This is a genomic window from Arthrobacter sp. 01N442 (genome assembly GCF_056399345.1).
In genome coordinates this window covers 169401-284743 of record NZ_JBFTRD010000003.1, presented here as the reverse complement: position 1 = coordinate 284743, position 115343 = coordinate 169401, and the positions used below count along the sequence as shown (strand labels likewise).

Genomic DNA, 115343 nt, shown 5'->3' with positions numbered 1-115343 from the left:
CTGAGCTTGTCGCCCTCCTTGTGCCCGACGATGGCGGACCCCAGCGGGGACTTCTCGCTGAACACGTCCAGGTCCGAGTCGCCGGCGATTTCGCGCGAGCCCAGCAGGAACTTCTCTTCGTCCCCGGCGATCTTCGCGACCACAAGCATGCCCGGCTCGACGATTCCGTCGTCGGCGGGTGCCTCGCCCACGTGCGCGTCGCGCAGCAGCACGGTCAGCTGGCGAATGCGGGCCTCGATCTTGCCCTGTTCTTCCTTGGCCGCGTGGTAGCCGCCGTTCTCCTTGAGGTCGCCTTCCTGGCGGGCAGCTTCGATCTTCTGAACGATGTCTGCACGGCCGGCGCCGGAGAGGTGGTCCAGCTCTGCCTTCAGGCGGTCAAAAGCTTCCTGGGTAAGCCAAGCTGCAGTTGCGCTGTTGGTGGTCGACACGGACTTCTCCTTTTGATGGTCAAACAAGCTGGTCAAACAAGCAAAGACCCCGCCACGGTGGCCACTTTTGGATCTCAGCAACCAGCTCAGCGGGGTAGAGGTATTGATCCATTGTAGTCAATGCTGTGGATAAACCCAAGAACCGCTGCGGCGCAGATCACACCGTGTTACGTGCGGTGGCTACTTCGAGGCGTCCGGAATCCAGCAGTTGTCGACGACCGCTGACACAGACTGGGACTCGGTGCGGATCGTGACACGGTGCACGGTGGTGCGGCCGCCGTCGGCGCCAGCATCGGCGGCGTTGGGGCCGACGTCGACCACTTTCCAGCCGACGACGGCAAACTTGGAGTCCAATGCCTTGACCGCGCACTTGGCGGCCGTGGCCGGGTTCTTGGTGACCTGGAAATCGGCCTCGGCCACGGTGGCGTCGGTGGTGCTGTAGCCGATGTCCTTGAAGCTGACGGATTCGGTGGCCGCCGAGGTCGAGATCCAGGCCATGAAGCCGATTCCGGCCGCCAGGGCAGCGATCAGGATGTTCCGCTTGGTCTTGCCGCCCAGCGCGTGCTTTTGGCCGCCGTAGCGATTGGCTAGGCTGGTAGGTGCCGGCGTGGGCGCGGCAGGCTGCTCCTCGGAAGTCACCAGTCCAGTTTAGTGTGGATCGGGCAGGGGAATTTCCGCGCCGCCGTTCCGTCCCCCAGCACCGACCCCGGAGAAGAAAGAGGAGCCGTCCAACGATGACAGCGTCCCCCAGCCCGTCAGCCAAGCTTCGGCTGCTCGCCGTCCACGCGCACCCCGACGACGAGTCCAGCAAGGGTGCCGCGACGATGGCCATGTACGCCGCCTCCGGCGTGGAGGTCATGGTGGCCACCTGCACCGACGGCTCCCGCGGCGACATCCAGAACCCGGCGATGGAGAGTGCGCCGCATCCCAAGCGGGACATGGCGGGCGCCCGGCGGCTGGAGATGGACAACGCGGCCAAGGTTCTCGGTATCCGCCAGCGCTGGCTGGGGTTCGTCGACTCCGGCCTGCCCGAGGGCGACCCGTTGCCGCCGCTTCCGGTCGGTTCCTTCGCCACGCTGCCGCTTGAGCGGGCCGCCGCCCCGCTGGTCCGGCTGGTCCGCGCCTTCAAACCCCAGGTCATCCTGAGCTATGACGAGAATGGCGGCTATCCGCACCCGGACCACATCATGGCCCACAAGGTCGCCGTCGAGGCCTTCGAAGCCGCCGGGGATCCGGCACGCTATCCCGGAACCGGCGAGGCTTGGGAACCGAGCAAGCTCTACTACGACCGCGCCTTCAGCCCCGAACGCTTCCGCGCCCTGCACTACGCCCTGGAGGAAGCCGGGCTGCAGTCGCCGTATGCCGAGCGGCTCGCGGCCTGGCTTGAGGCCGACGCCGAGGGCCATACCCCGCCCGCGCCCACGCACCCCACCACCACCCAGATTGAGTGCGGTGACTTCTTCGAGGCCCGCGACGACGCCCTGCGCTCGCACCGGACGCAGATCGACCCGGAGGGCTTCTTCTTCGCCGTGTCCCCGGCGATGCAGCGGCAGACCTGGCCGTGGGAAGACTACTCGCTGATCCAGTCCCGGGTCCCCGCCGACGTGCCCGAATCGGACTTCTTCGCCGGGCTAAGATAGTTCCAGCAGGGATTTCTATGCCGCGTAGAAGAGTGGCAGCGGAAGACCCGCAATAGACGCTCCCCACAGAAGGTTTTCCACCGTGCATTCCTTGCTCATCGCCCTGGCGACTTCCCCGGCGCCCACCCCGACGCCGTCGCTGCGCCCGGGACTCGACCAGGACCAGGTCACCCCGGGCCTGCTGGGCTTCCTGCTCACCGCGTTCATCGTGGTGCTCACGGCGCTGCTGATTGTGGATATGGTGCGCCGGATCCGCCGGGTCCGGTACCGGGCACAGGTGGAGGAAGAGCGCGCCGCCGCCGAGGAAGCCGGCCTGGACGACGCCGGCCAGTGGAGCGGCATGGACCGGCCGGCCGGTGAGGGCACGGACCTGCGCCCGGAAGCTAACGGTGATGCAGGACCCGGAAACCGCTGACCGCGGCCCCTCCGATGCCTCACCCGGGGCGGCCAACGCCCTGGGCGGGGAGCCCTCTGCCTACCTCCGCCAGCACGCCGGCAACCCCGTGCACTGGCAACCCTTCGGCGATGAAGCGTTCGCCTTCGCCGAGGCCCGGGACGTCCCGGTGTTCCTGTCGATCGGTTACGCGGCCTGCCACTGGTGCCATGTCATGGCCGGCGAATCCTTTGAGGACAAAAACACCGCGGATTACCTGAACGCCCATTTCGTCCCGGTAAAGGTGGACCGGGAGGAACGCCCCGACGTCGACGCCGTCTACATGGCCGCGACGCAGGCGATCAGCGGCGAGGGCGGCTGGCCGATGTCCGTCTTCCTGCTGCCGGACGGCCGGGCCTTCCACGCCGGCACCTACTATCCGCCCCGCCCGATGCCCGGCAGGCCCTCCTTCCGCCAGGTGCTGGAAGCGGTCAATGAGGCCTGGCTGGAACGCCGCGGCGCCGTCGAACAGAACGCCGCCACACTGGCGCGCGGCATCGCCGCCGCGCAGTCCGCGTCCGCTGTCCGGCTGGATGCGCCCGCGCCCGTCCTGGAGGCGTCCCTGCTTTCTGCGGCCGTGCGCGCGCTGGCCCGCTCGGAAGACGCCGACGGCGGCTTTGGCACCGCCCCCAAGTTCCCGCCGTCGGCCGTCCTGGAGTTCCTGATCCGTCATGCCGCCGTCGCGTCCGACACCGCGGAGGCGGCCCGGGACCTGGCCGGCCGCACGCTCGCTGCGATGTCACGTTCGGCCTTGTTCGACCAGCTCGACGGCGGTTTTGCGCGGTACTCCGTGACGCGCGACTGGTCCGTGCCGCACTTCGAAAAAATGCTCTACGACAACGCCCAGCTGCTGCGCGTCTACGCCCACTGGGTCCGGCTCGGCGGAATGGACGGCTACCCGGCCGCGGAAGCCGCCGCCGTCGCCGGCAGCACCGCGGACTGGATGATCGACGCGTTGGGACTGGGCGGCGCCGTGGGCCGGGAACCTGCGGGTGCCGCCGGTGGTGCCGCCGGCGCTTCAGTGGCGCTGGCATCGTCGCTGGACGCGGACACCGTGGTGGACGGAGTACATTCTGAGGGCGCCAGTTACCTGTGGACCCCCGTGGAACTTGCTGCGCTCCTGGGACCCGCGGACGGCGCGGCGGTGGCCGGCCTGATGAATGTCCGTGCCGCGGGCACCGTGTCCGAGGCCGGTTCACCGCTGCATCCCGGTCGCACGCTGAACGGCCCGGAGGTCGGTCTGTGGCAGCGGGTTCGCCCGGTGCTGCGCCGGGCACGGGCGGCGCGGCCGCAACCTGCCCGGGATGACAAGGTGGTGGCCGGATGGAACGGGCTGGCCGTCGCAGCCTTGGCCGAGGCCAGCGCCGTGTTGGAGCGTCCCGACTTCCTCGACGCGGCGGAGCGGATCGCAGGCTACCTGGAGCGGGTGCACTGGAGTCCCGGCCGGGACGGGGAGCCCGGCCGGCTGCTCCGGGTATCCCATGACGGCTCGGCCCGCGGGATCGGCGGCCTGCTGGAGGACTACGCCTTTTGCGCGGAGGGCCTCTTTGCGCTTTACGCCGTCAGCGGCCGGACCCGCTGGTATGCCCTCGCCGAGGCGATCCTGGCCGCCGCCTGTGCACGGTTCGCCGCCGACGGCACGCTTCGCGACGCGGCCGGGGAGTCAGCGCAGGTCCTCAAGGCCCAGGGCGGCCGCGCCGGAATGGATCCCTTCGACAACGCCACCCCCAGCGGTGCCGCCGCGTTTGCCGGGGCCCTGCTGTCCTCTGCCGCGCTGGGCGGATCCGCGGAGCGCCGCGCGATGGCTGGAAACATCCTGTCCCTGCTGCCGCCCCTGGCTGCCAACGCGCCCCGGGTGGCCGGCTGGTTGCTGGCCACGGCGCAGGCCGCGCTGGCGGGCCCGGTGGAAGCCGCCGTCGTCGGGGCAGAGACGCCGCAGCGGGCCGCGCTGCACCGGGCGCTGCTGCACTCGCCCAGCCCGGGACTTGTGATTGCCGTCCAGGACCCGGCTGCCGCGCCTGCCGATGCCGTCCCGCTGCTGCAGGGGCGCGGCCCCGCGGCGGACGGCGGACCACAGGTCTACCTGTGCCGCGGCATGGTCTGCGATCTTCCGGCGGGTTCCGTCGCGGAGCTCCGGGCCCGGCTGGCTACCATGGCTGAATGACTTCTACTCCGGCGGACCGGGATTCCTTCGAACTGGTGGTTTTTGACTGCGACGGCATCCTGGTGGATTCCGAGGTGATCGCCGTCCAGGTGGACCAGCGGGTGCTCGCCGACCTCGGCTGGGAACTGGAGCGCGAGGAAATCATCGAGCGCTTCGTCGGCAAAAGCGAGGCCAACTTCATCGCCGGCATCGAAAAACATCTGGGCATCGAGCTGGGGGAGGGCTGGGACCGGAAATACCAGCACTGGTACCACGAGGCCTTTGAGCGGGACCTCACGGCCGTCGACGGCGTGGAGGAGGCCCTGGACCGGATCCGGCTTCCGCACTGCGTGGCCTCAAGCGGCAGCCATGCGAAAATGCAGCGGACCCTGGGCAAAACCGGGCTGCTGCAGCGCTTCGCCGGCCGCATCTTCAGCGCCACGGAGGTTGCCAACGGCAAGCCCGCCCCCGATCTTTTCCTGCATGCTGCCGGGACGCTTAGGACGGCGCCGGAGGCCTGCGCCGTCGTTGAGGACAGCGCCTATGGAGTGCAGGCTGCGCGGGCAGCGGGGATGCACGTCTTCGCCTACGCGGGCGGGGTCACCCCGGCGGAACGGCTGGCGGGCCCCGGAACCATGGTCTTCCACGACATGCGTCTGCTGCCGGAACTGATTGCCGCCGGCCGGCCGGGCTGAGCGGTAGCGTCGGACGCACGAATTTCCCCAACTTCGACGACGGTGCCAGGCGTGTCGCGCCGGACGCCCGGTGAGTCCCGGCGTCGGGCATTCAAAAGTGGGGAGAATCCGGTCGGGCCGACGACGGGTCAGCCCAGGACGGCAATCGCGATGGCGATGTAGTGCGCGGCGAAGGCGAACACCGTGAAGGCGTGGAAAAGCTCGTGGAAGCCGAAGTGCTCGTAGCTGAAATTCGGCTTCTTCAGTGCGTAAAACACGGCGCCGGCAATGTAGAGGGCTCCGCCCACGCAGACCAGCACCGCGGCCGGGACGCTGGCGGCGAAGAAATCGGGCAAATAGAACAGGGCGCCGCAGCCCAGCGCGATGTAGATCGGCACGTAGAGCCAGCGCGGGGCGTTGGTCCAGAGCAGGCGAAAGAGCACCCCAAGTACGGCGCCCGACCAGATCACCCACAGCAGCAGCACGGCCTTGGGCCGGTCCAGAAGGGCCCACGCAAGCGGCGTGTAGCTGCCGGCGATCACCAGCATGATGTTGGTGTGGTCCAGCCGTTTGAGCACCATCTTGACGCCGGGGGACCAGTTCCCGCGGTGGTAGACGGCGCTGACGCCAAAGAGCAGCACGCCCGTGATGGCGTACACCGCCGAGGCGGTTTTCAGCTCGGCTGTCGGCGCCAGCAGAACCAGGACCAGGCCCGCGGCAAACGCCAGCGGCGCCGTGACGGTGTGGATCCAGCCCCGCCATTTCGGCTTGATCATCAGAAGCTCAGCGATCCTGATGGCGGCATCGTCCACCGGACTGTTCTCCCGGCCCGTCGGGGTGTTTCCGCCCTGCGCGGGCCGCTCGGAACCGGGATCCGGACTGGTGCTCTCCATGCCGCCATAATAACTTACGGTCCGGTAAGTTACTGGCGGGTAACAGGGCTGCGGAGGAAATCGCAACCACGGTGCGCGCGGTACCGGCCCTCCGGCGGGTAGCCTAGGAATGCACTGCCGTCAGACCCCAAGGAAGCCAGGTGAATCTCCGGATGGAACTGCCCGGGTTCCTGTATGGCTTCTACGAGCGCAGCCTCCAGCGGTCCCTGGACCCGGAGCGGGTCCCCAGGCACATCGGCGTCATGGTCGACGGGAACCGGCGCTGGGCCAAGCAGTTCAACGCGCCAACGAGCCAGGGACACCAGGCCGGCGCCGACAAGATCCATGAATTCCTCGGCTGGTGCCAGGAGCTGGGGATTAAAGTCGTCACGCTCTACATGCTCTCCACGGACAACATGAACCGCTCCGGCGAAGAGCTGGACCTGCTGATGGGCATCATCGCCAACACCCTGGACCGCCTCGACGAGGACGCCGACATCTCCGTGCACGCCATGGGCGCTCCGGAACTGCTGCCGGACTACCTCGCCGAGAGGCTCAACAAACTCACGGCCCGAACCCCCGTGCACGAAAAGATCCACGTCAATGTCGCCGTCGGCTACGGCGGCCGGCGGGAAATCGTCGACGCCGTCCGCGAACTCCTGCACGACGCCGTCGCCCGCGGCGCCGACATCGGCAAGCTGGCCGACGAGCTCAGCGTCGACGACATCTCGCGCTTCCTGTACACCCGGGGCCAGCCCGACCCCGACCTCGTGATCCGCACCTCCGGGGAGCAGCGGCTCTCGGGCTTCCTGATGTGGCAGAGCGCCTACAGCGAGTTCTACTTCTGCGAGGCCCTCTGGCCCGCGTTCCGCAAGGTGGACTTCCTCCGCGCGCTGCGCGACTACGCCGGCCGGCAGCGCCGCTTCGGTTCCTGACCCGGTTCATCCGGCCTTCACCTGATGGCAAGAAGAATCGCCGAGAAATAGACCGGCAATGCACGGGCCGTGGACGTACGTTAATCCCATCGGCAGGCAATCGGCCGGCCGATCGGGGAGGCCAGTACATGGAGCGGAAGTTCGCACCGGATGTATGGGAGGCCGCGCCCGGCCTCAAGGCCGAGCCGCCTCACCAATAACAATTCCGGGCCAGCGGCCCGGGGCTGGAGTCGATGTGGCTATTTCTGCAGAACTGCCCGGCGTCATTTCCGACCAGGGCAAGAAAGCTACCTCTCGCGCCAAGCGAGCCCCCGCCAAGACCGGCGCAGCGCATTCGGACGCTGCCGCCGGTCTTGCTGTTTCCGGGGAAGGAACAGCAATCCGGGAGAGCGCCCGAAGCTACGTAATCGACACCTCCGTGCTGCTCTCGGACCCGCGCGCGCTGCTGCGGTTCGCCGAGCACGAAGTGATCGTGCCAATCGTCGTCATCACCGAATTGGAAAGCAAGCGGCACGACCCGGAACTGGGCTACTTCGCCCGAAAGGCCCTACGCCTGCTCGACGACCTCCGGGTGGAGCACGGCGGCCTTGACCGTGCCATCCCGCTCGGCAACGACGGCGGCACCCTGATGGTCGAGATGAACCACATCTCCGCCGAGGTGCTGCCGGCCGGCTTCCGCGGCGGCGACAACGACAGCCGGATCCTCGCCGTCGCCAAGAACCTCGCCAACGAGGGACGCGACGTGACCGTGGTGTCCAAGGACCTGCCGATGCGGGTCAAGGCCTCCGCCATGGGCCTGCTTGCCGACGAATACCGCAACGAACTCGTCAAGGACTCCGGCTGGACCGGCATCGCCGAGATCGACGCCGCCGAGGACGAGGTGGCCACGCTCTACGGCCACGAGCCGGTCTTCATCCCGGATGCTGCCGAAATGCCGGTGAACACGGGCCTGGTGCTGCTCTCCAGCCGAGGCTCCGCCCTGGGCCGGGTCGGAGCCGACAAGCAGGTCCGCCTGGTCAAGGGGGACCGGGACGTGTTCGGCCTGCACGGACGCTCGGCCGAGCAGCGGCTGGCGATCGACCTGCTGATGGACCCGTCCGTGGGCATCGTGTCCCTGGGCGGCCGCGCCGGCACGGGCAAGTCCGCGCTGGCCCTGTGCGCCGGCCTCGAAGCCGTGCTGGAACGCCGTGAGCACCGCAAGGTGATCGTGTTCCGGCCGCTCTACGCCGTCGGCGGCCAGGAACTCGGCTACCTGCCCGGCTCCGAGTCCGAGAAGATGAATCCCTGGGCCCAGGCTGTCTTCGACACGCTCGGCGCGCTGGTCAGCCAGGAAGTCGTGGAGGAGGTCATGGACCGCGGCATGCTCGAAGTCATGCCGCTCACCCACATCCGAGGCCGCTCCCTCCACGACGCCTTCGTAATCGTGGACGAGGCGCAGTCCCTCGAGAAGAACGTCCTGCTCACCGTGATGAGCCGGATCGGCCAGAACTCCAAGATCGTGCTGACCCACGACGTCGCCCAGCGCGACAACCTCCGGGTCGGACGGCACGACGGCGTGGCCGCCGTCGTCGAAACCCTCAAGGGCCACCCGCTCTTCGGCCACATCACCCTCACCCGCTCCGAGCGCTCGCCGATCGCCGCGCTGGTGACGGACATGCTCGAGGGGGCGGAGATCTAGGTCTTTCGACTCGCCTCTGCGAGGGGCCGTGGTCGGGTTCGCCGGCCGCGGTCCCTTCCGTTTGGGCCGTGGTTGGGTTCGCCGGCCGCGGTCCCTTCCGTTTGGGCCGTGGTCGGGTTCGCCGGCCGCGGTCCCTTCCGTTTGGGCCGTGGTTGGGTTCGTCGTGGTTGGGTTCGCCGGGCCGCGGGCCCTTCGCCGTCGCTTAGACACGTCCCATCGGCCCCCGTCGGTCGCTGGGCGACCTCTGGGGGCCGATGTGCCGCGATGCGCGACTACGCGAAGGACCCGCGGCGCGGCTTGCAGGCCCCCACCTTGGGTGCGCTTTCACGCGAAGGGCCCGCGGGGAGGCTTGGGTCCGTTTCGCGAGGTCCCTGCCGCAGCGCTTGAGAGGCGGCCACCTACGCGGGGCTGCGGTGGACCGCTAAGGAGCGCATCGCCGACCAGAGCGAAGGTCGCCCAGCGACCGCAGTGCAGCGACGGGAGGTGTCTAAGCGACGGCGGTGCGCCGCCGCCCTGCAACGGAGCGTGCCCGCCACAGCCAGCCCGTCACACGACGTGATTTGGGCGGGTTGGGTCCTACAGAATGCCGAGGTACTTAGCCGTGGGGATGTGGCCCTGGACTTCGAGGGTCCAGTCGGGGCGTTTGAAGGTGGCGGGGGTGAGGCGGACGCGTTGGGAGTCCTGGAGCTTGCCGCCCCAGTTGGCGCGGGTGACTCCGTTGAGCTCGTAGCCAAGGGAGCGGGAGACGCCCAGGGACTGCTGGTTCCACGCCGCTGCCTCGGACTCGGCGACCTCGGCGCCGAGCCAGTCGAAGGCGTAGAGGGCGACGGCGGCCCGCATTTCCTTGCCGAGCCCGCGGCCGTGGACGCTCCGCCTGAGCCAGGAGCCGGTGCTGACCGTCTTCAGGGTGGCGAAATCCTTGGCTTCGATGTCCTGGCAACCGATGAATTCGCCGTCGTGCCAGATGCCGAGGAGCAGGGTCCATTCCTGTGGCGACATATTTCCGCGGCAGCGCCAGTACCACTGCGCCATGTTGGGGCCGAGCTCTTCGACCGGCATCTCCGCCCAGGGCCGGCTGAACGGGCTCCGGCCGGGTTCGTGGACGCCGCTTGAGGCCGCCTGCACTGCCGCGGGGATGTCCTCGTCCCGGATGGGCCGCAGCGTCAGGCGGGGCGTGGCCAGCGAAAGGGCGAACGGGGGCCAGTAGGAGTCCGGTGCAGTCATCCCGGAAGCCTAGCGGCGGGGCGTGGCGGCCGCCAGTCACACGCGGGTTGCGGGGATCTCGGCGGGAATCCCGGCACGGACCCGGCATAATCCAGTAGCATCCGAGGGTGATCCATCGACTCGGCGAACTCGCGGCAGCCGCCCCGCTGGCCTTCTGGCTGGTGCTGCTGGCGTGCGCGTACTTCGCCGTCATGGCTGCCCGCCTGACCGTCATCGACGTCAGGCACCACCTGCTGCCCAACCGGATCGTCTTTCCGTCCTACGCAGTCGCGGCCATGCTCCTGGGCGGCGCTGCCGTGGCCGGCGCTGGTGCCGGGCTGTTCGGCCTGCCGGGGCTCCGGGTCGTGGCCGGCGGTGCCGTTCTGTGGCTGTTCTACTTCCTGTTGCGTGCCGCCTATCCGCCGGGAATGGGCTTTGGCGACGTGAAGCTGGCGGGCGTACTGGGCATGTACCTCGGTTTCCTCGGCTGGGGGCACGTCTTTGCCGGCACGTTCGCCGCTTTCCTGTTCGGCGGCCTCTGGAGCGTGGGCCTGCTGGTTTCACGGCGCGGGACGCTGAAATCCGACATCCCGTTCGGCCCGTTCATGCTCGCCGGGGCTGCCGCTTCGATGCTGCTGCTGCCCGCGGGTTAGGCTGGCGGGATGGCCACCCCGGACTTCATCCTGAGACTGCGCGAAAAGATCGGCCACGAGAGCCTGTGGATCCCCGGTGCCCGGGCCGTGGTGTTCGACGACGCCGGCCGGGTGCTGCTCGGCCAACGGGCTGACAACGGCCGGTGGGGACTGATCACCGGCATCCTGGAGCCGGGCGAGGAACCGGCCCAGGGCCTGCTGCGCGAGGTGCTGGAAGAAACCGGCGTCGTAGCCACCGCCGAACGGCTGGTATCGGTCGACGCCGTGGGCCCCACCACCTACCCCAACGGCGACGTCTGCCACTTCCTGACCCTGGTGTTCCGTTGCCGCTACGTCTCCGGCGAGGCCCGCGTCAACGACGACGAATCCCTCAACGTGGGCTGGTTCGCGCCCGAAGAATTCCCCGAGCTCATGCCGGGGCACCTGGAATCGATCGACCAGGCCCGCGACCCGAACGGCCCCGCCCGCTTCCGGAGCTGACTGCCGGCCGGATTCCTGGTGGCGAGGTGTCGCCTGGATGGCCGCCCGCAGCTGCCGCCTGACCCGGGACAAACGGCCGCGCAGGCACAACGCAGACGCACAACGCACGACGCCGGCCGGCGCCTTCCGCTGGGAAGGTGCCGGCCGGCGTCGGAACCGTTGTAGCCGGTGAGACTAGGCCTTGTGCGGCGGACGGGTCATGGACATGACGTCCAGGGCGGTGTCGAGCTGCTCTTCGGTCAGTTCGCCGCGCTCAAGGAAGCCCATCGCCACGACGGTCTCGCGGATGGTCAGGCCCTCGGCGACGGCCTTCTTGGCGATCTTGGCGGCGTTCTCGTAACCGATGAACTTGTTCAGCGGCGTGACGATCGACGGCGAGGCCTCGGCGAGGAAGCGGGCACGCTGGACATTGGCGGTGATCCCGTCGATCATCTTGTCCGCCATGACGCGGCTGGTGTTGGCCAGCAGGCGTACGGATTCGAGCAGGTTGGCGGCCATTACGGGAATTCCGACGTTCAGTTCGAACGCGCCGTTGGTGCCGGACCAGGCGATGGCGGTGTCGTTGCCGATGACCTGGGCGCAGACCATGATGGAGGCTTCGCAGATGACCGGGTTGACCTTGCCGGGCATGATCGAGGATCCGGGCTGCAGGTCCGGGATCGCGATTTCGCCGAGGCCGGTGTTGGGGCCGGAGCCCATCCAGCGCAGGTCGTTGTTGATCTTCATGAAGGAGATCGCAATGTTCCGCAGCTGGCTGGAGGCCTCGATCAGGCCGTCGCGGTTGGCCTGGGCCTCGAAGTGGTCGCGGGCCTCGGTCAGCGGCAGGCCGGTGTCGGCGGCGAGGAGTTCGATGACGCGCTCCGGGAAGCCTGCCGGGGTGTTGATGCCGGTGCCGACGGCGGTGCCGCCGAGCGGGACCTCGGCGACGCGGGGGAGGGAGGCGTTGATGCGCTCGATGCCGTAGCGGACCTGCGCAGCGTAGCCGCCGAACTCCTGGCCGAGGGTGACCGGGGTGGCGTCCATTAGGTGCGTGCGGCCGGACTTCACGACGTCCTTGAACTCGGCTGCCTTACGTTCCAGGGACTCCGCGAGGTAGCCCAGGGCCGGGATCAGGTCGTTGATCAGGGCGGACGTGGCCGCGACGTGGACCGAGGTCGGGAAGACGTCGTTGGAGGACTGCGAGGCGTTGACGTGGTCGTTCGGGTGGACCACCTTGTCGCTGCCGGCGGCCTTGAGCGCACGGGAGGCGAGCTCGGCCAGGACCTCGTTGGTGTTCATGTTCGAGGACGTTCCGGAGCCGGTCTGGAAGACGTCGATCGGGAAGTCGCCGTCGTACTTGCCGGCGGCAACCTCGTCGGCGGCGTCGGCAATTGCCTGGGCCAGCTCACCGTCGAGCACCCCCAGCTCTGCGTTGGCCTGCGCGGCAGCCTTCTTGACCCGGGCGAGGGCCTCGATGTGGGCGCGCTCCAGGGTCTTGCCGGAGATCGGGAAGTTTTCGACCGCACGCTGCGTCTGGGCACGGTACAGCGCGTTCACGGGAACGCGGACTTCGCCCATCGTGTCGTGTTCAATGCGGAACTCTTCAGTGTTCAAATCTGCTGTGGAAGTCATGGGGCTAGCTTATTGGGCCGAGGCGTCCCACCGAAAACCATGAACCGGCGCCGAAGCGGAGCTACTGGAGCTCGCCGATGCCCGAAACTAGGTCCGCGCGGCCCTCCGCGAGCCGGTAGGCAAGGCCGATCACGGCGGTGCGGCCGCTCGCCACGGCGTCGGAAATCACCCGGGAGCTGTCCACCAGGCGCTGCGAGGTCTGCTTGACGTTCTCGACCACCATGTCATTGACGTCCGGCTGCTCGTTGCGCATCGAGGTCAGCACAGCGGGCGTGATGCGTTCGACCAGGCTGCGGATGAAGCCCGTCGGCATCTGGCCGGTCTCCACCGCGTCCTTGGTGGCGATGACCGCACCGCAGCTGTCGTGGCCCAGGACCACGATCAGCGGCACGCCCAGGACGCCGATGCTGTACTCGAGCGAGCCGAGCACCGCGTCATCGATCACCTGTCCGGCGGTACGGACGACGAACGCGTCGCCGAGGCCGAGGTCGAAGATGATCTCGGCGGCGAGGCGTGAGTCGGCACAGCCAAAGATGACGGCAAAGGGGTTCTGGGTTTCCACCAGCGAGGACCGCCGCGAGGCGTCCTGGTTGGGGTGGGAGGATTCACCGGCGACGAAGCGTTCGTTGCCTTCGCGCAAGCGGCGCCAGGCCAGGGCAGGAGTCAGCGTAGTAGTCACCCTGCTTACTTTACGGCGCCGGGGTGGCCTTCGCGGAACTTGTTGCCGCCGGATTACGCTCCAACGACGTCACGACGGCCGCGGCCAGCGTGGAGAACTCCTCCAGCGACGCGGGGCCGGACAGGATGACGGTGGTCCCGCGGTAATCGAGCACCATGCTCTTCTCGCCCTTGCCGGTGTCGCGGAGCTGCCAGTCGCGTCCGCCGGCGTTCCGCGTTCCGGTGACCGGCGCATTCTTGGTCTGCTGCAGCAGCCAGGTCGGGTTGGCCTGCCGGGTCTGCACGAGGCCGATGAAGGACTCCTTGGGCGTGAGGTACCCGACCTCCCAGGTCGCCACGCCGCTGCCGGTGCCGGACTCCCAGCGGGCGTAATTGGGTCGGAATGTGTCGCCGGTTTCCGGGGCCACCGGCGTGAATCCCGCCACACCTGCGGCGTTATTCGCGATGGCACTGACGTTGATGTCCGGGCGGTACCCGTCGCTCTTCGGCGAAGGGTTCATCAGGACGACCGGTAGGAACGCTCCGATGCTCAGGACCAGGGCGATGATCATGCCGATCACCGACGCGTTGGCACGCTTTGCCGCGGCGGCGCGGATGACGGGCTTGACGGGCGGCTGGCCGGCGGCACTGTCCGTGGCTGCCCCGCCGGCCGGAGATTCGGGCGCCCCGGGCGACGTGTCCTGCAATTCATTCACCCCTCTATAGTCGCCCATTTCGGCCCGATCTCACATTCGGCGGGAGGCTCCCGCGGAATCCCGGCGGCTTCACGGTTTGGTCATCCATGACCGATGGAGGCCGCCGCGACTATGATCAGTAGCAGACGAATCACCGCGGTGGCCGAGAGCGGAGGCCGCGGGTTCAATGATCGCCACTCGAAGAAGAGGTTCACGTGTCACCAGCGTCCATGACCCAGAAGTACTCCACGCTTTCCCCGTCGCTCGCCGTCGGCATTGACGAGCCTGACCGCAACCTTGCCCTGGAACTGGTCCGCGTCACCGAAGCCGCAGCCATTGCCGGCGGCCACTGGGTCGGCTTCGGCGACAAGAACAAGGCCGACGGCGCCGCCGTCGATGCCATGCGCTCCTTCCTGCAGACTGTCCACTTCAACGGCGTTGTGGTCATCGGCGAAGGCGAAAAAGACGAAGCCCCCATGCTGTTCAACGGCGAGCGTGTCGGCGACGGCACCGGTCCCGAGTGCGACGTCGCCGTCGACCCGATCGACGGAACCCGGCTGACCGCCCTTGGTATCAACAACGCCCTCGCCGTCCTGGCCGTTGCCGAGCGCGGCTCCATGTTCGACCCCTCCGCCGTGTTCTACATGGAGAAGCTTGTCACCGGCCCGGAGGCCGCGGACATGGTGGACCTGCGCCTGCCGGTGAAGCAGAACCTGCACCTCATCGCAAAGGCCAAGGGCGTCAAGGTCAACCAGCTCAACGTCATGATCCTGGACCGCGACCGGCACCGCCCGCTGGTGGAGGAAATCCGCGAGGCTGGCGCCCGCACCAAATTCATCATGGACGGCGACGTCGCCGGCGCCATCGCCGCCGCCCGGGCCGGAACCGGCGTCGACGCCCTGATGGGCATCGGCGGAACGCCGGAAGGCATCGTCGCCGCCTGCGCCATCAAGTCCCTCGGCGGCGTCATCCAGGGCCGGCTCTGGCCCACCAGCGACGAGGAGAAGCAGAAGGCTATCGACGCCGGACACGACCTGGACCGGGTGCTCTCCACCAACGACCTGGTCTCCAGCGACAACTGCTACTTCGCGGCGACCGGCATCACCGACGGCGACCTGCTCAAGGGTGTCCGCTATTCCAAGGACAAGGTCCTCACCCAGTCGATCGTGATGCGCTCCAAGTCGGGCACCATCCGGTTCGTGGAGGGCGAGCACCAGGCCAGCAAGTGGGAAGGCTACGCCCGCAAGAGCTAGCAGCAGCCAGACTCAACAGATCCCGGGACGCGCCTTGCGTCCCGGGATCTCTTGTTTGGGGAGCATTCGACGTGGCCGTAACGTGCTCCCGCCGGCATTGGATAGGGTGGAGCCATGACTTGGCTTGTTACTGGCGGCGCAGGATATATCGGTTCCCATGTAGTCGCGGCGTTACGCGCGGCGTCGATGCCCTCGGTGGTGGTGGATTCACTGTCCAGCGGGCACCGGGAATTCGTTCCGGACGACGTGCCCTTTGTGCACGGGAACATCCTCGATGCCGAGCTGATGGCCCGCACCATGCTCGACCACGGGGTGACCGGGGTGATTCACCTCGCGGGCTTCAAGTATGCGGGTGTCTCCGTGCAGGAACCGCTGCTCACCTACGAGCAGAACGTCACCGGTACCGCGCAACTGCTCAAGGCGATGGAGCTCGCCGGCGTGGACAAGCTCGTTTTCTCCTCCTCCGCAGCCACCTACGGCACGCCCACCGGAGACATCGTCACGGAGGACACGCCGACCCGGCCGGAATCCCCCTACGGCGAGAGCAAACTGATCGGCGAGTGGCTGATTCGCGACCAGGGACGGGCCCGCGGCCTGCAGCACACCTCGCTGCGCTACTTCAACGTCGTCGGTTCCGGCTCGCCCGAGCTGTACGACACCAGCCCGCACAACCTTTTCCCGATCGTGCTCCGGGCACTGACGTCCGGGCAGACACCCAGGATCAACGGCATCGACTACAACACGGAGGACGGCACCTGCGTGCGCGACTACGTCCATGTAGCAGACCTGGCGACCTCCCACGTGGCGGCCGCCAAGGCCCTCGCCGCGGGCCGGAAGCTGGAGCCGGTCTATAACCTGGGTTCCGGCGACGGGCTCTCCGTCCGGCAGATCATGACAGCCATGGCTCAGGTCACCGGCATCGACTTCGAGCCGGAAACCGGACCCCGCCGGCCAGGGGATCCCGACCGGATTGTCGCCGACGGCACCTTGGCAGCCCGCGACCTGGACTGGCAGATGCGTCACTCCGTCGACGACATGGTCGCTAGCGCCTACGCGGCGCAGAAGCGCGCGGCTTCGGCCGGAAACTAGGCCCCGAGCCCGGCGGCGACTCGCCGCCGGCGGGGGACTCGTCGGCGGCAGTGCCCGCCGACGACCAGCCGCCGGCGGACCCGTCCCTACTTACGTAGCTTGGCGCGCAGCCCCTTGAGGAGCTGGGCGCCCTTGCGGGCAAGCTGGTAGGCCCCGTAGCGAAGTTTCTTCACCGGCAGGTCCCAGGTTCCGGGGTACGCAATTTCACGGCCCCCGAAGGATTTCTTGAACGCCGTGAAGCCGGCCCACTTGTGGTCGGGCTGGTCTGCGGGCGCCACTCCCCAGAGATCCACGTGCGCCAGGCCCTTTTCCTTGGCGTCGGCCATCAGCGTGACCAGCAGCGGAATGCCCGCGCTGAGCTTCCGGTGCGTGTCGTCCAGCGCGGCGTGCGCATAGGTGCGGGTGTCCGCGGAGTCGTAGGCAAGGGCGGCTGCGATTGGCGTGCCCTCGAGCTCGGCGATGAACAGCGTTGCGGCGCCGGCTGGCATCAGCGTCCGGGCCACCTGGCTCAGGTACTCGTCACTTTGCGGTTTGAAGCCGTTGCGGGCCGCGGTCAGGTGCAGGAACTTCAGCAGCACGGAGATCTCCGCGGGATCCTGGCTGGACCGGAACGTCACGCCCTTCTTGTGGATATTGCGGTACAGGTTCCGGTTGGCCGGCTTCATGTCCGCCAGCACTTCCTTGAAGTCCCGGTCGAGGTCCACGATCCAGCTCAGCTCCGGCTGCAGGTTCGCCGGCGCGGGCCGCAGGCGGCGGCTCCGCAGCACGGTGCCGGCGTCGGCGGCCGCAAAGCCGGCGCTGACCGGTTCCAGGCGGACGCAGACCGCCCCGATCCGGCGCGCAAGCGCCGTCAGGGATTCCAGCGCGGCGTCGAAGGCCTCGAGGGACTCGGCAAGCGGCCCGTACGGGGCGTAGAGCACCTTCCCGGCGGGGTTGCTTTCCTCCACTGCGAGGAAACGCCAGCCCTCCCCGGCCTGTTCGTGGACGGTGCGGCCCAGGCCGCGCTGGACATCGGCCCAGTGCGGGCCTTGCAGGAAGTAATCCACGGTTCAGGCCTTCATTCCGGTAGTGACGGCAAAGGCCACGGCGGGCCCGGTGGCACCGGTGACGGGGTGCACGTTAACCGGCGCCTCGGCGGCCGGGAGGAACGCGGACGCGCCCCGTTCCAGCTGCAGATCGCCCTTGGGGGAGTCCAGCAGTACTGCGCCGGAAACCACGATGATGACCGCGGCCCCGGACTGCGCCAGCGGAACCGGTTCCGCGCCGGGGCGCAGTTCCACCCGCTGCAGCGCGAATTCCTGGAACGGCGGCCGGTAGAGTTCCTGGCCCAGCATCGTCGTCTCGGCGCTGAGGGTAGGCACTCCGACGGCCTCGAACGCGATCGTCTTCAGCAGCTCCGGCACATCGACGAATTTCGGTGTCAGGCCGCCGCGGAGCACGTTGTCGGAGGACGCCATCACCTCGATGCCCAGTCCGTGCAGGTAGGCGTGCACGTTGCCGGCCGGGAGGTACACCGCCTCGCCGGGGGCGAGGGAGATCCGGTTCAGGAGCAGCGAGATCAGCACGCCGGGATCCCCGGGGTAGTCGTGGTTGAGGTTCACCACCGTGGTCAGCTCCGGCACGTGCGATGCCATCGGCGCGCCGGAAACCAGCGCCTCGACGATGGCGGCGGTCGCCGCGGAGACGTCTTCGCCGCCGGCGATCAGCCGCTCGAAGGCGGAACGCAGGGCTGAGCGCTCCTCGGACTGGGACAGGTCCTCGAGCAGCCGGGGGAGCAGGGCAGGGACGTCCAGGCCCATAAGTTCAATGCACTGAACCAGTTGCAGGAACACGGCCTTGGACTCGGCGGCGGGCCGGAACCCGCAGAGCGCCTCGAACCGGGTCAGGGCGAAGATCATTTCCGGCTTGTGATTGTCGTCCTTGTAGTTCCGCTCCGCGGCGGCACGGTCGACGCCGGCAGCCTCCTCGCGGGCGAACCCGGCCCGGGCCTGTTCCAGCGTCGGGTGCACCTGCAGGGACAGCGGGCGCTCGGCGGCCAGGACCTTGAGCAGGAACGGCAGGCGCGGACCAAAGCGGTCCACGCTGTCATTGCCGAGATGGTGTTGCGGGTCGCCGGCGATCAGCTCATCCAGGGCCAGCCGGCCGCCGTCGTCTCCGTCCCCGCGGGGCGCGGAAACGTCGGCGGAGGTGACAACCAGCGACGGGGAGTCCGGATGGGCCCCGATCCACAGTTCGGCCTCCGGGCCGCCGGAAGCAGGACGGCCGAGCAGGCCGGCAATCGCGGTGCTCGATCCCCAGGCGTAGGGCCGAAGGACGTTCTCAAGTTCGTACACGGGAAACCTATCTGCTCGTGGCGAGCTGGTGGCGGGAGCCGGCGGTAGGGACGGAACGGACGCCGGGACCTAGAGCGGCGCGCACTGGCCGTTGGTTGCCACCAGGTTGCGGATGGACTGCTCGTCACCGTTGCGCTTGAAATCATTAAGCATCTTCTCGGTGATCGGCTCGCCCTCCGGCGTCGTGGTCACCGGCGTGAAGTCAGAGGACGACGGCGACGGTGCGGGCTTCGTGCCGGGCTCGGCCCGGGAGACCCCGCCGGCCGCGGAAAGCGGCCCCGGAACCAGGGAAGGCTGGCGGATGGAGTCGTCGGCCGCCCCCGCCGCGGGAGCAGGGCCGAGCAGCTTGTCGACTGCCCGGTGGATCTTGTTGAAGTCCGGAACCGTGGAGAAGGTGGCGTCGAAGTCCGGCGGCCCGATCGTCAGCCGGCTCACCGGCTGACCCTTGGACTTCATCGCGAGGTCCACGAAACTGCCGAGTTGGCTGGCGGAAATATTGGAGTCGACCACCTTGGTGCCGGCCTTGACGATGTCTTCGAACTTCGAGAGCAGGGTGGCTGGATCCATCTGCTTGAGCATTGCCTGCTGGACGCACTGCTGGCGCGCAATACGGGCGTAGTCGTCGACGAACTCGCGGGAGCGGCCGTACCAAAGGGCGTGAAAACCGTCCAGCTTGTTGTCGCCGGCCGGGATCCAGCCCAGCGGCATGCCATGGATTCCATGGGCTTCGTCGATGGTGGGTCCGCTGATCGGAACCCAGCCGCCGGCCTTGATCCGGATGCCGCCCATGGCGTCGATGAGTTTGGCGAAGCCATCCATGTCCACGAGGACGTAGGCCTGCACCTTGATACCGAGGGTTCCCGAGACCGCCTCGAGGGTGGCTTGGGCGCCTGGATCCTGAACGCCGGGGTAAAGCTTCTTGTACTTGTTGGTGACCTCGGTATTGATGGCGTTGATGAGGCACTCATCGCCGCAGTCGTAGCCGTCCGGGTAGATCTTCCGCATCGGTGAGCCCTCGCTGAACTGTGCGTTCTGGAGGTTGCGCGGGATGGAGATGATCGCCGCCTTGCCGGTCTTGGCGTCCACACTGATCACGGAAAGGCTGTCCGGGCGGCGGCCGGTGCGGTCTGCCCCGGCATCGCCGCCCATCATCAGAAAGTTGTAACGGCCTTCGGACGGCTCCATCGCCGGGCCGTTGGCGAAGATCGTTCCGATTGCGTCCCGGCCCACGTTCAGCAGGTAGGCCGCGTAGCCCAGGCTGCCGCTGCTGAGCACCATCGCCAGCACCAGGGTGATCACGACGGCGGCGCGCGTCCCCGGCTGGAGCAGCACCGGGCGGATCAGGCGCAGCGTGTTGAGGAACAGGACGGCCCAGCCGAGGGCGAGCAGCGCAAGCACGATGACCAGCACGAGCGAGGTGGCGGGATTGGCGATGAAATTAATCAACGTCGGCCGCGACACCAGGAGCAGGACGAGGGCCGCAATGATCAGGACCCAGGCAGTGAGCGTTATACGCAACGCGAACCGGCCCAGCCGGCGGTTGCCGGCGACGGTCTGGGCGCTGCCCGGGACCACCAGTGTCATCAGGATCAGCAGGAAGGCACGCCGAGCCAGGACCGGCGACGCGGCTCCGGAAGGGTAGCGGACCGGGTCCGTCAGGGCACCGCGTGGCGGCTGCGTCTTTTCCTGCGCGGCGGCGAATCCTTTGCTCATGTGCGGACCTACCGGCCGCTCCGCGTGACGCTGTTTTCGTCGGAGAAGACTTCGGCCACCTTGCTGCGCAGGTTAGCGCCCTTGCGGGTGGCGGCGTCGTTGAGGTCCTGGGCGAACCGCACCAGTTCGGACCGCAGCTGGGCCGCAAGCTCATCCGTCCCCGAGGCCAGCATCCGCACCGCGAGCAACCCGGCGTTACGGGCGCCGGCGATCGAGACCGTGGCCACCGGCACGCCGGCGGGCATCTGCACGATGGAGAGCAGCGAATCCATCCCGTCCAGGGTTTTCAGCGGCACGGGCACGCCAATCACCGGCAGGGGAGTCACGGACGCGAGCATGCCGGGGAGGTGTGCTGCGCCTCCGGCGCCGGCGATGATGACGCGCAGGCCTCGTTCATGAGCGGTCTGCCCGTAGCGGATCATCTCGGTGGGCATCCGGTGGGCGGAGACGACGTCGGCTTCGAACGGGATGCCGAATTCGGCCAACGCCTCAGCGGCAGCCTCCATCACGGGCCAGTCGGAGTCGGAGCCCATCACGAGCCCGACGATCGGGGCCGCCCCGTTTCCGGAGTTCCGGGAAGCGGAGTCTTGGGCTTCGGTGCTGGCGTTCACGCGTTCTCCTCGGGGTGCACCGGAGCGGCGCCGGCATGCGCCCGGCCGTCCCGGATGATGTTGGCGACGGTCGCGGCACGCTGCCGGACGGAATCGACGTCGGCGGCAGAGGTTCCGACCAGGTTGACGTGCCCGATCTTCCGGCCCGGCCGCACGGCCTTTCCGTAGCAGTGGACCTTGGCGGCCGGCTCGCTGGCGAGGGCCGCGGGGTAGGCGGAGAACAGGTTCTGGTTCGCGCCGCCGAGGAAGTTCTTCATCACCACGACGGGGCCCAGCAGGTCGGTGGCGCCCAGCGGCAGGTCCAGGATGGCGCGCAGGTGCTGTTCGAACTGGCTGGTGACCGAGCCGTCCTGCGTCCAGTGGCCGGTGTTGTGTGGGCGCATGGCGAGTTCGTTGATCAGGAAGCCGGAGCCTACGCCGGGGGTTTCGAACATTTCCACGGCCATGACGCCCGTGACGCCGAGTTCGTTGGCGATCCGGACGGCGGCGTCCTCGGCCGCGGCGGCAACCTCCAGCGGGATGTCCAGGGCGGGGGCGATGACCTCGTCACAGACACCGTCGACCTGGACGGTGTGCACCACCGGCCAAGCTCGGGATTCGCCGCCGGGCGTACGCGCCACCATGGCCGAGAGCTCGCGGCTGAACTCCACCTTGGCTTCGGCCAGGAGCGGGGACATGGCTTCGAACCAGTCGGTCGACTCCGCGGCGTCCTCGGCTGAGGCGACGATCCGCACGCCCTTGCCGTCGTAGCCGCCCCGGGGCGTCTTGAGCACCACCGGCCAGCCGGCGTCATCCCCGAAGGCCACGAGTTCGTCGACTCCGGCCACGGCGGCCCAGCGCGGATTGGGCAGTTCCAGCCGGTCGATCGCGGCGCGCATCACCAGCTTGTCCTGCGCGTTGACCAGGGCATCGGGGCCTGGGTGGACGTTGACACCGGCGTCGATCAGGGCGCGGAGGTGCCCGGTGGGGACGTGCTCGTGGTCAAAGGTCAGCACGTCCAGGCCGCGGGAGAACTCCAGCAGGTGGTCAAGGTCCGTGTAGTCGCCGACCGGAGCCTTGGCCACGGCCGCGACGGCGGAAACGTCCTCAGCCTCGGCGAGGACACGGAGTTCGAAGCCGAGGGCGGTCGCGGCAGGGGCCATCATGCGGGCAAGTTGGCCGCCGCCAACCACGCCGATTACAGGAAAAGTCACATCTCCCAGCCTACCGAAAACCTCCGCGGAACCGGCCTTCGCGCGCTCGGACCGCGCAAACAAGCGTTTTTTGGGTCCCGGATTGAGCCCCGGATCAGAGTTGGATTGCCGGGCGGCGGGCCGGATTGACGACGGCCGGGGGCGCGCAACCGGGAAACGGCGCTAAAATGGGCCGTTGGCCATGTGGCCGCCAGCTTCCCCAGATACAAATGCCCACGGAGGGTCATGATTAACACACTTGCAGATCGTGCGCGCGGGCTTGCCTCGCTCTTCTGGCGTGAAGTGGCCAAGTTCGGCGCCGTCGGCGGTGTCGCTTTCATCATCGACAACGGTTTGACGTATTACCTGATGCACGGCCCCATGTCCGACAGCGAGGCGAAGGCCCGCTTCGTCGGCGCGACCGTCGCCACGATCTTCTCCTGGATCGCGAACCGATTCTGGACGTTCCGCCACCGGCGCCAGGAGAACGTGCTGCGCGAATTTGCCATGTTCGTCCTCATCAACGGCATCGGCATCGGCATCTCCACCGGCCTCACCGCCCTCGCCAAGTACGGCATGGGCATCACGGACAAGAACATGCTCTTCTTCGCCGGCGTCGTGGGCATCCTCGTCGCCACGGTGGTGCGGTTCTTCGCCTACCGCTTTCTCGTCTTCAACAAGGAACTCGACGACGAGCCGGAGTTCTCCCACGACCACGAGATCATCGAACGGCAGCCGCACGGCCAGGACGCCGCGCGGGTCCCGGGGCAGGCCGTCCAGGATAGGGACGTTCCCGGCGGCGACAACCGCTGAGCCGGCCCCGACTCTGAGCGGGCCCCGCCGCTGAGTAGGCCGGCAGGGTCAGCTTCGGCTGATCCGCTCGTCACTTAGCAGCCGCTCGGTCACCGCAACGTCCGGGTGCACCAGCACCACGGAGCCATCGTGCTGCCATGCCCCGAGGGACTGCGCCAGCACCGACTCCAGGCCCTCGGCGGCACGGACCAGCAACCGCTCCCCGCCCTCCGCGGACGCCGCGGGGGAGTCCTTCGCCGGGGCCGCGAAACCCTGCAGCAGCTCGGCATGGCTGTACGCGTCCCCGTCCGCGCCCTGCACGGCCCGGCGGCCGGCTTCGGGATCGACATGCGGCATGAAGAAGTCGCCATGGGAGCGCACCTCGGCGGCATAGTCCACGACGCCGGAGGGCAGCTCGCCGGGCCAGCGCATCGCCAGCGCCGGCAGCGCGACGGCCACGACGGCGTCGAACGCGCCTTCAGCGGCCGCCGGACCCGGCTCCGCCGTGGCGAGCAGCTCGGCCTCCGCGGCATCGAGTACCACCTCCATGCCCAGCTGCCAGGCGGCCAGGGCAAGCACCACGGACTTCCAGTGCGCCGGCAGGTCCAGCCGTAGCCGCGTTCCCGGTTCCGCATCCAGCTCGTCCTGCAGGAAATTGCTGGTCTTGGCCACCCAGTTATCCAGCACCCGGCCGGAGAGTTCCACACGCTCGGCGTCCGGGCCGTACCAGGTCAAACGGGGAGAGGTCGACTGGCCGGACCGCAGGGCTGTCATCAGTTGGAATGCCGGGATGCTCATGCCCTCATCTTGCCACGGCCGGGTTTGCTGTGATCTCGGTCACGACCATACGTCCGAGGCGGCGGCTGTGGCCCCGGCGCGGTGGAGGGCGGTGGCCGAAAACCAGCGCAATCACAGGAGAGTCCCAGGAAAACGGCCGGGAAATGCTCAGTATGCTGTCAAATCCGCGCCGATAAGCGCCCGAGCCGCTAAAACTCCCGGGCGTGGCGTGCCCGGAGATTCTCACGGAAATTGATTATTATCTCCGCTGCGGCTTGACTCCCGGATACTTACACACGTGTAATTAGGTATCGAAAGCCACTGCGCATCAGGCGGCACACAACCGAGTGTCCGAGGGTCAGGCAGGGGCTGCAAAAATCAGAGAGGGAACGCCAATGGGGCTTGCAGAGCGTATCCATGAAGATGAAATTGTCGCCGGCCAGGCGACGGCAAAATACCGTTCACGCGGGGTGCCGAGCGACTGGTACGTAGACCCGGCCGATCCGGACGCCGCGGAGCGGTACAACGAACACACCCAGGATTCGCTGCAGGACCAGGCCACTGCCTTCCTCGCAGCCCATGAAGCACTTCTGGCGGGAAACCCGGAGCAGGACAACGATCCGCTCGACCCGCCAATGGAACTGCAGACCCTGCACTCCGGAACCACCGCCCAGCCGGTGTGGATCGGGTTGCCGTCCGGGCAGGACTTCGATGATGAAGGCGAGCTCGGATGGCAGACAGATGCGCTCTGCGCGCAGACCGACCCGGAGGCCTTCTTCCCTGAAAAGGGAGGCTCCACGCGGGACGCCAAAAAGGTCTGCGGTGCATGCAATGTACGTTCGCAGTGCCTGGAGTACGCCTTGTCCAACGACGAGCGCTTCGGCATCTGGGGCGGCCTCTCCGAGCGGGAACGCCGCCGGCTTAGGAAGCGGGCAGTCTAATTCTTCAAGAAGTACGAGTCACCGCAGTTGTGGTAGCCCACAACGGCGGTGACTATCTCCCCAGGACCCTGGCGGCATTGGCGGCTCAGACCCGTCCGGCGGACGCGGCCATCGGAGTTGACACGGGTTCCCGAGACCACTCGGCGGCCCTGCTCGAGCAGGCGCTCGGCAAGGCCAACGTCACCGTCTTCGACCAGTCCAGGAGCGGTATGGGCGGTGCCGTCCAGGCGGGTCTGAACGCACTCGCGCCCTGGCGCGGGGACTCTGGACAGGCCAGCTCCGACTGGATCTGGCTGCTCCATGATGATGCCGCACCGGCCCCCGAGGCCCTTGCCGAGCTGTTGCATGCCGTGGAGCGGGCGCCCTCGGTCACGGTGGCCGGCTGCAAGCAGCTTGACTGGCATGCCGGTAGGCGGCTGATCGACGTGGGACTGTCCATCAGCCGTTGGGCCGAGCGCCTGACACTCATCGAGGCCGACGAGCTCGACCAGGGCCAGTATGACGGCCGCAGCGACACCTTCGCCGTGAACTCGGCCGGCATGCTGGTGCGCCGCGACGTCTGGGAGGACCTCCGCGGCTTTGACCCGGCCCTTCCGGGCAGCGGCGACGACGTCGACTTTTGCTGGCGCAACCGGCTCGCCGGCCACCGCGTCGTGGTGGTTCCGAGCGCCCGGATCTTCCACGTTTCGCACCGGCCGCAAGCCCTGGGCAACGCTGCCGCCGCCCGCAAGGCACAGGTCCACCTGCGGCTCAAGCACGCCGCGCTCTGGAAGGTTCCGCTGCACGCCGTCGGCGCCCTCCTGGGTAGCCTCTTCAAACTCGTCCTCAGCATCGCCGTCAAGGACCCCGGCCACGGGTTCTCCCAGCTGCTGGCAACCTTTGGCGCACTCGGAAGGCCCGCAGCCGTGTACCGCGGCCGGCGCAATGCGGCCCGCACGCGCCGCATCCGGCGTTCTGTCATCAAGGGGCTGCAGACGCCGCGGCGGGAGGTCTGGGCGCACCGGCGGTCGCTGATGGAGGCCCTCGGATCCGACGAAGCCGACGCGCTTTCCCAACACGATCCGCTCGCCGAACAACCCAGCGGGGACTCCGCCGACGACTTCGCCGCGCTGGGCACCACCGAGCGCGGCTGGGTGGGCAACGGCGCCCTGCTGGCCCTGTTGCTCACTGCTGCGGCCTCCCTGGTCGGCCTGCTGAGCCTCTTCCGCGCCGACGCCGTCACCGGCGGCGCGCTGATCCCGGCTTCGGCACGGCTGGACGAGATCTGGAACCACGCCTCCGGCTGGTGGATTGCGCTGGGCGCCGGGCTGCCGGGCCACGGGGACCCGTTCGGCTACCTGCTCTGGGTCCTCGGCGTCCTCGGCGCCGGCAACGCCAGCGGCGCCGTGGCATGGCTGCTGGTCCTGGCCATGCCGTTGTCTGCACTGGGCGCCTGGTTCGCCGCCGGGGCGCTGACACGCCGACGCCGGCTGCGGCTCGCCGCCGCGCTCGTCTGGGCCGGCGCTCCCGCCCTTCAGGTCGCGCTCAACCAGGGCCGTCTCGGCGCGCTCATTGCACACGTGATGATCCCGTTGCTCGTCCTGGCCCTGCTCCGCGCCACCGGCTCCGTTCTCGGCCGCGGACGCTTTGCCGTCCCGCTGCCGGGCGAGCGGCGCTTCACCGAAATGCCCCCGGCCAAGCCCGGTATCAACGGCACCCCATCCTGGACCGCGGCAGCCGCGGCCGGACTGGCGCTGGCAGTCGTGACCGCGGCGGCGCCGTCGTTACTGCTGCCGTCCTTCGCCGTCGTCATACTGTGCGGCGTGCTGCTGCGGGGCCGAGGGCGCACGCTCTGGTGGTCGCTGCTTCCCAGCGCTGCCCTGTTCCTTCCCTTTGCAATCTCTGCCCTCGACCGGCCGCGGGCGCTGCTGGCCGATCCGGGACTGCCGCTTGGCTTTGACGCCGCGCCGCTCTGGCAACAGGCGCTGGGCCAGCCGCTGCGCTTCGAGTCAGGCGCCGGCTTGGCCGGACTGTCGGTTTTCGGTCCGGGAGCCGTGCCGTGGGCGCTGTTGCTGGCGCTGCTGCTTGGCCTGCCCGTCCTTTTGCTGGCCCTTGCCGCGCTCTTCCTCCCGGGCCGGCGCGGAACCGGCCGTCGGCCGCGGCTGGCCCGGAGCTTCTGGGCCGCCGGCGTAGTGATGCTGGCGGGCGGCTGGCTGGCCGGGCACGTCGCCACCGGCGCCAGCGCCGAGGTATTGGTCACGCCGTTCACCGGGCCTGCGGTATCGGCAGCGGCGTTCGCGCTGCTGGGCGCGGCGCTGCTCGGCGCCGATGCCCTGCTCGACGCCGCCGATGCCACTGCCGTGGCCGCGCCGGGACGCAGGTTCCTGGCTCACAAAATCCTCGTCCGTGGAACGGCCGTCATCGCAACCGTGCTCCTGCTTGCCGGTCCGCTCGCCGGGCTCACCGCGTGGGCCGCACACAACGTGCTGCAGTCCGACCCGCCCGCGGCCTCAGCGGATAGCGACGCCGCACCGGGTAACGACGCCGCACCGGACGCCGCCGGCGCCGTCGGCAGCATCCCCGGCGCAGATGCGGGCGCCGACGCCAGCCAAGGCAATGCTCCGCTCGGCACCCGCCGGCTGGTGCAGGCCAGCAAGGCCCGCACGCTCCCCGCGACGGCCATCGACCGGGGGGAGGGGCCGGAGCAGACCCGGACCCTGGTCATCTCCGCCAAGGAGGACGGATCGTTCGCGGCAGCACTCATGCGCGGCGACGGCACCAGGCTGGACGAGCTGTCCGCCGTGGCCACCGCCCGTCCGGTGACGGGTGATCCCGGGAAAGAGAAAGTCCGGGACGACGACGCGGTCGCAGCATCCCTGCGCAGCGTGGTGGCGACAATCGCCGCGGGCCAGGGCGTGGACCCCCGCCGGCAGCTGGAACAGCTCGGAGTCGGCTTCGTCGTACTGGAGGCCAGCGACAGCTCGGCGGAACTGACGGCCAGCCGGATGGATGCCGTCCCCGGTCTCGTGGCCGTCGGTCGGACTGACGTCGGCTGGCTGTGGCGGATCAGCCCGCTGAATGAGACAGCAGCCAAAGCCGCCGACGTCGCGCACCGCGTCCGGATTGTCAACGCTGCCGGCGCCACTGTCGGATTGTTGCCGGCAGGTGTGGTCTCCGCCGACGCGTCCGTGCCGGCCGGACCGGAAGGCCGCCTGGTGGTCCTCGCCGACCGGGCCGATCCGGGCTGGAGCGCCTGGATCGACGGCCGGCGCCTGACCGACACCAGCTCGGACTGGGCGCAGGCGTTTACCCTGCCGGCCCAGGGCGGCCAGCTCAGCATCCGCTACGACAACCCGTGGGCTCTCTGGACCGGCATTGTCCAGGCCGTCGTGATCGGCCTGACGATCCTGCTGGCCATTCCCATGCCCGCCCGCCGTCCGAACACCGGGCTCTCCAGGGACGAAGGCTCCCTGCGTAAGGAACATCAGCATGCATGACGACCACGACGGCGTAACGCCGGCCAAGCAGCCCGAACCGGCCAAGCAGCCCGCGGCCCCGGCCGCCGAGAGTAAGCGGGACCGAAGCGCGCGCGGCGCCAACCCGCGTCCCGCCGCCGGGGTTCCCGTGCTGGCCCGGCTGAAGAGCCTCTCCGGCGCCATCGGGGGAGTCCTGTCCGCGGCAGTGCTTGTGGCTGCCGGCGGCGGCTTGGTCGCGGCGGCCGCGCTCGCCCCGCAGGCTCCCGGCAGCCGGCCGCTCAAGGCGCCGCTGGCCGCGGTTCCGGCCGGCAGCAGCGTGGGCGTCTGCCCGGGACCGGCACGGCTGCTCCAAGGCACCCCTGTCGGCACGGACCCGCAGTTCAGCCCCGAATCGGCGACCGCCAAAAGTGCGGTCAACGCCGTCGTCATCAGCTCCAGCGCCGGCGACCTTCCCGGCAGCCGGCTGGCCACGCTCTCCGGCAGCCCGCTCGTGGAACTCGCCAAAGCCACTCCAGCCGCCGCGGCTCCGACGCAGACCCCGGCCCCGGGTGCGCCGGCGACTGCCCTGCGTGCCGGCGTCGTGCCGCAGCGCGGTGTCGACGCCGTCACCGTGCTCAGCGCGGATCCGCACGGCAACCAGCAATCCTCGGCCGGGGCCGTAATGAGCTATACGGCTGCGGACGGGGATCTCCGCGGCGCGGCCGCCGCCGCCTGCCAGGATCCGGCCAACGACCTTTGGCTGGTCGGGGCGAACACCGCACTCGGCCGGACCGCCGTACTGAATCTTAGCAACGCCTCCGGGACGCCGGCGACCGTCAGTCTGGACCTCTTCGGCGCCAAGGGCCCCATCCAGGCACCGGGCAGCCGCGGCCTGCTGGTCGCGCCGGGCAGCACCCGCTCGATCATTCTTGCCGGCCTGGCGCCCGGGCAGGAGCAACTGAGCGTGCGGGTACGCAGCACCGGCGGCCCGGTTGCGGCCGTCATACAGCAGAGCGTGCTCCGCGGGCTGACCCCCGGCGGGGTGGATTTCATTTCGCCGGGAACGGCCCCCGCGACCCGGCAGGTCATCTCAGGCATCGACATCCAGAGCCCGGACGCGCTGGCGGCACTGGGCGCGAAGACCGGATTCGCCGACGCCAAACCCGCTTTGCAGATCACCGTCCCCGGCGCAGCCGACGCCGTGGTGGAAGTGAAACTTTCCGGGCACGACGGGCAAAAACCGCTGCCCGGCGGCGGTGTGGTCACCGCCAAGGCAGGCGCGGTTACCGAGGTCTCCCTCGCGGGCGTACCCGCGGGGCACTACACCGTGAGCGCCAGCTCGGACGTTTCGTTCGCCGCCGCAGCCCGGGTCACCCGCGGGCTCAAGGCCGAGGCTGCCGCCGACTTTGCCTGGGCGCCGTCCGCCGCGAGGCTCGGAAGCCAGCACGTGGTCCCGGTGCCCCGTTCGGGGGAGCGCTTCCTGACGTTTGGCGCACCAGACGGCCGCGCCACGATCAGCTACACGCCGATTACGGCCGACGGCAAGGTCCGGGCCGCGGCCACGGTGGACATTGCCGGCGGAACCACCGCTTCCATCAATGTTCCGGGCGACGTGGGTGGCTCGCCGCTGGTGGGCTACCTGGTCTCGGCGTCGGGGGATGCGGCCTACGGGGCCGTGCTGTTGGAGCAGGGCGGCAAGTCCGACATTGCCAGCGTCCCGGTTACCCCCGGCGCGGCCGGCCAGGAGCAGCTTCCGGTCACCCTCGGGTACTAGTCCCGGCTGTTAGCCGGAGCGGCCTGCGCGTTGCACCGGGCGCCTAGTAGCGGCGGCGGTACACCGGGTCCAGCGACTCGGGCGGGACGCCGAGCATCTCGGCCGTACGCTCCACGACTACGTCATGCACCAGGTCCTGGAGTTCTTCGCGGCTGCCGCAGGCCTGCTCCACAACCCGCCGGTACAGCGTGATCACGGGGCCCTCCTCCGCCGTTGCCGGAACGTAGGAGCCCATCGGCGCGGGCGTGCCGTCAGCGACAAGTTTCTCGAGCCCGGGCGGGATTTCCTCGACCGCGAAACGGACGCCGTCCAGCGGTTTGCCCCAGATGTCGTGCAGGCGCTGCGCCGAATCCAGGACAAAGTCATCAAAGCGGTCCGACCGTGTCCGGTATCCGGGCAGGGTGGGAAGCATCAACTCGCCGCGCAGGCCGCGGCCGTGCCGGTTCCTGCGGCGCTGCCGAAAGCTCTTCCCCTTGGCGGCGACGCCGTCGCCGGGGTCAGCCAACCGGACCGTAAAGCCGGGATCATGGTGCGATGACTGCATACCTTGACTCTAAACCCGGCGCCTGATTTCTGCGATATGGCGGACGGGAGGCGCGTTTCAATGCGCGGGAGCAGGGGACGAGGGGAGTAGTCTGTGATGTCGTGGGTGCAATTCGTCAGTGTTCAAGGTCCGCCTGCCGCAATTCGGCGGTGGCCACTTTGACGTACGTCTATGCCGACTCAACGGCCGTCCTCGGCCCGCTGGCCACCTACGCCGAACCCCACTGTTACGACCTCTGCGAACAGCACGCCAATACCCTGACCGTTCCGCGGGGCTGGGAAGTCCTGAGGCTCGCGATGCCGGCAACCCCGGCCGGTCCCGGCCCGGACGACCTGCTGGCCCTCGCCCACGCGGTCCGCGAGGCCGCTGCCCGGCCCGGGCCCGCGGAACCCGCCCAGAGCCAGCGCGCCGCGCATCCGGCCCTCGAAGCCCCTGCTGCTGCCGACGGCACCCGCCGGGGGCATCTGCGCGTCCTGCGCGAACCCTCCTGAGCCGCGAACTGGCGGTAGGCTGGGAACAGAAATTTCCGTACGCCATCGGCGCCACCGGCGTCGCCCCCAGGGAGCCTTCACCATGCCACTTATCAGTCCCGAACTGTTGTCTGTCCTGCGCTGCCCCGTGACCGGCTCGGCCCTGGTGCAGGAAGGCGAAGAGCTCGTCGCCGTTTCCCCCGACGCCAACGGCCAGCAGCTTCGCTACAGGATTGAGGACGGCATCCCGCTGCTGCTCCCGCCGGAACTGCTGGCCGCCGCCACCGCGGCGTCCTCGGATCAGCACGACGGCGGCCGGAACGACCGCGCGCCCCGCCACGCAGCAGAGTAGCCCGCCCCGGACGGCGGCGGGAAATTCCGCGGCCGGCCCATCGGAGGGCGTCCCGGCGCCGAACCACCTGCAATTACTTCAGCTTCATTCCGGCTATCACAAAGGATCCCCATGACCTTCGATTACAAAATTGCCGACATTTCACTGGCCGAGGCCGGCCGGCACCAGATTCGCCTGGCAGAGCACGAGATGCCGGGGCTGATGGCCCTGCGCGAGGAATTCGGTGCAAGCCAGCCGCTGAAGGGCGCCCGGATCGCCGGTTCGCTGCACATGACGGTTCAGACCGCCGTGCTGATCGAAACCCTCACCGCCCTCGGCGCCGAAGTCCGCTGGGCGTCCTGCAACATCTTCTCCACCCAGAACGAGGCAGCCGCAGCCGTTGTGGTCGGCCAGGGCACGGTCGAGGACCCGCAGGGCGTCCCCGTGTTCGCCTGGAAGGGCGAGACGCTCGAGGAATACTGGTGGACGGCCGAGCAGATCCTGACCTGGCCCGGCGCGGATGCCAACCCGGACCTGGGCCCGAACATGATCCTCGACGACGGCGGCGACGCCACCATGCTGGTGCACAAGGGCGCGGAGTTCGAAGCCCTCGGTGCGGTGCCGGCAGCCGGCGATGACGAGTCCGAGGAAGGCCGCGTCTTCCTCGATGTGCTCCGCGCCTCGCTGGAGAAGGACCCGCAGAAGTGGACCCGGATCGGCTCGCGCCTGCTCGGCGTGACCGAGGAGACCACCACGGGCGTCCACCGCCTCTACCAGCTTGCCGAGCAGGGCAAGCTGCTGTTCCCGGCGATCAACGTCAACGACTCCGTCACCAAGAGCAAGTTCGACAACAAGTACGGCATCCGCCACTCGCTGCCGGACGGCATCAATCGTGCCACCGACGTGCTGATGGGCGGCAAGGTCGCCGTCGTCTGCGGCTACGGCGACGTCGGCAAGGGCGCCGCGGAAGCATTCCGCGGCCAGGGCTCGCGCGTGATCGTCACCGAGATCGACCCGATCTGCGCGCTGCAGGCGGCGATGGACGGCTACCAGGTAGCCACCCTCGAGAGCGTCCTGGCCGAGGGCCACATCTTCATCACTACCACGGGCAACAAGGACGTCATCATGGCCGAGCACATGGCCGGGATGCGCGACAAGGCGATCGTGGGCAACATCGGCCACTTCGACAACGAGATCGACATGGCTGGCCTGGCCCGGATCCCCGGCATCAAGAAGGTCGAGATCAAGCCGCAGGTGCACGAATGGGTCTTTGACTCCGGCACGGAGGAGCAGCGCTCCATCATCGTCCTGTCCGAAGGCCGCCTGCTGAACCTCGGCAACGCCACCGGCCACCCGTCCTTCGTGATGAGCAACTCCTTCGCGAACCAGACCATCGCGCAGATCGAACTGTTCACCAAGGCGGGCCAGCCCGAGGGCGAACGCGAGTACGAAAAGCAGGTGTACGTGCTGCCGAAGATCCTCGACGAGAAGGTGGCCCGTCTGCACCTCGACGCCCTCGGCGCGCAGCTGACCGAGCTGACCAAGGAACAGGCTGCCTACCTGGACCTCGACGCCGCCGGCCCCTACAAGCCGGAGCACTACCGCTACTAAACACCGGCTGTAGACGGCACACATGCCAGCTAAGAGGGGCCCCGGACTGCCGTCCGGGGCCCTTTTGTGACCGTATCGTGGCGCAAACCAGGGCGGGGCGCACCGGAAACTCACTTATGCTTTCAAGGTAACGTCTGGAAGGACCCGAGTATTGTGATCGTCCCGAAAACCTGGAGCACCGGCCGAAAGGTCGCCGTCCTGGCGGCGGTGTGTGCCCTGGCAGCGGGCGGCGGAGTCTTCGCCGCGGCAGGTCCGCTGGCCCACCCGTCCTTTGCCTCCGAATCAGGCTCGCCGGAGCGATCCACCCAGGGCCTGGCCTTCCCGGTCGTGCCGCCGCTCCAGCTGGCCGCTGCGCCGGCCGACGCCGCCAGCCAGGTCAACCCGGGTGCGCCCGTGACCTTGAAAGTCGCTAACGGCAAGATTGAGCGCGCGGCCCTGACCAGCGAATCGGGCCAAGCCGTGGACGGAACGCTCAGCGCCGACGGCACCAGCTGGTCCGCCGCGGGACCGCTCGAATTCAATACCCAGTACACCTACAGCTACTCCGTGGTTGACGGCGCGGGACGCACCACCGACAACACGCGCAGCTTCACCACGGTCACCACCGCCAACGAAGCCGACGCGGCCATTTATCCGCTGGACGGGATGAAGGTCGGGGTCGCGCAGCCGCTCCAGCTCACCTTCAGCGAGCCGGTGCTGAACCGCGCCGCCGTCGAAAAAGCCATCAAGATCAGCTCCACCTCGGGGCAGGTCGGGGACTTCCACTGGTACTCCAACTCCATGGTCCGGTACCGGCCGCAGAATTTTTGGGCGGCCAACAGCACCATCACCATGGACATCAAGCTTTTCGGTGTGAACCTGGGTCGGGGCCAGATCGGCAACTTCAATAAGAAGGTGACGGTCCACATCGGGGACAAGAAGGTCGCCGTGGCCGACGCCAAGGCCCACACGTTCACGGCCTCGATCAACGGCCGGCAAGTCGGGAAGTGGCCCGCCACCATGGGTGACACCCGATTCCCGTCGGCGCGCGGCTACCTTGTGCTGATGGAAAAGTACCGGGTGGAGCACATGGACGCCTCCACCATCGGGCTCAAACCAGGCGATCCGGCTTACTACGGCCAGCTCGACGTCAATTACGCCACACGCCTGACCCCCAGCGGCGAGTTCATCCACCAGGCCACGGCCTCGGCGATGCCCTACATCGGCAAGGTGAACCTCTCCCATGGCTGCGTCGGCCTCGGCCCGGCGGGTGCCAAGTGGGTCTTCGACAACATGACCACCGGTGACGTGGTTCAGGTGGTCAACACCGACGGGGATTACGCGGCGTACGACGACGGCTTCGGGGACTGGAACATCCCCTGGGCCAAATACGCGAACTAAGCCCGGGCCCCGGGGAACTTGTGCCGGGAACTTGCAGCGGGGGATATGCAGTTGGGGGATGCAGGATGGACAAGACGGTAAGGCCGCGCAGGCGGGGTAGAAATACCGGCAAGATGCTGGCCGTGGCCGGAATCTGCCTGGCCATCGGTGCCGGCGGAATCGGCGTCGCCACAGGCCCGGTCTGGGCGGACAGCGATCTGCCCTCGGAATCGGCGTCTCCGATGCGCAACGTCTCCGGCCTGGTGGCACCGGTCGTGAAGGCGGTCGAACTGGGGGTGACGCCGACCGACGGCGCCCGGGACGTCAACCCGGCCGCGCTGCCCTCGGTCAAGGCCGTCAACGGGGTGGTCAAGGACGTGGTGCTGCAGCCCGAATCAGGCGGCGCGCCTGTCCCCGGCACCACGAGCGCGGACGGTGCCACCTGGACCGCTGCGGATCCCTTGGAGTTCGACACCCGTTACCGGTACAGCTTCACGATCGTGGACCTCGCCGGCCGGGAGACCAAGAAAGTCCAGAGCTTCTCGACCGTCGCCACGGCCAACGAAGCCGACGCCGCGGTCTACCCACTCAACGGCAGTACCATCGGTGCCGGCCAGCCTATTGAGATCGTGTTCAGCGAGCCGGTCATCAACAAGGCAGCCATGGAGAAGGCCGTAAAGGTCACCGTCTCCTCCCGCCAGGCCGTCGCCTGGCGCTGGTACTCCGACCGGCGCGTCCGGATCCGGCCGCAGAACTTCTGGGCCGCCAACAGCCGGATCAGTGTGGACCTGAAATTGTTCGGCGTCGATTTCGGCAACGGCATGGTCGGCAATTCCGATGTCCCGGTGTCCTACAAGGTGGGCCCGCAGCGACTCGCCGTCGTGGACGACATCACGAAGACCATGAAGGTCTACTTCGACGGACGGCTGGTCAGGACCGCCCCGGTCACCCTTGGCGGGGAGGACTGGCTTTCCCCGTCCGGCTACGCCGTGATCATGGAGCAGGAGCGCCGCTCCAAGTTCAACGCCGGCAGCATCGGCCTCAAGCCCGGCGACAAGGGCTACTATCCGCCGCTGACGGTGGAGTACGCCAACCGGCTGACGACGTCGGGCGTCTACGTCCACCAGGCGCTGGAATCCGCGTGGGGTGCGGTGGGCCGGTTCAACGTCTCGCACGGCTGCGTCGGGCTGCTCCCGGTGGACGCCGAGTGGTTCTTCACCAACATGAAGACCGGCGACGTGGTCCAGACGCTGAACACCGGCGCGGCGCCGGTGGAGCCGCTGGAAGGCTTTGGCGACTGGAACATCCCCTGGGTCCAGTACGCCAAACGCTGAGCCGCTGCGGCAAACGCTGAGCCGCTGCGGCCGGCAACGGCCCCGCGGTCAGCGGGCCCGCTGGTGCGGCAACCTGCTCAGCCGGGCGCCGAGGCGAGCGCTGCGTTCCCGGCTGAGCCGCAGCCGGTCCAGTTCACGGCGGCTCCGCTCGCCCAGCACCGCGGCCAGGTATTCCTCCGGTCCGGTTCCGGCTGGCGGCGGGGGAGCGACGTGCGCCGCCAGCTCGGTGGCCAGCGACTGCGCCATCGCCACCCTGGAACCGGGGGCCATGCGGTGGGCCTGGCGGATGAAGAGCGAGGCGCGGCGGGCCGCGGCGTCCGGGATCCGGCCGATGTCCGCGAGTGAAACCCAGGGCTGCAGCGGGTACGGCACGCTGTGCAGGATCGGGGCTTCGGCCCGGACCCGGCGCCGCAGCGCGTAGGTTCCGGCCACCAGGTCGCCGAGCCGCTTGGACTTCCCGTTGAAGAGCGCGACGGCGATCGCCAGACCGCCCACCGTCGCGTAAATCTCGACGAAACCTACCAGCCCCCGGATCAGGGCATGCCGGAAACGGATCGCACCGCCGTCGTCGCGCACAATCCGCAGCCCGGTGGCCAGTTTTCCCAGGGACAGGCCGCGGCTGAGGGTTTCCACCGTGACGGGCAGCACCACGAAACAGAAGACGACCGCGACGGTGACCAGGGCTCCCATGGCGGCGGGGTCCAGGTCGGGCGCGGCAGCACCGACCACCACCATCAGGCCCCAGAGCACGGCGGCGTGTGCCAGTACGTCCAGCAGCAGGCCCAGCGCCCGGGCCGCAAACGACGCCGGCCGCAGCTCAAGGACCACGCCCTCGCCTGTGATGATGGAACTCAAACCGGACCCCCGCTTCTCTGCCAATCAGGCACAGTCTAACCACCGTCCGGCGCGGTTCTGGGCGGGAACGGGCGCGCGGGCACAACTGGGGGTCCGCGGGCGTTAGGGTGGTGCCGTGGACATCGAGGCGTTCTCCCTGGTGAACGGGGACAAATGGGCGCGGCTGCACGCGCTGGCGCACCAACGCAGGCTTAGCGGGGCCGACTCCGACGAGCTGCTGCGGCTCTACCAGGGCGCATCGGCCGACCTCTCGCTGCTGCGCTCTGTCGCGCCCGAGAGCGGTCTCTCCGAGGCACTGTCAGCTAGCCTCGCCCAGGCCCGCACCAGGTTCACCGGTGCGCGATCGAACTTTATGGAGGACCTCGCGCAGTTCTTCGTCGTGGCGCTGCCCGCCGCGCTGTACCGGATCCGCTGGCTGACGGTCTGGTGCGGGCTCGCGTTCTGCCTCGTCGCCGCCGCCTACGCCCTCTGGATCGGCAACTCCCCGGACGCCTTGCGGGCCCTGGGCTCGGATGCCGAGGTCCGCCGCTACGTGGAGCAGGACTTCATCAACTACTACTCAGAGAATCCTGCCGCGTCCTTCGCCGGCCTGGTGTGGACCAATAACGCGTGGATCGCCGCCCAGGCCGTGGCGCTGGGGATCACCGGGTTCTGGGTCCCGATGATCCTGATCGGCAACGCCCAGAGCGTCGGCGTCGCCGCGGGGGTCTTCGCCGGCGCCGGGAAGCTGGACGTGTTCTTCAGCTACATCCTGCCGCACGGCCTGATGGAACTGACGGCCGTCTTTGTGGCCGGCGCGGCCGGGCTGCGTATCTTCTGGGCAGTAGTGGCTCCCCGGCCGCGCCGTCGTTCGCAGGCGCTCGCCGCGGAAGGCCGCTCGCTCATCACGGTGGCTCTCGGGCTGGTCCTGGTGCTGCTGGTTTCGGGCGTGGTTGAAGGGTTTGTGACGCCCAGCGAGCTGCCGGTGTGGGCCAAGATCGCGATCGGCGCCGCCGTCCTGGCGTCGTACTGGGCGTACGTGCTGGTGGTGGGCGGGCGGGCACACCGCTCCGGCGCCACCGGTGACCTCGGCAGCCGGGACGCCGGCTACGCCGAAATTTCCGCCTGAATCGGCCCGGCCACGGGGTGGCACCTCGTCGGGGCTGAGGCCCGGACGGTAGGCTCGGTGTCAGATATGTGGCGTTGCCGGACCGAGGCCCGGCGGCGCGGAACCCTACGGAAGCGAAGCTGCAGTGACCGAAAAAAGTCCCACCCCTCCGAATCGGCAGGATCCGCACCTGGATCCGGCCGACGACGCCGGCGAGCCTGCCTTCGAGTGGATGAAGCCGGCCGGCACGGGCAAGCGGGCCGACGCCGCCTCCGGAACTCCCGAGACCGAGCGGACCGCCGCTGCGCCGCAGACTGAGCGGACCGCCGCTGCGCCGCAGACTGAGCGGACCACCGCGGCACCGGCCGCTGAGCGGACTACCGCGGCACCCGAGGCGGAGCGTACCGCCGCTTCGCCGGTCCCGGGGGAACCGGCCCGGGCCAGCGCCGGCGGCGAACGCCAGGGCCGGCGCGCCGAGCGGAGGGCCGCCGAGGACACAGCGGCCGGCGCAACGTCCGCCGGCGCAGCCGAAGCCACGCCGGCCGCAGCCACGCCTGCCGCCACCGGGGACGGAGCTTTCAACGAGCCGCTGCCCACATCGGCGCTGCAGGTCCGGCCGCCGCGCGAAGAAGTGGACCGCCGCAACGCCGAGCGAGAACAGGCCGCCAACGCCAAGCCTGTCGCCCCCCGGGTGATGCAGGTGCTGCTTGCGGTCTGCTACCCGGTCATCCTGTTGGTGCTGGCCGTCCGCGCGGTGACCAGCCCGCTGTTCCTCTGGGTGGAGTACAACCGACCGGGGTTCCCTGGAGACGGCTACGGCTTCAACACCGACGACCGGATGACCTACGGCTCCTACGCCGTGGACTACCTGAGCAGCTGGTCCGGCCCCCGCTACCTCGGCGAGCTCGTCAACCGCTCCGGAGAACCGCTCTTCAAGGACGGCGAGGTCAGCCACATGGCCGACGTCAAGCTCGTCATCCTCTCCGCCTTCGGCGCCGGCGCCCTGCTGGTGCTGCTCAGCCTGGTGGCCATCCTGTACCTGCGCCGGCGCAGCACCGGGGGAGTCCGCCGCGGACTGTTCGCCGGCTCGATCGCCACGCTGGTGATCATCATCGGGCTGGGCGTCCTCGCGTTCCTGGGGTGGGAGCAGTTCTTCACCGATTTCCACCGCATCTTCTTCGCCAACGGCAGCTGGACGTTCTCCCTGGAGGACACCCTGATCCGGCTGTTCCCGGCCCAGTTCTGGGTCGACGCCGGGCTCGTGATCGGCGTGCTTGTGCTGCTCGCCGCCCTCCTCACCCTGATCCTGACCTGGCCTACCCGCAAGCGCCGCGGACTGCCGCCCCGGACCCGCACTGCCTCCGCCGCCGAGGAAGCCGGAACCAACTCCGCGGATCCGGCCGAACTCAAGGGCCGCCGCTTCAAGCGCAGCCGGAACGGCGACGCCGGAACCCCGGCCGGCGAGGATGCGGCCACCGTGTCCGAGGCGGCCGGCCGCGAGGAGGCGGCCTCCCGCCGCGAGGGCGCTTCCTAAGCCTGGAAAACCCCGAATAAAAACCCGAACAAAAAACCCAAATAACAAAGCGGCCGGCACGAAAGTGCCGGCCGCTTTTGTGTGCGCCGTGACGGGCGCGCCGGGTCCTAGCCGTAGATCCGGTTGATGTGCGCCGCAAAGTCGCGCACGACGGCGGAACGCTTGAGCTTCAGCGACGGCGTGAGGTGTCCGGACTCGACCGTGAAATCGGTGTCCAGCACCACGAAGGTGCGGATCGACTCCGCCTTGGAAACCAGCGTGTTGGCGTCGTCGACGGCGGCCTGGATGGCGGCGCGGACCTGGTCGTTCGCCGCTGCCTCGGCGGTGCCCATGACGGGAATGCGCTGCGCGGCGCACCAGTTTTCCAGGCCTTCCGGGTCCAGGTTCACCAGGGCTGAGACGAACGGCCGCCCGTCCCCGACCACCACCGCCTGGGCCACGAGCTGGTGCTCGCGGATCTTTTCCTCCAGCGGCCCGGGCGCCACGTTCTTTCCGCCGGCGGTGACCAGCAGGTCCTTCTTCCGGCCGGTGATGGTCAGGAAACCGTCCGCATCCAGGGAGCCCAGGTCGCCGGTGCGGAAGAAGCCGTCCACGAACGCCTCGGCGTTGGCCGCCTCGTTGGCGTGGTAGCCCTTGAAGACGCCGATGCCCTTGACCAAGATCTCGCCGTCGTCGGCGATCCGGATCGTGGTGCCCGGGATCGGAATGCCGACGGTACCCACCTTGGTGCGCGACGGGATATTGGCCGTGCACGGTGCCGTCGTCTCCGTCAGCCCGTAGCCTTCGAGCACCGGCACGCCGGCGCCCCGGAAGAAATGCGCGTCGTGGGCGCTCAGCGGGCTCGCCCCGGAGACGGTGTAGCCAAGGCTGCCGCCGAACGCCTGGCGGAGCTTGGGATAGAGCAAACGGTCGAAGAGGCGGTGCTTGGCGCGCAGCCCCCAGCCGGGGCCGGGTCCCTCGCCGCGGGCGGCGGCGTCAAGGGCCTGCGAATACCCGATCGCGACGGCGGCGGCCGCGCCGAAGAGGCGTTCCTTGCCGGCCTGGGCCGCCTTCTGGGCGGCGCCTGCGTAGACCTTTTCGAAGATCCGGGGCACCACCAGCAGGAACGTGGGCTTGAACGTGCCCAGGTCCTCGAGCAGTTCCTTGGCGCTGGAGGTGTGGCCGAGCGTGGTGCCGGCGCTGAGGCAGACGACCTGAACGGCGCGGGCCAGGACGTGGGCCAGCGGCAGGAACATCAGCGTCCGGGTCCGGTCCTGCAGTAGGATTTCCTGCAGGAACAGGACAATGTTCTTCGCGACGAGGGCGAAATTGCCGTGCGTGATCTCGCAGCCCTTGGGCCGGCCCGTGGTGCCGGAGGTGTAGACCAGGGAGGCGACGTCGTCGAGCCCGGCCGTGCGGCGCTGCCGCTCCAGCTCGGCGTCGCTGACGCCGCTGCCGGCAGCCGCGAGGCTGGCCAGGTTGGGGGCGGCGCCGTCGTAGTCCATCCGGACGATGCCGAGCACCCGGCCCGCGAGCAGCCCGGAGCCGTCCAGCACGCCCCGGACCAGTGTGGCCTTCACCTGGTCTTCGACGAAGACCAGGCGCGCACCGGAGTCGTGCAGGATCCACTCCACCTGGCTGGGGGAGGACGTCTCGTAAATGGGGACGGTCACCCCGCCGGCGAACCAGATGGCGAAATCCGCCACGGTCCATTCGTAGCGGGTGGCGGACATGACGGCGACCGTCTCGCCCGGGGCAAGCCCGCCGGCGATCAGCCCCTTGGCCAGGGCCCTGACCTGTTCCAGGAACTGCTGGGCCGGAATGTCCGTCCAGCCGGAGGGGCCCTTCCGGGAGTAAAGCGCATGTACCGGGTCCTTGGCGTGCTGCTCCAGCAGCAGGTCCGTCACATTGCTTTCCGGATCCAGCTCGACGAGCAGTCCGGTGCTAGCTTCTCTCACAACCCATGTCTCCCGTTCCCGACAGCGGCCCCACGGACGCGGGCTCCGCTAGTAATCCTGCCCTAGATCCAGGACGGCATCCACATCCGCAACCGCCAGTCCTGGTAGGTAATCAGCTCCGCGGTCCATACCGGGTAGAAGAACGCCGAGAGCAGTACGGCCGCGATGACAAACAACGCGACGAGGTAGAAGCCGGAGCGCCGCCGCCAGAGCGGGTCGGTGCGTCGGCCCAGGACCAGCCCCAGGCAGTACACGAGGGCCAGCACCAGGAACGGTTCGAAGGACACCGCGTAGAAGTAGAACATGGTGCGTTCCGGGTACATGAACCACGGCAGGTAGCCGGCACCCACGGCGGCCAGGATGGCCCCGGCGCGCCAGTCGCGCCGGCCCGCCCACCAGAACAGCAGGATGCCGAGGCAGACCGCCGCGCTCCACCAGATCAGCGGGTTGCCGACCGAGAGGATGGCCGAGGTGCAGCTGGGCAGCTCGCAGCCGGCGGTTCCCTGCTTGGACGACTCATAGAAGAACGACGTCGGCCGGCCCATCACCAGCCAGCTCCAGGCGCTCGCCTCGTAGGGATGTTCCGCACTCAGGCCCTGATGGAACTTGTAGGCCTCGAGGTGGTAGTGGGCAAGCGACCGGAGCGAATCGGGCAGCCAGCCCCACTGCTCCGAGGGGTTGGTCTCGGCCCAGTGCCGGAAGTACGCGTTGCTGGAGCGGAACCAGCCGGTCCAGGTGGCGGTGTAGACCAGCGCCGCGACCGGCACAATGCTCAGGAAGGCGCCGATCCCGTCCTTCAGGATGCCGCCGGTGATCCAGCCGTGCACGCCGGCGATCCGGCGCGCGCCGAGGTCCCACAGGACCGTCATCAGCCCGAAGCCGGCCATGAAGAACAGGCCGGACCATTTGGTGCCGACCGCCAGGCCAAGGCAGGCGCCGGCGGCCAGCCGCCACCAGCGGATCCCCAGCCACGGTCCGGCGGCAAGCTGCATCCGGGAGGGTCGCCCATCCGCGGAGGCCGCGGCTTGGCCGGCGAGCCGGGCCGCGAGCCGACGGCGGCCGTCGTCGCGGTCCATCAGGAGCGCGCCGAAGGCGGCAAGGATCCAGAACATCAGGAAGATGTCCAGCAGCGAGGTGCGGGACATCACCAGGTGGTGGCCGTCCACCGCCAGCAGCACCCCGGCCACGGCACCCAGGGTGAGCGAGCGGAAGAGCTTCTGCGCGATCAGGGCGAGCAGGAAGATCGAGAGGGTGCCGGTCAGGGCCGCCGCGAAGCGCCAGCCGAACGGGTTGTCCGGTCCGAAGAGCCACATCCCGGCGGCGATCATCCACTTGCCCACCGGCGGATGGACCACGTACTCGGGGCTGTCCAGCAACACCCCGGGGTTGCCGGCGATGAAGGAGTCATTGGCCTTGTCCGGCCACGCGCGCTCGTAACCGCTGACCAGGAGGGAGTAGCCGTCCTTGACGTAGTAGGTCTCGTCGAACACCAGGTTGTGCGGGGTGTCCAGCCGGACGAAGCGCAGGATACCGCCGAGCACGGCGGTGAGGACCGGGATGAGCCAGAACCACAGGCGCAGGGACGGCGGATAGTCGCGCCAGCTGCGGATGCTGCCGATCAGCCGTTCCGTGAGGTCCTCGACGTCGAAGGCCTCGCCGGGACGGCTGATCCAGCGGTGCCCCTCCAGGTTGCGCCCGGTACCGGACAGGTGCGGCCTCCGGGAGAGGCGGCGGGTGCTGTCCGGGCTGCTGTCGGCGGGCACGGATGCGGCTGAACCGGCCTCGGCAGGCCGCATGGGGGTCTGCGTCACGTTGCCATGCTACCGTTCGCGGCCGTGATCGTCGGTCCCGCGCGCCCGCCGGCAGTAGGCTGGTGGGGTGGATCCCGAACAGAGCACGTCCCCAGGCAATTCCCCGGCCGCTACCGTCCCCGACGCTGTTTTTGTCGCGGACACAGAAGCGGCGACGCAGGCCGGGACGGCCGCAGGACCGGGCCGGATCGTGCTTGCCGCCACCCCGATCGGCAACGTCGGCGACGCCTCCGCCCGCCTGATCGAACTGCTTGAAACGGCGGACATCGTCGCCGCGGAGGACACCCGGCGCCTGCACCGGCTGGTGCAAAGCCTCGGCATCACCGTAGCCGGCCGGGTGATCAGCTACCACGAGCACAACGAGGCGGCCAAGACCGGTGAACTCCTGGACCAGGTGCGTTCCGGGAAGACGCTGGTCATGGTGACCGACGCCGGCATGCCCTCCGTCTCGGATCCCGGCTTCCGCCTGGTCGAGGGCGCCGTCGCGGCCGGCCTCACCGTCACCGCCGTTCCCGGCCCTTCCGCCGTGCTGACCGCCCTGGCCCTGTCCGGGCTGCCGACGGACCGTTTCTGCTTCGAGGGCTTCCTGCCGCGGAAGGCCGGGGAGCGGGCGTCCAGGCTCGCGGACCTCGACGCCGAACGCCGCACCATGGTCTTCTTCGAGGCGCCGCACCGGCTGGAGCCGATGCTCCGGGCCCTGCACGAACGCTTTGGCGCCGACCGCCGGGCGGCCGTGTGCCGGGAACTCACCAAGACCTACGAAGAGGTCATCCGAGGCAACCTGCGCGAACTGCTGCAGTGGGCCGAGACCAACGAGGTCCGGGGCGAGATCGCCGTCGTCGTGGGCGGAGCACCCGAACGGGAGCCGGGCAAACCGGAGGACCACGTCGCAGCCGTGAATGCGCTGATCGCGCAGGGCATCCGGCTGAAGGAAGCCGTCGCGGCGGTCGCCGAGGACGCCAGGATCAGCAAGCGCGAACTGTATTCCGCGGTCCTCGCCGCGCGCTGACGGGGCGCTAACAAGGCAGCTTTCCTGAGCGGGGCGCTCTTGTGCAGCTGCACAGCAGATCCGGGATGGTCTAGTGCGCACATGCGTAGACACCCCGGAGATCCCGGCAGTACCGTGGCAGTAGTCCGGCCACGCGGCGCAAGCCCTTGCGGGGCCGATCAAATTTTCCGAACCCATTGCTGACGAGGGAGTCATTGTGACTGTAACTGCCCAGCCCACCGTTACCGCGGAGCGCGAGGCCGCACTGCTGGCGTCCGTGCCGACAGGCCTGCTGATTGACGGACAGTGGCGTCCGGCCGCGTCCGGCAAGACCTTCGACGTCGAGGATCCCGCCACCGGCAAGGTGCTGCTGAGCCTCGCCGACGCCGGCCCCGAGGACGGCGCCGCGGCGCTCGATGCGGCCGCGGCCGCACAGGAGTCCTGGGCAAAGGTCCCGCCGCGGGAGCGCGGCGAGATCCTGCGCCGCGCCTTCGAAATGGTCACCGAACGGGCCGAGGACTTCGCGCTGCTGATGACCCTGGAGATGGGCAAGCCGCTGGCCGAAGCCCGCGGTGAAGTTACTTACGGAGCGGAGTTCCTGCGCTGGTTCTCCGAGGAAGCCGTCCGCGCGTTCGGCCGCTATTCGGTCTCACCGGACGGTAAGTCCCGGCTCTTGGTGACGAAGAAGCCGGTGGGCCCGTGCCTGCTGATCACGCCCTGGAACTTCCCGCTGGCCATGGCCACGCGCAAGATCGCCCCGGCCGTTGCCGCGGGCTGCACCATGGTGTTGAAGTCCGCGAACCTGACGCCGCTGACCTCCCAGCTCTTTGCTGCCGTCATGCTCGAAGCCGGCCTGCCCGCCGGCGTGCTGAACGTGATCCCGACCTCCACCGCGGGCGCCACGACCGGCCCGCTGATCAAGGACTCCCGGCTGCGTAAGCTCTCCTTCACCGGTTCCACCGAGGTCGGCCGCCGTCTGCTGGCGGATGCCTCCGAGACGGTGCTGCGGACCTCGATGGAACTTGGCGGCAACGCCCCGTTCGTGGTGTTCGAGGACGCCGACGTCGACGCCGCCGTGGCCGGGGCCATGCTGGCGAAGCTGCGGAACATGGGCGAGGCCTGCACCGCGGCGAACCGTTTCATCGTGCACGAGTCCGTTGCCGACGAGTTCGCGGAGAAGTTCGCCGCGAAGATGAAGGACATGACCACCGCGCGGGGCACCGAGGCCGAGTCCAAGGTGGGGCCGCTGATCGACGCGAAGAGCCGCGACAAGGTCCACGAGCTCGTCACGGACGCGGTGAACTCCGGCGCTGTGACAGTGCTGGGCGGCGCCGCCGTCGAGGGTCCCGGTTACTTCTACCAGCCCACCATCCTCAAGGGCGTCACCGAGGGCACCCGGATCCTGGCCGAGGAAATCTTCGGCCCCGTCGCCCCGATCATCACCTTCGACACCGAGGACGAAGCCGTCCGGCTCGCGAACAACACGGAATACGGCCTGGTGGCGTACGTCTTCACCAAGGACCTCAACCGGGGCATCCGGATGGGCGAACGCCTCGAGACCGGCATGCTGGGCCTCAATGCCGGCGTCGTGTCCAACGCCGCGGCCCCGTTCGGCGGCGTGAAGCAGTCCGGCCTGGGCCGCGAGGGCGGCCTCGAAGGCATCGAAGAGTACCTCTACACGCAGTACATCGGCATCTCGGACCCCTACGCCGGCTAGCTTCGACGCAGACGGCGCACGGCGTCGCGGATCCTGGACCAGGATTCCGCGGCGCCGTTTCCAGTTGCACCCGCAGGCTTGGTAACGGCCCGCAGCGGGATCCACGCCCGACGCCGCAAGCGGGCCGTGAGCGACGGCGGCAGCCAGGTTGCGCGCATGCGGGTCCACCACGATGCGTGGGCCCGCAATGCTTCCCGCACCAGTTCGATCCGCTCCACGGGGGAGTCCTGCAGCGTGGTTTCGGGCAGCTCGCTCCCGGAGAGGGAACCCGGGCCGGGGCGGCCGTACCGCTGCCGCTCGAAGTCGCCGCTTAGGGAGGCCACGGCGGCGTGCGCCGGGGCGTCCACGCCGTCCGGCTCACCCAGGGCCGACGAACCGCGGAACCGGGCGGAAAAATGCCGTGGGGTTTCGCTGCCGCGCGGCGGGACGCCGAAGTCGGTGGCGAGGTCTTGCAGCTCGGCCCAGGCCGGCGCCGCTGCCCCGGGCAGGCCGGTGCCGGCTTCCTTGAGCCGCTGCCGCCGGATGCCGCCGCGCGCCAACGCCGGGGATGCCAGCAGCAGGAGCACCAGCACCAGCCCGCCGGCGCCGGCCAGCGCCGGGCCCAGGTTGCTGCCGGACCCGGTCCCGCCCGGGGCCGCGGGCAACGGCAGCGGGGCCGGGGCGGGGGCCGCAGTCGGCTTGGGGTCGCCCTCGGGGATCAGTCCATCGTTGTTCTCGTTGGTGCTGGCGCCGCTGCGTGCGGCAGGCTCGGTGGCATAGCTCGGCACCACGCCGCGCGAGGGCGTCGGCTCGAACGCCACCCAGCCGATGCCTTGGAAAAACAGTTCGGGCCAGGCGTGGGCGTCCCGGGCGTCCACCTCATACTCGGGAAGTGCCCCCAGGCCCGGGATCGTCACCGTGGAGCCCGTTGCGCGGCCCGGAGCGTAGCCGACGGCGATCCGGCTGGGGATCCCCTCCAGCCGTGCCATCACGGCCATGGCCGAGGAGAAATGGATGCAGTAGCCGCTTTTCTGGGCCAGGAAATCCGCCAGGACAGACAACCCGTTGCCGTCGTAGCCGCCCTGGACGGGGGACTGGAGCGAATAGCTGAACTCCGCCGAACGCAGGTACTGCTGGATCGCCATGGCCTTGGCGTAGTTGCTGCGGCTCCCCGCGGTGACGGTGTCCGCGGTTTGCCGGACGATCTGCGGGACGTTGGCGGGGATCCGGGTGAAGGTGTCCGGCACGGCCTGGGTCCTGCCCGGGGACTCAGCCAGGACGGCGCGGGTGAGCTTTGGCGCCACCGACTCGACGACGTACTGCTGGTTGCGGGAGTTGGTGTCCACGCCCTTGATGGTCAGCGTGGCCGGATCCCAGCTCCACCGGCCAGTGAGGCCCCGCACCGTCTCGGGGGCGTAGGGAGCGGGCAGGTACGGGCTGGTGAACTGGCCGGCGTTGACGGCCGTGACCACCCGGAGTTGCTCCTCCACGCCGGGGGAGGCGCCCGCGTCCATCTTCGCGGTTCCCGTTTGCCGGCTGGCGTCTCGGTCGTCGGGGGACCACGCATCGCCGTCGAAGTTGTCCACCGTGACGGAGCGCAGGTACGGCGCCTGGGCGGCGTTCGTGGCGTACGTGATCCGTCCGTCGCCGCTGGGGCTGCGCAGGCTGTTGCCGAGGCTGATCATGGGATTGAGCCCGCTGGCCGGTCCCCAGGGATTGAGCCGGGATCCCTGCGGGAAGAGGCCCTGGTCGAAGCCCGGGATGGCCAACTGGAAGAGCAGCGTCAAAACCAGTGCCACGGCTCCGGTCAGCGAGGCGCGCTTGAGCTGGCCGGGATTGCGGGCCGTGTCTGCCCGGGTTCGGGAGTTTGGATGGAACCAGTGGCTGGCGGCCAGGATCATGAGATAGCCCGCTGCGGCGCCGGTGAAGCCGAGCCAGCCGACACTCTGCGGTTTCACCATGGCAGGGACCACCAGGATGGCCAGGATGCCCAGCCCGCTGGTCGCGGGCAGCGCGAGCGGGACGGCGAGGGCATCGACCAGGATCACCAGCAGGCCGAGCACTCCGCAGACCAGCAGGACGATCCCGGCGTTCGGTGCCACCGGGGAACTTTCCGCCAGCACGGTCTCGCTGGCCCGCCGCAGGTACCGCGACAGCTGGGACAGGGTGTCGGCGGAGGGGATGAAGCCGGCGATGCTGTGCTGGCGGAAGAAGGTGAAGGTGAGGACCAGCGCCAGCGCCGCGAAGCCTCCCGCTCCGACCAGGACGCCGCGCAGCCGCAGGGCCCGGAGTCCAGCCATCGCCAATGCGACGGTGAGGACCGTCGTGATGACGGCCGGGTACCAGGCCCAGCCGCGGAGGACGCCGTTAAGCCCCAGTGCCGCGCCGCCGACCGCCACCGCGACGGCGAGTCCCATGGCCCAGGGTTCGACACCGGCACCCTTCGGTCCGGCGGCGCCGCGGGGTGCCGGCGCGCCGGGTCCGCCGGCGTGGGGCGCGGACGGTCCGGGGGCCATACTGCGCTGCGGTGCCAGGGTCATCGCCGGCCTCCCGCGAGGGGCCGCGCTTCGGCGGCAGCCGGCAGCCCGGCGCTCCCGTCTTGGTCGAAAGCGGACCAGGCGGCGGGCAGCGGCGTGGCTGTGGAGACGGCGACGGCGCGCCAGCCGCCACGGCGCAGGATCTCGAGGACCTCGCCGGCGTCGGCCGCACGGTCGGTGACCAGGAAGGCAAAGGCATTCGCCCCGAATCCCGCCGCGGGTGCCAGGGCGCGTGCCTCGGCCGGTGAGAGCCGGCCCAGGATCGCGAGGATGGGCCCCCGCAGGCGGTGGGCGGAGAGCTTGTTCATCAGCCGGTCATCGAAAGGCTGCGGGCCGGTGTCGGCTGCGCCGTGGCGCGGGCCGCTGAGCGCGATGGCGGCGAGGCTTTCCGCGATGGACTGCAGCCCGCCGGCGCCGGAGTACTCGTCGGTCCCGGGCTCCGGCGCCGAGGGCGAATTCAGGAAGGCCGGGTCCCCGGCCGGGTCGAGGCAGCGCAGCGCATAGTTGCGCTCGCCGAGGTGGGTGCTGATGGACATCGCGGCCGTGACGGCCCATTCGAATGCGTCGCTGGTGACAAGTTCGTGCCCGTCCGCTGCCGCGCCGCCGGATACGTAGCCGGTGCCCTGGGCATAGGCGTGAAAACGCTGGTCCAGGATGATGGTGGCTTCCGGTGTTGTGACAGATTCTTCCTGCCGCACCATGAGGGAGCCGTGCCGGGCGGTCGCAGCCCAGTGCACGCGCCGCATCGGATCGCCGTGCCGGTACTCGCGGGTCATGACGTCGTCGTCACTGGGGTTGGCGCGGATCCGGGTCGCGGTGACGCCGTCGTGGCCGCGTGCGCCCGCAAGCCCGGTCGGGGGGAGTTCGACGGCGGCCGGGGTCACCGTGAGGACGTCACCGGCGTCGATCGCGTGCCGGTGCACCGAGAGCCCGAAGGGGTCGCTGAATTCGGCAGTGACCGGCCCGATCAGGAACTGGCCGCGTTTCGCGCTCCGAAGCTGGTATTCGTAGCGGCTGGTCCCTCCGGCGGAGGTCCGGGCCGGGAAGCGGAACACGGGGGAGTGCCCGAACCGGGGCGGCAGCTGCTCCTCCATCAGGGCCAGCCCGCTGCCCGGACCGGTGCGGGCAACGGCCAGCCGGACAGTGGTCGTGGCGGAGGTCTCCACCGGGGACGGATTGAACTCGCGGTAGACCCGGAACCGCGGCTTCAACACACGGGTGCCGGCCAGGGACAGCAGCGGCAGGACCAGCAACAGGAGCGCCAGGGCCAGCAGGTCGCGGCGGCCCAGGATCTGGGCGGCCAGCAGTGACAGGACGCCCGCGGCCAACAGGCCCCAGCCGCGCGAGCTGAAGATGTGCCTCGGGAACCGGTCCAGCAACGCCACAGCCGCGTCAGCCCCCTAGCGGCCGGCGGGGAGCGTCGACGGCTGCGCGGCGGAGCGGTCCCGTCCGGCCGCGGCCGGCGCCGTGTCCTGGCCGACCGGCACCCGCGCGAGGATGGACCGGATTACGCTCTGCGGCGTCTCGCCGGTGCTGGCAGCCTTGCGGTCCAGGATGATCCGGTGGGCCAGCACCGATTCCGCCACGCTCACGACGTCGTCGGGCAGCACAAAGTCCCGGCCCTCGAGGGCGGCGGTGGCTTTTGCCGCACGCAGCAGCTGCAGCATGGACCGGGGGCTCGCACCAAGCCGGAGCATGGCGCTTTCCCTCGTGGCGCGGCCGAGCGCCACGGTGTATTCCTTGATCGGGCGGGATACATAGACCTGCTGGACGGTGGCGATCATGGACGCCACCTCGTCCGCGGTGACCACGGCTGTCACCCTGGTCAGCGGGGACGACGCCTGGTGGGTCTCCAGCATCTCCATCTCGGAATCCCGGTCCGGGTACCCCATCGAAATTCGGGCCATGAAGCGGTCCCGCTGCGCCTCCGGGAGCGGATAGGTGCCTTCCATCTCGATCGGGTTCTGCGTCGCCACCACCATGAAAGGTTCGTCCAGCTTGTAGGAATTCCCGTCAACCGTGACCTGGTGTTCCTCCATGCATTCCAGCAGCGCGGACTGCGTCTTGGCGGAGGCCCGGTTGATTTCGTCGCCGATCACGATGTTGGCGAACACCGCGCCCGGACGGAACTCAAACATCCGGGAGGCCTGGTTGTAGATGGATACGCCGGTGACGTCGGAAGGCAGCAGGTCCGGGGTGAATTGGATCCGGCTGACGGAGCAGTCGATGGTCCTTGCCAGCGTCTTGGCCAGCAGCGTCTTGCCCACGCCCGGAACGTCCTCGAGGAGCAAGTGGCCCTGGGCGAGGAGCACCGTCAGGGCCAGTTTCGCGGCCTCTGCCTTGCCGTCGATCACCGTGTTGATGGCCCGCAGGATGCGCTCGCTGGCGGCATGGAAATCCGCCGCCTCCATCGGCGCCGGCATCACACCGGTTCCGCTCACACCGGCACGTGCCGGGAGCTCCTGCGGTTCCGGCTGCGGCTCCGGCAGCGCTTCGTCAACGGAGGTGCTTCGGTGGTAGTCCATCGGCAGCCTTTCAGCCCTGGTGCGGGTCCGGGCGGAGCGGCGGGAAAGCCGGATCCCGCCCGTCCCGCACGCCTGTCTTGGTATCAGCGTACTAACACAACTGACAAATCAGGCAGAGAGTTCCGGGTAATTCTCGGCCCGGCCCCCGGCTAGGCTGGAAGGATGTGCAACCCGCTGATCCCCGCCCCCTTCCGCGCGCCCGCCAGCGACGGGACAGACGGTGCTTCGACCGGTTCAGTCCCGTCCGGACGGAAGCCGTACCCGCCGGCGCCGGAACCGCTGCCCGTCCCGGTGATGGACAACCACACCCACCTGGATTTCCCGGACGCTGATTATGCCAACGGGAGCCCGGCAGTCAGCATCAAGGACGCGCTCGACGCCGCAGATGCTGTCGGCGTCCAGGGCGCCGTGCAGGTGGGCTGCGACCTTGAGTCGTCGCGTTTTACCGTCCGTGCAGTGGATGAAGACGCCCGGTTGCTGGGCGCCGTCGCGCTGCACCCCAACGACGCCCCGGCGTACGCCGCCCGCGGCGAACTGGAGGAGGCGCTGGCCGAGATCGAGGCGTTGGCGGCCCACCCACGGATCCGGGCCATCGGCGAGACCGGGCTGGACTTCTTCCGCACCGAAGGGGAGGGACTGGCCAGGCAGCGGTACTCCTTCCGCCGCCACATCGACATCGCCAAACGGCTGGGCCTGACACTGCAGATCCACGACCGTGACGCCCACGATGACGTCGTGCAGGTGCTCCGGGAGGAAGGGGCTCCGGAGCGGGTGGTCTTCCATTGTTTCTCCGGCGGTGAGGAGCTTGCCCGGACCTGCAACGCCGAGGGCTGGTACATGTCCTTCGCCGGCACCGTGACCTTCAAGAACGCGGCCAATCTGCGTGCCGCGCTGGCCGTCGCCGAGCCCGGGCGGATCCTCGTCGAGACCGACGCCCCGTTCCTGACTCCGCACCCGCACCGGGGGAGGCCCAACGCGAGTTATATGGTTCCCTACACGGTCCGCGCGATGGCGGAATTGACAGGCCGCGACCTCTCCGAGCTCTGCGCCGGGCTGGCCGAGAATACCCTGCGTGCATACGGATCCTGGGACTAAAACGGGCATCCGTCGTCACTCTGGCAACACCCCTCGCAACATACCGGGTATGCACAAAATCTTGGCTGGTTTATAACGCTACGGTTACAGTGGACAACTATTAGCCGGGGTCGGGGAAGGCCTTCGGATAATTTCACTACCTCAGGGCGCGCATAGTGGCACAAGATCCACGTGTGCGCTCTCGTTTGGAAGTGTGGCGGTGCCCGCGTTTTCCGCAAATATCCGGAGCTGTTCCGGAGCTGCCCTTTGGGGGTGTTTGCGCCGGGGAAACGTGTGCGCTTTTCCCCGTGCCCGGATGGTCCAAAAGATATGGGCAATCGTGGTCAAGTTCTTCACATCGGACGGCAAGGTCAGCTTCGTCAAGGTCGGCGCACAACTCGTGGTGCTCGTGGCACTCGTGCTCGGCCTGGTCGCCTTCGTTGGCAACAACAAGACGGTCACCCTCAACGTCGACGGAAGAGTCAGCTCCGTGCAGACCTTCGGCGGCACCGTCGGCCAAGTGGTCCGCGGCGCCAAGGTCGAGTTGCAGGCGGCGGACAAGGTTTCCCCCTCTGCCGAATCCCATGTGCAGGACGGTTCCGTCATCAACGTGAACCTCGCCAAGGCCGTGAAGGTCAGCGTGGACGGTGCTGAGCGGACCATCACCACCACCGCCCCCACCGTCGAAGGCCTCGTGACCGAGCTCGGCGTGGCCTCCGCCTCTGAGGTCTCGGTGCCGAAGGACTCGCAGCTGGCCGTGTCCGGCTCCTTCGTGAGCATCTCGACGCCGAAGGCCGTGACCCTCGTGGCCGACGGCAAGGCCACCAAGACCACGACGACCGCGGCGACTGTCGCAGGCGTCCTGGCCGACGCCCGCATCAAGCTCGGCGCCAGCGACCGCACCTCGCAGCCCGGCAACGCGCCCGTGGTCAACAACATGGTCGTCAAGGTCTCCCGCGTCGACACGTCCAAGACCGAGGCCACCACCGAGGCGGTACCCTTCGAGACGCTGACCGCCGAGGACGCGGCGCTGCCGAAGGGCGAACAAAAGGTCACCCAGGCCGGTGCTGCCGGCAGCATCAGCAAGAGCTTCAAGCTGGTCCTCGTGGACGGCCGTGTGGCCTCCCGGACGCTGGTAGCGCAGAAGGTCACCCGCGAGCCGGTCACCGAAAAGGTCAGCATCGGCACCAAGGAAAAGCCCAAGGTGGAAGCTGCCCCGGCAGCCGCCAACACCGGCGCCGCAGCCCCGGCCATGATGAACGAGGCCATGTGGGACAAGATCGCGCAGTGCGAGTCCGGCGGCAACTGGTCCATCAACTCCGGCAACGGTTACTACGGCGGCCTCCAGTTCGACATCCAGACCTGGCTGGGCTCCGGCGGCGGCGCCTATGCACCCAACGCCAGCCAGGCCAGCAAGGCCCAGCAGATCGCCATTGCCAACCGCGTCTACGCGGAGCGCGGCCTGTCTCCCTGGGGCTGCGGCTGGGCAGCGTCCAGCTAACACACTGTTCCGGCCTGCACGGCCGGCCAGGCAACCACGGTTACCGCATCGGCTGACCACCAAAGCGGCGCACCTTAGAAGGCCGGTCCCGGATCCCCGTGACCGGCCTTCGCCGTTGCCGCCGCGGGATAGGATACCTAGGTGACTGAACCGACCCCCTCCGCCCCTGTCGAACCTGCCGGGACGCCGTCCGGGACCCTGCCCGCAGGTGCCCCGGCGCAGCTCCTGGGCGCCTCCGACATCCGCAGGCTGGCCGAGGAGATCGGCGTCCGTCCCACCAAGACCCTGGGCCAGAACTTCGTCATCGACGGGAACACCATCCGTCGCATTGTCGCGGTGGCGGACATCGGCGCGGACGAAACCGTCCTGGAAGTCGGACCGGGCCTCGGTTCCCTGACGCTGGGCCTGCTGGACGCCGCCAGTGCGGTCGTCGCCGTCGAGATCGATCCCGTCCTCGCCGCCAAGCTCCCCGACACCGTGGCCCGCTGGCGCCCCGACGCCGTCGCGAACTTCCACCTGGTCCTCGCGGACGCGATGAAGGTGACCGAACTGCGGGTGCAGCCCACCGCGCTCGTCGCCAATCTTCCGTACAACGTGGCCGTCCCCGTGGTCCTGCACCTGCTGCAGCACTTCCCGACCCTGCGGCACGGGCTGGTCATGGTCCAGGACGAGGTCGCGGACCGGCTGGCCGCCGGGCCGGGCTCCAAGACCTACGGCGTCCCCTCGGTCAAGGCAGCCTGGTACAGCGGAATGCGCAAGGCCGGGGTGATCGGGATGAACGTCTTCTGGCCGGCACCCAAGATCCATTCCGGTCTCGTCGCCTTCACCCGCCGGGAACCGCCGGCCACCAGCGCCACCCGGGAAGAGGTCTTCGCCGTCATCGACGCGGCCTTTGCCCAGCGGCGCAAGACCCTCCGGGCCGCGCTGGCCGGCTGGGCCGGAAGCGCCGCCGAGGCCGAACGCTGCCTCCGGGCCGCCGGCGTCGACCCCACTGCCCGGGGTGAAGTGCTCGATGTCGCCGCATTCGCCCGCATCGCCGAAGCCCACGCGCAGCCCGGCTCCTGAGCGCTGCGGCCGACGGTCCTGCTTGGAGCCTCAGCCTGCCATGCCATAGCGTGGAGCCATGAACGCAGTGAGAGGGCGCTTTTCCGCAAGGACCGTCCGGGTCAAGGCACCCGGCAAAGTGAACGTCTCACTCGATGTCGGACCGCTGCGCGCAGACGGCTACCACTCGGTGGCCAGCGTCTACCTCGCGGTCTCGCTCTATGAAGAGGTCGCCGCCACCAGCACGGAAGGCGGCGGCATCACGGTCAGCATCAGCCCCGCCAGTACCCTGGACCTCGACGGCGTCGACATCCCGCTCGATGAACGCAACCTGGCGTACAAGGCAGCCGCCATCATGGCCGACGTCTCGGAGCACTCCACCGGGGTCCACCTCGAAATCACCAAGCGCGTTCCGGTTGCCGGCGGCATGGGCGGCGGCTCGGCCGACGCCGCCGCGACACTGCTGGCCTGCGACGCGCTGTGGAACAGCGGACTTTCGCGCGACGAACTCGCCCACCTCGCCGCCGAACTCGGCGCCGACGTGCCGTTCTCGCTGCTGGGAGGCACCGCCGTCGGCCTCGGAGTGGGCGACGACCTTTCGCCGGCACTGGTCAAGGCGCAAACGGACTGGGTCCTGGTCACCGCGGACTTCGGGCTGTCCACCCCGGAGGTTTTCCGCACCCTGGACCGCCTGCGCGCGGCCGAGGGCGTCGAGATCGAGGAGCCGGTCGCGGTGGATCCGCGCGTCCTGACCGCCCTCCGCAGCGGGGACGCGGACGCCCTCAGCCGGGTCCTGGTCAACGATCTGCAGCGCGCCTCCATTGAGCTGGCGCCCGGACTGCGCGATGTGCTCGGACAGGGGGAAGCCTGCGGTGCGATCGCCGGGATTGTCTCCGGATCCGGGCCCACCGTGGCGTTGCTGGCCCACAGCCCCGCCGCGGCCGAGGGACTCGCGGGGGAGCTGCGCCACCACGGCCTCGATGCCCAGGCGGTGCACGGCCCGGTGCACGGCGCACGGATCATTTCCGATACGCTCCTTTAGTAACTTCGACTGTATATACGTCGTGGATGCGCCAGTGATACGTGAGCTCGGCCGCGTCTCCAGTTTGACCATTTCATCTAGGAAAGCAGTTCCCAGTGGCACACCTGCTCGGCGGCGAGAACCTCACGGTCTCGTATGCAACCCGCACCGTCCTTGACGGCATCACCCTCGGCCTTGAAGAGGGTGACCGGATCGGCATGGTGGGCCGCAACGGCGACGGCAAATCAACCCTGATGCGGCTGCTGGCCATGCGCTCCACCCCGGACTCCGGCCGGGTAACCAAGCGCGGCGACGTCAACATCGGCTACCTCGACCAGAGCGACGTGCTCGACGGCGACCTCACGGTCGGCGCCGCGATCGTCGGCGACCAGGCCGACTACGAATGGGCCCGCAATCCCCGGATCCGCGAAATCATGGGCGGCCTGGTGTCCGACGTCGACTGGCACGCCAACGTGCACGCCCTTTCCGGCGGCCAGAAGCGCCGCGTCGCGCTGGCCAAGCTCCTGATCGAAGACCACGACGTCATCATGCTCGACGAGCCCACCAACCACCTCGACGTCGAAGGCGTCGCGTGGCTGGCCCGGCACCTGAAAACGCGCTGGCGGGCCAACCAGGGCGCCTTCCTTGTCGTCACCCACGACCGCTGGTTCCTCGACGAGGTCTGCAACAAGACCTGGGAAATCCACGACGGCATCATGGACCCGTTCGAGGGCGGCTACGCCGCCTACGTGCTGGCCCGCGCCGAACGTGACCGGACGGCCGCCGTCGTCGAAAGCAAGCGGCAGCAGCTGGTCAAGAAGGAACTCGCCTGGCTGCGGCGCGGCGCTCCGGCCCGCACCGCCAAGCCCAAATTCCGGATCGAGGCGGCCAACGCCCTGATCGCCGACGTCCCGGAACCGCGTGACTCGACGGCTTTGAGCAAGATGGCCACCGCCCGGCTCGGCAAGGATGTCCTGGACCTCGAGAACGTCTCGCTCGACTTCCTTGGCGGGGACGCCGGCCAGAAGCTCTTCGACAACATCACGCTCCGGCTTGCCCCCGGCGAGCGGCTGGGCCTGGTGGGCGTCAACGGCGCCGGCAAGACCACCCTGCTGAAGCTCCTCAACGGCGAGATCGAGCCGACGTCCGGGAAGGTCAAGCGCGGCAAGACGGTCGTGACCGCAGTCCTGAGCCAGGAGGTCAAGGAGCTCGACGACGTCAAGGACCTGCGGGTCATTGAGGTGATCGAGCGCGAGAAGCGCTCCTTCAATGTCGGCGGCAAGGAATTCACCGCCGGCCAGCTCGTGGAGCAGCTCGGCTTCACCAATGAGAAGCAGTGGACCCCGGTCAAGGACCTCTCCGGCGGGGAGCGCCGCCGCCTCCAGCTGCTGCGCCTCCTGGTGGGGGAGCCCAACGTGCTGATGCTCGACGAGCCCACCAACGACCTCGACACCGACACCCTTGCCGCCGTCGAAGACGTGCTGGACGGCTGGCCGGGCACGCTGGTAGTGGTCAGCCACGACCGCTACCTGCTGGAACGCGTCACGGACCACCAGATGGCGCTCCTGGGCGACGGCAAGATCCGCGCCCTCCCGCGTGGCGTGGACCAGTACCTGGAGTTGCGCGAGGCGGCCCTGGCCGGCTCCACCATCACCGGCGGCGGCAACCCCGTCACGGCCGCCGGCGGCAGCTCGGCCCCTGCAGCAGCCGGGCCGTCCGAGGCCGAAAAGCGGGACGCCCGCAAGGCGAAGAACCGGATCGACCGCCAGCTGGGCAAGCTCAAGCAGCAGGAAGACAAGATCCACGCCCAGATGACCGCCGGAGCAGGTGACGCCTCCAAGTTCGACGAGCTGGCCGCCCTGAACGCCAAGCTCCAGGAACTCGCCGGAGAACGCGAGGCCCTCGAACTCGAATGGCTTGAAGCCCTCGAGGTCCTCGGCGAGTAGGCCTTCGCGGTGGCTGGGTTGGGTGCCGGAGTCGGCCCTTCCACGTCGCTTAGACACAGCGCATCGGAGCCCTCCGGTCGCTGGGCGACCTCCGGACCCCGATGCGCCGCGATGCGCTCCCTTCGGAAGGACCGCCTCCGGCTAGGACGGGCACCTTGGGGCTGTGGCAAGCGCGCACGGGCAGACTTAGTCCTCGCTGCGGAGCTCAGGTTCCTTGCGCAGTCCGGTGAGGCCGTTCCAGGCCAGGTTCACGAGGTGCGCGGCGACTTCGCGCTTGTCCGGGGTGCGGCTGTCCTGCCACCACTGGCCTGTCATCGCGACCATGCCGACCAGCATCTGGGCGTACATGGCGCCGTCGGCGGCGCTGAAGCCGCGGCGGGCGAACTCGTCGGCCAGGATGTACTCCACGCGCGCCGTCACTTGGGAGAGCAGGGTGGAGAACGCGCCCTCGGGCTGCGACGGCGGGGCGTCCCGCATCAGGATGCGGAAGCCGTCCGTCCGGTCCTCGATGTAGCCCAGCAGCGCCAGGGCCGCCCGCTCAACCAGGACGCGCGGCTTGGCGTCCTCGGAGAGCGCCTCGTTGATGGAATTGAGCAGGATCCGGAATTCGTACGCCACGACCTGGGTGTACAGGCCTTCCTTGGAGCCGAAGTGCTCGTAAATCACCGGTTTGGAAACGCCGGCAGCGGCGGCAATCTCTTCGAGGGTGGTGCCGTCCAGGCCGCGGAGGGCGAATAGGCCTCGGCCGATGCCGATCAGCTGGGTGCGGCGCTGCGGCCCGGTCATTCGCGGCCTCGGGGTGTAGCCGGGAGACCGCACCGGCCTGCCGGTGCGGTGGTCCGCCCCTCCGGACACCCCTGCGCTGTTGCTCACAGCACCATCATGCCTTACCCCGCTGCCCGTCCCCGGGGGCCGGGTCGCACGAGCAACATCCTTCGTGGCAGAATTGTCTCTTGTGCCACCGGCTCGCTGCCGTGGCATGGTCCGCTCTGGTGTAATGGCAGCACCCCGGCCTTTGGAGCCGTGGAGTATAGGTTCGAGTCCTATGGGCGGAACTCTCGCGGGCTCCCGCGGCCGGAGCAAGCAGGCCGGGCGGGCGGGGGCCGGCGGTAGTCCAGTAGGATGAAGAGCACGCCGCGACCGGAATGCGGTCCGGCACGGCCGCGCGGAGCCGGCAACAAGGTAGACCACCTGGCTGTCGCCCCGGGTCAACCGAGATCGACCGAGCAGCGGCACTGAGTCAGGCCACTGAGCAAGGAGAGCCCGTACGTGAGCCCCGAGAACACCGGCCCCGCCGCCGTCATTGTCCTAGCTGCAGGTGCCGGTACCCGGATGAAATCCCGTACCCCCAAAATCCTCCATGAGATTGGTGGCCGCTCCCTCGTTGGCCACGCCCTCCATGCCGCCCGCGCCATCCGGCCGCGTGAACTGGCCCTCGTAGTCCGCCACGAACGCGACCTCGTCGCCGGCCACATCGCCGAAATCGATCCGCACGCCCTGATCGTGGACCAGGACGACGTTCCCGGGACCGGCCGCGCCGTCGAGGCCGCCCTCGAGGCCCTCGACGCCCTCCACCCCGATGCCCGGCTGAGCGGCACGGTCGTCGTGACCTACGGCGACGTCCCCCTGCTCACCGGCGAACTGCTGTCCGAGCTGGTGGCCGTGCACGAGGCGGACGGCAACGCCGTCACAGTCCTGACCGCCGTCCTGGACGACGCCACCGGCTACGGCCGCATCCTCCGCGGCGCTGACGGCACCGTGACCGGCATCCGCGAACACAAGGACGCCAGCGACGCCGAACGCGAAATCCGCGAGATCAACTCCGGTATCTACGCCTTCGACGCCGGCGTGCTGCGGGACGCCCTGGTCCACGTCACCACGGACAACGCCCAAGGCGAGAAGTACCTCACCGACGTCCTTTCCCTGGCCCGTGCCGCAGGAGGCCGCGTGGCCGCTGTCGTGACCGAGGACCGCTGGCAGGTGGAGGGCGCTAACGACCGCGTCCAGCTCTCCGCCCTCGGCGCCGAACACAACCGGCGCATCGTTGAGGCCTGGATGCGTGCCGGCGTCACCGTCGTCGACCCGGCCACCACCTGGATCGACGCCACCGTGACCCTCGACGAGGATGTCCGCCTGCTGCCCAACACCCAGCTGCACGGCGCCACCACCGTGGCGCGCGACGCCGTCGTCGGCCCGGACACCACGCTTACCGATGTACAGGTGGGGGAGGGCGCCAAGGTTATCCGCACCCACGGCTCCGGCTCCACGATCGGCGCCCGGTCCAGCGTCGGCCCCTTCACCTACCTGCGCCCCGGCACGGTCCTGGGCGAGACCGGCAAGATCGGCGCCTTCTACGAGACCAAGAACGTCACCATCGGCCGCGGCTCGAAGCTCTCCCACCTCGGCTACGCCGGCGACGCGGAGATCGGCGAGGACACCAACATCGGTTGCGGCAACATCACGGCCAACTACGACGGCGAGAAGAAGCACCGCACGGTGATTGGCTCCGGCGTCCGCACCGGCTCCAACACGGTCTTCGTGGCTCCGGTCCAGGTCGGCGACGGCGCCTACAGCGGCGCGGGCGCCGTGATCCGCAACGATGTGCCCGCCGGCGCCCTCGCCTTGTCCCTGGCCAAGCAGCGCAACTCCGAGGGCTGGGTCGTTTCGCACCGCCCGGGCTCCATTTCCGCCACGCTGGCCGAGGCCGCCGGCGCCACCTCATCATCTTCCAGTACTTCGGCATCGACAGAAGAGGGCTAGCAAACATGAGCGAAATTACGGCACACGGGGAGAAGAAGCTGGTGCTCGCCGCCGGGCGCGCACACCCGGAGCTGGCGCGCGAGATCGCCAAGGAGCTGGGCACCGAGCTGTTGCCCCTGGACGCTTACGACTTCGCCAACGGCGAGATCTACGTCCGGGCCGGCGAAAGCGTCCGCGGCACCGACGCCTTCGTCATCCAGGCGCACCCGGCGCCGCTGAACAACTGGCTCATGGAGCAGCTGATCATGATCGATTCGCTCAAGCGGGCCTCCGCCAAGCGCATCACCGTGGTCTCGCCGTTCTATCCGTACGCCCGCCAGGACAAGAAGGGCCGCGGCCGCGAGCCGATCTCCGCCCGCCTGGTCGCCGATCTCTACAAGACCGCCGGCGCCGACCGCATCATGAGCGTGGACCTCCACACCTCGCAGATCCAGGGCTTCTTCGACGGCCCCGTGGACCACCTCATGGCGATCCCGCTCCTTGCCGACTACATCCGTACCCGGGTGGGCTCGGACAACATCACCGTCGTGTCCCCGGACACCGGCCGCGTCCGCGTCGCCGAACAGTGGGCCGAACGCCTCGGCGGCGCGCCGCTGGCCTTCGTGCACAAGAGCCGCGACCTCACGGTGCCCAACCAAGCTGTCTCCAAGACCGTGGTGGGACAGATCGAAGGCCGCACCTGCGTCCTGATCGACGACATGATCGACACCGGCGGAACCATTTCCGGCGCCGTCCAGGTGCTCAAGAACGCCGGCGCCAAGGACGTTATCATCGCGGCGACGCACGCCGTGTTCTCCGATCCTGCCTCGCAGCGCCTGGCCGAGTCCGGCGCCCGCGAAGTGGTGGTCACCAACACCCTGCCGATCTCCGCGAACAAGCACTTCCCGCAGCTCACCGTGCTCTCCATCGCACCGCTGATCGCCCGGGCCATCCGCGAAGTGTTCGACGACGGCTCCGTCACCAGCCTGTTCGACGGCAACGCCTAGCAACCGCCCTGCCGGGCCCCGTTTTCGCGACGGGGCCCGGCACTGCTAAACTCGTTCCGATACCTTGGCGAGGGAGAGCGCCGGCTGGAACAGCCGGAATGCTGGTCTCCGTTATCGACTGGGTCTGAATCTCCCTTCGGAAGGGCGGCCCGGCCGCCCGGCGTTGAAGGTCGCTGACAGACCTCCGCCCTTGCTGAACACCGCTAGTCCTAGAGGAGACACCCATGTCTGAGCAGAAGCTCGCAGCAGAAGTACGCACCGAATTCGGCAAGGGCTTTGCCCGCCGCGCCCGCATGGCCAACCAGATCCCGGCCGTCATCTACGGCCACGGCGCCGAGCCGATCCACATCACCCTGCCGGCCAAGGCCACCACCCTGGCCGTCCGCACCGCCAACGCCCTGCTGTCCCTGGACATTAACGGCGAAGAGCACCTGGCCCTGGTCAAGGACATCCAGCGCAACCCGATCAAGCAGATCATCGAGCACCTCGACCTGCTGACCGTCCGCAAGGGCGAGAAGGTCACCGTCGACGTCCCCGTGCACGTCACCGGTGAGGTTGCCCCCGGCAACGTCCACAACCTCGAAATGACCACCGTCTCGCTCGAGGCCGAGGCCACCCACCTGCCGACCGCCATCGAGGTCAGCGTTGAAGGCCGCGCTGCCGGCGAGCACGTCCTCGCGTCCGACCTGGTGCTGCCGAAGGGAACCCTGCTGCTGGCCGACGCCGACGCCCTGGTTGTCAACGTCTCCGAAGCCGTCGAGATCCCTGTCGAGGAAGAAGAGACCACGGAAGAGGCTGCTGCTGCCGAAGGCGCGGAAGCCGAAGAGTCCTCCGAGGCTGCTGCCGAGTAATTACGGCGTATTCTCAGGTGGCCGGGTCCCTACGGGGCCCGGCCGCCGTCGTTTCCGCCTCCGCCCCGCCCCACGCCTCCCCGAAGGATGGATCCATGTCTGACACCTGGCTGATCGTAGGCCTCGGCAATCCGGGTTCCGAGTACGCCCACAACCGGCACAACGTCGGCCAAATGGTGCTCGACGAACTGGCGCACCGGGTCGGCGGCGGCTTCAAGTCGCACAAATCGCGCGCCCAGGTCCTGGAAGGACGGCTGGGCATCGGTGGCCCCCGGGTGGTACTGGCAAAGCCGATGAGCTACATGAACGTCTCCGGCGGTCCGGTGTCCGCGCTGGCGAAGTTCTACGACGTCGACCCGGACCGCGTCATCGCCGTCCACGACGAAATCGACATTCCCTTCAATACCATCAAGCTCAAGATCGGCGGCGGCGAGGGCGGCCACAACGGCCTCCGCGACATCTCCAAGGCGCTGGCCACGAAGGATTACCTGCGGGTCCGGGTGGGGGTGGGCCGGCCACCGGGACGGATGGACACCGCCGACTTCGTGCTGCGGGACTTCGCCGCGCCGGAGAAGAAGGAGCTTCCGTTCCTGATCGACGCGGCGGCCGACGCCGTCGAGGCGCTCATCCGCGACGGACTCCAGTCCGCGCAACAAAAGTTCCACCCGGCAAAAGCCCAGTAAGCGCCGCAGCCGCGCCGCGATGCAACCCCGGCGGCACTGTGCCGACGCCATCCGCGGCGTCTCACATGCCGGTTTTCCTTCCCAAGTGTCCCGGCTTGCCGTTATGCTCTGTCTACTTGTCGGGGGATAGAGTTACGCTACCTTCTAGGCGGACGGATCCAGGTTTGCCGTCCGCAGAGCGGTACGAAGGAAACTACATGTCGAGGGATTCACTGGGCTGGGGGAATGTTTCCACTGCATTGGCACCGGCTGAAGTTCAACGGCCTGCGGGGCCGGTGAACAGACACGCGTGGTCGGGTCTGGCACGCGGCGCCGACGCCGAACGTGTGCGGAACGCCCTCACCGCGCCCGGCAGCATGGGCGTGGTGATCACGGGAGACCGGGGCGTCGGTAAATCGCTTGTCGGACGCAGTGCCCTCACCGGTTTCGGTCCCGATGTCTACACCCTCCAGTTGCGAACGTCCGGATCCGGCTCCGCCACGCCCTACGGCTGCCTGGCGTTCACCCTGGCCCGGCTCCCGCAGAGCGCCCTCGGATCGCCCACCGCGATCCTGCACGGGATCACCTCACTGATCCGCAACGACGCCGCGGGCCGGAAGTGCGTGATCCTGCTGGACAACGCGGGGTCCCTCGACGAACAAAGCACCGGCGTCCTGCTGAACCTGCTGCAGACCGGAACGGCCCGGCTTGTCGCCACCGCGCCGCGCGCCACCGACCTGCCGCCCGACTTCTACTGGCTGATCACCTCCGGACAGCTGGCCGAGGTCCGGCTCGAAAGCATGACCGAGATCGAAACCCGCGAAGTGCTCCAGGCCGCGCTCGGGCACCGGGTGTCGACCGCCCTGGCAAGCCAGATGCACGAACTCGTCGGCGGCAGTCCCGCGCTGCTGCAGGCAGTCGTCTCGGAGCAGATCGAACGGGGCAACCTGGTGCTGGCCGGCTCCGTCTGGACACTGGTGGACGAGGTGGTGCTGGACGGGAAGACGGCCCTGGAGGATATTGTCAGGGCACGCTACGCCAGGGAATCGCCTGCGGCGCGGGAAGTGATCGAGGTGCTTTCCTGCGCACGGTGCATGTCCCTGTCCCGGCTAGCGCGCATGTATGGACCGGGACTCATTGCGGACATGGAGGACGCGGGACAGATCGTCGTCGACCGCACCGACCAGCACTTGGTGACGCTCGGGGACCGCTACCTTGGCGACATCGTGCGGAACTGGCTGAGCGTTGAGCGCCGGCTGGAGCTCCGCGACAAGGTTCCGGGCCACCAGGAAAACGAGCTGGCGGAACTGACCGTTGAGGACCTGCTGGCCTACGCCGCCTGGACGCACGACTGCCATGCCGAGCTGGCGCCCGCCCACGCGCTCGCGGCAGCGCAGGCCGCCGTCCGCCTCTTCGATCCGAAGTTCGCGCTCAAGTGCGCCGGCAGCATCAGCTCCGGCGACAGTGAATGGCCGGCGGGCCAGCTTCAGAAAGCCGCCGCGTACCTGCAGCTGGGGCTTCCGCTGCAGGCCATGTCAGCCCTCGATGACGTTTCCGAGGCGCAGATCAGGGGGCTCGAGCCGGAGGCCTTCGCCGAACTGGTCGCGGCCCAGGCCGACTGCATGGCGTGGTTGGAGGACCGCAGCGGAAAGGTGCCGGAGCTGATCCGGCAGGCGCGGCTGCGGCTGCAGGAATTCCGCCAGGACGACTCGCCTGCCGGTGAGGAAGCACTGGCGCGCGCCGGCCTGTGCCTGGACCTGTGCGAGTTCAACTACCTGTCCTTCATCGGCGACTATGAGCCGATGATGGACCGGCTCCGTGCCGCCGCCACGACCGCCGACGCCGACACGCTGGTGCCCGTGCACCGGCTCCGCGCCTCGATCATCCTGATGGAAGCACTGTGCGTGACGGGCAAAGAGCTCGAGGCCCGCCAGCTGATGCGCGAGATCGGCGGGAAGCTGAGCGATTGGTCCAACGTTCCGCGGATCCGTGAGAACTTTGCCTGGCGGGCGTTCAACGTCCTGCTGCTTTCCGGCCAGTGGCGGCAAAGCATCGACATGCTCAAGGACGCCAGCGGGCGGGCCGGCCACGGCCTGCATTCGGGCAGCGCGGCCACCGACCTCGCCGTCGGGCTCGCCTACGTGTACGCGGGCCGGGGCCACATGGCCCTGGACCCGCTGCTGGCTGCCATCGCGCAGCTCGAAGTCAGGACCAGCCTGCATGCGCTGCGGCAGGCCTACGCCGCCACGGCCTTCGCCTACGCGCAGATGGGCAACTCCGTGCAGGCCACCGTCTATCTGGATCGCGCCCGCTCGGCCGACGGGCCGGCACGATTCGTGGTCAGCAGCTCGGCTGAATTCTGCATGGATATGGCCTCCCGTTGGCTCGGCGATCCGGGGGCGAAGGATCGGCTGGTTGCTGCCGCGGAGCGGCACTTCAGAAGCGGCCGCTACACGCTGGCCGGGATTTGCATGCTGGGCGCCACGGTCAACGGCAGCGTTAAAGACTTCCAGTTCATGGAAGAAATCGCGGCGCACCGGCAGGGTCCCCTGGCGGAGCTGTCCCGGTTGGTGGCCATAGGCAGCCGGAAGAAGGACGCCGTCGTCATGCTCGAAGCCGCCGGACAGGCCGCAGCCTTGGAGCTCGACGCCGTCCAGGCCAGGTGCGCTGCCCTCGCATTCGACTTTGCCAAGGCGGCCGGGCTCGCAGGGAACGCGACCGCGGCGCACAACATGCTGGAGGTCCTGTCCGAATCGGTGCCGGCGCTGCCGATCTTGCCGCGGACCAAGGGACCCCTGCTGACCGATCGCGAGCGGCAAATCGCGGCCCTCGCAGGGAATGGAGTTTCCAACAAGGACATCGCCCAGGACATGGGTATTTCGGTTCGAACGGTGGAGGGGCACTTGTACCAGGTATTCACGAAACTCGGGGTGTCCTCGCGGAGTGATCTGCTTGGCCTCATCTAGGACGCGGGCGGAGGCCAGCGTCGAGGGGGAGGGCCGCGTCCTCACCGGCCGCTCCGAGGACGTGAGTTCCGCGGTGGAAGCCCTGCAGGGAACGCGGGCGGCGGTGCTGCTGCTGGGCGACCACGGGATCGGCAAGTCAACGCTGATGGAGACCGTAGCGGCCAAGCTCGACGGCGAGGTGACTCCGGTGCGCCTGCACGGCAGCCCGGCCCTGAGCCACGTGCCGTACGGTGTGCTTGCGCCGTTCATCGTAGAGCTGCCCGTCGAAGAGGCCACCTCCCAGCTGGCTGTGCTGCGGATCTTCTGGAGCTACCTGGAAGGCCAGCGGCGGGCTACCCAGAAACCCCTCCTGTTGATTGTCGACGACGCCCACGACCTGGATGAGGCGACGGCGGGTGTGCTGGTGGAGCTCGCCGCCGCCGGCTGGGCAAAACTGCTCGTCAGTGCGGCGGCCCGGCCCGGCCTGCCGGAGCCGCTCCTGCAGCTCTGGTTCGAGGGCATTGCCGACCGTCACGACCTGCGCCCGCTCACGCGGGATCAAACGGCCGAAATCCTGGCGCAGCAACTGGGTCCCCAGGTCCTGCCCAACGTTGCCGAGGTGCTCTGGGAGGCGTCCGCCGGCAATCCGCTGCTGCTGAGCTGCCTGGTCGACGACGCAAGAAGCGACGGGACGCTGCTGCAGCGCAACGGCGTGTGGCTACTCAGCCGCCAGCTGAACAGCCACGGCGAACGGCTGACCGACGTCGTCCGCCGCCAGCTCCTCCAGCGCTCAGCCGAAGAGCGCAAGGCCCTGAACCTCGTCGCGCTCGCCGAGCCGGTGTCCCGGAGCCTGATCGAAGCCATCGTGGACGAGTCCACCGTCGCGGCGCTGATCGAAGAGGAACTGCTCCGGGTCTCGGACGCACCCGAGCCTGAACTGCGGTTGTGGCATTCGGTCTATGGCGACACTCTCCGCAACCTGATCTCCCCTGCCCGCAGCCTCCAGCTCCGGCAAAGCCTGCTGCGGCTGATGGACCGGGAACCGGCGTCGGCCGAGGGGCTGCTCCGCCACGTGAGCTGGTCGCTGGAATGCGGCGTCGAGGTCGAGGACCGGCAGCTGCTCCGGGCGGCGGTGCTGGCCAGCAGGCTCTTCGAGGACGAACTGGCCCGCAAGGCCGCCTCCCAGGTCAAGGACCCGGAGCTGCAGATGGCCGCGCGGTCCGTGATAGCAAGGACGCACTACAACACCTCGAACCATCAGGCTGCCCGGGAAATCCTCGAGGCGGATTTTGCCCAGGGACGCACGGTGGCGAGCCTGCTTACCGGGTCCCTGCTGTGGGCCGCGGTCCTGTCAGCACTGGGCCATTCCCCGGCCGACATCATCGCGCGCACTGACGCGTTGCTGCGCGCCGGCGAGCGGCTGGCCGCTGAGAACCCCGGCGATGCCGATGACATTCTTGCCGCGACCCGGGACCGGGTGCGGATCATCCGCAGCATGGTCCTGGCCATGGCCGGCGATGGCGGCGGGGCTGAGACCGCGGGCACCCAGGACACGGGCACCGTCGGCGAAGTTTCCGGCCGCGGCGGTGACCGGCTCCCGGCCGACAGGCTGGACAGGGCCTTCAGGCTGGCGCTCGAATCGGAGCAGCTGCTGGTCCAGGGCAAAGCGGACGGCGCCTACGCGGCGGCGGCGGCAGCCCTGGAGGCAGCCGGGGCCGACCATGACGAGCTGTATTTCCTCACCGACTTCCTGGTGGTCCGCGCCGTCACAGCCGTTATCCATGCGGGGGACTGGAAGGCGGCGGAAAACCTGATGGGCGGGTTCGTGGCGTCTTTCGGACCGAGCCTGATCTCCTTCGGCGGAGGCGTGCACGCGGCCACCGGCATCATTTTGCTCTACCAGGGCAGGGCGGCGGAGGCCAAACGGACGTTGCGTGCGGGGCTTGAGGCCCTGCGCGTCGCCGACCCCCAGCAGCTGTTTTCCGTGACGGCGGCGATGGCCTTCGCCGCCGCCGCAGAAATCGGCGCCACGGAAAAGGCCGCGGGATTGCTGGCGGACTACGAAGCCGCCCGGCCCGCTGTCTCCCGGTACCTGCGGACGCTCTCCGAGATGGCCGTGGTGTACGGCAAGGCCAGGCTGGGCGGCCACCCGCGCGCTTCGGAGGAACTGGAACGACTGGCCACCCCCGACGGCCCCGGGAACACCCCAGGGCTGGAGTTCGACGCGCTGTTCTTCCGGCTGGCCCTTGGCGATACGGACGCCGCCGCGCGGCTCCGGGAGCTCCAGCCGTTGCTGGAAGGACGCCGGGCCTCAGCCGTCTGCGGCTACGCGGAGGCGCTCCGCACAGAGCAGCCCGCGCAGTTGCTCGATGCCGCCAAGAACTGTGAAGAAGCCGAGCTTTGGGGCTTCGCTGCCTTGGCGTACGGTGCCGCGGCCAGCGCCTACCACGACGCCGGCGACACGCTGCGGGAGCGGATGGCAGTGTCGCAGCGGCAGCGCTGCCGCGATCGTGCCGAGAGCCTCTCCGGGCAGGAAGCATCCGGTCCGGACGACACTCTGGGGCTCCTGACCCGCCGGGAACGGGACATCGTGGCGCTGGCAGTCCGCGGCCTGAGCGACAAGCAAATCGCCGAGGAGCTGCAGGTCTCGGTCCGGACCGTTGAAGGCCACCTGTACCGCAGCTACGCCAAGCTAAACATCAGCGGACGCGACGAACTCAGAAAGTTGGCTGCGGAGTAGGGGATTCCTGCTTCGCTCGCTATTCATCACCTGCAGCACTCGCGGACCGCCGCCGACTACTTGGTTTGCCGCCCACAGGTGTCGTGCGATTTCTGAGTACAGGCAGGTAGAGGCGGGAGCGATACCCGCACCGCAATCGAGTACTACCTACGGATGTCTTTGCCGGAGACAGTCCATACCTTGGATATATCACTGGTTAAACATTGATTGCGAAGGTCTCTCCCATGTTTCAGCAAGAAGCCGGCGTGCCTGCTGGCAGCGGTAAAACGGACGCGCTCTTAGCAACACACCGGACAACCCAGGGGCGGCAGGATAAACCATTCACTAGACAGCAAACCGTTTCGGAGATCGTCGAGACCCTGACTTCGGGGGCAGGGTGCGGCGTCGTGATCGTGGGCGAACACGGGGCGGGCAAGTCCTTCATTGCCCAGCGTGCGCTCGAACAGCTCGGCGACGAGTACCTGGTGGTCCAGGTCCGGGGGAGCTCCATCGCTTCGAAGCTGCCCTACGGCGCGTTGAGCGTACTCCTCAACGACCTGGACGCCTCGCACCTGGAGCACCCCCTGATGGTGCTGCGCGGGCTCACCCACTTGCTGCACGCGAAGGCCGAGGGCCGCGGCGTCGTCCTGTTCGTGGATAACGCGCACGACCTGGATGACCTGTCCTGCATGATGGTGGCCCAACTCAGTGCCGGCGGGCACGTGACACTACTTGCGGCCAGCGTGGACCTGCACCACGTAGGCGGGGACATCATGGGGCTCTGGAAGGATGACCTGCTGCGCCGGGTAGACCTGGAACCCTTCGACTTCGCCGAGACTTCGGCCACGCTGGACCAGGAATACGGGGGGCACTTTTCGCATTCCGCCGCTAGGGCGCTCTGGACTGCAAGCGGCGGCAATGCCCTCTTCCTGCATTCGCTGGCGCGGGAACAGATCAAGCTCGGCACTATAGTCCGGCAGGACAGTTCCTGGGTCCTCGACGGCCGTCCGATCGCCCTGACCGGCGAAGTGCGGGACGTGGTCAAGGCCCGGCTGAACAGGCTCAGCCCCGGCCAGCGCGACGTCTTCGAACTGCTGGCGCTCGCCGGAGCGGTTCCGCTGCAGACGCTGATGAGAATCTTCAATCCGCAGGATATGGACAACCTGCAGGAGCGGGCCCTGATCCAGGTCAGCCACGACCACCCGCCGATGGTCAGTGTCGCCAACGCGGTCACCGCGTCGATCGTCGCCAGCGTCGTCCCTCCGGGCCGTAGCGCCGAGCTCCGCCGTCGGCTGACCGCCGTGCTGTCGGACACCGACCAAGAAAAGGACGGGGGAGCCGCGGACCTTGGCTGGGCGCTGGACTGCGGAGAGCCGATCAGCGTCGAAACCGCCGTGGCGGCCGCGCACCGGGCCAACGACGCTTCGGATCCCGTCTCGGCGCTCAGGTACATCCACGAAATCGATGGATCCGAGGCGCTCGCCGCGGCGGCCGTCGAAACGGTTCGGGCCCACCTCGCGCTCAACAACAACGAGCCAGCGCGGAGGGTCCTCCACGGAATTGATAACGCCCGGGAGGACGTCCCGCTGACCGAGTGGATAGCCTTGCAGCTTCTCCGGGCCGAGCTGGAGCGCCGAAGCCCCGCCACTGCGGCCGATGCCCGGGCCAGGCTGCGAACGGTCCGGGAGCGTCTCTCCGCTGAACCGGCGGAGAACCAGACGGCGGAAGATCCGGCCACGCTGGAGCGCGGCCGGCGGCAGCTGCGCCTGGCCGAGGTCAAGCTGGCGGCCTTCGAGGGCCGCTACGACGACATCCTGGCAGTCCGTGCCGACCTTGACCCTGAACTGGGCAGCGAAACCGGCATTCTCACCGCGAGCCTGCTCTGCGAGACGATGGCAGTCAGCGGCAATGTCCTTGGCGCCATGGCGTTGGGAAAACAGATCATGGCCGCGGCCGCAACGGTCCCGCTGGCGGACAGTACCCTGCGCGACATCAGGGGCCGTTTCCTGCTGCTGCTGCTCCTTTCCGCTAAGTTCCGGGAGGCGTCTGCCTTCATCGCGGCCGCATCCGGCACGGTTGAACCGCACGCCCGCCTCGGCGGGATGTTCGAAATCGGCCAGGGCGTCATCGATCTTCATGCCGGGCGCCTGGAGACAGCCATTCCGTGGCTGGAAGCCGGGATGCGGCAGCTCCGGACTCAGGATCCGGACGGGCTGTCCGGCCTGGCAACGGCCGCCTGTGCGTACGCGGCGGCGCTCGCCGGCAACGAGGAGAAAGCCAGCCTGCTGCTCGCCGAAGTGGCGCAGCCGCAGCGCCCTGGCTCCTGGTTGATGGGCCGGGTGACCCGCTACTTTGAGCTCGGCGCACTGGCTGAACTCGGCCAACGCGCCGCCGCCATCCGATCCCTCGTCGCCGAGGCATCCAGCGAGGCGGACGCCGGCTCCCCGGCCACCGGGCTGCTCTTCCTGTCCGCGGCGGCCAGGCTCGGAGACCGCCAGCTATGCCAGAAGCTTGAGGGCCTCGCCGCCCAGGTCACCGGGCACTTCGCCCAGCTGTGCCTGCGCCTGGCGGAGGGAGTGAAGGACAGCGCCAGCGAGCAGCTGCTGGCGGTCGCCAAAGATGCGGACGCAGCCGGTAACGCTCTCTTCGCCCGCGACGTGGCGCGAAGGGCGGTGTTCTGCGCCAACGAATCCGGTAACCGGATCGCGCTTCGCCTCTCGCAGCGCACCGAACAGTCCCTCGACGACCGGTTCGGAAGCCCGGGGAACGGTCTGCACTCGCTGACCACCTCAACCCTGACGGCCCGGGAGTGCGAAGTGGCTGTTCGGGCCGCGGCCGGAACTTCCAACCGCAAGATCGCGGAACAGATGCACGTCTCGGTCCGCACCGTGGAAGGCCACCTGTACCAGGTGTACTCGAAACTCCATGTTGCGAGCCGGGCGGAGCTTAAGGACGTTATCTCGGCCCCGGCGGCGAGCGCCCGCATCGGCTGAGCGGCACAGAGACAGAACCGGCCTCCGGGACCGGCCGACGACGGCGCGAAAGGCATCGTGTGGAAAGCCTGACTGATTCCGCCACGTTGATCGGTCGATCCGGTGTCGTCCGGGATATCGTCCACTGCCTGCGTGACGAGGGAAGGGCCGGGGCCCTGATTGTCGGCGGCGCCGGGTCGGGGAAGACCGTCGTCGTCAAGGCCGTTCTGGCGGAGCTCAGGCCGCAGGGATCCGTGATCCGCCTCGCCGCGACACCTGCGCTCGCGGCAGTCCGATTCGGGGCGCTGACGCCCTATCTGGCAGGCCTGGCGGACCACGATCTCGATTCCTATGCGGCGGTGCTCGGGGCGGTTACTGCCAGCCTGAGATCCGAGCCGGCCCTCGCGCTGTTCGTGATCGACGACGCCCAACACCTGGACCCGGGGACCGTCCAGCTGATCGCGCAGGCGGTAGCCACGGGCGCGGCGCGGGTGCTGGCCGCCTGCCGCCCGGGCCTTCTGGTCCCGGAGGAGTTCCTGGCCCTGTGGGGCGACGGACTCATCTCAAAGTTTGATCTCGCGGCCCTGAGCCGTGCCGAGGTGCACCAGCTCTGCGAACAAGTGCTGCGGGCCGACGTGTCTCCGTGGGTAAGCGAACTGTTTTCCGCGGTGACCGGAGGCAATCCGTTCATGCTGATCTCGCTGATAGACCATGCGCGCGATACCGGCGCGATCGGAAACCGCCGCGGAACGTGGTTTCTGTTGGCTCCGCCGGACCTTGGCGATGTTCCGGCGGCGGACCTGGTGGACCACCAGCTCCGTTCCATGTCAGCGGAGGAGAGAACCGCCGCGGCCATCGTTTCCCTGGCCGGGCCGCTATCGCTGGGCCAGATTCTTAGGTTCAGCAGTCCGCGGGCCGTTGACGCGCTCGAGATGGCCGGGATCATCACGGTCTCTCGGGACCTGGACCGCATCGTCAGGCCGGCCAGCCCGCTCATCGGCGAAATCATCCGACGGCGCGTCCCCGCGGGCCGGAGCGCCAGCCTGAGATCCAGTCTCCTGGCCCTTCCCTGGGTGGGCGCCGTGCTCCCGGATGCTGCGCTGAACCAGCTCCGCTGGTCGCTGGATTCAGGAGCGGAACTGCCCGCCCCGGAACTGCTCGCGGCCGCTGCGGCCGCCAACGCCGGCCTGGACGCCGAGACCGCGATCCGGGCGGCGGGCTCCGTTCCGGAGGGCCCATTCCTCTCGGAGGCCAAGATCCAGTTGGCCTACTCGAGCTACATCCTCGGACGCCTCGGGGAGGCCGCCGAGCTGCTCGAGGCTGCGCAACCGCTGAAGTACGGCCGGGAGTCCTACCTGGCTGCCCGCCTCGCTGCCCGGCTCGGAACCGCAGCGGAAGGTCTCGATGTGCCGCGCGGGGAAGGCTCCGGGGAACCGGTTCCCGGCGGCCCGGATCAGCCGGCGCAGGAGGAGGCAAGCGTGGGACTCGCCTCCGCGCTCTGGCTCGAGGACTGGGACGGCAGAACCGCCGAGCTCCAGGGGATGCTTCAGGAGCTGATCGTCGCCGCCGGCGTCAATGCGGAAATCCGGATCCCAGCGGAGGCCCGGCTTGCCGAGGTCTGGACCGCCCAGGGCCGGGTGCTGGAAGGACTGGCCCTGGTCCGGGGAGCGTGGCGCGAGGTGCGCCAGGAGGGCCACGCGCTTCCCCTGGTCTACGAGGACGTGTTGGCGCGGTACTGTCTGAGCCTGATCCGGGCCGGGGAGTGGGAGGAGCTCGCGTCGGTCCTGGACGACTATTCTTCGAACATGGCCTCCCGGCTGGTGTACAGCGGCGGAATGCTGCACGTGATGCGCGGCTACTCCCGGCTGCGGCAGGGGCGGGTCCCGGAAAGCCTGGCGGAGCTGCTGCTCGGCATCGAGGAACTCCAGATCGCCGACCCCTGGGAACTGTCCGCCTTCGCAAGCGCACTGACGGCGTACGCCGCCTCCGCCGTCGGGCACGCCGGTGAGGCCGCGGAGCAGGCGCAGGCATTCCGCAGCGCCGCCTACCGGTCGCCGGACACGCTGCGGCTCCTCGCCGAGGCCTACTGCACCGCCGCCGAACAGGGCTCCGGCCGGGCCGCCGACGAGGCGCGCCTCGAACTGGGCCGGCTCGCAGACGAGGCTCAGCGGCAGGGACTCCGGGCCGTCGAGACCGATATCCGCCGGCTGGCCCTCCGCGGCGGCGACACCACAGCAGCCGCTGCGCTCGCCGCCAGCAGCGGCGCCGTCGACGTACCGGAGGCGCGCCTGCTACGGACCTACGCGCTCGCCGTCACGGCCGCGGATTCGGCCGGGCTCACGGCGCTCAGCGACCAGGCGGCGGGCGCCGGGCATCTGCTGCTGGCCCTCGAATCCGCGCAACAGGCCGCACGCCTGCTGGAGAACGATCCGGAGAAGTGGAAGCTCACCGCCGTGCAGCGCAAGGTCCACCGCCGAATGGTCGCGGCCGGCATGTCGGGCCAGCTGAACATGGTCCACGGTGAACACCGCGCCGAACTCACCGCCCGGGAAGCCGAGATCCTCAAGCTGGTGGTTGGCGGAGACACGAACGCAGAAATTGCGGCCAAGCTCACCGTCTCACAGCGGACCGTCGAAGGGCACCTGTACCGGATCTTCGGAAAGCTCGGTGTCAGCCGCCGCGGCGAACTCGTGGAAATCCAAAAAGATCTTGACCTGCCCTGAAATCCGTATCCGCAGGTACTGAGATGATTCACCGCGCAAATCCACGCATTTTCCGCCGGCGCCGCCTGTCCGCGTGCGTATCAGGCGCGTGGGACCGAAGCCGGACGAGTATGGCCAAGTAGTGCAGCTGTCCGGAAAGGGGTAGAAGTCGGGTAAACCCTACTCGTGTGCAGATTGGGCCCTCACGATTGACTTAAGTCAGTCCCGGGAATGACTCAAAAGGTCCTAAAATTAATGACTAAAGGGCGGTATTGGAATGCGGGCAACCGCAGCTGCCACCGGAAACGGTGTTTGCGTCGATCCCTCCCACATCCGAACTCCTTCATTGGAACCGTACGGTGCCGCAACTGGCAGCCGTACCCCATAGACGGAGCCGGCGGCGTCAGAGCCTTCTGAGACCGAGGCTCTCCCCCCAGCCGCCGCCGGCTCCCTTTTTACGGTCTGCAGCACGGAAAGTCGGGGGAACCGCCGGGGCGCGGCAACGAACACCGCGCCGGCCTCCGTAGACGGGGCAAATGTTCAAAGAGTCAACCGTTCGAATCAATGCCCCGCCAGGGCGCCAAGCACCCCGGCGGGGCATTTGATGTCCTGGGACGGGGCCGAAACCCGGTACTTCGGGAACGTGGGATAATTAGGTCTAATCTGCGTGACGTAATAGGGCCGCCCGCTGCGGCGTCCCCGCTACGCCCCAGCGAAAACCGATCCAGGAGTTACTGCCCATGGTTGCCACCCCAGCCCATCTCCTCAGCTCAGCCACGGCGCTGGGCAACGAGGAGGTCACGCGGATCCGCAACGACTTCCCGATCCTGCACCGGTCCGTCAACGGGCACCCTCTCGTCTACCTGGATTCCGGTGCCACCTCGCAGAATCCGCTCAGCGTGCTGGAAGCGGAGCAGGAGTTCTACGAGCAGCGGAACTCTGCGGTGCACCGCGGCGCGCATTACCTTGCGGTGGAAGCCACCGATTCGTTCGAGGACGCGCGCGAGACCGTGGCGGCCTTCATCGGCGCGGACCCGGACGAGCTGATCTGGACCTCCAACGCCACCGAGGGCCTGAATCTGCTCAGCTACTCCTTCCTGAACGCCTCACTGCCCGGCGCCCCGGCTGAGGCCGCCCGCTTCGCGCTCGCCGCCGGCGACGAGATCGTGGTCACCGAGATGGAGCACCACGCCAACCTGATTCCCTGGCAGCAACTCGCGGCCCGTACCGGAGCCGTGCTGAAGTACATCCCGGTGGACGACGCCGGCGCCCTGGACCTCGAAGCCGCCGCCAAGCTGATCGGCGGCCGTACCCGGGTGCTGGCCTTCACCCACGCCTCCAACGTCCTCGGCACGATCAACCCGGTGGACACGCTGGTCTCGCTGGCCCGCAGCGTCGGCGCCCTCGTGGTGCTGGATGCCTGCCAGTCAGCGCCGCACCTTCCGCTCGACGTCAAGTCCCTGGACGTGGACTTCGCCGTGTTCTCCGGGCACAAGATGCTCGGCCCCACCGGGATCGGTGGCCTCTACGGGCGCTCGGAGCTGCTCAACGCGATGCCGCCGTTCCTGACCGGCGGTTCCATGATCACCACCGTCACCATGGAGCGCGCCGCGTTCCTGCCCAGCCCGCAACGTTTCGAGGCGGGCACCCAGAAAATCTCGCAGGCAGTGGCGCTCGCCACGGCGGCCAACTACCTCAGCGAAACCGGGCTCGCGCGGATCCACGCCTGGGAAGCGGAACTGGGCCAGCGGCTCGTGGCGGGGCTGGAGGCCATCCCCGGGATCCGTGTGCTGGGTCCGGCGGCGGGCGAGGAACGGATCGGGCTGGCCGCGTTCGACGTCGCCGGGGTGCACGCGCACGACGTCGGGCAGTTCCTCGACAGCCGCGGCATCGCCGTCCGCGTGGGACACCACTGCGCCCAGCCGCTGCACCGCCGGCTCGGGCTCACGGCGAGCACGAGGGCCAGCACCTACCTGTACAACACCACGGACGACGTCGACGCGTTCCTCGACGCCGTCGCCGGGGTCCGCGGATACTTCCAAGCCTGAGGACGGCACTGCATGAGTCTTGACCAGTTGTACCAACAGATCATCCTGGAGCACTCGAAGGCACGGCACGGCAGCGGCCTGGCCGGCGCCGGCGTGCCCGAGGGCGCCAGCAGCGGCCAGTCGCACCAGCTCAACCCGGTCTGCGGCGACGAAATCACAATGAGGGTCTCGGTGGCCGGCGGTATGGTCAGTGAGCTGCGCTGGGACGGCGAGGGTTGTTCGATCTCGATGGCCTCCGCCTCCGTGCTGACCGACCTCGCCGAGGGCCTGGACCCGGACGAGCTGCACAGCGTGATCGAGAGCTTCCGGGAGGTGCTGCGCTCCCGCGGCAAGGTCCCGGCCGATCCCGAGATCCTGGGCGACGCGGCGGCCTTCGAAGGCGTGTCCCGGTATGCCGCCCGGGTGAAGTGCGCGATGCTCTCCTGGGTCGCCGCCGAGGACGCCCTCGGCCAGGCGGTCGCGGCGCAGGAAGCCGCCGGGTAGGACTGTAACCGCGGTCGCCGGGACGCCGACCGCGTTCACACCTGATCGCTCAAACGCCGAACGCGGCCGCCGGATAACCGGCGGCCGCGTTCGTTTGTAACCGCGTTCGTTTGTCCGCGTTCGTTTGCGGCCTCGCCGCAGGGTGCCCGCGCCGCAGGGTGCCCGCGCAGGCACCCGGCTCAGCCGAGCAGGCCCGCGATCCCGATGGCCGCCGTCGCCGCGCCGAGCAGCATCGAGACACTGACCAGCACGACGTGGACGGTCAGGAACCGGGTGGCCTTGCCGGCGGCGTCGCGCGCCCTCGGGTCTTTCATGACCCGGCGTAGGAACTGGGGCCAGACGGCAAGGGACCAGACGCCGGCCACAATCAGGACGACGGCGAGGGCGGCGGGCAGCTCCATCGCCTAGTGGCTTTCGAGCCAGGCCTGGGCCTGCGTCGACTGGATGTTGAGGGCCTTGCCGACCATCGGCTCGGCCGCGTCGGCGATCTTCCCGCCCAGCAGCGGCACGGACGAGGTGACGGTGCCCTCCAGCTCGATCCGGGTGCTGCCGCCCTCGGCGACGAGCCGCTGCACGGCGTTGACGTCCAGCGGGGCGCCGGCAACCTTCAGCGAGATGTTGCTCTGCCGCGAGCCGTCGGCCTCCGGGGCGCCCCAGCTCTCCAGCTGCGTGACCTTCAGGCTCTCGCCCACGAACTTGCGGGCCAGGTCCGGCATCCGGTTGGTCGGGATGGTGCGGACGGTGGTGGTGTTGAAGGCACCGGCCGGGTCGCCGTCGAGGGTGAACGATTCGAGGGTTCCGCCGACGAGCTCGCTGGTGTGGCGCAGGAAGTCCTCATTGACGAAAACTGCCGTGACGCTCTCGACGCTGTGCGGCAGGGTGGTGGATGCACTCAGGGCCATTGGGGGTCCTCCATGGGGTCTAGCTGGTCATTTCGGGCTCCCAACATCCTACGCGCTGGGCCTCGCCGGTTCCGATTCGGCCTCTGGCCCCGTCGCCGGCCCCCTCTCTCGCTCCGTCTCTCGCCCCCTCTCTCGCTCCGTCTCTGCGAGGCGTTGCGCCGCCGCCGCTATGTTCCGCGACATGGCGGGAAAAATCAGGCTGTGGAACGGCAATACTGCGAGCCAGTAGAGCTTGCCGCTGAGGCCCTTGGGGAAGAAGATGGCCCGCTGCCGGTAGCGGCTGCCGGCGCCCTCGGGTTCCACTGAGAGTTCCAGCCAGGCCCGGCCGGGGGCGCGCATTTCCGCGCGCAGCCGGAGCAGCCGGCCGCGGTCGATCCGCTCGACCCGCCACCAGTCCACCACCTCGCCTTCAGCCAGCAGGTGCGGGTGCCGCCGCCCGCGCGCCAGGCCCGCCCCGCCGGTGAGCTTGTCCAGCCAGCCGCGCACGCTCCACGCCAGCGGCATGGAATACCAGCCGTTGCGGCCGCCGATGCCCTCGATGATGGTCCAGACGTGTTTAGGGTCAACCGAGCTGGAATAGCTGCGCTCATCGACGTAGACGCGGTGGCCGGCCCACTCCGGGTCGCTGGGCAGCGGGTCGGCGTCGGCGCCGGCGTTGGCCCACGTGGTCTCCACCTGCCCGTCCCGTTCCCTGCCCAGGGCCAGGGCCACGGCGCGCCGGTAGGGGGTCAGGCCACCCTCGGGCAACGGGATGTAGGCGTCGATGTCATGCTCCCGCGAGACCGCATCGTGCTGCAGCGACTCCACGAGCGGCAGCGACATGGACAGCGGGATCGGCGTGGTCAGCGCCACCCACATGCCTGCCAGCTTGGGCGCCGGGATGGGGAGGGCCAGCACCACCCGGTGCGGGAGCCCGGCCTCCGCCGCGTACTGCTGCATCATCCCGGCGTAGCTGAGCACCTGCCGTGAGCCGATGTCGAAGGTGCGGTTGATGCTGCCCTCCAGCGAGGCCGCGCCGACGAGGTAGTGCAGCACGTCCCGCACCGCGATGGCCTCGATCTTGTTCCGCACCCAGCTGGGCGCCGGCATCACCGGCAGGGTCTCGGACAGGTGCCGGATCATCTCGAAGGAGGCCGAGCCGGACCCGATGACCACGCCCGCCTGGAACACGATCGCGTCCACCGGTCCGTCGAGGAAGACCTTGCCCACCGCCTCACGTGAACGCATGTGGGTGGAGAGCTCGGCGCCGGAGGGGTGCAGTCCGCCGAGGTAGACGATCCGCTCCACGCCGGCCCCGGCGGCAGCCTTCGCCGCCGTCTGCGCCATTGCCTTTTCCTTGGCCTCGAAACCGGCGCCGCCGGCCATCGAGTGGACCAGGTAGTAGAGCACGTCGACGCCGGTGAGCGCCTCCTGCAGCGCCGCGCCGTCGTCGAGGCTGCTCTGGACCACCTCGACCTGCTCCAGCCACGGGACGCCGGCGATTTTCGCCGGGGTGCGGACCAGGACCTTCACCCGGTGGCCGGCCTCGAGCAGCCGGGGGACCAGCCGGCCGCCGATGTAGCCGGTGGCGCCGGTCACCAGCACGGTCTTCGGATTGGTGGCGTGTGGGCTGCCGTTCATGGGTGGCTCCTTCGTCATTGCGGATATAAGCCATTCGGAGCGCCGGCCCGGCTGGACTGCAAGCCCGGACGGGAGTCCAGCCAACGGCGTCCGTCCTGCCAGCTTAGTCCCGGGTGCCGGGCCCCCGCCGGGTCGCGGTAGGCTGGAAGTACCCGGGATTCTTGCGAATTTCGGGTATTCGTGTTGCCTGCATGTCCGTGATCACTTCAGGAGTTCCCGCCATGAGCCACAACGGCCCTTCTCTTTCCGGTCTGCGGCGTGTCCTCGCCGAGGACGCGACTTTCGCCCGGGTGCAGGCCGCAGCGTCGCGGCCCTTCACGGCCCGCGGCGAGGATTACCAGATCAGCGCCCCGGCAGGCCTGCGCGCCGCGCTGCTCGCGGAGATGGCCGACGGACTCGCGGCGGGTAACGCGTCCGACGGCGGGGCTCCCGACGGCGGCGCGCCGGTGGTGCTGGCCGTCACCGCGACCGGCCGCGAGGCCGAAGACCTCGCCGCCGCGCTGGGCGCCTTCCTGCCGACGGGCTCGGTGGCGGAATTCCCCAGCTGGGAGACCCTGCCGCACGAGCGGCTCTCGCCGCGCTCCGATACCGTCGGCCGCCGCCTCTCCGTGCTCCGCCGCCTCGCGCACCCTGAAGCCGCCGGCGGCGGCGCGCTGCGGGTCGTCGTCGCACCCGTCCGCGCCGTGGTCCAGCCGATCGTGGCAGGGCTCGGCGAGCTCGTTCCGGTGACGCTCAGCGTGGGCCAGGAGGTTCCGTTCGGCGAGGTCGTCAAGAACCTGGCGGCCGCCGCGTACGCCCGGGTGGACATGGTCACCCGGCGCGGGGAATTCGCCGTCCGCGGCGGCATGCTGGATGTCTTCCCGCCCACCGAAGACCACCCGATCCGGGTGGAGTTCTTTGGCGACGAGGTCGAACAGATGCGCTGGTTCGCCGTCGCCGACCAGCGCTCGCTGACCGCGCCCGGCGTGCACCACCCCACCGAACTGCACGCCCCGCCGTGCCGCGAAATCCTCATCACGCCCTCGGTCATGTCCCGGGCCGCGACGCTCAAGGCCGAGCTGCCCGCCGCGGCGGACATGCTGGAGAAGATCGCCGGCGGGATCGCCGTCGAAGGCATGGAGTCCCTGGCCCCGGTGCTGGTCGAATCCATGGTGCCGTTCCTGGACCAGTTCCCGGCGGGCTCCATCTCCGTGGTGATCGAACCGGAAAAGGTCCGCACCCGCGCCCACGACCTCGCCGCCACCAACGAGGAGTTCCTCGAGGCGGCCTGGTCCACGGCCTCCGAAGGCGGGACCGCTCCGCTGGACCTGAGTTCCGCGGCCTCGGCGGCGCTGCACTCGGCGAGCTTCCGCTCGCTCGGCGAAACCCGCAGCACGGCACTGGCCCACGGGGTGTCCTGGTGGTCCATCACCTCCCTCGCGAGCGACGAGGAGCTGCTGCCCGAGATCGACGTGCTGAACCTGCACGCCCGCGAACCGCGCGGCTACCAGGGCGACGTGGCCGAGATGATGGACTTCATCGGCTCGCACGTGCGGGAGCAGTGGCGGATCGTCGTCGCCACCGAGGGCCCCGGCCCGGCGCAGCGCCTCGCCGAGCTCTTCCACGACAACGACATCCCGTGCGCCCGGGTGGAGTCGCTCGACGCCGAGCCGCAGCCCGGCCTGATCGAGGTGACCACCGCCGCCGTCGGACGCGGCTTCGTCCTGGACACGCTGAAGGTGGCCCTGCTGACCGAGGCCGACCTGCTGGGCCGCACCTCCGCCGGCTCCACCAAGGACATGCGCAGGATGCCGTCCAAGCGGCGGAACGCCGTGGACCCGCTGCAGCTGCTGGCGGGCGACTTCGTCGTGCACGAACAGCACGGCATCGGCCGGTTCGTCGAGCTGATCCAGCGCAAGGTCGCCGGCGGGGGCGACGGCGTGCGCGAGTACCTGGTGCTCGAATACGCGCCCTCCAAGCGCGGCGCCCCCGGTGACCGCTTGTTCGTCCCCACCGACCAGCTGGACCAGGTCACACGCTACGTCGGCGGCGACACCCCGGTCCTGAGCAAGATGGGCGGCTCGGACTGGGCCAGCACCAAGTCCAAGGCGCGCAAGGCCGTCAAGGAGATCGCCGGCGAGCTGATCCGGCTGTACTCGGCCCGGATGGCTTCCCGCGGCCACGCCTTCGGCCCGGACACCCCCTGGCAGCGCGAGCTGGAGGAGGCCTTCCCCTATGTGGAGACGCCGGACCAGCTGACCACCATCAACGAGGTCAAGGCGGACATGGAACGGGAGATCCCCATGGACCGCCTGGTCTCCGGCGACGTCGGCTACGGCAAGACCGAGATCGCCGTCCGGGCCGCGTTCAAGGCCGTGCAGGACGGCAAACAGGTGGCCGTGCTGGTGCCCACCACGCTGCTGGCGCAGCAGCACTATGAGACCTTCACCGAACGCTTCTCCGGCTTTCCGCTGCGGGTCAAGCCGCTGTCCCGCTTCCAGGGCGCCAAGGAGGCCAAGGAGACGGCCGAGGGCGTGAAGAGCGGTGCGGTGGACGTCGTGATCGGCACGCACCGGCTGCTGTCCAAGGACTTCGCGTTCAAGGACCTGGGCCTGGTGATCGTGGACGAGGAGCAGCGCTTCGGCGTCGAGCACAAGGAAGCGCTCAAGAAGATGCGCACCAACGTGGACGTTCTGGCCATGAGCGCCACCCCCATCCCGCGCACCCTGGAGATGTCCCTGACCGGCATCCGGGAGACCTCCACCCTGGCCACCCCGCCGGAGGAGCGGCACCCGGTGCTGACCTACGTGGGCCCGTACACGGACAAGCAGACCTCGGCCGCGATCCGGCGCGAGCTGATGCGCGAGGGGCAGGTGTTCTTCGTGCACAACCGGGTTTCCACGATCGAGCGCACGGCGGCGAAGATCCGCGAACTGGTCCCGGAGGCCCGTGTCGAGGTGGCACACGGCAAGATGTCCGAGGGCCGGCTGGAGCAGATCATCGTGGACTTCTGGGAGAAGCGCTTCGATGTGCTCGTCTGCACCACCATCATCGAGACCGGCCTGGACATCTCGAATGCCAACACCCTGATTGTGGACGGGGCGGATAAATACGGGCTCTCCCAGCTGCACCAGCTGCGCGGACGCGTGGGCCGCGGGCGGGAACGGGCCTACGCCTACTTCCTCTACCCCTCGGAAAAGCCCCTGGGCGAGGTGGCGCTGGAACGGCTCAAGGCGGTCGCGACGCACAACGAACTCGGCGCCGGTATGCAGCTGGCCATGAAGGACCTTGAAATCCGCGGCGCGGGCAACCTGCTGGGCGGTGAACAGTCCGGCCACATCCAAGGCGTCGGCTTCGATCTCTACATCCGGCTGGTCGGCGAGGCAGTGGCCGACTACCGCGGCGAGGCCGAGGAGAAGGCCGCTGAGATGAAGATCGAACTGCCGGTCAATGCGCACCTGCCGCACGACTACGTGCCGGGCGAACGGCTGCGGCTGGAGGCCTACCGGAAGCTGGCCGCGGCGCTGAGCAACGAGGCGATCGACGAGGTCGAGGCCGAGCTCGTGGACCGTTACGGCGAGCTGCCGCTGCCGGCGAAGAACCTGGTGGCCGTGGCCCGCTTCCGCGTGGGTGCGCGCGAGGCCGGGCTGACCGACGTCGCCCTGCAGGGCAACTTCATCAAGTTCTCCCCGGCCCAGTTGCCGGAGTCCAAGCTGATGCGGCTGGCCCGGATGTACCCGGGCTCGCAGGCGAAGCCGGCCCTGGATGCGGTGCTGATCCCCAAGCCCAAGACGGCCCGGATCGGCGGCCGCGACCTGCAGGACGCCGAGATCCTGGCCTGGGCCAACGGTGTGATCGAGGCGATCTTCTCAGACGTCCCGCTCTCGGTCGGGTAAGCCGTGATGGGAGGACACCACGCCGCGTCCGGGGCCGCGGCGTGGGTGGCTATTGCCTCGACCGGCCCGTACGCGCTGGGCTGGTATCCGCTGGATCCCACCGGGATCGTGATCGGCGGGATGGCGACGGCGGGCACGGCGCTGGTCTGCGACTGGGACCACCGCTCGAGCACGGTGGCGCACGCGCTGCCGCCGCTCTCGAACCTGATCGCCGTGGGAATCGAGAACGCCTCGGGCGGCCACCGCCAGGGCACGCATTCGGTCATCGGCGCGGCGTTCTTCGTGCTGCTCGCGGCTATGGCCGGGCAGCTCCAGCTGCAGACGGACTGGGGCTTGATGTCCGTGGGCGCCGGGCTGCTGTGCATGTTCATGATCAACATCGCCGCGAAGGCGTTGAAGCTGTTTCCCAAGTACGGCTGGATCAGCAACTGGGTCTTCGCGCTGGTGATGGCGGGGCTGGTGACCTGGTTCGCGCCGCATCAGTGGTCCTGGCTGCCGGTGTCGATGCTCACCGGCGTCCTGGTGCACATCGTGGGGGACATGATCACCACCGGGGGAGTGCCGCTGCTGTGGCCGCTCGTGGTCAAACCGCCGAAGGTCCTGCGCAGGCTGCCGCTGGTCAAGGACGTCTGGAAAGCCAACGGGGCGTTCTCCATCCCGCTGCTGGGCCGGGCCGGCTCGCGGCGCGAATGGTTCGTGCTGATCCCGGTCAGCGCCTACGCGATGATCGGCATGTTCTCCGCCGGCCTCGCCGTCGCCAAGGGCCACTTCCCGGCCGCGCTCGCGCTGGGGACCGCGCTGGTCAACCGCGTGCTCGCCGTCGTCGGAGGCTAAAGCCCGACGGCGGCGCACGCCGCTTAAATGACTGAAGCCCCGGCGAACCGGGGCTTCAGTTGTTTAAGCGACTATTTAGCTCTCGCCGGCGGAATCCGAGCGGCCGGTGATGGTCTGCGGGATCCAGAACGCGAGGGCGAACAGGATGAGGCAGGCGGCCATCGGCCAGGGGTTGCCCAGGCTGAGGAAGGACAGCGAGTACAGGGCGCCGAAGAACAGGGCCATCATCACGACAAACAGCACGACGCTGGATGCCAGGTTGCTCTCGCCCCGACGGGTCTTGGTGTTGTTGCTGGACATTCGTTCCTCCTCGGCCCCGCGGGGCTCAAAAACTGTGGCGGCAGCGGCTGCGGCCGGCCAGCGGTCAGTACGCGGACGAACCCTGTTCGCCCTTGACGATCGCGATGCCGGAGCTGGCGCCAATACGTGTTGCACCTGCAGCAATCATAGCCTGCGCGTCGGCGAGGGATCGCACGCCGCCCGAGGCCTTGACACCGAGGTCCGGACCCACGGTGCGGCGCATCAGGGTGACGTCTTCCACCGTGGCCCCGCCGCCGTTGAATCCGGTGGAGGTCTTCACGAAGTCCGCGCCCGCTTCGACGGCGGCCTCGCAGGCGAGCACCTTCTGGGCGTCGTCGAGCAGTGCGGTCTCGATGATGACCTTGAGGATGGCGCCGCCGGCGTGCACGGCCTCGGCCACGGCGCGGATGTCATCGACCAGGGCGCCCTTGTCGTTGGCGCGTGCCGCGGCGATGTTGATCACCATGTCGATCTCGTCGGCGCCGTCGAGCACGGCGCCGCGTGCCTCGAAGGCCTTGACGTCGCTCGGCGTGGCGCCCAGCGGGAAGCCGATCACGGAGCAGGTCAGCACGCCGGAACCCCTCAGCGCGGTCTTGACGGCCTTGACCCAGATGGGGTTCACGCAGACGGACTTGAACTGGTATTCGGCCGCCTCGGCGCAGACCTTGAGGACCTCGGCCTCGCTGGCCTCCGGCTTGAGCAGGGTGTGGTCGATGTACGCGGCAATGTTGCCGGCAGTGTTCGCGGCAGTGTTTCCGGCGGTGCCCGCGCGCTCGGTGCCGGCCGCGCCGGCAGCCGTGGTGGCTTCGTTGCTCATGGTGGTCCCTTTCCTGGCGGACCTGGTTCATGCCCGGCCCGGCCTGCTGACACGGCGTGTGTCGTGGCTTCTCAGTGCACCATCTTGCCATAACAGCGCCGGCGGCCGTCCGGCCTATGCCGCCTGGGCGAGGGGCTCCGCGAGGGACGCCTGCAGCAGTGCCGCGGCGCAGACTCCGGCGGCGGAACCGGCGGCGACCAGCAGGCCGAGCCGGACGCCGTCGTACGCCGCCGCGTCGCCGATGGCCCAGATTCCGGGCACCGAGGTGCGGTAGTCCGTACCCACCACGATCCCGCCCTGGGGCGCCGTGGCCAGGCCGGCGGTGGCCGCGAGGCTGTCGCGGGCAATGCGCTCTTCGGCGAGGACCACGAGGTCCCCATTCATGCGGGAGCCGTCCTCGAAGACGATCCCGGCGGCGGGCAGCGCGGAGCCGGCGAGGGTGGGGACGACGGCGGCCGGGCGCAGCGTGGTGCGGACGGGCCGGACGCCGCGGGCCCTGAGGACCGCCTCGGCCTGGCCCGCCGCGGTGCCGGTGCCCACCAGGATGCCCAGCGGCCGGCGCCCCAGGACCCGGGTGACGTCCTTGACGGCGTCGCCGAGGCGGGTGGCGTCATCGATCGTGGAGTAGCTCAGGCAGCGGCCCGCGCCCTCGAGCGGCGCCAGGGCCGGGGTTGAACCGGTGGCGATCACCAGCTGGTCGTAGCTGAACTCGAGGCCGTCCGCGGTGGTGACCCGCCGCTCCACCGCGTCGATGAAGCTGGCTGGCTGCCCGAAGCGGACCGAGACCTGGGGCAGGGCGGCGAGTTCCAGCAGTTCCTCCGGCGCGTCGTCGCGGTTGCTGAGCACCGTGATGCCGCCGGCGAACGGGGTCCGGGTCAGCTGCCGGACCAGGGCCTGCGCCGCCGGGCCGGCTCCGGCAATGACGATCCGCGGCCGGGTCTGGGAGGTGGCGGACACGGTGGAGATGGCGGACGCTTCCGTAACGGACATGTGCTGGCCCTTTCGCTGGTGGGCCGGATGTGGCCCGTGTTCTTGATGTTCCCCAGCGTAAGGGGCCGATTTTTCGCGGAGGTTACCGCGGTGTTGCGGTATTTTCGCGGTTCGTTCGCCAGTTGTTACCAGCCGGTAATGCCGTGGGTCACAATCGGATCCGGTAGCCGCGCTTGACCACCGTCTCCACCAGGGACCCGTCCGGCAGCGCGGAGCGGAGCCGGCTGACGGTCATGTCCAGGGCGTGGACCGATCCGCGCAGTTCCAGCAGTTCGGAGAGCGCCTCGCGGGACAGCACGGCCCCGCCGGCGCCCAGCAGTGCGCGCAGCAGCAGGAGAGGTGCCGGTGCCAGCTCCACGGCCTCCCCCTCGATCCGCAGCGAGCGGCCGCGCAGCTCCACCGCGCCCGCGGCGGTATCCAGCCGCCGCACGTGGTTCAGGGCCAGGTGCTCGCAGACCAGCCGGATCAGGGCGCCCATCCGGAACCGTTCCGGAACGAGCGGCTGCACGCCGGCGTCGAGCAGCGGCTGGGCAGTGATGGGCCCGACGACGGCGGTGGCCACCGTGGTTTTCAGGCTCTCGATGAGTTGCTTGTAGAGGCCCATCTCGTGCGCGGTGCTCCACAGTGCGTCGACGGCGGGGGCACTCGTGAAGGTCAGCACGTCCAGGTTGCCGGCGCAGGCCGCCTCGATCAGCTTCGGCAGCCGGTCCGCGCCGTCGGGCTTGACCCAGCGGTAGGGCGTGACCGTCATGACGTTCGCGCCGGACATCCGCAGCCGTTCCAGCTGGCGGACATCGGTGTAGCCGTGCAGTTGCACCGCCACCGTCTTGCCGCGAACGCCCTCGGTGAGCAGCATGTTCACGAGCGTGGCGGTGGTCTCGTCGCTGCTGATCCCGACGTCGGCCAGGCCGGCGGCGCGGACGGCGCCGCGGGCCTTTGGGCCGCGGACGAACATCCGGGTGGCGCCGAGGGTTTCCAGCAGTTGCTCGCCGATGCCGAACGTGTCCGCCGCCTCGCACCAGCGGCGCATGCCGTAGGCGGTGGTGGCGATGCAGAGCTCCGGCCGGGCCGCGATGATGGCGCGGGTGTCCTCGATCAGGCTCTGGTCCTCCTGGACCGGGGCGATCTTCAGCGCCGGGGCGTGCAGCACCTCGGCGCCCCGCCGTTCCAGGGCCTCGATCAGGTCCTGGGAGCGGCGGTGCGAGGTTACCCCGATCCGGAAGCCCTCCAGCGGCAGTTCGGTTTTCTCCGCTGCCTCCCCGCCGGCATCTTCCCTGCCCGGAGTGTCGGTGGCGGCCGCGGCTTCCAGTGCACTCACGGGGCTCACGCCCCCGTCAGGGACGCGGCGAGCAGGTCCAGCGCTGCTGCAGCCTCGGCGCAACCCCGGTTGGCCTCGGCCACCCTCACCACCTCGCCGATCACCAGCACGGCCGGGTTGCTGCAGCCGGCTGCCGCCGTCGTGATGCTGCCCAGCTCGGCGATGGTGGTCCGCTGGCCCGGGCGGTAGCCGCGTTCGACGACGGCCATCGGCATGTCCGGGCGCATCCCGGCGCGGCGCAGGCCCGCGGCGAGGTGGTGCAGCGTGCCGATGCCCATCAGGACCACAATCGTTCCGCCGAGGCCGGCGAGGTGGCGCAGTTCGTCCTCGGTGAGCGGTGCATGCCCGGAGACCACGGTGAAGAGGTGGCTGACGTCCCGGTGCGTGACCGGGATCCCGGCCGCCGCGGGAACCGAGATGGCACTGGTGACTCCCGAGACCACGCGCACGGGTATGCCCGCCCGCACGCAGGCGGCCACTTCCTCGCCGCCGCGGCCGAAGACGTACGGGTCCCCGCCCTTGAGCCGGACCACGTTCTTTCCGGCCAGGGCCGCAGCGACCATAAGCTCCTCGATCCCCGCCTGGCTGACCTTGTGGTGGCCGGGCCGCTTGCCCACATCCACGAGCTCCGCCGTGGTCAGCGATGGCAGTTCCTGGTACGGGGCGAGGCGGTCGTAGAACACGACGTCGGCGTCCCGCAGCGCCGTCACGGCCGCCACGGTCAGCAGTTCGGTGGTCCCCGGTCCGCCGCCCACCAGGGTGACCTGGCCGGCTGCGCCGGCGGCGGGCTCGGCGGCGACCGGCACCCCGGCCGCGCGGAACCGGTCCAGTCGTGCTGCCCAGCCGGGCTGTCCGTCGTCCACCGCGGCGACCAGGAAGGGCAGGGGACCCACGGCCGCCGGGGCATCCGGGCCGGTGAGGCGGCCGACTACGGCTCCGGCGGCCCGGTAGCGCAGGACGGCCTGCCGTGCGGCGGCGTCGGAGCCGGCGACCAGGACAGTCCGGCCGGTGAGTTCGATGCTGAGTTGCATGCTTAGACCCTGCTTTCGGTGGGTTCGCCGGCGGCGGGACCGGCCGACCTGACGGGGATGGTCGTGGCGATCAGCCGGGAGCGCTTCTCTTCCGCAGTGGCGGGGCGCATCTGGCCGCGTTCGTCGGGGACCAAGGTGATGGAATCGTCCTTCTGGTCCGGGGCGTTGACGAAGGAGCGGAAGCGGCGCAGCCGCTCCGGGTCTTTCAGGGTGTCGGCCCACTCGTCGACGTAGGTGTCAACATGCTTGGCCATGGCGGCCTCGAGGTCTTCGGCGATGCCCAGGGTGTCGTGCACCACCACGTCCTCGACGTGCCGGATGCCGCCGTCGAGATCTTCCTGCCAGCGTGCGGTGCGTTGCAGGCGGTCGGCGGTGCGGATGTAGTACATGAAGTACCGGTCGATGTACCGGACCAGGGTGTCGTCGTCGAGGTCCTTGGCCAGCAGCTGGGCGTGTGCCGGGGTGGCCCCGCCGTTGCCGCCGACGTAGAGGTTCCAGCCGTCCGCGGTGGCGATCACGCCCACGTCCTTGCCCCGCGCCTCGGCGCATTCACGGGCGCAGCCGGAAACGCCCATCTTCAGCTTGTGCGGGCTGCGCAGGCCGCGGTAGCGCAGCTCGAGCCGGATGGCCATGGCCACCGAGTCCTGGACCCCGAAGCGGCACCAGGTGGAGCCGACGCAGGACTTCACGGTCCGCAGGCTCTTGCCGTACGCCTGCCCGGATTCGAACCCGGCGTCCACGAGCAGCTTCCAGATTTCCGGCAACTGCTCCAGCCGGGCACCGAACATGTCGATCCGCTGGCCACCGGTGATCTTGGTGTAGAGGCCGTACTGCTCGGCAACGGCTGCGATCACGCCGAGTTTCTTCGGGGTGATCTCGCCGCCGGCGATGCGCGGCACCACCGAGTAGGTGCCGTCCTTTTGCATGTTGGCGAGGGCGCGGTCGTTGGTGTCCTGCAGGGTGCCCCGGCCGGCGTCGAGCACGTAGGCGCTGTTCTGGCTGGCCAGGATGTTCGCGATGGTGGGCTTGCAGATGTCGCAGCCGTCGCCGCTGCCGTACCTGGCCATGATTTCCTCGAAGGAGGCCAGTTCCAGGACACGGATGGCGTCGAACAGTTCCTGCCGCGACAGCTCGATGTGTTCGCACAGTGCCTTGGAGACCTCGACGCCGGACTTGGTGAGTTCGCTTTCGAGCAGCTTCTTGAGCATTGGGACGCAGGAACCGCAACGGGTCCCGGCGCGGGTGCAGCCCTTGAGTTCACCGAGTTCCCGGACCGGGGCGCTGCCCTCGCAGGCGCCGCAGCCGTTGACGGCGTCGCGGATGGTTCCGGCTGCCACGTTGTTGCAGGAACACAGGATGGCGTCGTCCGGGAGCTCAGCCTCCAAGGCTTCGCCCCCGCTGCCGCCGGCCGCTGTGAGGTACGCGCCCGGTTCCGCGGCCAGCTCCCGGCCGAGCATGGGGCGCAGCGAGGTGTAGGGGGTGGCGTCGCCGACGAAGATGCCGCCGAGGAGCGTCTTGGCGTCGTCCGTGGTGACGATCTTCTGGTAGACGCCGCGGGCCGGGTCCGCGTACACAATCTCGAGCGCATGCTCGGTCTTTGCGAAGGCGTCGCCGAAGCTGGCGACGTCGACGCCGGAGAGCTTCAGCTTGGTGGCGGTATCGAACCCCGGGAAGGTCGCATCGCCGCCGTGCAGCCGGTCCGCGACGATTTCGGCCATCGTGTTGGCTGGTGCCACGAGGCCCAGGCACATGCCGCCGAAGTTGGCCACCTCGCCGATCGCCCAGACGCCGGGTACCTCCGTGGAGCAGTCATCGGAGATCACTACGCCGCCGCGCGGGCCGAGCTCGAACAGTTGCGCGCCGCCCTGCCCGTCGGTGCGCTGCCCGTCTGGGCCCTGCCCGTCTGGGCCCTTCGCGGCCCGGAACAGCTCGTCGCGGGGCTTGACGCCGATTGCGACGATCACGATGTCGGCCTCGACGATGCGGCCGTCCGCCATCAGGACCCCGGTGACCTGGCCGGCGTCGTCGGCGAGGACCTCGGCGGGAAAGACCCCGCCGTGGACGGTGAAGCCCTTGGCCTCGATGAGGCGGCCGAGGGCCTGCCCGGCGCCCTCGTCCAGCTGGGTGTTCATCAGCCAGGGCGAGCCGTTGATGACGATCGGGACGGCGCCGAGCTGTTCGGTGCCGGCTGCGGATTCGAGGCCCAGCAGCCCGCCGCCGATCGTGACGGCGTTGACCCGGCGGCCAAGCTTTGCGGTGAGGTCCGCGATCGCCTGGTTGATGGCCCGGACGTCCTCGAGGGTTCGGTAGACGTGGGTGAGTTCGGCGCCGGGGATGGGCAGCCGGGCGGCGTCGGAGCCGGTCGCGACCACCAGCTCGTCGTACGGGTAGGCGGCGCCGGCGGCGGTCACCACGGTTTTCGCTGCGGTGTCGATGCCGGTGACGCGCTCGCCGGTCATGAGTGTGAGGCCGGGGTGCTCCCACATCGACGCGCTGCCCAGGGTGAGGTCCACGTCGCCGTCCGTGAGCGCTTTGCTGAGCGCGACGCGGTCGTAGGGCAGGTGGGCTTCCTCGGTGAGGACGGTGACCTGCCAGCCGTCGAGGCCGCGGGCGTGCATGGCCTCGGCAAAGCGGTGCGCGGCGGGTCCGCCGCCGGCGACGACGACGCGGCGGGGGATCTGCCGGGACTCCGGCCGGGGAGAAGCGTTTTCGGGGCTGGCGGTCTGTCCGGTCACGGGTGGCCTTTCGTTGGGCCGCAGGCGGTGCTCTGCAACGGTTCGATCCAGCTGCATCGATGGACGGCTGCGTTCAGCAGCGTCGATCGGCTGGTCCGTTCAGCCTAGGGACGGGCAGTTTCGCTTCAGTTTCCCTTTTGTTTCGTAGTCTTAACTTCTGCATCACGGCTGCGTTTCGGGCCGAGTGAGCTCCCTTTTACGCGCCGGACACATTGGCAGCACGTCGTTGAAACACCGCGGGCCTAGCGTGGGGGCATGGCCGCAGCCGTGGCCAGGAATCTTTGAGAGGGGCCGGACATGACAGCCGTACTGGAAAGCGCAGCCCGCAGCTTCGTGGAGCGAACCGCCGGTGGAGGCAGAACAGCCTGGCACCGGGTGTGCGCGGTCGCGGATTTGGAGCCCGGCTGGGGCGAGGCCGCGCTGATCGCCGGGCACCAGCTCGCCGTGATCCGCACGGCGGCCGGTGCGGTTTTCGCCGTCGAGCATGCCGACCCGGCCACCGGCGCCCACGTTATGGCCCGCGGCATCACGGGCTCGCGCGGGAACCGGCCCACGCTGGCCTCGCCGCTGCATAAGGAGGTCTACGACCTCGGAACGGGGGAGTGCCTGGGCACCCCGGAACTGCGCCTGGGCACCTACGCCGTCCGGATCACGGACGGCTTCGTCGAAGTGGAGCTCTAGAGCCCCAGCGCCTCGCGCACGTCGGCCAGGACGGCGTCCAGGGCCGCGCGGGCCTCGAGCCGCGCCTCCGGCAGTTCGGCGGCGGATCCGACGCTGCGGATCACCTCGAGGTAGCACTTGAGCTTCGGTTCGGTGCCGCTGGGGCGGATGATGACGCGGCTGCGGTCCTTCGTCAGGTAGAGCAGCCCGTCGGTGGGCGGGAGCTGCTCGCTGCCCTCGGCCAGGTCCGCGGCGGTTTCGACGGCGGACCCGCCGAAGGAGTCCGGCGGGCTGACCCGCAGGCGGTTCATCATCGCGTCCAGCAGGCCCAGGTCCGCGACCCGGATGCTCAGCTGGTCGCTCGCGTGCAGGCCGTGGACGAGGTAGAGCTCGTCCAGCGTGTCAAAGATGGTCTTGCCCTCAGCCTTCGCGGCGGCGGCGAGTTCGGCGATCAGGACCGCTGCCGAGATGCCGTCCTTGTCCCGCACCAGTGATGGCGCCACGCAGTAGCCCAGCGCCTCCTCGTAGCCGTAGAGCAGCCCCGGAACGCGGGCGATCCACTTGAAACCGGTGAGGGTTTCCTCGTGGGCGTAGCCGGCGGCGGCGGCAATGCGGGCCAGCAGCCGGGAAGAAACGATCGAATTGGCGAAGACGCCGGTTGCGGCGCCTGCGCCGTCGTCCGTGGCCAGCCGGGCCACCACGTGCGCACCCAGCAGGGCCCCCACTTCGTCCCCGCGCAGCATCCGCCAGGCTCCGGTGTCCGGGTCCTTCGCGGCAACCGCGGCCCGGTCGGCGTCCGGATCGTTGGCAATCACAATGTCAGCGTTAACCCGCGCCGCCGTTTCCAGCGCCAGGTCCAGCGCGCCGGGCTCCTCCGGATTGGGGAAGTTCACGGTGGGGAAGTCGGGGTCCGGTTCGGCCTGTTCGGCGACCAGCGTGACGTCGGCAAAGCCCGCGGCCTTGAGCACGGCGACTGCCGTCTCGCCACCCACGCCGTGCATGGGGGTCAGCACGATCTTCAGGTCGCGGGCCGGGAAGCGCTCCGGCACCGCGAGCCCGGCCACGGCGGCTTCATAGTCGGCGGCAATGGAGGGATCCAGCACCGTCCAGCCGCCGGCCGCCAGGGTAATCGAGTCCAGCGTGCCGACGGCGTCGATCCGGTCGGCGATGAGCGCATCGTACGGCGCCACGATCTGGGCCCCGCGGCCGCTTTCCTCGACGGCGTGGCGGCCGAGGTAGACCTTGTAGCCGTTGTCCTGCGGCGGGTTGTGGCTGGCCGTGACCATCACGCCGCCGTCGCAGTCCAGGGCGCGGACCGCATAGGCCAGCAGCGGCGTAGGCAGCGCGGACGGCATCAGGAAGGTCTCGATTCCGGCGGCGGTGAAGATGGCGGCGGTTTCTTCGGCGAAGATGTCCGAGTTGTAGCGGGCGTCGTATCCGACGACGGCGCGCGGCCGGGTCCCCTGGGCAGCCTGCTCGACGGCGCTGCCGAGGAATGCGGCGAGGCCGGCCGCGGCGCGGCGGACCACGACGCGGTTCATCCGGTTCGGCCCGGCGCCGAGGGCCGCGCGCAGTCCAGCGGTGCCGAACTGGAGCGTGCCGCTGAAGCTGTCCGCCAGCTCCTGGCGGGCTCCTGCGGTTCCCTCGTCGGCAAGGCGGACCAGCTCGGTCAGCGCGGCGGCGGTCGCGGGATCCGGGTCCTGGGCTGCCCAGGCGCGGGCGTCGCTCAACAGTTGGGCCAATGCGGCATCGGAAGACGTCATGGGTACCAAACTAGCGCCAAATCCGGGACCGGCGCGCCCCGACCAGCGCTGCCGGGGCTTACAGTTCCATCACACCTGGGCGTGCTGAGGGGCGCGAGTTGACACTTCGCGGCAGTGTTTCCGGCATGCACCGCCGCGAACTGTCACCTCGGCGCAGGTCTTCCGAAGGATCGGCGCAAGACCGGCTCGAACGGAGCCGCGGGTCATTGACACCCAATTTTCCGGACACGTAGCGTCTTGAATATGAAAATGGGGCGGGGAGTGGAATGGGCCGTGCACTCGTGCGTCAACATGTCTTGGACGCCCCCGGGGGAGGCCGTGAACAGTGCCCGGCTGGCAGCCCTGTACCAGCTCCCCGCGGCGTACCTGAACAAGCAGCTGCAGGCCTTGGTCCGCGCCGGGATCCTGACCTCGGTCTCGGGCCCGCGCGGCGGCTTCCACCTGGCGCGCAGGCCGGAGAACATCACGGTGCTGGATGTGGTGCTGGCGCTGGAGGGGCATGAACCGGTTTTCCGCTGCGAAGCCATCCTTGGCGACGTCCCGGAGGCTGACCAGGAGGAGAACTTTGTCCGGACCTGCCTGATTTCCCAGACCATGCGGCAGGCGGAGCTGGCCTGGCGCCAGGCGCTGGCGCGGCAGACCATTGCCGGGATCGCCGACTCGATGGAGCGTCGGCTCCCCGGCGACCGCGACAAGACAGTACGGCTGCTCGCGGCCGGACCCGGCTGAGACCCGGCGGAGGCTCCAGAGCCCCAGGGGCCCTGCCGGGCCAGCCGGCTCAGCCTGCCGGGCGCTCCAGCAGGCTCCGCCGAAGGGATCAGAGCTTGGCGATGATCTCCGCGAGCAGTTTGGAGATGCGCGGGCCCGCGGCCTGGCCGGATTCGAGGACCTCGGCGTGGCTCAGCGGGACCGGGCTGATGCCGGCGGCGAGGTTGGTTACCAGCGAGATGCCGAAGACCTCCATGCCTGCGTGGCGGCCGGCGATGGCCTCCAGTGCGGTGGACATACCCACCAAGGATGCGCCGATCCGCTTGGCGTACTGCACCTCGGCCGGCGTCTCGTAGTGCGGGCCGGTGAACTGGGCGTAAACGCCTTCGTCCAGGCTGGGATCCACCTCGCGGGCCAGTCCGCGGATCCGCGAGGAGTAAAGGTCGGTGAGGTCCACGAAGGTGGCGCCTTCAAGCGGTGAGGTAGCGGTGAGGTTGATGTGGTCGCTGATCAGCACGGGGGTGCCGGGCGCCCACTCCTCGTTCAGGCCGCCGCAGCCGTTGGTGAGGACCAGCGTCTTGCAGCCCGCGGCGGCAGCGGTGCGCACGCCGTGAACTACCGCGCGCACGCCCTTGCCCTCGTAATAGTGCGTGCGGGCGCCCAGCACCAGGGCGCGCTTGCCCTCGCGGGTGAGAACCGAGCGGATGGTGCCCACATGGCCCACCACGGAGGGTGAGGAGAAGCCGGGGACCTCGTCCGCGGAAAGCGTGGCGGTGGTTTCGCCGATCAGTTCGGCCGCGTCGCCCCAGCCCGAGCCGAGCACCAGCGCTACGTCGTGGCTGTCGACGCCGGTCTCTTCGGCGATGTAGTCGGCGGCGGCGCGGGCGGCGTCGAAGGGATCCGTGTTCAGGAATTCTGTATTACTCACTGGTACAAGCTACCGTGCCGCTCCCGCCCAGCCCAGCATCCTTTATTGGTGGCGTCGGTCCGGATGATGGACAATGGATGATTGTGACTACGCATCCCGATTTCAGCGCACCCCGAATCGCAATTCTCGGCGGAGGGCCCGGTGGCTACGAAGCCGCCATGGTAGCCGCCTCCCTGGGAGCCCAGGTCACCATTATTGAGCGCGCCGGACTCGGCGGATCGGCGGTGCTGACCGACGTCGTGCCGTCCAAGACCCTGATCGCGACGGCGGACCTGATGACCCGCGTGGGGGAGGCCGGCGAGTTGGGCGTCAAGTTCGACCTCGACGGCGGCGACTGCACCCCCACGATGCGCGCGGACCTCAAGCACATCAACGACCGCCTGCTGGGCCTGGCCCGGCAGCAGTCCTCGGACATCCAGAAGGGCCTGGAGGGCCAGGGCGTCCGCATCCTGCTCGGCTCCGGCAAGATGCTGGACAACCACACGATCGAGGTCCTCACCGCCGAGGGCACCGAAACCATCGAAGCCGATGCCATCCTGCTCGCCGTCGGCGCCCACCCGCGCGAACTGCCCACGGCCCGGCCGGACGGCGAACGCATCCTGAACTGGGCCCAGATCTACAACCTGGACGAGCTCCCCGAGGAGCTGATCGTGGTCGGCTCCGGCGTCACCGGCGCCGAATTCGCCTCCGCGTACAACGGCCTGGGCTCCAAGGTCACCCTGATTTCCTCCCGCGACCGGGTGCTGCCCGGCTCGGACACGGACGCCGCCGAGGTGCTGGAAGGCGTCTTCGAACGCCGCGGCGTGAAGGTGCTCTCCCGCGCCCGCGCCGAGACCGTCGAACGCACGGACGACGGCGTCGTCGTCACCCTCGGCGACGGCTCCAAGGTCACCGGCAGCCACTGCCTGGTGGCTGTGGGTTCCATACCAAATACCGCTGGAATCGGCCTCGAGGAGGCCGGCGTCGCGCTGACCGAGAGCGGCCACATCAAGGTCGACGGCGTCTCCCGCACCACCGCGCCGAACATCTACGCCGCGGGCGACTGCACCGGCGTACTGGCCCTCGCCTCGGTCGCGGCCATGCAAGGGCGCATCGCGATCGCGCACTTCCTCGGCGACAGCGTCACCCCGCTCAAGCTGCACCAGGTGGCCTCGAACATCTTCACCTCCCCGGAAATCGCCAACGTCGGCGTCTCCGAGGCGGAGATCGACTCCGGCAAGTACCAAGGCGACGTCGTGAAGCTCTCGCTGCGCAGCAACGCCCGCGCCAAGATGCGCAACCACAAGGACGGCTTCATCAAGATCTTCGCCCGCAAGGGCTCCGGCACGGTGATCGGCGGCGTCGTGGTGGGACCGAACGCCTCCGAGCTGATTTTCGCGATCTCCCTCGCGGTGACGCAGAAGCTGCACGTCGACGACGTCGCCAGCACCTTCACCGTGTACCCCTCGCTCAGCGGCTCCATCTCCGAGGCGGCCCGGCGGCTGCACGTCCACATGTAGCTAGCGCCCTTTTCCGGGCCGGCAAAGGGAGGAACCAGCGGAAGTGTCCGCCGGTTCCTCCCTTTTTCGTTTCCCCTGGGCCTTCGCGGGCAGTCGTTTACACGCTGACACTATTTGCTTATAGTGTCAGTGTGACCAACCGTTCAGACGAAATCATCGATGCGGCCTATGTGTGCTTTACCCGGCACGGCGCCCGCCGCACGACGATGCTCGACCTGGCAGAGCAGGCCGGTATGTCCCGGCCGGCGCTGTACCAGTACTTCCGCAGCAAGGAGGAAGTGTTCCGGGCGCTGGTGGAGCGGCTGCTGGCGGATGCCCTCGCCGCCTCGGAGCGCGCGGCGGCATCCGAACCCCAGCCTGCGGACCGGCTGGCCGGAATCCTGCTGGCCAAGCTCGAGTTGGTGATGCGGATCGGGCGGGACAGCCCGGCGCACGCCGCAGAGCTCCTGGGTGTCGACACCCGCGTGTCCCTCGAAGCCCTTCAAGGCTACGACCAGGCCATGCTCGAGCTTCTTGCCCGCACCGTCCACGAGTCCTACCCGGCGGCGGACTCGCGCGAAGCCGCCGAGCTGCTGCTGGCCTTCACCCGCGGTCTGGAAGCGGGGGTTTCCGACCCCGCCGCGTTGCCTGACCGCCTCCGCCGCGGCGTCGACGTCTTCGTCGCCGGTCTCAACAGCCTCACCCCTACGAAGGAACAACCATGACTACAGCAGTACTGATCACCGGAGCGTCCTCGGGCATCGGCCGGGCCGTAGCCGAACGGCTGCTCCGCCGGCCCGGGTTCACCGTCTACGCCACCGCCCGCCGGCCGGAAACGATCGAGGACCTGCGGGCGGCCGGGGCTAAAATCCTGGCGCTCGACGTCACCGACGAGACATCGATGGCCGCCGCCGTCCGCGCTGTCGAAGAACAGCACGGCCACGTCGGAGTCCTCATCAACAACGCCGGCTACGGCGAGTACGGGACCATCGAGGAGGCGGAACTGGACGCGGTCAGGCGGCAGTTCGAGACCAATGTGTTCGGTTTCTCCCGGATGATCCAGCTGGTCCTGCCCGGGATGCGGGCGGCAAAGGCCGGCCGCATCATCAACATCGGCTCCATGGGCGGCCGGGTCACCTTCCCCGTCGGCGGCTACTACCATGCCACCAAGTACGCCGTGGAGGCCATCACCGACGCCCTGCGCTTCGAGACCGCACCCTTCGGCATCCGCGCCTCCCTGATCGCCCCGGGCCTGATCCGCACCGGCTTCGGTGCCACCGCCGCCCGGACCCTCGCCGCCTCCGGGAAGCCGGCAGGACCCTACGCTGCCCTGCGGGCCGCCGCGGACGAGCAGATGGCCACCTCCTACGCGTCGCCGGTCCTCGCAGCCGAGCCCGACGCCGTCGCCAGCGCCGTTGAGCATGCCGTGACTTCGCGGCGGCCCCGGGACCGTTACACCGTCACCCCGGCCGCCAAAGCCATCGTCCAGTCCCGGCGCTTCCTGGGCTCGGGACTCTTCGACGCCTACCTCCGCCTGCAGTTCAGGAGCACCAAATGAACCCCACCACCGAATGGCCTGCGCCCTTCGACCCCTCCAAGGCACGGGTGTACGCCTACAACGAGATCCGCACCCACCTTTCCCCGGAGCAGCTCTGGCCGGTGCTCGTCGAGGCGGGCGCCTGGCCGAGCTGGTACCGCAACGCCCGTGGCGTGAGCATCGACGGCGGCGGGCAGCAGCTTTCCGGCGCATCGACCTTCACCTGGACCACCTTCGGCCTGCGGGTGGCCAGCACGGTCCGCGAGTTCGAACCCTGCACCCGGCTCGGCTGGGAAGGCGCCGGCCGCGGTTCCACCGGCTACCACCGCTGGGACCTGCAAGCTGCCCCAGGCGGCGGAACCCTGATCGTGACCGAGGAAGTGCAGGGCGGAATCCTCGCCCGGCTGCTCGGCCCGGTGGTGAAACGCAGCATCGAAAAGCAGCACCAGCACTGGCTCGAGGCCCTTGTCAGCACGGCGGAAACCCGCGCGGCAGCCTCCTAGAACGGGTACGGCGCGATGTCCGGGCGGACGGTGAGCCACTGGATCTCGGTGAAGGACTCCATGTTGGCGTGGTGGCCGCCGATCCGTGAGCCGTTGCCGGAGTTCTTCATCCCGCCGAAGGGGGAGTTCGCCTCGTCCGAGACCGTCTGTTCGTTGATGTGGACCTTGCCGGAGTCGAGCCGGTCGGCGATGGTCATGGCCATGCCGACGTCGCCCAGGATGCCGATCGAGAGGCCGTATTCGTTGTCGTTGGCCAGCGCCACGGCTTCGTCGAGGGTGGAGAACTTCATCACCGGAGCCACCGGGCCGAAGATCTCGTCCTTCCACGCCGGGCTGTCCTCGGCCAGGTCCGCCAGCACGGTGGGCTGGTAGAAGCGCCCGTCGTGGGTGCCGCCGGCGGCCAGCCGGGCGCCGGCTTGCACCGCATCCTGGACGATGCCGTCCACCCGGTGCAGCTGGCGTTCATCGATCACCGGCCCCAGTGCCACGGTGCCGCTCTTCGGGTCGCCCACCGGCAGGTGGCCGGCCTTCTCGGCGAGGGCGGCGACGTAGTCCTCGTAGATGTCCTCGTGCACAATGTGCCGGCCGGCCGCCATGCAGATCTGGCCCTGGTGCATGAACGATCCGAACGCCGCCGCGGACGCCGCCTTGGCCAGGTCGGCGCCGGGCAGCACGATCAGCGCGTTGTTGCCGCCCAGCTCCAGGTGCGCACGCTTCAGCAGCCGGCCGGCGGTTTCGCCGATCTTCCGGCCGGCCGCCGTCGAGCCGGTAAAGGCGATCACCCGGACCTCGGGGGCCTCGACGACGGCGGCACCGATGTCCGCGCCGCCGGGCAGCAGCGAGAGCAGGCCCTGCGGGAGCCCGGCTTCCTCGAAGATCCGCATCACGTTCACGCCGCCGCAGACGGCGGTGCGGGGGTCCGGCTTGAGCAGCACGGCGTTGCCGAGCGCCAGGGCCGGGGCGACGGCGCGAATCGAGAGGATCAGCGGAAAGTTGAAGGGAGCGATCACCGAAACCACGCCCACCGGCCGGCGCCGGGCGAAGGACCAGCGGTTTTCGTTGGAGGTGAGCACGTCGCCGGCCGGGAGCGAGGGCAACGCGGAGGCGTCGTAGCATTCGTTGGCCGCGATGTGCGTTTCCAGCCCGGCTTTGGGCGGGATGCCGCCGGACTCGCGGACGATCCAATCCTGGATTTCGGCGGCGTGCTCCTCCCACAGCTGCCCGGCACGGCGCAGTACCGCGGCGCGTTCCTCGGGATTGCGGGCGGCCCATTCCTTTTGCGCCTTGGCAGCGGCCGTCGCGGCCTCCCGGACGTCCGCCACTGAGGCGACGCCGTAGCTGCCCAGGGTCTCGCCGGTGGCCGGTTCGACGGCGTCGCCGGTCCCTCCGCCTCCGGTGCGCCAGCCGTTGAGGTAGATCTTGCCCTCCCAGAGGGCGGAGTCGAGCAGGGACATGTCCTGTCCTTTCATCGTGGGGCTGCGTGGTGCTGTCTCGCGCGGCCGTCCGCGGGGCCGAAAGCGCACGGGCCGATCCCGTCCATCACATGCTGTGCCGCCGTCGCCGTCAAGACCCCCGGTGACATTCGGCCCTAGCCCGCCGCCGGTCGGCGCCCGCACAGTGGGCCATGGCCAACATTTACCTTCCCTTCGGGACCGTGGAGGGCCAGACCGCCCGGATCGCCGAGTACATCGCCTACGTCATCCGTGAACACGGCCACGAGGCACGAACCGCCGATCTTCAGACCGCGGGCGATGTCCTTCCAGATGAATACGATGGCGTCATCGTCGGCGCCTCGGTCCACATGGGGAAGCACGAGGGGTTTGTCACAGATTTCGTCCGCGCGAACAAGGCGGCACTGGAGCGGCTGCCCTCGGCGCTGTTCTCGGTCAGCCTCGCCGCCCATGGTGACGAGGAGAGCGCGGAGGGCTATGTGGAGAAGTTCGAGGAGGAAACCGGCTGGCGACCGGCTCACGTCGGCCTGTTCGCCGGGGCGCTGCCTTACACCCAGTACGGCTTCCTCAAACGGCACATGATGAAGAGGATCACCAGCAGCAAGGGATCGCCGGACACGGACATGTCCCGCGACTACGTCTATACCGAGTGGGACGGCGTCCGGCGGTTCGCTGAGGATTTCCTGGCCGGGCTGCCCGCTCCCGGCGCTTAGACGGCAGCGGTCGGAACGTTCTCCGACATTGAGCCGGCCCGGGCCATCCGGGCGGCCAGCAGGTAGACGGCTCCCGTTACCAGCGGGACCACGCTTGCCGCGGCGAGCGAGGCGATGGGACCGGAACTGCCGAGCACCGTGATCAGCAGCGGCAGCGCGCCCAGGGCCAGCAGCAGCCACCCGGCCAAAGCAGTCCGTTTCAGGCCTAGGATGGCGGCCGGAAACGCGAGGGCGACGACGCCGACGGCCAGGACCGGTCCGTTCACTTCCTGGAAGCTGCGCGCCATTGTCGAATCGGCGGCAAACCACACGCAAAGCGCGACGAACGCCGCCGTCAGTGCCACCAGCAGGGGAGCGGCCCCGGCTGGCCAGAACCAGGCGAGGGCCGCGAGGAACAGGACCGGCGCCGCCCAGCCCAGGAGCATCGTCAGGCCGGCCGACCCGCCCGGTTCCTCCATGGCGTAACCTCCGATGAAGGCCCCGCCGAAGACGGTGAACACGGCCATGAGCACTGCGCCCGTCCTCGTCAGCGCTGCCGCCCGCCGCTGCGGGTCCTTCTGCCGCTTAGTGACAATTCCCAGCACGACGGCGACCACGACGACGGCGACGACCGCCAGGATGATGGGGACCGACACTGGTGCCTCCTAGAGGGTGAGAACCTGAGCCCATTGAAGCCTTGTGGTGCGGTGCGGGCCAAGGGGAGAAAGGCCCGCCCTGCAGGTGTTACTTGTGAGCTATTCCATCGGCCGGGCGGCCACTACGGAGCGGGCCGTGGGACGCACACCGCGCTATTTCGTTTTGTCGAGAGCGAGCTCGGGCGCATCGAAGATGTCGGGAGGAAACCCTACGACTTCGCGGCGACGCTGCAGGCGGCACAGGTCCATTTGCCGCCGCGGGGGTGGCTACGGCGTGACTCGCTTGAATCGGCGGGAGAACTTGTGTGACGGCTTCTCGATCACTCGATAGAACAGTTGGGCTATCGGGAAGCACAGCACCAAGCCAACCACCACAGCCACCGGGTTGGCCCTGAACGTGTAGACGAAGAACAACAGCACCGGCTCATGCACCAGGTACAGGCTGAAGGAGACGGTGCCAAGCCACTGCAGCGGCCGGGCCTCGAATGTCGCCACGAGCGGCCTCGCGAGGCCGACCAGAACTATTGCTGCGGCGAGTGCGACGAGGGTTGCGCTCATGTCAATCATGCCCATCGTCGGCGCTGAGATTTCGAGGGGGCGCAGAAGTGTTGGAAGCATCTGTAGGGCGACGATCAGGAGGACCGCAACAAGCGTCGCCGAAACATACAGCACACCGAATTTACGCATCCGAGCTTCGAGGCGGTTGCGCAGCTCCGTCAGTCGGTCCCAGGCGTAGGCAAGAGCTGCTCCAACCGCGAACATCGCCATGAACATGAGCACCTGGTTGCCGGTGCGCTGGCCGATGACGCACAGGACAATGCTCAACGCCACACCGGCGGCAGGGGGGACCTTTCGCATGACGGCCACGTAGAGGATCAGCAGCAGCGAAAACAGGACTTCCCAGCGCAGGGACCATAGCGGGGATAGGTTGCTGCTCGCGCCGCCGACGAGGGTCAGGTCATTGATGATCGCCCACGGCAGGAACGAGGCAGGGTGCGCGTCCACCCAATTGCCCAGCCCCTTGGTGTCACGGGAAGCGATAAGCATCGTCACGAATGTGAACGCGACCGCAGCCCAAACCGGAATGTACAAGCGGGCGAGTCTGCCGAGTACATAGCTGCCGTAGTCGAAGTCCTTCGTTGCGAGCATCATCCGCGACAACACCAGACCGGAAAGCACAAAGAACAACCAGACAGCATGCGCGCCAAGGGTTCCGAGGAGCGCGACTACTTCAGCGACGACTGGGAACTCGAACAGGTCGCTCGGGTCGTTTTGCAAAAAGACCAAGCGCGCGTGTCCAAGGACGACAGTCACCGCGGCCAGCCCTCGCAGACCATCGAGCGAGCGAAGCCGCTCAGAGATGGCTGGCCGCACGCTCGCATGATCGACCTGTAATGCCGTCAACGGCCCCCCAAATTTTTGCCTGATCTTACCGGTTAGCCAACCATAACCCGAAGGAGAGGCGTGCTGCTGCGCCCCGCACCGTTGTAGCACGAACTGGAGTTCCGTTCGCCGGTCCTAGTATCGCAAGCGACTGACTGACTATGGCCGGAGTCGGACCTGCCTGACGTGCGGTTGCAGCTCGCGGGAGGTTGGTGCACTGCGTTTCAACCATGTCCGGGATCCCCGGCCTTGGACCCTACACCTCTGCCGCCTGGAAATGCTTTTCGATGATCCCCTTGATGTCCTCGTGGCAGCCGCCGCAGCCGGTGCCGGCGCGCGTAGAGGCTGAGACCTCGTCCAGCGTTCCGCAGCCGGAAGTCACAGAATCGGCAATCGCGGTCCCGCTCACTCCAGCGCACCGGCACACCGTGCGCTCCGGATCGGTAATAGGAGAAGCCGCCGGCTCCGGCCCATCGAGGCGCAGCAGCAGCGACCGGTCCGCGGGGAGCTCGGCGCCGCGCTCGAAGAGTTGCACCAACTCCGCCGCGGTTCTGGGCATGCCCACGGCCACCAGGCCTTCCAGCACCCCTGCGCGCGTGGTCATCTTCACGTAGCGGCCGTGCTCGGGGTCGGCCCATTGAGCCACCTGCAGCCGCGCCCGGCCGACGGCTGCCCCCGCCGTCAAAGCCTCCTCGTCCCATGGCTCGGCGGACACTTCCCCGGCCACAGCCAGGGTCAGCCCGCGGGCCTTCAGCACCAGTACCCCCGGCCGTTCCGCCGGCAGCGGCGGCAAAGCTGCGGCTTCGGAGGAAGCGCCAGCTGCCAGGAGAGCCAGGTAATGAGCCAGCCACTCGGCCTGCCGCCAGCCCGGTCCCACCAGCCCGGACGGGCCGCGTGCGCTCCGGCAGTCCACACATGACGGGTCTGGGCAGCGCACCTCGGCGCAGTCACCGATCGCGTAAACGCAGGGGTCGTGGTGTGCGCGGAGCCGGTGATCGACCAGGATGCCTGCCGCCGTCGGCAGCCCGCAGCCATCCGCTAGTTCGGTCCGCGGCCGCACACCGCAGGAGAGCACCAGCAAGTCGCCGTCGATCGCGGAACCGTCCGCCAGCAGCAGCGCGGAGAAGCCGCCGTCGGCCCCGGTCTCCACGGCAACGGACCGCGCATTCCCGGCCACCCGCACGCCGCAATTCCGCAGCGCCGCTGTGAGCACGGCGCCGCCGCCGCGGTCGATGTTACGGCCCAGCGGGTGCGGGCCGTTGTGCACCACGGTCACGGTGGCGCCTTCCTCGGCTGCTGCCAGCGCCGTCTCCAGGCCCAGCACCCCGCCGCCGAGGACCACCACGCGCTTGCCGCCGTCCACCGCCCTCCGAAGCGCCGCGGCATCCGCCAGGTCCCGCAGCGCCGTCACCCCGGCTGGCAATACCGGGGCGGCCGGATCCGGATTCAGCCCGGTGAGGTTGGGGATCACCGGACGGGAGCCGGTGGCGAAGACCAGCCGGTCGTAGCCGGGGGAGCTGCCGTCGCTGAGCAGGACCCGCTGCCGGGACCGGTCCACCCGCCGGACCCGGCTACCCAGCCGGACGTCCACGCCGTCGGCAACCAGTGCCGCCGCGTCCGCCAGCGCCAGGGCCCCGGCGGAGGTCCTGCCGACGCCCAAATCCGCCACAAGAACCCGGTTGTACGCGGCTTCCCTCTCCTCGCCGACCACCGTCAGCTCCAGCGCCCCGTCCCGCACCGCGGGCAACAGTTCGTCGATCAAGCGCGCCGCCACCGGGCCGAAGCCCACCACCACAATCCGCTCCGTCATGGGGCACCTTCCATCTGTAGAACTTCGGTGTGGGCGCCAGCCGCGGCCGGCCGCACCCATACTGCGCTGGTCTTGAACTCCGGCATCCCGGAGACCGGGTCGGTGGCCGCCTCGGTGAGCCGGTTGGCGCTCTCCAGCCCCGGGAAGTGGAACGGCAGAAACACCGTTTCGGGCCGGATGTCCGCGCTCAGTTCGGCCCGGCACAGGACCTCGCCGCGGCCGTTGGCAACAGCGACGACGTCGCCCTCGGCGATGCCCTGCGCCGCGGCGGCCGCCGGGTGGATCTGCACCCGGGCCTCGGGCCGGGCGGCGGCCAGGGCGGCCACCCGCCGGGTCTGGGCACCGGACTGATAATGCTCCAGCAGGCGGCCGGTGATCAGGGTCATCGGCGCACCCGCCGGGCCTGCGCCCGTCAGGCCTGCGCCCGCCTCCGCTGCGGGCGACGAACGACGGCGTGGAGTTACCGGAACGAACACCGCCCGGCCGTCCGGATGGGCGAAGCCGTCCCGGAACAGGCGCGGCGTGCCGGTGCTGCCGGAGGGATAAGGCCAGTAGGCTTCCTCGCCGCGGTCCAGCAGGGCGTAGTCGATCCCGGAGTAGTCGGCCAGGCCGCCGGCGGAGGCAAGCCGAAGCTCCTCGAACACGGTCTCCGGATCCTCGCTGAAGGTCGACGGCGCCTCCAGCAGCTCGGCCAGCCGGGTCATGATCCAGAGTTCGCTGCGCACACCGGGCGGGGGAGCGATGGCCCGGCGGCGGCGCAGTACCCGGCCCTCGAGGTTGGTGAGGGTGCCTTCCTCCTCGGCCCATTGGGTGACGGGCAGGATCAGGTCCGCCTCGGCCGCGGTTTCGGAGATGAAGAAGTCGCAGACCACCAGGAAGTCGAGGCTGTGCAGGCCTGCGATCACAGCGTTCGCGTCCGGGGCGGAGACCGCCACGTTGGCGCCGTGCACGAAGAGGCAGCGCACGCCGTCGGGCTGTCCCAGCGACGCAAGAAGTTCGACGGCGGGGACGCCGGGGCCGGGAATCGAAGCCTCCGGCACGCCCCAGACGGACGCGACGTGGGCGCGGGCCGCGGGATCGGTGATCTTCCGGTAGCCCGGGAGCTGGTCCGCCTTCTGGCCGTGTTCGCGGCCGCCCTGGCCGTTCCCCTGGCCGGTGAGGGTGCCGTAGCCGCTGCGCGCCGAGCCCGGCAGGCCCAGCAGCAAGGCAAGGTTGACGGCGGCGGTGGCGGTGTCCGTTCCGTCCACGTGCTGTTCCACGCCGCGGCCGGTGAGGATGTAGCTTCCGCCCTGCCGGGCGCCCCCGACGAGCCGGTGCGCGGTGTCCCGGATAAGCCCGGCCGGGACGCCGGTCAGGGACTGCACGCGCTCGGGCCAGTAGCCAGCGACACTGCGCGCCAGCGCCGGGTAGCCCGAGGTGCGGTCCGCGAGGAATTGCTCGTCCGCGAGGCCGTCGTGGATCACAACGTGCGCCAGTCCGAGGAGCAGGGCCAGGTCCGTTCCCGGCAACGGCTGCAGGTGCAGGCCGCCGCCGTCGGCCGTGAACGCTGCCGTGGCGGAGCGGCGTGGGTCGACGACGATCAGCCCGCCGGCGTCGCGCGCCCCCTTGAGGTGCTGGACGAAGGGCGGCATGGTCTCGGCCACGTTGGAACCGAGCAGCAGGATGGTGCTGGCGGTGTCGAGGTCTGCCAGCGGGAACGGCAGGCCCCGGTCCAGGCCGAATGCGCGCATCCCGGCCGCGGCCGCCGAGGACATGCAGAACCGACCGTTGTAGTCGATCCGCGAGGTGCCGAGGGCCAGCCGGGCGAATTTGCCCAGCTGGTAGGCCTTCTCGTTGGTGAGTCCGCCGCCGCCGAACACCCCGACGGCGTCCGGGCCATACGCGGCGCGGGTCGCCTTCACCGCGGCGGCGATGCGTTCCAGGGCCTCCTCCCAGCTGACCGGCCGGTGTACGCCGTCGGCGCCCCTCAGCAGCGGCTCGGTGACGCGCCCGGGGTGCTCCAGAAGCGACGCCGAGGTCCAGCCCTTGCGGCAGAGCCCGCCGCGGTTGGTGGGGAAGTCCCGGCCGGCCACCTCCAGAGGAACCTCTGCCGGGGCAGCCGCCGCCGGTGCGGCCGGTGCGGTCAGGGTCATGGCGCACTGGAGCGCGCAGTACGGGCAGTGAGTGGCGGCGCCGTCGGTCATCTAGACGTGTCCTTTTCCGTGGCGGGTGGCGGGGCGCAGGTAGCAGGCCCAGCAGACGGCCAGCATCACGAGGTAGGCCGCCACGAAGCCATAGAAGGCCGGGGTGTAGGAGCCGCTGGCGGTGTTGGAGGCGTTGAGGACCTGCGGGATCACGAATCCGCCGTAGGCGCCGATTGCGGAGATCAGGCCCAGCGCGGCGGACGCCAGCCGCTGGGTGTCCACCCTGCTGGCGCCGGACAGGGCCGCCCGGCTGTGCAGGGCAAAGATCACCGGGATCATCCGGTACGTGGCCCCATTGCCGAAGCCGCTGGCGGTGAACAGCGCCAGGAATAGAACCAGGAAGAGCCAGAAGTTGCCCAGCGGCAGTGTCCAGACCATAGTCAGGGTGATGACGGCCATCGCGGCGAACGCGGTCACGGTCATCCTGGCGCCGCCCAGCCGGTCGGCCATCCGGCCGCCATAGGGCCGGGCCAGGGAACCGACCAGCGGGCCGAGGAACGCCAGGGACAGGGCCACCGTCCCGACGCCGATCGAAGAGAACGCGGGGAAGTAGTCCTTGATGAGCTTGGGAAACACGCCGGCGAAGCCGATGAACGAGCCGAAGGTGCCGATGTAGAGCAGCGCCATGACCCACAGGTGCGGCTCCTTGACCGCGGCGAGCGAGCTGGCGACGTCGCCCTTGGCGCTGGTGAGGTTGTCCATATACTTCCAGGCGCCGAAGGCGGCGAGCAGGATCAGCGGGATCCACATCAGCCCGGCCACCGGCAGGTTCACGGTGCCGGCGGCCAGGACAGTGATGGCGACGGGCACGGCGAGCTGGGCGACGGCGGCGCCCAGGTTTCCGCCGGCGGCGTTGAGCCCCAGCGCCCAGCCCTTTTCGCGGGCCGGGTAGAAGAAGGTGATGTTTGCCATCGAGCTGGCGAAGTTGCCGCCGCCGAAGCCGGCCAGGGCGGCCACGAGCAGCATGACGCCAAACGGGGTGCCGGGGTTGCCGACGCACAGCGCCAGGCCGGTCGAGGGGATCAGCAGCAGCATGGCCGAGACGATGGTCCAGTTCCGGCCGCCGAAGCGGGGAACCATGAAGGTGTAGGGGATTCGGAGCGTCGCGCCGACCAGGCTGGGCATCGAGATCAGCCAGAAGATTTCGTTGCTGGAGAAACGGAAGCCGGCCGCGGGAAGCTGGACCACCACGATCGACCAGAGCTGCCAGACCACAAAGCCCAGGAACTCGGCGAAGATGGACCAGTTCAGGTTCCGCCGGGCGATGCCGCGGCCCAGGGATTCCCACTGGGCCTTGTTCTCGGCGTCCCAGTTCGCGATCCAGCGGCCCGGGCGGTACTCCAGCGCGGGTGCGCCGACGGCGATGCGGACGGCGGGCGCTGAGCCTTCGGAGCCGATGGTGCGCTCGGTAGCGTCGTGCTCGGCGGCGGCAGCGTCGGCGGCCTCGGTGTAGGGGTTCGGTGAGACGCCGGTTGCGGCGTCTGCAATGCGTTCAGCAGTCACGGGGGACCTCCTTCGGGGTGTCCCTCAAAGCTAGGGACGCCGCGTTTCCGGGACCCTCGCGCTTTGTTAACGTGCTGTGACGTTTGCCTATCGGCGCCTATGTGACGGCGTGAGGCCGCGGCCCTTCAGCGCTTCGATGACCTGCTCGACGGAAGGCGCGCCCGCATGGCCGCCGGGCGTCCGGTAGATCCGGCAGGCGAGCTCGCTGCTCGGTGCCCCGCCGGGGAAGATATCGGCCCCGTCTACGGTGATCGTGGGCGAACCGGCGAATCCGGTTCCGGCGGTGTCTGCCGCGGACTCGATGAGACGCAGGTGGACCGCGACGTCGTCGCGCCCCAGGGCGGCCAGGGCCGCTTTGACCCGTTCGAGCGCCCGCGTCGTGTTGGGGCAGTCGGCGATGTGGAGCAGTTCGAGTCTCATGCTCAGCCGTGCCTTGGCGGCATCGTGAGGGTGACAACTTTCGGTTCGGGACCGGATCCGCAGCCCTCGCAGCAGCCGGCAACATCGCCGGTGGCGGTCGCTACGGCGCCGGCGTCGCCGTCGTCGTCGGCCACGGCGTGGGGGAGGGCGCAGCAGGCGTCCCCACGCCACGCGTTGATGCCTTCGCGCACGGCGATGCCGGCGATGACGAGTGCCGCGCCGGCGTCCGCCCACCACCATCCCAGCGTGCTGTTCAGGACGAGGCCGAGTAGCAGGACCGCGGAGAGGTACGTGCACAGCAGCGTCTGCTTGGAATCTGCCACCGCGGTCCTGGAACCGAGTTCCCGGCCGGCCCGGCGTTGCAGCCAGGACAGGACGGGCATGACGGCCAGGCTCAGGGCAGCGATGACGATGCCAGGGGTGGACTGCTGCGCCTCGCCGCCGCCGGTCAGCGAACGGACGGAGTCCACGGAGACGAACAGTGCCAGGGCGAAGAAGGAGATCGCGATGATCCGCAGGGTCAGGTGCTCGCGCCGTTCCGGGTCTTTCGCGGAGAACTGCCAGGACAGGGCGACCGCGGAGGCGACCTCGATCACCGAATCGAGTCCGAAACCGACGAGGGCGGAGGAGTCCGCGAGGTTTCCCGCCCAGAGCGCGACGACGGCCTCAACGATGTTGTAGCTGATCGTCGCGGCCGCGAACAGTCGGATGCGCCGGCTGAGCGTGGCACGCCGGGCGGCGGAAGGGGCGGACCGAGTTGTTGTTGCGGTCATGCCAGGCACGTCCCGTCAGGGGCACAGCAGGCGGGGTCCACTGCCAGCACGACGCCGAGCAGGTCCCTGATCGCGTGGCCCAGCCGGGCGTCGGCGAGTTCATACCGGGTCCGCCGGCCGTCCGGGGCCGCCACCACCAGTCCGCGGCCCCGAAGGCAGGTCAGGTGGTTGGACATGCTCTGCCGGGAGACTCCCAGGGATTCAGCGAGCTCCGACGGGTACGCGGCCGCCTCCGCCAAGGCCAGCAGAATCCGCGCCCGGGTAGGGTCGGAGACCGCGTAGCCGAACCGGGCGAGCACCGGGGCGTGGGTGAGGGTTTCCATCGACCCAAAATACATCTGCGCATGTATTCACGCAATTCTGTATTGACCAGTCTCTTCAGCCGGCGTTGCGCGGCGCGAACATGATGACGGCCACCCCGAGCAGGCAGATTGCCGAGCCGGCGAGGTCCCACCGATCGGGCCGGAAGCCGTCGAAGACCATGCCCCAGGCCAAGGATCCGGCCACGAACACGCCACCATAGGCGGCAAGGATGCGGCCAAAGTGGGCATCGGGCTGCAGCGTCGCGGCAAAACCGTAGATCCCCAGGGCAATAACCCCGAGGCCGGCCCACCACCATTCCTTCCCCTCGCGGACTGCCTGCCATACGAGCCACGCGCCGCCGATTTCCGCGACGGCGGCGAGGACGAAGAGCAGGATCGTTTTTGCAATGGTCACGCGCCCATCATGCCAGCGCGCGGTGGGGCGGCCGTCGCCGCCATCGCCCGGAACGACACGAGCGTCCAAATAATGGAACATTTGTCCATTTCGTGGACAGGGGGAACTATTATCGTACATATATCCATTCCTTAGCCGGACGTCTCTCCGCACGACGGTCCGGTCTTCATGAAAGCGTCACTAAATGTCATCCACTGCCACTTCGACGGAGCATGGGTCCGCCAAGCAGGTGAATTCGCGCGGCCGCGTGATCGTCGCCAGCCTGATCGGAACCACCGTTGAGTTCTACGACTTCTATGTCTACGCCACGGCCGCCGTCTTGGTCTTCCCGAAGCTCTTCTTCCCGGGCCAGAACGAAACCACCCAGCTGCTGAGCTCCTTCGCCGTCTTCGGTGTCGCGTTCATCGCCCGCCCGCTCGGCTCGATCGTCTTCGGCCACTTCGGTGACAAGTTCGGCCGCAAGGGCACCCTGGTCGCCTCGCTGCTCACCATGGGCATCGCGACCTTCCTGATCGGCTGCCTCCCGACGGCGACCGTCCCCGGCTGGACCTTCTGGGCCCCGGCCCTGCTCGTCGTGATGCGCTTCGCCCAGGGCCTTGCGCTCGGCGGCGAATGGAGCGGCGCGGCCCTGCTGGCCACCGAGAACGCCCCGGCCAACAAGCGCGCCGTCTACGGCACGTTCCCGCAGTTGGGTGCCCCGATCGGCTTCATCATCGCCAACGTGATCTTCCTGGTCTTCAGCTACACCCTGACCCCGGCCGCGTTCGAGGCATGGGGCTGGCGCGTGCCGTTCCTGGTCAGCGCCGTGATGGTCATCATCGGCCTGTACGTCCGACTCAAGCTGATCGAAACCCCCGCCTTCACCAAGGTCATCGAGTCCAACGAGGTCGCCAAGCTGCCCCTGGGCCGGGTCTTCAAGACCAGCTGGCGCCAGCTGATCCTGGGCACCTTCATCATGCTCGCCACTTACGTGCTCTTCTACCTGATGACCACGTTCACCCTCACCTACGGCACCCGCGCGTCCAGCCTGGACGCCGCCAAGGCCGCCGCGGAAAAGGCCGGCAAGCCGATGACCGAGGCGGCAGCAGCCGCGTTCGTACCGGGCCTGGGCTTCACCCGTAACGACTTCCTCTGGATGCTCATTGCCGGCGTCGTCTTCTTCGGTATCTTCACCCTGGTCTCCGGCCCGCTGGCCGAGAAGTACGGCCGCCGCAAGATGCTGATCGCCGTTACCGCGGGCATCTTCGTCTTCGGCCTGCTGTTCGTGCCGCTCTTCAGCGGCGGCTTCGTCGGCACCATGGCGCTGCTGATCATCGGCTTCTCGCTGATGGGCCTGACCTTTGGCCCGATGGGCGCGCTGCTGCCCGAGCTGTTCCCGACCAACGTCCGGTACACCGGCTCGGCCATCAGCTACAACTTCTCGTCCATCCTGGGCGCGGCGGTGGCGCCGTTCATCGCCGTCTGGCTGTGGGAACTGGCGAAGGGCAGCCCGGTCTTGGTGGGCGTGTACCTCACGCTCATGGCCGTGCTGACGCTGATCGCGCTGTTCGTGAGCAAGGAAACCCGCGACCTGGACTACGAGAACAACGTAGCCTGACGCTCCAACCCAGTTACTGAACCGGATGCCCGGCGTGTGAGGTCGACACGCCGGGCATTCCCGTGTCCGGGGAGGGTGCGGCGGGAAGTAACCGGGGAGGAGCGTACGCGCGCGGCGTAGACGGCGGCGGGCTCGTTACCGGGCGTAGCGCTCCACGAAGTTGCGCAGGATGGCCATCGGCTCGGTGACGTTGTGCTGCCGGGCCTGGTCCATCAGCTCCTCGGCGGCGTCGGGCGGGAAGTATCCGGCATGGCGGTAGACGTCGATCCGCGTGGTGAGGCCTTCCGCGTCGAGTTCCGGGTGGAACTGGGTGGCGTAGAGGTTGGACCGGATCCGGAACATCTGCACCGGGCAGGTCTCGGAGCTCGCCAGCAGCACCGCCCCGCCGGGCAGCACGGTGCATGCCTCCTTGTGGCCCACAAAGGCCGTGAACTGTTCCGGCAGGCCGCGCAGCAGCGGGTCCTGCTGCCCGGCGGAGGTCATGCTGACGGTGACGCCGCCGAGTCCCTCGCCATAGGTCCGGTCGATCACGGCGCCCTGGTGCAGGCCCAGGGTGCCGACGCCGTAGCAGGCGCCCAGGAAGGGGAAGTCCTCGGCCACGATCCGGTCCAGCAGGGCGAACAGTTCGCGCTCCACCCGGTGCTGGATGTCGCTCTTGTGCTCTGCGGGGTCGCTGGAGGTGAACGGGCTGCCGCCGACAATCACGCCGGAATACTCGCTGAGTTCCAGCCGGGGCAGCGGCGCGGCCTCCATCCGGACCCGGTGGAGCTCGGTTTCGGCGAGCCCGGTGTAGCGCAGGTAGGCGAGGTATTCGTCGTCGGCGGCGGCATCCTCGGCACGTGAGGCGAGGAGCAGAAATGGCTTCACGTAACTAAGTCTGCCCCGCCGACGGCGACGCCGCTATTCGGCTGCCTCGCCGTCCTCGATCATGGCGATAACAGCGCCCGCGGAGACCGTCTCGCCGGCGGATGCGGAAAGCCCGATCACGATTCCGGCACGGTGTGCGGTGAGCGGCTGCTCCATCTTCATGGCTTCGAGCACGACGACGAGGTCGCCTTCGGCCACCCGCTCGCCCTCGGCGACGGCCACCTTCACGATGGTGCCCTGCATGGGGGAGGTGAGGGCGTTGCCGCCGGCGGGCGAGGCTGCTGCCGCGCTCCTGGAGCGCTTCTTTGCCTTGGCCGGCTTGCCGCTGCCACCGCCGGAGACGGTGCCCAGCGACGCCGGGAGCACCACTTCGAGGCGCTTGCCGCCAACCTCGACGACGACGCGCTGGCGTTCGCCGGCGTCGGCCGCTTCAGCCGCGGTACCTGCGGGAGTCCATGCGGGGATGTCGTTGACGAAGGCGGTCTCGATCCAGCGGGTGTGGACCTTGAACGGACCCTCGGCCGGGGCGAAATCGGGGTTGCTGACGACGGCGAGGTCGAACGGAATGACGGTGGGGATACCCTCCACCACCATCTCCTCCAGCGCGCGGCGGGAGCGCTGCAGCGCCTGGGTGCGGGTGGCGCCGGTGACGATCAGCTTGGAGAGCATCGAGTCGAAGTTGCCGCTGATGACGTCGCCCTGCTCCACGCCGGAGTCGACGCGGACTCCGGGGCCGGTGGGGTTCTTCAGCCCGGTGATGGTGCCGGGTGCGGGCATGAAGTTCCGGCCCGGGTCCTCGCCGGTGATGCGGAATTCGATCGAGTGGCCGCGGACCTCGGGGTCGCCGTAGCCGAGCTCCTCGCCGCGGGCCAGCCGGAACTGCTCGCGGACCAGGTCGATCCCGGTGACTTCCTCGGAGACGCAGTGCTCCACCTGGAGGCGGGTGTTGACCTCGAGGAAGGAGATGGTGCCGTCCTGGCCCACGAGGAATTCGCAGGTGCCGGCGCCCAGGTAGCCGGCCTCCTTGAGGATGGCCTTGGAGGATTCGTAGAGCCGCTGGTTCTGCTCATCGGTGAGGAACGGGGCCGGCGCCTCCTCCACGAGCTTCTGGTTGCGGCGCTGCAGCGAGCAGTCGCGGGTGGAGACGACCACGACGTTGCCGTGCGCGTCGGCGAGGCACTGGGTCTCGACGTGGCGCGGGGCATCAAGGAAGCGCTCGACGAAGCACTCGCCGCGGCCGAACGCAGCCGTGGCTTCGCGGACGGCGGATTCGAAGAGCTCGGGGATTTCGTCGCGGGTACGCGCCACCTTGATGCCGCGTCCGCCGCCGCCGAAGGCGGCTTTGATGGCAACGGGCAGGCCGAACTTGTCCACGAATTCGAGGATTTCCTCGGCGGATTCCACCGGATCGGCGGTGCCGGGGACCTGCGGGGCGCCGACCTTCTCGGCAATGTGCCGGGCCTGGACCTTGTCGCCGAGGGCGGAGATGGCCTCGGGGGAGGGGCCGATCCAGGTGATGCCGGCGGCAATCACCTTGGCGGCGAATTCGGCGTTTTCGGCGAGGAAGCCGTAGCCGGGGTGGATGGCGTCGGCGCCGGAGCGCAGGGCCACCTCGATCAGCTTGTCCATCACGAGGTAGGACTCGGCGGCGGTGTTGCCGCCCAGCGCGTACGCTTCGTCGGCGAGCTTGACGTGCAGGGCGTCGCGGTCCGGATCCGCGTAGACGGCCACGGAGGCGATGCCTTCATCGCGCGCGGCGCGGATGATGCGCACGGCAATCTCGCCGCGGTTGGCGATCAGCACCTTGCTCAGGCGGTGGGTGCCCGGGGTGGTGGCGGCGGGCACTGACGTTGCGGACTGCTCCGAATTTGCTGACAAGGCGTCTCCTTCTTTCCTTCAGGGAGCCTAGCGCGGTTTTGAGGGTTCCGCCGATATTACTTGCGGATCCCGCGCGTAAACGGCCGATCCTTTGTGGGGTTCCTACAAGGTGGTGCGAAATGGCTCACTCGGCGCGGATGTCGGCCGGGTTGGCGGCGCCGCCGGTCCAGAGTTCGGTGACGCCCACCTTTGCCTGGCCGAGCAGGCCGCGCAGGGTTGAGATGGAGAGCCCGACGACGGTGTGCGGGTCTCCGTCGACCTTGCGGATGAAGGCCCCGCCGTAGCCGTCGATCGTGAAGGACCCGGCGCACTGCAGCGGCTCGCCGGTAGCGATATAGGTATCGATCTCGTCCTCACTCATTTCCATGAAGTGCACCTCTGCCGAGGAGACGGAACCCAGCGTCGCGCCCGTGCCGGGGTTCTCCTCGGCGTCGGTGTCCCGGCAGTCGACCAGCCAGTGGCCGGTGTGCAGCACGCCCATGCTGCCGCTCATCCTGAGCATCCGTTCCTTGGCGACGTCGGCGGTGTACGGCTTGCCGTGGGCCTCGCCGTCGAACTCGAAGACCGAGTCGCAGCCGATCACCAGGGCGCCCTCGGATTCCGGCAGGGATGCGACGGCCTCGGCCTTGGCGCGGGCCAGCAGCAGGGCGGTGTCATGCGGGTCGGTCACGCCGTAGCGGGCCTGAACTGCGTCCTCGTCGACATCGGAGACGAGGACGTCGTGCGCGATGCCGGCGTTGCTGAGCAGCTTGGTGCGGGCGGGGGACTGGGAGGCAAGAATGAGGCGGGTCACGGCACCAGCGTAGTTCCTTTGGCGGCGTCTTGAGTCACCGGCCGCCCAACGGGACCCGCCCACAACAAAGCCGCCCGCCGATCGCAATGATCGACGGGCGGCTCGGGCGGCGGCACGGGCGGCACCGGGCGGTTGCTGTTACCGGGCGCCAGCCGCGGCGGGTTCGGCTGCGCCGGCGTCGGTGTCGTCGGCGGCTGCCGGCTTGCGCAGCTTGGCGCCTTCGACGTCGACGTCGGGCAAGATGCGGTCCAGCCAGCGCGGGAGCCACCAGGCCTTGCGTCCGAGCAGGTACATGAC

At 69.0% G+C, this 115343-nt stretch carries 94 protein-coding genes and 1 tRNA gene (2 of these 95 cut by a window edge); 49 read left to right on the top strand and 46 right to left on the bottom strand.

The genetic code is table 11. The annotated features are described in order from the left end of the window. Window positions 1-428: the 5' portion of a transcription elongation factor GreA gene (gene greA / locus AC1DNC_RS06930; protein ID WP_476861817.1), read on the bottom strand. 67 nt of this gene lie to the left of the window's left edge; 428 of the gene's 495 nt are visible here — the first part of the coding sequence; it begins with the start codon at window positions 426-428; its stop codon lies off the left edge, out of view. Window positions 429-608: 180 nt separating this feature from the next. After that, a complete protein-coding gene (locus AC1DNC_RS06925) occupies window positions 609-1067 on the bottom strand; it encodes a DUF4307 domain-containing protein (protein WP_476861816.1) in 459 nt (152 codons plus the stop codon). A gap of 95 nt (window positions 1068-1162) precedes the next feature. Between AC1DNC_RS06925 and mca the strand changes: the two genes are divergently transcribed. The 4 genes from mca to AC1DNC_RS06905 all read left to right on the top strand — a co-directional run bounded on the left by mca (window position 1163) and on the right by AC1DNC_RS06905 (window position 5339). After that, the gene (gene mca, locus AC1DNC_RS06920) at window positions 1163-2068 is read left to right on the top strand and encodes a mycothiol conjugate amidase Mca (RefSeq protein WP_476861815.1); all 906 of its coding nucleotides are present in this window, start codon (window positions 1163-1165) and stop codon (window positions 2066-2068) included. Between the two features lie 82 nt (window positions 2069-2150). Then, window positions 2151-2483, top strand: coding sequence for a hypothetical protein (locus AC1DNC_RS06915; RefSeq protein WP_476861814.1), 333 nt, complete (start codon window positions 2151-2153; stop codon window positions 2481-2483). Beyond that, window positions 2461-4665, top strand: coding sequence for a thioredoxin domain-containing protein (locus tag AC1DNC_RS06910; protein ID WP_476861813.1), 2205 nt, complete (start codon window positions 2461-2463; stop codon window positions 4663-4665). The genes AC1DNC_RS06915 and AC1DNC_RS06910 overlap by 23 nt, the downstream gene beginning before the upstream one ends. After that, on the top strand, window positions 4662-5339 hold the full coding sequence (locus tag AC1DNC_RS06905; protein WP_476861812.1) for an HAD family hydrolase: 678 nt from the start codon (window positions 4662-4664) through the stop codon (window positions 5337-5339). The genes AC1DNC_RS06910 and AC1DNC_RS06905 overlap by 4 nt, the downstream gene beginning before the upstream one ends. 128 nt (window positions 5340-5467) lie before the next feature. On the opposite strand, the gene trhA is transcribed toward AC1DNC_RS06905, so the two are convergent. Beyond that, the gene (gene trhA, locus AC1DNC_RS06900) at window positions 5468-6211 is read right to left on the bottom strand and encodes a PAQR family membrane homeostasis protein TrhA (protein ID WP_476861811.1); all 744 of its coding nucleotides are present in this window, start codon (window positions 6209-6211) and stop codon (window positions 5468-5470) included. 152 nt (window positions 6212-6363) lie between these two features. Between trhA and AC1DNC_RS06895 the strand changes: the two genes are divergently transcribed. Together AC1DNC_RS06895 and AC1DNC_RS06890 are read left to right on the top strand one after the other, a co-directional pair. Continuing rightward, window positions 6364-7125, top strand: coding sequence for an isoprenyl transferase (locus AC1DNC_RS06895; protein ID WP_476861908.1), 762 nt, complete (start codon window positions 6364-6366; stop codon window positions 7123-7125). Between the two features lie 235 nt (window positions 7126-7360). Beyond that, window positions 7361-8803, top strand: coding sequence for a PhoH family protein (locus AC1DNC_RS06890; protein WP_476861810.1), 1443 nt, complete (start codon window positions 7361-7363; stop codon window positions 8801-8803). Between the two features lie 576 nt (window positions 8804-9379). On the opposite strand, the gene AC1DNC_RS06885 is transcribed toward AC1DNC_RS06890, so the two are convergent. After that, window positions 9380-10027 carry a GNAT family N-acetyltransferase gene (locus tag AC1DNC_RS06885; RefSeq protein WP_476861809.1) on the bottom strand — a complete coding sequence of 216 codons (648 nt, stop codon included), beginning with the start codon at window positions 10025-10027 and terminating at the stop codon, window positions 9380-9382. 107 nt (window positions 10028-10134) lie between these two features. Here AC1DNC_RS06885 and AC1DNC_RS06880 point away from each other — a divergent pair, with 107 nt between their 5' ends. Further along, window positions 10135-10659 carry a prepilin peptidase gene (locus tag AC1DNC_RS06880; RefSeq protein ID WP_476861808.1) on the top strand — a complete coding sequence of 175 codons (525 nt, stop codon included), beginning with the start codon at window positions 10135-10137 and terminating at the stop codon, window positions 10657-10659. A 9-nt stretch (window positions 10660-10668) separates the two neighbouring features. Continuing rightward, a complete protein-coding gene (locus AC1DNC_RS06875) occupies window positions 10669-11139 on the top strand; it encodes an NUDIX hydrolase (protein ID WP_476861807.1) in 471 nt (156 codons plus the stop codon). Window positions 11140-11313: 174 nt separating this feature from the next. Here AC1DNC_RS06875 and AC1DNC_RS06870 read toward each other — a convergent pair whose 3' ends face one another. From AC1DNC_RS06870 to AC1DNC_RS06860, 3 genes are all read right to left on the bottom strand, one after another. Continuing rightward, window positions 11314-12750: a class II fumarate hydratase gene (locus tag AC1DNC_RS06870; protein WP_476861806.1), complete on the bottom strand. Its 1437-nt coding sequence runs from the start codon at window positions 12748-12750 to the stop codon at window positions 11314-11316. Window positions 12751-12811: 61 nt separating this feature from the next. Further along, a complete protein-coding gene (locus AC1DNC_RS06865; RefSeq protein WP_476861805.1) occupies window positions 12812-13429 on the bottom strand; it encodes a carbonic anhydrase in 618 nt (205 codons plus the stop codon). A 10-nt stretch (window positions 13430-13439) separates the two neighbouring features. After that, a complete protein-coding gene (locus AC1DNC_RS06860; RefSeq protein WP_476861804.1) occupies window positions 13440-14141 on the bottom strand; it encodes a DUF4245 domain-containing protein in 702 nt (233 codons plus the stop codon). 191 nt (window positions 14142-14332) lie between these two features. On the opposite strand from AC1DNC_RS06860, the gene glpX reads away from it, so the two are divergent. Both glpX and galE read left to right on the top strand, forming a co-directional pair. Beyond that, on the top strand, window positions 14333-15355 hold the full coding sequence (glpX, locus tag AC1DNC_RS06855; RefSeq protein ID WP_476861907.1) for a class II fructose-bisphosphatase: 1023 nt from the start codon (window positions 14333-14335) through the stop codon (window positions 15353-15355). Between the two features lie 114 nt (window positions 15356-15469). Further along, the gene (gene galE / locus AC1DNC_RS06850) at window positions 15470-16444 is read left to right on the top strand and encodes a UDP-glucose 4-epimerase GalE (protein ID WP_476861803.1); all 975 of its coding nucleotides are present in this window, start codon (window positions 15470-15472) and stop codon (window positions 16442-16444) included. An 86-nt stretch (window positions 16445-16530) separates the two neighbouring features. On the opposite strand, the gene AC1DNC_RS06845 is transcribed toward galE, so the two are convergent. The 5 genes from AC1DNC_RS06845 to AC1DNC_RS06825 all read right to left on the bottom strand — a co-directional run bounded on the left by AC1DNC_RS06845 (window position 16531) and on the right by AC1DNC_RS06825 (window position 22246). Then, a complete protein-coding gene (locus AC1DNC_RS06845; RefSeq protein ID WP_476861802.1) occupies window positions 16531-17490 on the bottom strand; it encodes a lipid II:glycine glycyltransferase FemX in 960 nt (319 codons plus the stop codon). 3 nt (window positions 17491-17493) lie between these two features. Next, on the bottom strand, window positions 17494-18777 hold the full coding sequence (manA, locus tag AC1DNC_RS06840; RefSeq protein ID WP_476861801.1) for a mannose-6-phosphate isomerase, class I: 1284 nt from the start codon (window positions 18775-18777) through the stop codon (window positions 17494-17496). Between the two features lie 69 nt (window positions 18778-18846). After that, window positions 18847-20490, bottom strand: coding sequence for an LCP family protein (locus AC1DNC_RS06835; RefSeq protein WP_476861800.1), 1644 nt, complete (start codon window positions 20488-20490; stop codon window positions 18847-18849). Between the two features lie 8 nt (window positions 20491-20498). After that, window positions 20499-21023 carry a 5-(carboxyamino)imidazole ribonucleotide mutase gene (gene purE, locus AC1DNC_RS06830; RefSeq protein ID WP_476861906.1) on the bottom strand — a complete coding sequence of 175 codons (525 nt, stop codon included), beginning with the start codon at window positions 21021-21023 and terminating at the stop codon, window positions 20499-20501. Between the two features lie 74 nt (window positions 21024-21097). After that, a complete protein-coding gene (locus tag AC1DNC_RS06825; RefSeq protein ID WP_476861905.1) occupies window positions 21098-22246 on the bottom strand; it encodes a 5-(carboxyamino)imidazole ribonucleotide synthase in 1149 nt (382 codons plus the stop codon). A gap of 273 nt (window positions 22247-22519) precedes the next feature. Here AC1DNC_RS06825 and AC1DNC_RS06820 point away from each other — a divergent pair, with 273 nt between their 5' ends. Continuing rightward, window positions 22520-23086 (top strand): GtrA family protein, encoded by a 567-nt coding sequence (locus AC1DNC_RS06820; RefSeq protein WP_476861799.1) that lies wholly within the window; start codon window positions 22520-22522, stop codon window positions 23084-23086. A gap of 48 nt (window positions 23087-23134) precedes the next feature. On the opposite strand, the gene AC1DNC_RS06815 is transcribed toward AC1DNC_RS06820, so the two are convergent. Beyond that, window positions 23135-23863 carry a TIGR03089 family protein gene (locus AC1DNC_RS06815; protein WP_476861798.1) on the bottom strand — a complete coding sequence of 243 codons (729 nt, stop codon included), beginning with the start codon at window positions 23861-23863 and terminating at the stop codon, window positions 23135-23137. 374 nt (window positions 23864-24237) lie between these two features. On the opposite strand from AC1DNC_RS06815, the gene AC1DNC_RS06810 reads away from it, so the two are divergent. The 3 genes from AC1DNC_RS06810 to AC1DNC_RS06800 are packed head-to-tail and all read left to right on the top strand — an operon-like array spanning window position 24238 to window position 29991. After that, window positions 24238-24783, top strand: coding sequence for a WhiB family transcriptional regulator (locus AC1DNC_RS06810; protein ID WP_476861797.1), 546 nt, complete (start codon window positions 24238-24240; stop codon window positions 24781-24783). 29 nt (window positions 24784-24812) lie between these two features. Then, a complete protein-coding gene (locus tag AC1DNC_RS06805; RefSeq protein ID WP_476861796.1) occupies window positions 24813-28259 on the top strand; it encodes a glycosyltransferase in 3447 nt (1148 codons plus the stop codon). Beyond that, a complete protein-coding gene (locus AC1DNC_RS06800; RefSeq protein ID WP_476861795.1) occupies window positions 28252-29991 on the top strand; it encodes a DUF5719 family protein in 1740 nt (579 codons plus the stop codon). Before AC1DNC_RS06805 ends, AC1DNC_RS06800 begins: the two co-directional genes overlap by 8 nt. Window positions 29992-30034: 43 nt before the next feature. Here AC1DNC_RS06800 and AC1DNC_RS06795 read toward each other — a convergent pair whose 3' ends face one another. Continuing rightward, on the bottom strand, window positions 30035-30535 hold the full coding sequence (locus AC1DNC_RS06795; RefSeq protein ID WP_476861794.1) for a metallopeptidase family protein: 501 nt from the start codon (window positions 30533-30535) through the stop codon (window positions 30035-30037). A 101-nt stretch (window positions 30536-30636) separates the two neighbouring features. Between AC1DNC_RS06795 and AC1DNC_RS06790 the strand changes: the two genes are divergently transcribed. From AC1DNC_RS06790 to AC1DNC_RS06770, 5 genes are all read left to right on the top strand, one after another. Then, window positions 30637-31026, top strand: coding sequence for a DUF3499 domain-containing protein (locus AC1DNC_RS06790; protein ID WP_476861793.1), 390 nt, complete (start codon window positions 30637-30639; stop codon window positions 31024-31026). Between the two features lie 82 nt (window positions 31027-31108). Continuing rightward, window positions 31109-31357, top strand: a complete 249-nt coding sequence (locus tag AC1DNC_RS06785) for a Trm112 family protein (RefSeq protein ID WP_476861792.1) — start codon at window positions 31109-31111, stop codon at window positions 31355-31357. A gap of 111 nt (window positions 31358-31468) precedes the next feature. After that, window positions 31469-32947: an adenosylhomocysteinase gene (gene ahcY / locus AC1DNC_RS06780; protein WP_476861791.1), complete on the top strand. Its 1479-nt coding sequence runs from the start codon at window positions 31469-31471 to the stop codon at window positions 32945-32947. A 153-nt stretch (window positions 32948-33100) separates the two neighbouring features. After that, the gene (locus tag AC1DNC_RS06775) at window positions 33101-34327 is read left to right on the top strand and encodes a L,D-transpeptidase (RefSeq protein WP_476861790.1); all 1227 of its coding nucleotides are present in this window, start codon (window positions 33101-33103) and stop codon (window positions 34325-34327) included. Window positions 34328-34392: 65 nt separating this feature from the next. Continuing rightward, window positions 34393-35640: a L,D-transpeptidase gene (locus tag AC1DNC_RS06770; RefSeq protein ID WP_476861789.1), complete on the top strand. Its 1248-nt coding sequence runs from the start codon at window positions 34393-34395 to the stop codon at window positions 35638-35640. Window positions 35641-35688: 48 nt separating this feature from the next. On the opposite strand, the gene AC1DNC_RS06765 is transcribed toward AC1DNC_RS06770, so the two are convergent. Beyond that, window positions 35689-36495, bottom strand: a complete 807-nt coding sequence (locus AC1DNC_RS06765) for an RDD family protein (RefSeq protein WP_476861904.1) — start codon at window positions 36493-36495, stop codon at window positions 35689-35691. Window positions 36496-36610: 115 nt separating this feature from the next. Between AC1DNC_RS06765 and AC1DNC_RS06760 the strand changes: the two genes are divergently transcribed. Continuing rightward, the gene (locus AC1DNC_RS06760; RefSeq protein ID WP_476861788.1) at window positions 36611-37603 is read left to right on the top strand and encodes a stage II sporulation protein M; all 993 of its coding nucleotides are present in this window, start codon (window positions 36611-36613) and stop codon (window positions 37601-37603) included. Between the two features lie 124 nt (window positions 37604-37727). Then, window positions 37728-39116: a TIGR01906 family membrane protein gene (locus tag AC1DNC_RS06755; protein WP_476861787.1), complete on the top strand. Its 1389-nt coding sequence runs from the start codon at window positions 37728-37730 to the stop codon at window positions 39114-39116. A gap of 107 nt (window positions 39117-39223) precedes the next feature. Here AC1DNC_RS06755 and AC1DNC_RS06750 read toward each other — a convergent pair whose 3' ends face one another. Both AC1DNC_RS06750 and AC1DNC_RS06745 read right to left on the bottom strand, forming a co-directional pair. Then, the gene (locus AC1DNC_RS06750) at window positions 39224-41053 is read right to left on the bottom strand and encodes an AMP-dependent synthetase/ligase (RefSeq protein ID WP_476861786.1); all 1830 of its coding nucleotides are present in this window, start codon (window positions 41051-41053) and stop codon (window positions 39224-39226) included. A gap of 62 nt (window positions 41054-41115) precedes the next feature. Continuing rightward, complete coding sequence (locus tag AC1DNC_RS06745; RefSeq protein ID WP_476861785.1) at window positions 41116-42864, bottom strand: dolichyl-phosphate-mannose--protein mannosyltransferase; 1749 nt, start codon at window positions 42862-42864, stop codon at window positions 41116-41118. 187 nt (window positions 42865-43051) lie between these two features. Between AC1DNC_RS06745 and rsmI the strand changes: the two genes are divergently transcribed. Both rsmI and AC1DNC_RS06735 read left to right on the top strand, forming a co-directional pair. Next, complete coding sequence (rsmI, locus tag AC1DNC_RS06740) at window positions 43052-43873, top strand: 16S rRNA (cytidine(1402)-2'-O)-methyltransferase (RefSeq protein ID WP_476861903.1); 822 nt, start codon at window positions 43052-43054, stop codon at window positions 43871-43873. Window positions 43874-44069: 196 nt separating this feature from the next. Then, entirely contained in the window at window positions 44070-45569 is a 1500-nt protein-coding gene (locus tag AC1DNC_RS06735) for an NAD-dependent succinate-semialdehyde dehydrogenase (protein ID WP_476861784.1), read from the top strand. Here the strand turns inward: AC1DNC_RS06735 and AC1DNC_RS06730 are convergent. Genes AC1DNC_RS06730 through AC1DNC_RS06720 form a run of 3 tightly spaced genes read right to left on the bottom strand, consistent with a single transcriptional unit; the run spans window position 45566 to window position 50610 of the window. Next, window positions 45566-48088 carry a transglutaminase TgpA family protein gene (locus tag AC1DNC_RS06730; RefSeq protein WP_476861783.1) on the bottom strand — a complete coding sequence of 841 codons (2523 nt, stop codon included), beginning with the start codon at window positions 48086-48088 and terminating at the stop codon, window positions 45566-45568. The two genes, AC1DNC_RS06735 and AC1DNC_RS06730, sit on opposite strands and share 4 nt — an antisense overlap. Beyond that, a complete protein-coding gene (locus AC1DNC_RS06725) occupies window positions 48085-49470 on the bottom strand; it encodes a DUF58 domain-containing protein (RefSeq protein ID WP_476861782.1) in 1386 nt (461 codons plus the stop codon). The genes AC1DNC_RS06730 and AC1DNC_RS06725 overlap by 4 nt, the downstream gene beginning before the upstream one ends. 15 nt (window positions 49471-49485) lie before the next feature. Then, window positions 49486-50610, bottom strand: a complete 1125-nt coding sequence (locus AC1DNC_RS06720; RefSeq protein WP_476861781.1) for an AAA family ATPase — start codon at window positions 50608-50610, stop codon at window positions 49486-49488. Window positions 50611-50772: 162 nt separating this feature from the next. On the opposite strand from AC1DNC_RS06720, the gene AC1DNC_RS06715 reads away from it, so the two are divergent. The 5 genes from AC1DNC_RS06715 to AC1DNC_RS06695 all read left to right on the top strand — a co-directional run bounded on the left by AC1DNC_RS06715 (window position 50773) and on the right by AC1DNC_RS06695 (window position 57196). After that, on the top strand, window positions 50773-51705 hold the full coding sequence (locus tag AC1DNC_RS06715; protein ID WP_476861780.1) for a TatD family hydrolase: 933 nt from the start codon (window positions 50773-50775) through the stop codon (window positions 51703-51705). Window positions 51706-52000: 295 nt separating this feature from the next. Beyond that, entirely contained in the window at window positions 52001-53185 is a 1185-nt protein-coding gene (locus AC1DNC_RS06710; RefSeq protein WP_476861779.1) for a ubiquitin-like domain-containing protein, read from the top strand. A 141-nt stretch (window positions 53186-53326) separates the two neighbouring features. Next, a complete protein-coding gene (gene rsmA / locus AC1DNC_RS06705) occupies window positions 53327-54250 on the top strand; it encodes a 16S rRNA (adenine(1518)-N(6)/adenine(1519)-N(6))-dimethyltransferase RsmA (RefSeq protein ID WP_476861778.1) in 924 nt (307 codons plus the stop codon). A 58-nt stretch (window positions 54251-54308) separates the two neighbouring features. Further along, window positions 54309-55271, top strand: coding sequence for a 4-(cytidine 5'-diphospho)-2-C-methyl-D-erythritol kinase (locus AC1DNC_RS06700; RefSeq protein WP_476861777.1), 963 nt, complete (start codon window positions 54309-54311; stop codon window positions 55269-55271). 95 nt (window positions 55272-55366) lie between these two features. Next, window positions 55367-57196, top strand: coding sequence for an ABC-F family ATP-binding cassette domain-containing protein (locus AC1DNC_RS06695; RefSeq protein WP_476861776.1), 1830 nt, complete (start codon window positions 55367-55369; stop codon window positions 57194-57196). Window positions 57197-57382: 186 nt separating this feature from the next. Here the strand turns inward: AC1DNC_RS06695 and AC1DNC_RS06690 are convergent, their stop codons facing one another. Continuing rightward, window positions 57383-57982 (bottom strand): TetR/AcrR family transcriptional regulator, encoded by a 600-nt coding sequence (locus AC1DNC_RS06690; RefSeq protein WP_476861902.1) that lies wholly within the window; start codon window positions 57980-57982, stop codon window positions 57383-57385. A 197-nt stretch (window positions 57983-58179) separates the two neighbouring features. Between AC1DNC_RS06690 and AC1DNC_RS06685 the strand changes: the two genes are divergently transcribed. The 11 genes from AC1DNC_RS06685 (at window position 58180) to sufU (ending at window position 76324) form a co-directional block, all read left to right on the top strand. Further along, window positions 58180-58251: transfer RNA gene (locus AC1DNC_RS06685), tRNA-Gln, on the top strand. Between the two features lie 214 nt (window positions 58252-58465). Beyond that, a complete protein-coding gene (glmU, locus tag AC1DNC_RS06680; protein WP_476861775.1) occupies window positions 58466-59956 on the top strand; it encodes a bifunctional UDP-N-acetylglucosamine diphosphorylase/glucosamine-1-phosphate N-acetyltransferase GlmU in 1491 nt (496 codons plus the stop codon). Between the two features lie 5 nt (window positions 59957-59961). Beyond that, window positions 59962-60942: a ribose-phosphate diphosphokinase gene (locus tag AC1DNC_RS06675; RefSeq protein ID WP_138769945.1), complete on the top strand. Its 981-nt coding sequence runs from the start codon at window positions 59962-59964 to the stop codon at window positions 60940-60942. A gap of 224 nt (window positions 60943-61166) precedes the next feature. Then, on the top strand, window positions 61167-61793 hold the full coding sequence (locus AC1DNC_RS06670; protein WP_476861774.1) for a 50S ribosomal protein L25/general stress protein Ctc: 627 nt from the start codon (window positions 61167-61169) through the stop codon (window positions 61791-61793). A gap of 95 nt (window positions 61794-61888) precedes the next feature. Further along, window positions 61889-62476 carry an aminoacyl-tRNA hydrolase gene (gene pth, locus AC1DNC_RS06665; protein WP_476861773.1) on the top strand — a complete coding sequence of 196 codons (588 nt, stop codon included), beginning with the start codon at window positions 61889-61891 and terminating at the stop codon, window positions 62474-62476. 275 nt (window positions 62477-62751) lie between these two features. Continuing rightward, window positions 62752-65421, top strand: a complete 2670-nt coding sequence (locus tag AC1DNC_RS06660) for a helix-turn-helix transcriptional regulator (RefSeq protein ID WP_476861772.1) — start codon at window positions 62752-62754, stop codon at window positions 65419-65421. Further along, entirely contained in the window at window positions 65408-68140 is a 2733-nt protein-coding gene (locus AC1DNC_RS06655; protein ID WP_476861771.1) for a helix-turn-helix transcriptional regulator, read from the top strand. The genes AC1DNC_RS06660 and AC1DNC_RS06655 overlap by 14 nt, the downstream gene beginning before the upstream one ends. A gap of 224 nt (window positions 68141-68364) precedes the next feature. Then, the gene (locus tag AC1DNC_RS06650) at window positions 68365-71112 is read left to right on the top strand and encodes a helix-turn-helix transcriptional regulator (protein ID WP_476861770.1); all 2748 of its coding nucleotides are present in this window, start codon (window positions 68365-68367) and stop codon (window positions 71110-71112) included. Window positions 71113-71171: 59 nt separating this feature from the next. Next, complete coding sequence (locus tag AC1DNC_RS06645; protein ID WP_476861769.1) at window positions 71172-73814, top strand: LuxR C-terminal-related transcriptional regulator; 2643 nt, start codon at window positions 71172-71174, stop codon at window positions 73812-73814. A 713-nt stretch (window positions 73815-74527) separates the two neighbouring features. Next, window positions 74528-75841, top strand: coding sequence for a cysteine desulfurase (locus tag AC1DNC_RS06640; protein WP_476861901.1), 1314 nt, complete (start codon window positions 74528-74530; stop codon window positions 75839-75841). A gap of 12 nt (window positions 75842-75853) precedes the next feature. Continuing rightward, entirely contained in the window at window positions 75854-76324 is a 471-nt protein-coding gene (sufU, locus tag AC1DNC_RS06635; protein ID WP_476861768.1) for a Fe-S cluster assembly sulfur transfer protein SufU, read from the top strand. Window positions 76325-76503: 179 nt separating this feature from the next. Here the strand turns inward: sufU and AC1DNC_RS06630 are convergent, their stop codons facing one another. The 3 genes from AC1DNC_RS06630 to AC1DNC_RS06620 are packed head-to-tail and all read right to left on the bottom strand — an operon-like array spanning window position 76504 to window position 78846. Continuing rightward, window positions 76504-76725 (bottom strand): SCO4848 family membrane protein, encoded by a 222-nt coding sequence (locus AC1DNC_RS06630; RefSeq protein WP_476861767.1) that lies wholly within the window; start codon window positions 76723-76725, stop codon window positions 76504-76506. Window positions 76726-76728: 3 nt separating this feature from the next. Beyond that, window positions 76729-77226, bottom strand: coding sequence for a DUF2505 domain-containing protein (locus tag AC1DNC_RS06625; RefSeq protein ID WP_476861766.1), 498 nt, complete (start codon window positions 77224-77226; stop codon window positions 76729-76731). A 48-nt stretch (window positions 77227-77274) separates the two neighbouring features. Continuing rightward, window positions 77275-78846: an SDR family oxidoreductase gene (locus tag AC1DNC_RS06620; protein ID WP_476861765.1), complete on the bottom strand. Its 1572-nt coding sequence runs from the start codon at window positions 78844-78846 to the stop codon at window positions 77275-77277. Between the two features lie 221 nt (window positions 78847-79067). On the opposite strand from AC1DNC_RS06620, the gene mfd reads away from it, so the two are divergent. Further along, window positions 79068-82721 carry a transcription-repair coupling factor gene (gene mfd / locus AC1DNC_RS06615; protein WP_476861764.1) on the top strand — a complete coding sequence of 1218 codons (3654 nt, stop codon included), beginning with the start codon at window positions 79068-79070 and terminating at the stop codon, window positions 82719-82721. A 6-nt stretch (window positions 82722-82727) separates the two neighbouring features. Continuing rightward, window positions 82728-83555, top strand: a complete 828-nt coding sequence (locus tag AC1DNC_RS06610) for a metal-dependent hydrolase (RefSeq protein WP_476861763.1) — start codon at window positions 82728-82730, stop codon at window positions 83553-83555. A 75-nt stretch (window positions 83556-83630) separates the two neighbouring features. Here the strand turns inward: AC1DNC_RS06610 and AC1DNC_RS06605 are convergent, their stop codons facing one another. The 6 genes from AC1DNC_RS06605 to nirB form a co-directional block, all read right to left on the bottom strand. Next, on the bottom strand, window positions 83631-83855 hold the full coding sequence (locus AC1DNC_RS06605) for a hypothetical protein (RefSeq protein ID WP_476861762.1): 225 nt from the start codon (window positions 83853-83855) through the stop codon (window positions 83631-83633). 64 nt (window positions 83856-83919) lie between these two features. Further along, window positions 83920-84672 carry a deoxyribose-phosphate aldolase gene (deoC, locus tag AC1DNC_RS06600; RefSeq protein ID WP_476861761.1) on the bottom strand — a complete coding sequence of 251 codons (753 nt, stop codon included), beginning with the start codon at window positions 84670-84672 and terminating at the stop codon, window positions 83920-83922. Window positions 84673-84786: 114 nt separating this feature from the next. Continuing rightward, entirely contained in the window at window positions 84787-85662 is an 876-nt protein-coding gene (locus AC1DNC_RS06595; protein WP_476861760.1) for an FAD-dependent oxidoreductase, read from the bottom strand. A gap of 148 nt (window positions 85663-85810) precedes the next feature. Then, entirely contained in the window at window positions 85811-86971 is a 1161-nt protein-coding gene (locus AC1DNC_RS06590) for a uroporphyrinogen-III synthase (RefSeq protein WP_476861900.1), read from the bottom strand. Between the two features lie 14 nt (window positions 86972-86985). Then, window positions 86986-88011 (bottom strand): uroporphyrinogen-III C-methyltransferase, encoded by a 1026-nt coding sequence (cobA, locus tag AC1DNC_RS06585; RefSeq protein WP_476861759.1) that lies wholly within the window; start codon window positions 88009-88011, stop codon window positions 86986-86988. Between the two features lie 2 nt (window positions 88012-88013). Beyond that, a complete protein-coding gene (gene nirB / locus AC1DNC_RS06580) occupies window positions 88014-90746 on the bottom strand; it encodes a nitrite reductase large subunit NirB (protein WP_476861758.1) in 2733 nt (910 codons plus the stop codon). A 297-nt stretch (window positions 90747-91043) separates the two neighbouring features. Here nirB and nirD point away from each other — a divergent pair, with 297 nt between their 5' ends. Continuing rightward, window positions 91044-91427 carry a nitrite reductase small subunit NirD gene (nirD, locus tag AC1DNC_RS06575; protein ID WP_476861757.1) on the top strand — a complete coding sequence of 128 codons (384 nt, stop codon included), beginning with the start codon at window positions 91044-91046 and terminating at the stop codon, window positions 91425-91427. On the opposite strand, the gene AC1DNC_RS06570 is transcribed toward nirD, so the two are convergent. Beyond that, on the bottom strand, window positions 91424-93169 hold the full coding sequence (locus AC1DNC_RS06570) for a phospho-sugar mutase (protein ID WP_476861756.1): 1746 nt from the start codon (window positions 93167-93169) through the stop codon (window positions 91424-91426). The two genes, nirD and AC1DNC_RS06570, sit on opposite strands and share 4 nt — an antisense overlap. A 243-nt stretch (window positions 93170-93412) precedes the next feature. Between AC1DNC_RS06570 and AC1DNC_RS06565 the strand changes: the two genes are divergently transcribed. Then, a complete protein-coding gene (locus AC1DNC_RS06565) occupies window positions 93413-93898 on the top strand; it encodes an RrF2 family transcriptional regulator (protein ID WP_476861755.1) in 486 nt (161 codons plus the stop codon). Window positions 93899-93986: 88 nt separating this feature from the next. Here AC1DNC_RS06565 and AC1DNC_RS06560 read toward each other — a convergent pair whose 3' ends face one another. Continuing rightward, a complete protein-coding gene (locus AC1DNC_RS06560) occupies window positions 93987-94805 on the bottom strand; it encodes a purine-nucleoside phosphorylase (protein ID WP_476861754.1) in 819 nt (272 codons plus the stop codon). A gap of 83 nt (window positions 94806-94888) precedes the next feature. On the opposite strand from AC1DNC_RS06560, the gene AC1DNC_RS06555 reads away from it, so the two are divergent. The 4 genes from AC1DNC_RS06555 (at window position 94889) to AC1DNC_RS06540 (ending at window position 98323) form a co-directional block, all read left to right on the top strand. Continuing rightward, window positions 94889-96304 (top strand): NAD(P)H-quinone dehydrogenase, encoded by a 1416-nt coding sequence (locus AC1DNC_RS06555; RefSeq protein WP_476861753.1) that lies wholly within the window; start codon window positions 94889-94891, stop codon window positions 96302-96304. A 131-nt stretch (window positions 96305-96435) separates the two neighbouring features. Then, entirely contained in the window at window positions 96436-97008 is a 573-nt protein-coding gene (locus AC1DNC_RS06550; protein WP_476861752.1) for a TetR/AcrR family transcriptional regulator, read from the top strand. Then, window positions 97005-97841 (top strand): oxidoreductase, encoded by an 837-nt coding sequence (locus AC1DNC_RS06545; RefSeq protein ID WP_476861751.1) that lies wholly within the window; start codon window positions 97005-97007, stop codon window positions 97839-97841. Before AC1DNC_RS06550 ends, AC1DNC_RS06545 begins: the two co-directional genes overlap by 4 nt. Beyond that, window positions 97838-98323 carry an SRPBCC domain-containing protein gene (locus tag AC1DNC_RS06540; RefSeq protein ID WP_476861750.1) on the top strand — a complete coding sequence of 162 codons (486 nt, stop codon included), beginning with the start codon at window positions 97838-97840 and terminating at the stop codon, window positions 98321-98323. The genes AC1DNC_RS06545 and AC1DNC_RS06540 overlap by 4 nt, the downstream gene beginning before the upstream one ends. Here AC1DNC_RS06540 and AC1DNC_RS06535 read toward each other — a convergent pair. Next, window positions 98320-99777 (bottom strand): benzaldehyde dehydrogenase, encoded by a 1458-nt coding sequence (locus tag AC1DNC_RS06535; protein ID WP_476861749.1) that lies wholly within the window; start codon window positions 99775-99777, stop codon window positions 98320-98322. The two genes, AC1DNC_RS06540 and AC1DNC_RS06535, sit on opposite strands and share 4 nt — an antisense overlap. A gap of 170 nt (window positions 99778-99947) precedes the next feature. Here AC1DNC_RS06535 and AC1DNC_RS06530 point away from each other — a divergent pair, with 170 nt between their 5' ends. Further along, the gene (locus tag AC1DNC_RS06530) at window positions 99948-100487 is read left to right on the top strand and encodes a flavodoxin domain-containing protein (RefSeq protein WP_476861748.1); all 540 of its coding nucleotides are present in this window, start codon (window positions 99948-99950) and stop codon (window positions 100485-100487) included. Here the strand turns inward: AC1DNC_RS06530 and AC1DNC_RS06525 are convergent. The 9 genes from AC1DNC_RS06525 to AC1DNC_RS06485 form a co-directional block, all read right to left on the bottom strand. After that, complete coding sequence (locus tag AC1DNC_RS06525; RefSeq protein ID WP_476861747.1) at window positions 100484-101122, bottom strand: hypothetical protein; 639 nt, start codon at window positions 101120-101122, stop codon at window positions 100484-100486. The genes AC1DNC_RS06530 and AC1DNC_RS06525 overlap by 4 nt on opposite strands. A 267-nt stretch (window positions 101123-101389) precedes the next feature. Next, entirely contained in the window at window positions 101390-102526 is a 1137-nt protein-coding gene (locus AC1DNC_RS06520; protein ID WP_476861746.1) for an acyltransferase family protein, read from the bottom strand. A gap of 235 nt (window positions 102527-102761) precedes the next feature. Continuing rightward, window positions 102762-104315 carry an FAD-dependent oxidoreductase gene (locus AC1DNC_RS06515; protein ID WP_476861745.1) on the bottom strand — a complete coding sequence of 518 codons (1554 nt, stop codon included), beginning with the start codon at window positions 104313-104315 and terminating at the stop codon, window positions 102762-102764. Continuing rightward, the gene (locus AC1DNC_RS06510; protein ID WP_476861744.1) at window positions 104312-106498 is read right to left on the bottom strand and encodes a molybdopterin oxidoreductase family protein; all 2187 of its coding nucleotides are present in this window, start codon (window positions 106496-106498) and stop codon (window positions 104312-104314) included. The genes AC1DNC_RS06515 and AC1DNC_RS06510 overlap by 4 nt, the downstream gene beginning before the upstream one ends. After that, window positions 106499-107896 carry an MFS transporter gene (locus AC1DNC_RS06505; protein ID WP_476861899.1) on the bottom strand — a complete coding sequence of 466 codons (1398 nt, stop codon included), beginning with the start codon at window positions 107894-107896 and terminating at the stop codon, window positions 106499-106501. Between the two features lie 192 nt (window positions 107897-108088). Then, window positions 108089-108421 (bottom strand): thioredoxin family protein, encoded by a 333-nt coding sequence (locus AC1DNC_RS06500; protein WP_476861743.1) that lies wholly within the window; start codon window positions 108419-108421, stop codon window positions 108089-108091. A 2-nt stretch (window positions 108422-108423) separates the two neighbouring features. Further along, window positions 108424-109194 carry a cation diffusion facilitator family transporter gene (locus tag AC1DNC_RS06495; protein ID WP_476861742.1) on the bottom strand — a complete coding sequence of 257 codons (771 nt, stop codon included), beginning with the start codon at window positions 109192-109194 and terminating at the stop codon, window positions 108424-108426. Then, window positions 109191-109517 carry an ArsR/SmtB family transcription factor gene (locus AC1DNC_RS06490; RefSeq protein ID WP_476861741.1) on the bottom strand — a complete coding sequence of 109 codons (327 nt, stop codon included), beginning with the start codon at window positions 109515-109517 and terminating at the stop codon, window positions 109191-109193. Before AC1DNC_RS06490 ends, AC1DNC_RS06495 begins: the two co-directional genes overlap by 4 nt. 55 nt (window positions 109518-109572) lie before the next feature. Continuing rightward, window positions 109573-109911, bottom strand: a complete 339-nt coding sequence (locus AC1DNC_RS06485) for a YnfA family protein (RefSeq protein WP_476861740.1) — start codon at window positions 109909-109911, stop codon at window positions 109573-109575. A 184-nt stretch (window positions 109912-110095) separates the two neighbouring features. Between AC1DNC_RS06485 and AC1DNC_RS06480 the strand changes: the two genes are divergently transcribed. Further along, the gene (locus AC1DNC_RS06480) at window positions 110096-111508 is read left to right on the top strand and encodes an MFS transporter (RefSeq protein WP_476861739.1); all 1413 of its coding nucleotides are present in this window, start codon (window positions 110096-110098) and stop codon (window positions 111506-111508) included. 135 nt (window positions 111509-111643) lie between these two features. Here the strand turns inward: AC1DNC_RS06480 and AC1DNC_RS06475 are convergent, their stop codons facing one another. The 4 genes from AC1DNC_RS06475 to AC1DNC_RS06460 form a co-directional block, all read right to left on the bottom strand. Beyond that, window positions 111644-112375 carry a glutamine amidotransferase gene (locus AC1DNC_RS06475; protein ID WP_476861738.1) on the bottom strand — a complete coding sequence of 244 codons (732 nt, stop codon included), beginning with the start codon at window positions 112373-112375 and terminating at the stop codon, window positions 111644-111646. Window positions 112376-112408: 33 nt separating this feature from the next. Then, window positions 112409-114220, bottom strand: coding sequence for an acetyl/propionyl/methylcrotonyl-CoA carboxylase subunit alpha (locus AC1DNC_RS06470; RefSeq protein ID WP_476861898.1), 1812 nt, complete (start codon window positions 114218-114220; stop codon window positions 112409-112411). 157 nt (window positions 114221-114377) lie between these two features. Next, a complete protein-coding gene (locus AC1DNC_RS06465) occupies window positions 114378-115046 on the bottom strand; it encodes a Maf family protein (protein ID WP_476861737.1) in 669 nt (222 codons plus the stop codon). A gap of 138 nt (window positions 115047-115184) precedes the next feature. After that, on the bottom strand, window positions 115185-115343 hold the 3' portion of the coding sequence (locus AC1DNC_RS06460; RefSeq protein WP_476861736.1) for an MMPL family transporter. It continues 2388 nt past the right edge of the window; only the last 159 of its 2547 coding nucleotides appear in the window; its start codon lies off the right edge, out of view; the stop codon is at window positions 115185-115187.

Coding starts and splice junctions, on each gene's coding strand:
- mca (WP_476861815.1), top strand. CDS start 1,163: ATGACAGCGTCCCCCAGCCCGTCAGCCAAGCTTCGGCTGCTCGCCGTC.
- AC1DNC_RS06910 (WP_476861813.1), top strand. CDS start 2,461: ATGCAGGACCCGGAAACCGCTGACCGCGGCCCCTCCGATGCCTCACCC.
- AC1DNC_RS06905 (WP_476861812.1), top strand. CDS start 4,662: ATGACTTCTACTCCGGCGGACCGGGATTCCTTCGAACTGGTGGTTTTT.
- trhA (WP_476861811.1), bottom strand. CDS start 6,211: ATGGAGAGCACCAGTCCGGATCCCGGTTCCGAGCGGCCCGCGCAGGGC.
- AC1DNC_RS06895 (WP_476861908.1), top strand. CDS start 6,364: ATGGAACTGCCCGGGTTCCTGTATGGCTTCTACGAGCGCAGCCTCCAG.
- AC1DNC_RS06885 (WP_476861809.1), bottom strand. CDS start 10,027: ATGACTGCACCGGACTCCTACTGGCCCCCGTTCGCCCTTTCGCTGGCC.
- AC1DNC_RS06875 (WP_476861807.1), top strand. CDS start 10,669: ATGGCCACCCCGGACTTCATCCTGAGACTGCGCGAAAAGATCGGCCAC.
- AC1DNC_RS06870 (WP_476861806.1), bottom strand. CDS start 12,750: ATGACTTCCACAGCAGATTTGAACACTGAAGAGTTCCGCATTGAACAC.
- AC1DNC_RS06860 (WP_476861804.1), bottom strand. CDS start 14,141: ATGGGCGACTATAGAGGGGTGAATGAATTGCAGGACACGTCGCCCGGG.
- glpX (WP_476861907.1), top strand. CDS start 14,333: ATGACCCAGAAGTACTCCACGCTTTCCCCGTCGCTCGCCGTCGGCATT.
- galE (WP_476861803.1), top strand. CDS start 15,470: ATGACTTGGCTTGTTACTGGCGGCGCAGGATATATCGGTTCCCATGTA.
- AC1DNC_RS06835 (WP_476861800.1), bottom strand. CDS start 20,490: ATGAGCAAAGGATTCGCCGCCGCGCAGGAAAAGACGCAGCCGCCACGC.
- purE (WP_476861906.1), bottom strand. CDS start 21,023: ATGGGCTCCGACTCCGACTGGCCCGTGATGGAGGCTGCCGCTGAGGCG.
- AC1DNC_RS06825 (WP_476861905.1), bottom strand. CDS start 22,246: ATGATGGCCCCTGCCGCGACCGCCCTCGGCTTCGAACTCCGTGTCCTC.
- AC1DNC_RS06820 (WP_476861799.1), top strand. CDS start 22,520: ATGATTAACACACTTGCAGATCGTGCGCGCGGGCTTGCCTCGCTCTTC.
- AC1DNC_RS06815 (WP_476861798.1), bottom strand. CDS start 23,863: ATGAGCATCCCGGCATTCCAACTGATGACAGCCCTGCGGTCCGGCCAG.
- AC1DNC_RS06810 (WP_476861797.1), top strand. CDS start 24,238: ATGGGGCTTGCAGAGCGTATCCATGAAGATGAAATTGTCGCCGGCCAG.
- AC1DNC_RS06800 (WP_476861795.1), top strand. CDS start 28,252: ATGCATGACGACCACGACGGCGTAACGCCGGCCAAGCAGCCCGAACCG.
- AC1DNC_RS06795 (WP_476861794.1), bottom strand. CDS start 30,535: ATGCAGTCATCGCACCATGATCCCGGCTTTACGGTCCGGTTGGCTGAC.
- AC1DNC_RS06785 (WP_476861792.1), top strand. CDS start 31,109: ATGCCACTTATCAGTCCCGAACTGTTGTCTGTCCTGCGCTGCCCCGTG.
- ahcY (WP_476861791.1), top strand. CDS start 31,469: ATGACCTTCGATTACAAAATTGCCGACATTTCACTGGCCGAGGCCGGC.
- AC1DNC_RS06770 (WP_476861789.1), top strand. CDS start 34,393: ATGGACAAGACGGTAAGGCCGCGCAGGCGGGGTAGAAATACCGGCAAG.
- AC1DNC_RS06730 (WP_476861783.1), bottom strand. CDS start 48,088: ATGACCCTGGCACCGCAGCGCAGTATGGCCCCCGGACCGTCCGCGCCC.
- AC1DNC_RS06720 (WP_476861781.1), bottom strand. CDS start 50,610: ATGGACTACCACCGAAGCACCTCCGTTGACGAAGCGCTGCCGGAGCCG.
- AC1DNC_RS06715 (WP_476861780.1), top strand. CDS start 50,773: ATGTGCAACCCGCTGATCCCCGCCCCCTTCCGCGCGCCCGCCAGCGAC.
- AC1DNC_RS06710 (WP_476861779.1), top strand. CDS start 52,001: ATGGTCCAAAAGATATGGGCAATCGTGGTCAAGTTCTTCACATCGGAC.
- AC1DNC_RS06700 (WP_476861777.1), top strand. CDS start 54,309: ATGAACGCAGTGAGAGGGCGCTTTTCCGCAAGGACCGTCCGGGTCAAG.
- AC1DNC_RS06690 (WP_476861902.1), bottom strand. CDS start 57,982: ATGACCGGGCCGCAGCGCCGCACCCAGCTGATCGGCATCGGCCGAGGC.
- AC1DNC_RS06675 (WP_138769945.1), top strand. CDS start 59,962: ATGAGCGAAATTACGGCACACGGGGAGAAGAAGCTGGTGCTCGCCGCC.
- AC1DNC_RS06670 (WP_476861774.1), top strand. CDS start 61,167: ATGTCTGAGCAGAAGCTCGCAGCAGAAGTACGCACCGAATTCGGCAAG.
- pth (WP_476861773.1), top strand. CDS start 61,889: ATGTCTGACACCTGGCTGATCGTAGGCCTCGGCAATCCGGGTTCCGAG.
- AC1DNC_RS06650 (WP_476861770.1), top strand. CDS start 68,365: ATGTTTCAGCAAGAAGCCGGCGTGCCTGCTGGCAGCGGTAAAACGGAC.
- sufU (WP_476861768.1), top strand. CDS start 75,854: ATGAGTCTTGACCAGTTGTACCAACAGATCATCCTGGAGCACTCGAAG.
- AC1DNC_RS06630 (WP_476861767.1), bottom strand. CDS start 76,725: ATGGAGCTGCCCGCCGCCCTCGCCGTCGTCCTGATTGTGGCCGGCGTC.
- AC1DNC_RS06625 (WP_476861766.1), bottom strand. CDS start 77,226: ATGGCCCTGAGTGCATCCACCACCCTGCCGCACAGCGTCGAGAGCGTC.
- AC1DNC_RS06620 (WP_476861765.1), bottom strand. CDS start 78,846: ATGAACGGCAGCCCACACGCCACCAATCCGAAGACCGTGCTGGTGACC.
- mfd (WP_476861764.1), top strand. CDS start 79,068: ATGAGCCACAACGGCCCTTCTCTTTCCGGTCTGCGGCGTGTCCTCGCC.
- AC1DNC_RS06610 (WP_476861763.1), top strand. CDS start 82,728: ATGGGAGGACACCACGCCGCGTCCGGGGCCGCGGCGTGGGTGGCTATT.
- AC1DNC_RS06605 (WP_476861762.1), bottom strand. CDS start 83,855: ATGTCCAGCAACAACACCAAGACCCGTCGGGGCGAGAGCAACCTGGCA.
- deoC (WP_476861761.1), bottom strand. CDS start 84,672: ATGAGCAACGAAGCCACCACGGCTGCCGGCGCGGCCGGCACCGAGCGC.
- AC1DNC_RS06595 (WP_476861760.1), bottom strand. CDS start 85,662: ATGTCCGTTACGGAAGCGTCCGCCATCTCCACCGTGTCCGCCACCTCC.
- cobA (WP_476861759.1), bottom strand. CDS start 88,011: ATGCAACTCAGCATCGAACTCACCGGCCGGACTGTCCTGGTCGCCGGC.
- nirD (WP_476861757.1), top strand. CDS start 91,044: ATGACAGCCGTACTGGAAAGCGCAGCCCGCAGCTTCGTGGAGCGAACC.
- AC1DNC_RS06570 (WP_476861756.1), bottom strand. CDS start 93,169: ATGACGTCTTCCGATGCCGCATTGGCCCAACTGTTGAGCGACGCCCGC.
- AC1DNC_RS06565 (WP_476861755.1), top strand. CDS start 93,413: ATGAAAATGGGGCGGGGAGTGGAATGGGCCGTGCACTCGTGCGTCAAC.
- AC1DNC_RS06545 (WP_476861751.1), top strand. CDS start 97,005: ATGACTACAGCAGTACTGATCACCGGAGCGTCCTCGGGCATCGGCCGG.
- AC1DNC_RS06540 (WP_476861750.1), top strand. CDS start 97,838: ATGAACCCCACCACCGAATGGCCTGCGCCCTTCGACCCCTCCAAGGCA.
- AC1DNC_RS06535 (WP_476861749.1), bottom strand. CDS start 99,777: ATGTCCCTGCTCGACTCCGCCCTCTGGGAGGGCAAGATCTACCTCAAC.
- AC1DNC_RS06530 (WP_476861748.1), top strand. CDS start 99,948: ATGGCCAACATTTACCTTCCCTTCGGGACCGTGGAGGGCCAGACCGCC.
- AC1DNC_RS06515 (WP_476861745.1), bottom strand. CDS start 104,315: ATGACGGAGCGGATTGTGGTGGTGGGCTTCGGCCCGGTGGCGGCGCGC.
- AC1DNC_RS06510 (WP_476861744.1), bottom strand. CDS start 106,498: ATGACCGACGGCGCCGCCACTCACTGCCCGTACTGCGCGCTCCAGTGC.
- AC1DNC_RS06500 (WP_476861743.1), bottom strand. CDS start 108,421: ATGAGACTCGAACTGCTCCACATCGCCGACTGCCCCAACACGACGCGG.
- AC1DNC_RS06495 (WP_476861742.1), bottom strand. CDS start 109,194: ATGACCGCAACAACAACTCGGTCCGCCCCTTCCGCCGCCCGGCGTGCC.
- AC1DNC_RS06490 (WP_476861741.1), bottom strand. CDS start 109,517: ATGGAAACCCTCACCCACGCCCCGGTGCTCGCCCGGTTCGGCTACGCG.
- AC1DNC_RS06480 (WP_476861739.1), top strand. CDS start 110,096: ATGTCATCCACTGCCACTTCGACGGAGCATGGGTCCGCCAAGCAGGTG.